Origin of the sequence: Tumebacillus avium (assembly GCF_002162355.1) — a bacterium.
In the GTDB taxonomy this organism is placed as follows: domain Bacteria; phylum Bacillota; class Bacilli; order Tumebacillales; family Tumebacillaceae; genus Tumebacillus_A; species Tumebacillus_A avium.
Map to the genome: position 1 here is coordinate 658,017 of NZ_CP021434.1, position 115,343 is coordinate 773,359.

At 59.9% G+C, this 115,343-nt stretch carries 63 protein-coding genes and 5 pseudogenes (2 of these 68 cut by a window edge); 20 read left to right on the forward strand and 48 right to left on the reverse strand.

Annotated features, from left to right (window positions below; translation table 11 throughout):
- Both CBW65_RS03320 and CBW65_RS03325 read right to left on the reverse strand, forming a co-directional pair.
- A protein-coding gene (locus CBW65_RS03320; protein ID WP_087455581.1) for a DUF6359 domain-containing protein crosses the window boundary here: on the reverse strand, positions 1-1,699 show its 5' portion. It extends 2,135 nt beyond the left edge of the window; only the first 1,699 of its 3,834 coding nucleotides appear in the window; its start codon is at positions 1,697-1,699; its stop codon lies beyond the left edge, outside the window.
- 167 nt (positions 1,700-1,866) lie between these two features.
- The gene (locus tag CBW65_RS03325; protein WP_087455582.1) at positions 1,867-2,448 is read right to left on the reverse strand and encodes a GNAT family N-acetyltransferase; all 582 of its coding nucleotides are present in this window, start codon (positions 2,446-2,448) and stop codon (positions 1,867-1,869) included.
- Positions 2,449-2,518: 70 nt separating this feature from the next.
- On the opposite strand from CBW65_RS03325, the gene nfsA reads away from it, so the two are divergent.
- Positions 2,519-3,256 (forward strand): oxygen-insensitive NADPH nitroreductase, encoded by a 738-nt coding sequence (nfsA, locus tag CBW65_RS03330; protein WP_087455583.1) that lies wholly within the window; start codon positions 2,519-2,521, stop codon positions 3,254-3,256.
- 41 nt (positions 3,257-3,297) lie between these two features.
- Here the strand turns inward: nfsA and CBW65_RS03335 are convergent, their stop codons facing one another.
- Positions 3,298-3,906, reverse strand: coding sequence for a DUF2238 domain-containing protein (locus CBW65_RS03335; RefSeq protein ID WP_087455584.1), 609 nt, complete (start codon positions 3,904-3,906; stop codon positions 3,298-3,300).
- 73 nt (positions 3,907-3,979) lie between these two features.
- Positions 3,980-4,513, reverse strand: coding sequence for a chromate transporter (locus CBW65_RS03340; protein ID WP_198299741.1), 534 nt, complete (start codon positions 4,511-4,513; stop codon positions 3,980-3,982).
- Positions 4,514-4,698: 185 nt separating this feature from the next.
- On the opposite strand from CBW65_RS03340, the gene CBW65_RS03345 reads away from it, so the two are divergent.
- From CBW65_RS03345 to CBW65_RS03355, 3 genes are all read left to right on the forward strand, one after another.
- Positions 4,699-6,309 (forward strand): gamma-glutamyltransferase family protein, encoded by a 1,611-nt coding sequence (locus CBW65_RS03345; protein WP_087455586.1) that lies wholly within the window; start codon positions 4,699-4,701, stop codon positions 6,307-6,309.
- Positions 6,310-6,515: 206 nt separating this feature from the next.
- Positions 6,516-7,250, forward strand: coding sequence for an ABC transporter ATP-binding protein (locus tag CBW65_RS03350; protein ID WP_087455587.1), 735 nt, complete (start codon positions 6,516-6,518; stop codon positions 7,248-7,250).
- Positions 7,247-8,425: an ABC transporter permease gene (locus CBW65_RS03355; protein WP_087455588.1), complete on the forward strand. Its 1,179-nt coding sequence runs from the start codon at positions 7,247-7,249 to the stop codon at positions 8,423-8,425. The genes CBW65_RS03350 and CBW65_RS03355 overlap by 4 nt, the downstream gene beginning before the upstream one ends.
- 131 nt (positions 8,426-8,556) lie before the next feature.
- On the opposite strand, the gene ltaE is transcribed toward CBW65_RS03355, so the two are convergent.
- The 10 genes from ltaE to CBW65_RS03405 form a co-directional block, all read right to left on the reverse strand.
- Positions 8,557-9,609, reverse strand: a complete 1,053-nt coding sequence (ltaE, locus tag CBW65_RS03360; protein ID WP_087455589.1) for a low-specificity L-threonine aldolase — start codon at positions 9,607-9,609, stop codon at positions 8,557-8,559.
- A 31-nt stretch (positions 9,610-9,640) separates the two neighbouring features.
- A complete protein-coding gene (locus tag CBW65_RS03365) occupies positions 9,641-10,885 on the reverse strand; it encodes an ATP-grasp domain-containing protein (RefSeq protein ID WP_087455590.1) in 1,245 nt (414 codons plus the stop codon).
- Positions 10,860-11,921 (reverse strand): PLP-dependent cysteine synthase family protein, encoded by a 1,062-nt coding sequence (locus CBW65_RS03370; RefSeq protein ID WP_087455591.1) that lies wholly within the window; start codon positions 11,919-11,921, stop codon positions 10,860-10,862. The genes CBW65_RS03365 and CBW65_RS03370 overlap by 26 nt, the downstream gene beginning before the upstream one ends.
- 58 nt (positions 11,922-11,979) lie before the next feature.
- Positions 11,980-13,479, reverse strand: coding sequence for an argininosuccinate lyase (locus tag CBW65_RS03375; RefSeq protein WP_087455592.1), 1,500 nt, complete (start codon positions 13,477-13,479; stop codon positions 11,980-11,982).
- A gap of 153 nt (positions 13,480-13,632) precedes the next feature.
- Positions 13,633-16,356 carry an AAA family ATPase gene (locus CBW65_RS03380; RefSeq protein ID WP_198299742.1) on the reverse strand — a complete coding sequence of 908 codons (2,724 nt, stop codon included), beginning with the start codon at positions 16,354-16,356 and terminating at the stop codon, positions 13,633-13,635.
- Between the two features lie 110 nt (positions 16,357-16,466).
- The gene (locus tag CBW65_RS03385; RefSeq protein WP_087459103.1) at positions 16,467-17,105 is read right to left on the reverse strand and encodes a TVP38/TMEM64 family protein; all 639 of its coding nucleotides are present in this window, start codon (positions 17,103-17,105) and stop codon (positions 16,467-16,469) included.
- Positions 17,106-17,128: 23 nt separating this feature from the next.
- Positions 17,129-17,854, reverse strand: a complete 726-nt coding sequence (locus CBW65_RS03390) for an ABC transporter permease (RefSeq protein WP_087455594.1) — start codon at positions 17,852-17,854, stop codon at positions 17,129-17,131.
- Between the two features lies 1 nt (position 17,855).
- Positions 17,856-18,557, reverse strand: a complete 702-nt coding sequence (locus CBW65_RS03395) for a fluoroquinolone export ABC transporter permease subunit (protein WP_087455595.1) — start codon at positions 18,555-18,557, stop codon at positions 17,856-17,858.
- Between the two features lie 171 nt (positions 18,558-18,728).
- On the reverse strand, positions 18,729-19,583 hold the full coding sequence (locus CBW65_RS03400) for an ABC transporter ATP-binding protein (protein ID WP_087455596.1): 855 nt from the start codon (positions 19,581-19,583) through the stop codon (positions 18,729-18,731).
- Positions 19,580-20,197 carry a TetR/AcrR family transcriptional regulator gene (locus CBW65_RS03405; RefSeq protein ID WP_087455597.1) on the reverse strand — a complete coding sequence of 206 codons (618 nt, stop codon included), beginning with the start codon at positions 20,195-20,197 and terminating at the stop codon, positions 19,580-19,582. The genes CBW65_RS03400 and CBW65_RS03405 overlap by 4 nt, the downstream gene beginning before the upstream one ends.
- Positions 20,198-20,374: 177 nt before the next feature.
- On the opposite strand from CBW65_RS03405, the gene CBW65_RS03410 reads away from it, so the two are divergent.
- The 7 genes from CBW65_RS03410 to CBW65_RS03435 all read left to right on the forward strand — a co-directional run bounded on the left by CBW65_RS03410 (position 20,375) and on the right by CBW65_RS03435 (position 26,364).
- A complete protein-coding gene (locus CBW65_RS03410; RefSeq protein ID WP_087455598.1) occupies positions 20,375-20,863 on the forward strand; it encodes a GAF domain-containing protein in 489 nt (162 codons plus the stop codon).
- A gap of 1 nt (position 20,864) precedes the next feature.
- Positions 20,865-21,941, forward strand: coding sequence for a sensor histidine kinase (locus tag CBW65_RS03415; protein ID WP_087455599.1), 1,077 nt, complete (start codon positions 20,865-20,867; stop codon positions 21,939-21,941).
- Complete coding sequence (locus CBW65_RS03420; RefSeq protein ID WP_087455600.1) at positions 21,913-22,569, forward strand: response regulator; 657 nt, start codon at positions 21,913-21,915, stop codon at positions 22,567-22,569. Before CBW65_RS03415 ends, CBW65_RS03420 begins: the two co-directional genes overlap by 29 nt.
- 178 nt (positions 22,570-22,747) lie before the next feature.
- Complete coding sequence (locus CBW65_RS24055) at positions 22,748-22,915, forward strand: cytochrome c oxidase subunit 2A (RefSeq protein ID WP_157721749.1); 168 nt, start codon at positions 22,748-22,750, stop codon at positions 22,913-22,915.
- Positions 22,916-22,954: 39 nt separating this feature from the next.
- Complete coding sequence (locus tag CBW65_RS03425) at positions 22,955-23,422, forward strand: cytochrome c oxidase subunit II (protein WP_087455601.1); 468 nt, start codon at positions 22,955-22,957, stop codon at positions 23,420-23,422.
- 18 nt (positions 23,423-23,440) lie between these two features.
- Positions 23,441-25,084, forward strand: coding sequence for a b(o/a)3-type cytochrome-c oxidase subunit 1 (locus tag CBW65_RS03430; RefSeq protein ID WP_087455602.1), 1,644 nt, complete (start codon positions 23,441-23,443; stop codon positions 25,082-25,084).
- Between the two features lie 107 nt (positions 25,085-25,191).
- Positions 25,192-26,364: a class I SAM-dependent methyltransferase gene (locus CBW65_RS03435; RefSeq protein ID WP_232463437.1), complete on the forward strand. Its 1,173-nt coding sequence runs from the start codon at positions 25,192-25,194 to the stop codon at positions 26,362-26,364.
- 15 nt (positions 26,365-26,379) lie between these two features.
- Here the strand turns inward: CBW65_RS03435 and CBW65_RS03440 are convergent, their stop codons facing one another.
- The gene (locus tag CBW65_RS03440) at positions 26,380-28,122 is read right to left on the reverse strand and encodes an ABC transporter ATP-binding protein (RefSeq protein ID WP_087455603.1); all 1,743 of its coding nucleotides are present in this window, start codon (positions 28,120-28,122) and stop codon (positions 26,380-26,382) included.
- Positions 28,119-29,840, reverse strand: a complete 1,722-nt coding sequence (locus CBW65_RS03445) for an ABC transporter ATP-binding protein (protein ID WP_087455604.1) — start codon at positions 29,838-29,840, stop codon at positions 28,119-28,121. The genes CBW65_RS03440 and CBW65_RS03445 overlap by 4 nt, the downstream gene beginning before the upstream one ends.
- A gap of 114 nt (positions 29,841-29,954) precedes the next feature.
- On the opposite strand from CBW65_RS03445, the gene CBW65_RS03450 reads away from it, so the two are divergent.
- Positions 29,955-31,745: an SgrR family transcriptional regulator gene (locus tag CBW65_RS03450; RefSeq protein WP_087455605.1), complete on the forward strand. Its 1,791-nt coding sequence runs from the start codon at positions 29,955-29,957 to the stop codon at positions 31,743-31,745.
- Between the two features lie 29 nt (positions 31,746-31,774).
- Positions 31,775-33,040 (forward strand): MFS transporter, encoded by a 1,266-nt coding sequence (locus CBW65_RS03455; protein ID WP_087455606.1) that lies wholly within the window; start codon positions 31,775-31,777, stop codon positions 33,038-33,040.
- Between the two features lie 60 nt (positions 33,041-33,100).
- Here the strand turns inward: CBW65_RS03455 and CBW65_RS25275 are convergent, their stop codons facing one another.
- The 7 genes and pseudogenes from CBW65_RS25275 to CBW65_RS03475 all read right to left on the reverse strand — a co-directional run bounded on the left by CBW65_RS25275 (position 33,101) and on the right by CBW65_RS03475 (position 61,108).
- On the reverse strand, positions 33,101-37,261 hold the full coding sequence (locus tag CBW65_RS25275) for an amino acid adenylation domain-containing protein (RefSeq protein WP_408646547.1): 4,161 nt from the start codon (positions 37,259-37,261) through the stop codon (positions 33,101-33,103).
- A pseudogene (locus tag CBW65_RS25280) lies at positions 37,262-40,408 on the reverse strand (non-ribosomal peptide synthetase); the annotation flags it as partial. It abuts the gene before it with no gap.
- Between the two features lie 7 nt (positions 40,409-40,415).
- Positions 40,416-43,421 carry a class I SAM-dependent methyltransferase gene (locus CBW65_RS25445; RefSeq protein ID WP_456300710.1) on the reverse strand — a complete coding sequence of 1,002 codons (3,006 nt, stop codon included), beginning with the start codon at positions 43,419-43,421 and terminating at the stop codon, positions 40,416-40,418.
- Positions 43,419-44,882 (reverse strand): annotated as a pseudogene (locus tag CBW65_RS25450) (non-ribosomal peptide synthetase); the annotation flags it as partial. The pseudogene CBW65_RS25450 and the gene CBW65_RS25445, both read right to left, overlap by 3 nt.
- Positions 44,859-49,403, reverse strand: a pseudogene (locus CBW65_RS25455) (amino acid adenylation domain-containing protein); the annotation flags it as partial. The pseudogenes CBW65_RS25450 and CBW65_RS25455, both read right to left, overlap by 24 nt.
- A gap of 82 nt (positions 49,404-49,485) precedes the next feature.
- Positions 49,486-55,863, reverse strand: a complete 6,378-nt coding sequence (locus CBW65_RS03470) for a non-ribosomal peptide synthetase (RefSeq protein WP_087455609.1) — start codon at positions 55,861-55,863, stop codon at positions 49,486-49,488.
- 28 nt (positions 55,864-55,891) lie between these two features.
- Complete coding sequence (locus tag CBW65_RS03475; protein WP_087455610.1) at positions 55,892-61,108, reverse strand: non-ribosomal peptide synthetase; 5,217 nt, start codon at positions 61,106-61,108, stop codon at positions 55,892-55,894.
- A 361-nt stretch (positions 61,109-61,469) separates the two neighbouring features.
- On the opposite strand from CBW65_RS03475, the gene CBW65_RS03480 reads away from it, so the two are divergent.
- From CBW65_RS03480 to CBW65_RS03490, 3 genes are read left to right on the forward strand one after another with little or no spacing between them, the layout of a single operon-like run.
- Positions 61,470-62,840 (forward strand): FAD-binding oxidoreductase, encoded by a 1,371-nt coding sequence (locus CBW65_RS03480; RefSeq protein WP_087455611.1) that lies wholly within the window; start codon positions 61,470-61,472, stop codon positions 62,838-62,840.
- Positions 62,841-62,870: 30 nt separating this feature from the next.
- The gene (gene hppD / locus CBW65_RS03485) at positions 62,871-63,989 is read left to right on the forward strand and encodes a 4-hydroxyphenylpyruvate dioxygenase (protein WP_087455612.1); all 1,119 of its coding nucleotides are present in this window, start codon (positions 62,871-62,873) and stop codon (positions 63,987-63,989) included.
- A gap of 32 nt (positions 63,990-64,021) precedes the next feature.
- Positions 64,022-65,236, forward strand: a complete 1,215-nt coding sequence (locus CBW65_RS03490; RefSeq protein WP_087455613.1) for an aminotransferase-like domain-containing protein — start codon at positions 64,022-64,024, stop codon at positions 65,234-65,236.
- A 28-nt stretch (positions 65,237-65,264) separates the two neighbouring features.
- On the opposite strand, the gene CBW65_RS03495 is transcribed toward CBW65_RS03490, so the two are convergent.
- The 7 genes from CBW65_RS03495 to CBW65_RS25020 form a co-directional block, all read right to left on the reverse strand.
- On the reverse strand, positions 65,265-66,491 hold the full coding sequence (locus CBW65_RS03495) for an MFS transporter (protein ID WP_087455614.1): 1,227 nt from the start codon (positions 66,489-66,491) through the stop codon (positions 65,265-65,267).
- Positions 66,492-66,686: 195 nt separating this feature from the next.
- A complete protein-coding gene (locus tag CBW65_RS03500) occupies positions 66,687-73,631 on the reverse strand; it encodes a non-ribosomal peptide synthetase (RefSeq protein ID WP_087455615.1) in 6,945 nt (2,314 codons plus the stop codon).
- Positions 73,632-73,828: 197 nt separating this feature from the next.
- Positions 73,829-75,304: a methylaspartate mutase subunit E gene (locus tag CBW65_RS03505; protein ID WP_087455616.1), complete on the reverse strand. Its 1,476-nt coding sequence runs from the start codon at positions 75,302-75,304 to the stop codon at positions 73,829-73,831.
- Positions 75,305-75,320: 16 nt separating this feature from the next.
- Positions 75,321-76,697 (reverse strand): methylaspartate mutase accessory protein GlmL, encoded by a 1,377-nt coding sequence (gene glmL, locus CBW65_RS03510; protein WP_087455617.1) that lies wholly within the window; start codon positions 76,695-76,697, stop codon positions 75,321-75,323.
- Positions 76,698-77,111, reverse strand: coding sequence for a methylaspartate mutase subunit S (gene glmS, locus CBW65_RS03515; protein ID WP_087455618.1), 414 nt, complete (start codon positions 77,109-77,111; stop codon positions 76,698-76,700).
- Between the two features lie 92 nt (positions 77,112-77,203).
- Positions 77,204-77,437, reverse strand: a complete 234-nt coding sequence (locus CBW65_RS03520) for a hypothetical protein (protein ID WP_087455619.1) — start codon at positions 77,435-77,437, stop codon at positions 77,204-77,206.
- Between the two features lie 129 nt (positions 77,438-77,566).
- Positions 77,567-77,701, reverse strand: a complete 135-nt coding sequence (locus CBW65_RS25020) for a hypothetical protein (protein WP_269767998.1) — start codon at positions 77,699-77,701, stop codon at positions 77,567-77,569.
- A gap of 299 nt (positions 77,702-78,000) precedes the next feature.
- Here CBW65_RS25020 and CBW65_RS03525 point away from each other — a divergent pair, with 299 nt between their 5' ends.
- The gene (locus tag CBW65_RS03525) at positions 78,001-79,341 is read left to right on the forward strand and encodes a helix-turn-helix domain-containing protein (RefSeq protein WP_087455620.1); all 1,341 of its coding nucleotides are present in this window, start codon (positions 78,001-78,003) and stop codon (positions 79,339-79,341) included.
- Between the two features lie 52 nt (positions 79,342-79,393).
- On the opposite strand, the gene CBW65_RS03530 is transcribed toward CBW65_RS03525, so the two are convergent.
- A complete protein-coding gene (locus CBW65_RS03530; RefSeq protein ID WP_087455621.1) occupies positions 79,394-80,065 on the reverse strand; it encodes a GNAT family N-acetyltransferase in 672 nt (223 codons plus the stop codon).
- 155 nt (positions 80,066-80,220) lie between these two features.
- On the opposite strand from CBW65_RS03530, the gene CBW65_RS03535 reads away from it, so the two are divergent.
- A complete protein-coding gene (locus CBW65_RS03535) occupies positions 80,221-80,544 on the forward strand; it encodes an ArsR/SmtB family transcription factor (protein ID WP_087455622.1) in 324 nt (107 codons plus the stop codon).
- Positions 80,545-80,601: 57 nt separating this feature from the next.
- Here CBW65_RS03535 and CBW65_RS03540 read toward each other — a convergent pair whose 3' ends face one another.
- From CBW65_RS03540 to CBW65_RS03560, 5 genes are all read right to left on the reverse strand, one after another.
- Complete coding sequence (locus CBW65_RS03540; RefSeq protein ID WP_087455623.1) at positions 80,602-81,186, reverse strand: TetR/AcrR family transcriptional regulator; 585 nt, start codon at positions 81,184-81,186, stop codon at positions 80,602-80,604.
- 84 nt (positions 81,187-81,270) lie between these two features.
- Entirely contained in the window at positions 81,271-82,461 is a 1,191-nt protein-coding gene (locus tag CBW65_RS03545) for an ATP-grasp domain-containing protein (protein ID WP_087455624.1), read from the reverse strand.
- A gap of 18 nt (positions 82,462-82,479) precedes the next feature.
- Positions 82,480-83,697: an ATP-grasp domain-containing protein gene (locus CBW65_RS03550; protein ID WP_087455625.1), complete on the reverse strand. Its 1,218-nt coding sequence runs from the start codon at positions 83,695-83,697 to the stop codon at positions 82,480-82,482.
- A 21-nt stretch (positions 83,698-83,718) separates the two neighbouring features.
- Entirely contained in the window at positions 83,719-84,987 is a 1,269-nt protein-coding gene (locus tag CBW65_RS03555; RefSeq protein WP_087455626.1) for an alanine--tRNA ligase-related protein, read from the reverse strand.
- 99 nt (positions 84,988-85,086) lie between these two features.
- Positions 85,087-87,021: an ABC transporter substrate-binding protein gene (locus CBW65_RS03560; RefSeq protein WP_087455627.1), complete on the reverse strand. Its 1,935-nt coding sequence runs from the start codon at positions 87,019-87,021 to the stop codon at positions 85,087-85,089.
- 188 nt (positions 87,022-87,209) lie between these two features.
- Here CBW65_RS03560 and CBW65_RS25290 point away from each other — a divergent pair.
- Positions 87,210-87,632: pseudogene (locus CBW65_RS25290) on the forward strand (M23 family metallopeptidase); the annotation flags it as partial.
- A gap of 102 nt (positions 87,633-87,734) precedes the next feature.
- Positions 87,735-87,974: pseudogene (locus tag CBW65_RS25295) on the forward strand (SH3 domain-containing protein); the annotation flags it as partial.
- 69 nt (positions 87,975-88,043) lie between these two features.
- Here CBW65_RS25295 and CBW65_RS03570 read toward each other — a convergent pair.
- The 12 genes from CBW65_RS03570 to CBW65_RS03625 all read right to left on the reverse strand — a co-directional run.
- The gene (locus tag CBW65_RS03570; protein WP_087455629.1) at positions 88,044-91,793 is read right to left on the reverse strand and encodes a non-ribosomal peptide synthetase; all 3,750 of its coding nucleotides are present in this window, start codon (positions 91,791-91,793) and stop codon (positions 88,044-88,046) included.
- Positions 91,794-91,838: 45 nt separating this feature from the next.
- Positions 91,839-95,156, reverse strand: a complete 3,318-nt coding sequence (locus tag CBW65_RS03575; protein ID WP_087455630.1) for a non-ribosomal peptide synthetase — start codon at positions 95,154-95,156, stop codon at positions 91,839-91,841.
- A gap of 25 nt (positions 95,157-95,181) precedes the next feature.
- Positions 95,182-97,683, reverse strand: coding sequence for an ABC transporter permease (locus CBW65_RS03580; protein ID WP_087455631.1), 2,502 nt, complete (start codon positions 97,681-97,683; stop codon positions 95,182-95,184).
- A gap of 13 nt (positions 97,684-97,696) precedes the next feature.
- Positions 97,697-98,410 carry an ABC transporter ATP-binding protein gene (locus CBW65_RS03585; RefSeq protein WP_087455632.1) on the reverse strand — a complete coding sequence of 238 codons (714 nt, stop codon included), beginning with the start codon at positions 98,408-98,410 and terminating at the stop codon, positions 97,697-97,699.
- Positions 98,411-98,493: 83 nt separating this feature from the next.
- Entirely contained in the window at positions 98,494-99,777 is a 1,284-nt protein-coding gene (gene fabD / locus CBW65_RS03590; protein WP_087455633.1) for an ACP S-malonyltransferase, read from the reverse strand.
- A 20-nt stretch (positions 99,778-99,797) separates the two neighbouring features.
- Complete coding sequence (locus CBW65_RS03595) at positions 99,798-100,850, reverse strand: HAD-IIIC family phosphatase (RefSeq protein WP_087455634.1); 1,053 nt, start codon at positions 100,848-100,850, stop codon at positions 99,798-99,800.
- Positions 100,851-100,872: 22 nt separating this feature from the next.
- Positions 100,873-102,006 carry an acyl-CoA dehydrogenase family protein gene (locus CBW65_RS03600; protein WP_087455635.1) on the reverse strand — a complete coding sequence of 378 codons (1,134 nt, stop codon included), beginning with the start codon at positions 102,004-102,006 and terminating at the stop codon, positions 100,873-100,875.
- Positions 102,007-102,027: 21 nt separating this feature from the next.
- The gene (locus tag CBW65_RS03605; RefSeq protein WP_087455636.1) at positions 102,028-102,276 is read right to left on the reverse strand and encodes an acyl carrier protein; all 249 of its coding nucleotides are present in this window, start codon (positions 102,274-102,276) and stop codon (positions 102,028-102,030) included.
- A 47-nt stretch (positions 102,277-102,323) separates the two neighbouring features.
- Positions 102,324-103,178, reverse strand: coding sequence for a 3-hydroxyacyl-CoA dehydrogenase family protein (locus tag CBW65_RS03610; RefSeq protein ID WP_087455637.1), 855 nt, complete (start codon positions 103,176-103,178; stop codon positions 102,324-102,326).
- A 46-nt stretch (positions 103,179-103,224) separates the two neighbouring features.
- On the reverse strand, positions 103,225-108,396 hold the full coding sequence (locus CBW65_RS03615; RefSeq protein ID WP_087455638.1) for an SDR family NAD(P)-dependent oxidoreductase: 5,172 nt from the start codon (positions 108,394-108,396) through the stop codon (positions 103,225-103,227).
- Positions 108,397-108,420: 24 nt separating this feature from the next.
- Positions 108,421-112,314 carry a type I polyketide synthase gene (locus CBW65_RS03620; protein WP_087455639.1) on the reverse strand — a complete coding sequence of 1,298 codons (3,894 nt, stop codon included), beginning with the start codon at positions 112,312-112,314 and terminating at the stop codon, positions 108,421-108,423.
- 17 nt (positions 112,315-112,331) lie between these two features.
- Positions 112,332-115,343 carry the end of an SDR family NAD(P)-dependent oxidoreductase gene (locus CBW65_RS03625; protein ID WP_087455640.1) on the reverse strand. 4,641 nt of this gene lie beyond the right edge of the window, so 3,012 of the gene's 7,653 nt are visible here — the last part of the coding sequence; its start codon lies off the right edge, out of view; it ends in the stop codon at positions 112,332-112,334.

Consider the following 115,343-nt stretch of genomic DNA (forward strand, 5'->3'; position numbering starts at 1 on the left):
TCGGCTGCATCGTTTCTGCGTAGGTGTAGCCAGCAGAAAGCGCTTCTTCTGTGGAGTAGAAGAAGACGCGGTTCTCGACCGGCACTTCTTCCCACTTGTCAGGCGAAACAAATTTCTTGGTGTAGAAGTCGCCGACATACTTGTCCGGGCCGCCGCGATCGGTGAAGCGGAACTCGTACGGGAGCTGCTCCAGCGGATTTTGCGGGTCCCAGATGCCGCGCTCGTTTTGCATCGCTTCACGAGTTGCCGCCGCGTATTCTTCAAAATGCTCAACGTTCGGCCAGATGAAGTACGGAACGGCCATGCCGAGGCGGACCATTTCCTTGTTGATGTCCATCTCGCCCACATGGATGTGTGCGAGCAGACGGCCGTAGCTGTCAAACGGTTGGTCAGCCGGTTCGATTTCGACCGGAGTGCCGACCGGCAGCAGTTCTTTCAGCTTCAGCTTGGCCTGTTCGCCGTGGAAGCCTTGGGACATGCCTTCATAGTTGGTTTCCGGCGTGTCGATCGACAGCATGCGCACGGTCGTCGCACCGAGCACCGGAGTGTTCAGGTGCGCGGTGTCGCCGTCCACCGTCGATTTGATCGAAGAAGCATAACGGTCGGCCGGACGCGGTGCACCCGGTTGTTCCGCTGCGAGCTTGATATCAGATGCTTTGCGCGGCATCAATTGATAGGAGTCATATTGACCGACGATCGCGGTAAATTCGTACCACTTGCCGGCTTGAATCTGCGAGATGGCACCCGTGGTTTCCATCACGCGCAGGGTGGTGCTGTTGAAAGCGCCGTCATAGATCGCCACGTTATAGCCGCCGCCCGATGCGGAGGACGGTACGCTTGCTGCGTACGCGGTCACTTTGACCAGCGTGCCTTCGTACACTTCGCCTGCTGCGGTGGTCAGCGCTTCCAAAGAGGAGAGCGTCGTTACCGCCGGGAGCGTGTTGCCGGAGGAGACGACTTGCACATCGGCCGCTTGCGACGGCTCGATTTCCAGCAAGCCTTTATATTCTGTAATTTTACCTGTTACGCGGACCTTGTCCCCTTCTTTCAGTTCCGGGAAGCCGGTTGCGCTCGAAGCATAAAGGTTGATGCCTGCAGTACCATCTTGGATGTAGGTGGAGATTTTGTAGCCGCCAAGCGCTGCGTTGTCAGCAGTGACAACACCTTCCACGATCACCGTTTGACCGGTTTTCGCGCGTGCATCGGCGATGCTCATTTCTTGCGGGCCCGGAGGCGGATCGATCACTACGCCGCCGTCTACGATCGTGTAGGCGGTCGGAGTCTTCAGACCCGGCGTGGTGAAATACGCGCTCAAGGTGCCGGTGATGCGAACTTTTGCGCCAAGGTTTTCCGGATGGTCAACCAGGTTCAAAGCGTTACGAACGGCCGTGCCGGAGACAAGCTGCACCGGCATGATATTTGCTTTTGCCGTTTCGTTCGGGCTGTCTGCGATCGCCAGGTTCGACGGGACCGTAAACGGACCGGAGAGTTGGTAGTTCGGGCCGACGCTGGTCGTTCCGACGATGAAACCTTCGACAGTCGCCACGCCCGTGTTGTTCGCAATCGCTTGCGCAACGGTGATGACCGTTTCTTCAGCCTGTACTGTAAGCTGTGCATTCCCGAAGCTGAGGAAATTCGTCAGCACGAGAGCAAAGGCGAGCAGCACGCTGAGGACTTTGTTCCACACATGTTTCCGCATTTGGCTTTTTTACCCCTTTTCCCACAAATTAAAGATGACTGAAATCTGTGCAAAACACGTTTCTATCATACTATAAAACTATGACAATTTTGTAGCGTTTTTTTAGAGGAAAAAACAAAGAGAGCCTCGGAAACTCCGAGACTCACATGAAAAGTTTTGATTAATTCTTAGTTAAGAAAGGCTTCCAATTTTGCTTTTACTTCCGGCCATTCGCGGTCGATGACCGAGAAGAACACCGTATCCCGCACATAGCCGCTCTTCAGGACCATATGATTGCGCAGCACACCTTCGCGAACGGCGCCGAGGCGGGCGATGGCGTTTTGCGAGCGGACGTTGCGGTTGTCCGTTTTGATCTGCACGCGGAGGAAGTTCAAGGTTTCAAACGCATGGCGGAGCAGCAGGTATTTGCACTCCGTGTTGACCCGACTGCGCCACACGCTGGGATGGTACCAGGTCCAGCCGATCTCCAGTCCCATGTTCGGCAGGGAGATATCGAGATAGCGCGTGCTGCCGATGATCTGCTCCGTCTCTTTGTCGATCACGACAAAAGCCAGATCGACGCCCTGCTCCACCCGCTTCAGCGTTTCCTCGACAAAATGCTCGGCCATGGCCGGCGAATCGATCGCATACGGCATGTAGGCCCAGATTTCTTCCGCTTTTGCCGCTTCATAAATGCCTGCCGCATGTTCCCGCGCCAAAGGAACGAGCCTGACGCGCACCCCATCCAGCACTGCCGGTTCCAATTTCATGCTCCACGACCTCTTTCTTGTTTTAGGCTATAATAAAGCAAAACCTACCAAGAGCCAAGGGGGAATTTCGATGAATCCTACCATTGATTTGCTGCAAGGGCACCGCTCGATTCGCAAATTCAAACCAACGCCGCTGAGCGATGAGCAGAAGCAGGCGATCATCCAGTCGGCACAGATGGCGTCTTCGTCTTCAAACATTCAAGCCTACAGCGTGATTGGCGTCACCGATCCGGAGCTGAAGAAAGAGCTTGCCCGTCTGGCCGGCAACCAGAGCTATGTGGAAGAGTGCGGCTTGTTCCTCGTCTGGTGCGCCGACCTCTACCGCCTGCAGCAGGCCTGCGCCAAACATGGCGTCGACATGCAGCATCAATATGTAGAAAGCTTCCTCGTCTCCACCGTCGACGTGTCCTTAGCGGCGCAAAATGCGGCTGTGGCAGCCGAAGCGCTGGGGCTCGGCATCGTCTACATCGGCGGCATCCGCCAGAACCCGGCAGCCGTCACCGAACTGCTCAAGCTGCCCAAGCTGGTCTACCCGGTCTTCGGCATGTGCGTTGGCGTCCCCGACCAGGAGCCGTTTCACCGTCCGCGCCTGTCCACCCCGTCGGTCTACCATGAAAATACATACCAGCCCAGCCAGATCGCGCAAGGCATCGAGGACTACGACCAGACGATGCGCGACTACTACCACGAGCGCAGCGGCGGCAAAATGGACACCACCTGGTCGAAGCAGATCTCCGAAAAATACGCCCATCCTTCCCGCGCCCATATGCGGGCATTTCTGGACGATCAGGGCTTTGGATTTGAATAAGCAAAAAGGGAAACAGCTCATCGCGCTGTTTCCCTTCTTATTTAGTACGGCAGCGTTCCCATCTGCCGGTCCTGCCATTTGCGAAACACGGGCAGCGCGAGGATCGCCCCCAAAAACGTCATCAGCATGTCCCACTGGGCATCCCAGATGTCGCCTTGCATGCCGAGGAACTCCGTGCTTTCGCCGTGCAGCACCATCACCGAGAGGAACTCGACGATCTCATACAGCGCCGCCAAGCCCAAGCAGAAGCTGAGTACGAAAAAATTCAGCCAGAAGCGGCTGTCGACCGGCGTTTTGCGCAAAATCACTTCCCTGGCCAGCAGGGCGGCCGTGATGCCTTTGATAAAATGGCCGAAGCGGTCATAGTGGTTGCGCTGCAGGTCGAACGTGTCGCGCAGCCAGGAAAACAGGGGCATGTGCTCATAGGAATAATGGCCGCCGATGATCACGATGATCGACGAGATCCACAGCCACGTGTAGGTCAGGTCGGTCAGCCGAAACCGCCGGTACAGCCAGATCGCCACGCCCCAGATGATCAGGATCGGCGATGCTTCCAGCGCCCAGGTCAGCCAGTCTCGTGGCTTGATCACCGACCAGATCAGCACCAGCGCAAAACTCGCCAGATAAAACCAATGCAGCTTTTTTGCCATCGTCACCTACTCTTCCGTTGTGCGTCTTGCTATTCACTCTCTCCAACTTTTCCCCGCTCTACACCAAAAGGAGCTAGACAGCCGGTCGGAAAAAGATCACGCCAAGCACCATCGCAGCGATGATCACGTAGACCGCATCGATTTTCAGCCAGAAGATCGCCAAGGCAGCCGCGACGCCAATGGCGATCGGCTTCCAGTCAAGGAACGTGCCGCCTTGGGAGGATTGCCAGGCGGTCTGCAGGAGCAGCACGACGACGACCGGGCGGACGGCGTTGATCAGGCCTTTGAGATACGGGCTGTCTTTGAAGGTCAGCAGCAGTTTGAGCAGCAAAATCACCGCAATCGCCGTCGGCGCGACCATGCCGAACAAAGCGGACAAAGCGCCAAACACGCCTGCGACTTTAAAGCCGACAAACGCGGACAGCTTGGTTGCGATCGGCCCCGGCAAGGTGTTGGCGATGGCGATCGCATCGGTGAACTCCTGGTCGGTCAGCCAATTGTAGCGCTCGACCACTTCGGCGCGGATCAGCGGTATCGTGCTGGGCCCTCCGCCGTACCCGAGCAGGCCGGCGCGGGTCATCGCGATAAACAAGTCCCAGACGGACAAAGCACTCATCTCCCTCTTAATTTGCAATCCCGGACAGCTTACAGTTGCATATGTTTCAGTTTCGTGAAGATCGCCGGGAATCCTCTAAAGAAGGTTTATCTCTTAAAGAAGGTGATCTCTCCTGCATGGAGAAAATGCTGGATAAATACCCGCATCAACTGTTGCATGCGAGAGGAGAATGATCGATGAAGTTTGATGCTTTGCATCACCCGTACGCGTCGAAGCGGATGACCGCCTATGCACGCAATGGCATGGTGGCGACGTCGCAGCCATTGGCGGCGCAGGCCGGGCTGGAGATTTTACAGAAGGGCGGCAATGCGATCGACGCGGCGATTGCGACGGCGGCCGCTTTGACGGTGGTCGAGCCGACGTCGAACGGGATTGGCGGCGACGCGTTTGCTTTGGTCTGGGTGAAAGGTGAACTGCACGGGCTGAATGCCAGCGGCCCGGCTCCGATGGGACTTTCGATTGAAGCGTTGGAAAAAGCGGGCGTGGCAGAGATCCCGAAGTTTGGATTCATCCCGGTGACGGTGCCGGGGGCTCCAAGTGCATGGGCGGCGCTGTCGGAAAAATTTGGCCGGCTGCCGCTGACCGACGTGCTGGCTCCGGCGATCCGCTATGCGGAGGAAGGGTATCCGCTCTCCCCTGTTTTGGCGTATCACTGGGAACGGGCGTTTGTGATGTACAAGAAGCTGTTGAAAGGCGAGGAGTATCAGCATTGGTTTGAAACGTTTGCACCGGAAGGTCGTGCGCCGCAAGTCGGCGAGATGTGGCGGTCGCCGGATCATGCGCGGACGCTGCGGTTGATCGCGGAGACAAAGGCGGAGGCGTTTTATCGCGGGGAACTGGCGGAGCAGATCGATGCGTATTCGCGGAAGTATGGCGGGTATATTCGCAAGGAAGATTTGGCGTCGTACCAGCCGGAGTGGGTGAAGCCGATCGGGGTGAATTATCGCGGGTATGATGTGTGGGAGATTCCGCCAAACGGGCATGGGCTGGTGGCGCTGCAGGCGTTAAATATTTTGAAAGGCTATGAGTTCCTGCAGCAGGATGCGGTCGATACGTACCACAAGCAGATCGAGGCGATCAAGCTGGCGTTTGCTGACGGGCAGAAGTATATCACCGACCACGGGAAGATGCGGGTGCGGGTCGAGGACTTGCTGTCTGATGCGTATGCGGATGAGCGCAGGAAGCTGATCGGCGACAAGGCGCTGACTCCTGTTGCGGGTGAACCTCCGCGCGGCGGGACGGTGTATTTGGCGACGGCCGATGGCGAGGGCAATATGGTGTCGTTTATTCAGAGCAACTACATGGGATTTGGCTCCGGGCTGGTCGTGCCGGGCACGGGCATCGGGCTGCAGAACCGGGGGCATAACTTTACGCTGGATCGGGAGCATGACAATTGCCTGGAGCCGGGGAAAAAGTCGTATCACACGATCATCCCGGGCTTCATGACCCAAGGCGACCAGGCGGTGGGTCCGTTTGGCGTGATGGGCGGTTTCATGCAGCCGCAGGGTCATGTGCAGGTCGTGATGAACACGGTCGATTTTGGGCTGAACCCGCAGGCGGCGCTCGATGCCCCGCGCTGGCAGTGGATGAAGGATAAGCTGGTCGAGATCGAGCATTCCACGCCGGACCATATCGTCCAGGCATTGGCTGCGCGCGGCCACAGCGTGCGCTGGGCGGTCGGCTCCGGAGGCTTCGGACGCGGTCAGATCATCTGGCGCAACCCGGACACGGGCGTGCTGAAAGGCGGCACCGAGCCAAGGACGGACGGGTGTGTGGCGTCTTATTGAGGCTAACGCCGGTTGACTAGAGCTGGCGCTCAGGTTTTATAAGGGATTTTGGTTTTTCAGATGAGCTGCAGGTGTTACAGATGAACTCATTGTAAATGCATCATTTCTCTGAACAAAAGGGTATGCCTTTGATAGGCACGCCCTTTTTGTTTGGCAGTTTGGTACAATGTGGGTACTAGGTCGAAACGCGTATAGGAGGTACATAGATGTTAGAAGTGACAGGGTTGACCGGCGGGTACAAAGCCGATGTGCCGGTGATACGGGACGTATCGTTTACCGTGGGGGCTGGCGAGTTGGTGGGGATGGTTGGGATGAACGGGGCCGGGAAGTCGACGGTGATCAAGCATGTGCTGGGGCTGATCGAGCCGCATCAGGGCAGCGTGGCGCTGAATGGGGAGACGTTGGCGAGCAATCGGGCACTGTTTCGCTCGCAGATCGCCTATGTACCGGAGACGCCTCGGCTGTATCCGGAGCTGACTTTGCGGGAACACATGAAGCTGACCGCGATGGCGTATGGCATGGATGACGCTTTATATGAAGAAAGGTCGGAACGCCTGCTCGGGATCTTTCGGATGAAGGAAAGCCTGGACGCCTTTCCGGGGACGTTTTCCAAAGGGATGCAGCAGAAGGTGATGATCCTCTGCGCGTTTTTGCTCCAGCCCGCTCTGCTGATCGTCGATGAGCCGTTTGTCGGGCTCGATCCGCTGGCGATTCACGCGCTGCTCGAACTGCTGGAGGAGATGAAGGCGCAAGGCACGGGGATTCTGCTCTCCACACACATTTTGGGCATGGCTGAGAAGTACTGCGACCGCTTTGTGATGATGAGCCGGGGCGTGGTGGCGCTGTACGGCACCTTGGAGGACATGCGCGGACAAGCTGCAATGCCGGACGCGACGCTGGATGATCTGTTTGTGCGGGTGGTGAAGGAGTCGTCGCGATGAAGAACCTGCAGGACTTGTATGCTCACCGCCTGAAAACTGCGTGGCAAAACGGTCTGGTCTACGCCCTGAAAGCCGGCCGCAATGTCGCTTTGCCAATGTCGGTGCCGTTTGTGGCGGTGGGGATCGCGTTTGTCTATCGGTACATGCTCGAAATTGTGCCCGAAACATTTCCGTCCGAGCTGTTTTTGGCGGTCGTGTTGGCGTACTTTTTGACGAAAAGCAAAGTGCGGACTTTTATCAAAGAGCCTGATCTAGTGTTTCTGCTCCCGGCCGAGGCGCGGATGAAAGAGTATTTCCAGCGCGCCGTGAACTACAGCTCGTGGATGGGAGCGCTGACGTTTTCTTTTGTGATGAGCTTGGCTCTCCCCTTTTATCTGTTTGAGATCGGGAGTCTGGCTGGATTTTTCCTGATCTGGGCGCTGCTGCTCCTCGTCAAGCTGTGGAACGTGCAGGAGCAGTGGCGGAGCATCGCATGGAAAACGCCCGCTTGGGTGACCGCCGTGCGCTTTGTGGTGAATGCAGGCTTGGCTTGGGCGATCATACACGGGTATTGGTATGCTGCCCTCTTCCCCGTCGTGCTGCTCCTGCTGCGCCGCCGCTGGCCGGACGGGTATCCGTGGTCGGAGCTGATGGAGCTGGAGAAAAAAGCGGTGGCCGGGTACCTCGCCTTTGCCAACTTTTTCGTCGATGTGCCGGAGATCATGAACCGCGTGCGCGAATGGAAGTTCCCGCAACTGCCTTGGGAGCATGGGAATCCGTTTCTGTTCCTCTACACGCGGACGTTCCTGCGCCAAAGCGAGTACTTCGGTATCGCCGTGCGGATCACGCTGACGGCGTTTGTTGGGCTGTTTTTTGTCACCAACGTCTGGATCGGGCTCGGCGTCTACCTGCTCGCCTTGTACGTGACCGGCAAGCAGATGCCGAACATGGCGACGGAGCGAAAATACCCCGATGTAATGGAACTGTACCCGCTGGAGGAAGAAGCAAAACTGAAAGGCTACTCCCAACTGGCATTCGGCGTGATGGTCGTGCAAAGCGTCCTGCTGTTCCTCCCCGCGCTGATCGCAGGACTGCCGTGGTGGTATTTGCCTGCCGGGCTGGCGCTGGCGTATCTGCTGGCGTTTTATGATCTGCCCACGCGCTTTCGGGAACGGATGGAAGAGAAAAAGGAGTGAGAAGATGATATTTCCACCTTTGCCCGTGCTGATCACTTGGCTGCTGTCAAGCGTTGCATTTGCTGCACTGATTGTCTATTTGATTCAAAGATTTGCGAAGCGCTAAACTCTCAAAGAAAAAAAGTCCTGAGCTATACGCTCAGGACTTTTTCTGTCGACAGCACTTGGCGGATGATCTCCAGCGCCTGGTCGATGTCTTGTTCGGTGATGCCAGAATGGGTCACAGCGCGGATGCGGCCGTGGCCGAGCTCGGCGATGTTCAGGCCGGCTGCGTAGCACTCTTCCACAAAACGCTGCCAGGTGAAGCCTGCTGCCGTCACGCGGAAGAAGACGATGTTGGTCGGGACGTCCATGTCCACTTCGATGCCCGGGGTCTCAGCGAGACCGGCTGCCAGACGGCGGGCGTTGGCATGGTCGTCGGCGAGGCGGTTGACCATCTTCTCCAGCGAAATGATCCCCGCCGCTGCAAGCAGGCCGGATTGGCGCATGCCGCCGCCAAGCATTTTGCGCAGGCGGTAGACTTTCTCGATAAACTCAGCCGTGCCGACAACCATCGAGCCGACCGGTGCGGACAGGCCTTTGGAGAGGCAGAACTGGATCGAGTCGGCATACTGGGCAACTTCCGCCACCGGTACGTCCAGCGCGATCGACGCGTTGAAAATGCGCGCGCCGTCCATGTGCACCGGCAGGCCTTTGCTTTTCGCGAATGCCTGCACTTCCGCCAAGTAGGACAGCGGCAGCACTTTGCCGCCCATGCGGTTGTGCGGGTTCTCGATGGTGATCAGGGACGGGAGTGCGAACTGCGGGTCGGTCGTGTCGTCCGGGAACGCTTTTTCCAGATCTTCAATCAAGAGGCGTCCGTCCGGCTGAGTCGGGATCGGCTCGTACATGATACCGCCGCAGACCGCTGCGCCGCCCGCTTCATAGATGTAGATGTCCGTCTCGTTGCCGACCAGCACTTTCGAGCCGCGCGGGCAATGCGCCATCAGGGACGCGAGGTTGGCCATCGTGCCGCTCGGCATGAAGATTGCTGCCTCTTTGCCAAGCATTTTCGCGGCGAGGGCTTCCAGTTGCTTCACCGTCGGGTCTTCGCCGTAGATGTCATCGCCGAGCGCGGCCTTGGGGATCGCTTCGAGCATTTCTTGCGTCGGCAGCGTGAATGTATCACTGCGCAATTCAATCATGGGGTAAGCCTCCTTGTGCATGAGCTGCGATTTAGTTCTTGATGACCGATTCTTCCAGCACAACTTCGATTTTTTCGATCGCCGTTTCCAGCGTTGTTACAGTCTCTTCATAGGTACCCTCTTTGACGATCACCGAACCGAGGCGGTGATAAGCGTTTTGCGGCGGCTGGACAGCTGCGCCCGGCTTGCCGGTGACGATCACTTGCTGCACGCCGGCAACGTTTTGCGCCGCTTCTGCGCCACGGATTTCACTGAGCACGCCCACTTCCGGCGCCATGATGAACTTGATGCCCGCGTGGCCGGAGTACTCGACGACGAGGTCTTTCGGACCGTCGACCGAGCAGCGGATCTGCTGTTCCAGCATGTCCACACCTGTCGCGAGGCGAATCAGTTCCGGGATCATCCCGCCTGCCAGACGAGCGTTGATCTCGATGATCTTCGCGCCTTCCGGGGTCAGTTTCAGCTCGGTGTGGGTCGCGCCGTTTTTCACCCCGACTGCGGCCAGCGCTTTGATGACGGTGGAGCGAATCTCTTCTTCCACATCAGACGCCAACTTGGCCGGGAAGATATGGCGGGACTCGACGAAGTACGGGAACCCGGTCAGGCTCTTCTCGGTGATGCCGATGCAGGTGGTCTTGCCTTCCCACGTGAACATCTCCACAGAAAATTCCGGCGCGTCCACATACTCTTCGATCAGCACGGTGCCTGCGGTGGCTTGGCCGCGCATGTTGGTGGTGACCGACAAAATCTTCAGCGTGTGCGCTTCAACTTCTGCCAGCGTGTTGCAGAGCATTACATCATTGGAGCCGGAATCGTCGGCCGGCTTGACCACACACGGCACCGGCACGGTCGCCAACGCCTGTTCGAGGTCAGCTTGTCCCCGAACGATCGCAAAACGCGGCTGACCTACGCCTGCTGCCGCCAACGCCTGGCGGGTCAGGGACTTGTTGCGTGCGGTGCGCATCGCTTCCGGCGGGTTGCCCGGCAGGCCGTAGTGGGTCGCGAGCGTCGCCACCGCTTCGAGGTAGAACTCGGAGGTGGTGGCAAATCCGCAGATCTCGTCGACCCTAACGTTTGCTTCGATTGTCTTTTTCAGCTCATCGATGCTGTTGGTGTCACAGACGATCACTTCGCTGCCGGTCTCTTCCAGACCGAGATAACGCTCTGGCTTGTTGCACAGGAAAATCGGCGTCAGGCCCCAGCTCACCGCTTTTTTCAGGGCGAGCATGCCGGTGCCGGTGGTGTTAGATTCAACGAACAGCAGTTTCTTCTTCATGTTGGGCGGCTCCTTTAGCTTCGATCTTGGAATAGGACCAGGAGGTGACGACAGTGTCATAGGACACGTGCGCCGGGTCGTCCGGCAGGCGCAGCGTGTTGACGCCTTTCTCGATGCGGTACGCTTCGTTGTAGATCGAATCTACATAGCGGTCGCCGCGATCCGGGAAAATGGCGAGAATCTTCGTGTTTTCATCAACTTGCGACGCGATCCAGCGTGCCACAGCAAAGACGGAACCGGAGGAGTTCCCGGCGAAGATCTTCTCTTCACCCGCCAACTGCAACGTCGCCGCAAATGCTTCCTCGTCGTTCAGCCAGTGAATTTCGTCCATCACGGCAAAATCGACGTTGGGAGCGACCAGCGAGTTGCCGAGGCCGCCTTGCAGACGCTTCGGGTTGTCCGGCTGGCCGAAGATGACCGAGCCGGCCGCATCGACAGCGACCACTTTCAAATTCGGATTGAACGCTTTCAAAGCGCGGGCCGAGCCGGACAAGGAACCGCCGGAACCAACCGCTGCGACGAGGATGTCGACATGGCCGATGTCTTCCATCACTTCGGCTGCCAGCTCTTTGTACGCGCCAGGGTTGTCCGGGTTCTCATACTGGCGCGGCCAGAACGCGCCGGGATTGTCCTCGAGCAGCTGGTGCAGCAGTTCGAGGCGGGACCCTTGCCAGCCGCGATCCGGGGACATTTTTTCCACGATGTGCACTTTGCAGCCCAGCGAAGTCAGCTTGGCTTCGGTGATCGGGTCGATGCGCGGGTCGGTGACGATGTGCACCGGGTGCCCGAGGTAGGTGCCGACGATCGCCACGCCTGCTGCCATCGTGCCGGAGGAGCTTTCGATGATCGGCGCGCCGTCTTTCAGGATGCCTTTCTTCTTCGCTTCGAGGATCGAGTTTTTCGCCACGCGGTCTTTCATCCCAAACGGGTTGAGCAGTTCCAGCTTGGCATAAACCTGACCAATGGCCCGGTCGTTCAGGCGCAGTTTGACGAGCGGGGTTTTGCCGATTGCATCGATGATATCTTGACGGAGCATGAAGTCCAGTCCTTTCTTCGATAGGGGTTCTGTCAGCAAGAAACTCTTTCAGCAAGAATTATTTCAGCAGCTCTTCCACTTGAGAAAACGCGTGTTGCACAGCTTGTTTGCGCTCATTGATCCCTTGCAGCAACTGCCCGGTCTCCGCTTCCTGCACGGCGAGCAGGTCGCGCATGCGCTGCGGATTGGTCGCGCCGACCGACTTTTTCACGTGCAGGTTGTAGTCGGTGTCGAACGCCTGGCGCAACTGTTCTTCGCTCAGAGTTGCTTTCAAGCCCAGCGCATCGGCAGCCGCATGCAGCAGCGAGATGTCCACTTGCGTCGGCTTGAGCCCTTTTTCGATTGCTGCGGTGATGTAGCGGCCGGCGAGGACTTGCGCTTTGCGGTACGGCACACCGCCGTGCAAAGCCAGCATGTTCGCCAGCGTAAAGCCGCCAAAATACTCGCGTTCGCAGATCGCACGCATGCGCTCTTCTTTGAAGCTGAGGTTCTCGATGACGGAGGTGAACAGCTTGAGCGCCGAGCGCATCGTCTTGAACATCGTCAGGACGTTCGAGCCTGCTTCTTTCGACGTTTCGACGAGGTTGGTGTACCCGGTGCTGCGCTGCGCAAACGCGAAGTCCATATAGTACGCGGAGATATGTGCGATGCGGCCGCGAATGCGCTCGAGGATCGGGAAGTTTTTCTTCTGCGGCATGGCAGACGAAATGCCTGCGAGCTGGTCCGGCAGGTCGATCAAACCATATTCAGTGCTGCCCCACGCGATCAGGTCGGTCACGACGCGGGAGAGATTGATCGAGAACGTGGACAGCTCAGCGGCGACGCGCAAGCTCCACTCGCGGTTGGCAACCCCGGTCAGCGCGTGGCGCACCGGTTCGTGGAAGCCAAGCAGGTCGGACATGCGCTGCTGGTTCCAGCCCAGTTCCAGTCCGGCCATCGCGCCCGAGCCGAGCGGGCAGCGGTTGATGTCATCATAAACGGCAGTCAGGCGGGCGATCGTCTTCAGCACCTGCTCATTGACGGCAGCGAGGTAAAATCCGGGCGAGATCACTTGCGCGGACTGGTAATGCGTGTAGCCCGGCATCGGCAGGTCGACCGTGTTTTCCGCCAGTTGGTGCAAAGCGGCGGAAAAACGGAACAGTTCGTCGATCACCTGCAAGAGCTGATCGCGGCCAAACATGATCTGCGCACAAGCTTGAAAATCGTTGCGGCTGCGGTCCATATGCCACGCCGGCGCTTCCTGCGTCATCCGCGTTTCAACGAAACGCTCGATGGCAAAGGCGATGTCCGACATGTTGGCTTTCGGATCGGCGGTGATCGTCTCCGAGTTGATCTCGGAAAGCAACGCGCCGATCTCTTGGCGCGCTTCGGCCGATACGAGACCTAAGCGCTCATATTCGAGCGTCATCACTTTTTCCACCAAAATGTACCACGGCAAAAAGTTGTGCAGCTCATAAACAAACTGCGGCTCCAAGATCTCTTCATGCAAGAGTTGGCTTGGGCCGGAGGAAATGCGTCCGGTAAGCGCCGCTTGTTCAGGTGCGGATGGCTTGGTCATATCATTCATTCACTCCTCAGCTCGATGCGTTAGGAATTCATTTATTTGCACAATGGATATAAGTTTAGCTGTATTTGTTTAGCTCGTTTCTCCATTTCACAACATTCTACACAAGGCTTAAAAAACCTGCCAGAAACATAAAAATCAGGACCCCTATTTTAAGGGCCCCGATTCAAATTGAAAATCATCTTCGGTCAGCGTCATCAACATCGTTTTGTCGATCTCACCTTCCATTTGCGCGAGGCGGGTGGAAAGGTTGATCTTGGCGCGCTCCAGCACATTTTCCGCCAGACGGCCGTTGCCGAAGTCCGGCCCGGCGAGCGAACATTCGCGGATGAAGCAGCGCCAGAGCTTCTCTTCCGCTTCCGGGGTGATCTCGTAGCGGGAGCGTTCCGCTTTGCGCTTGACGATCTCGACGAGGTCGCTGGCGTTGTAATCGGGAAAATGCAGGTGGAAGCGGATGCGGCTTTTCAGGCCGGGGTTGAGCTTGAGCAGGTCTTCCATCTCTTGCGTGTACCCGGCGAAAATGACGGCGAGCAGGTCTTTTTTGTCTTCCATCTCTTTGATCAAGGTGGCAAGCGCTTCTGCGCCAAACTCTTCGCGCTTGCTGCGGGCGAGGGCGTACGCTTCGTCGATAAACAGGATGCCGCCAGTGGCTTCGCGGATCTTGTCGCCCGTCTTCAGCGCAGTCTGGCCCATGTAGCCGGCGACGAGATCTTTGCGCGACGCTTCAACAAAATGGCCTTTGGGCAGCAGGCCCAGCACGCGCAGGATGCGTCCCAGTAGGCGGGCGACCGTCGTTTTGCCGGTGCCGGGGTTGCCGGTGAACGCCATGTGCAGAGTGAGCGGGCTGTCTTCGAGCCCGTAGGCGGAGCGCTTCTGCTCCATCGCCAGCACCGCGCTCATCTGTTTGACGACGCGTTTGACTTCTTCGAGCCCAACCAGGCTGTCGAGGTCGCGCAGCACGTCGTCGAGCGTTTCCGCATCGGGCAGCGAGCTGTCGTGAAAATCTTCGGCGGTCAGCGTGCTGTAGGCGTCGGGCGCAGGCTCGGCGCTCTGCGTTTTGGCGTGGACGGCGTGGTTGATCTTCGCTTTCTCCAAGAGATTGCGGATCGTGCGGGCGTTGCCAAACGTTTCATCGAGCTTCTCGCGGAGGGCGCGGCGCAGCAAAGTGTCTTTTGCTTCCGGCGTGAGTTGGTAGTGGTCCTGCTCGGCGAGGTGGTCGGCGATGGCGAGCAGTTCGGCGTCGGAGTAGTCCGGGAAGTCGACGTGGAACGGGATGCGTTCGCGCAGTCCTTGGTTAAAGGTGAAAAATTCGTCCATCTGCTTCTTATAGCCGGCGACGATGACGACGAGGTCTTCGCGGTGGTCTTCGAGCAGTTTGACCAGCCCGTTGATCGCGGTCAGGCCAAAGTCTTTGGCGGAGTCCTTTTTGTACAAGGTGTACGCTTCGTCGATGAAGAGCACGCCGCCTTGGGCGCGTTTGGTGTATTTGGTCAGGTTTTGCTCGGTGTGGCCCATGTAAGCGCCGACGAGGGCGCTGCGGTCGACTTCGACGACGTGGCCCCGGCTGAGCAGCCCAAGCTCTTTGTAGATCCGCCCGATCATGCGAGCGACAACCGTTTTGCCGGTGCCGGGGTTGCCGAGGAAGGCCATGTGCAGGGTCGGCGGTTTGCGGGTGATCCCGAGGGCGGTGCGGCGCTCTTTTTCAAAAGCGGCGAACTGGGCGATGTCGCAGATCTGCTTTTTCACATGCGCGAGGCCGGGCAGGGCGTGCAATTCTTCCAAGGCGGATGGCTTCGGCGGTTGTGTCGTGTCGGCGGCAAGGTGTTCGGCGACGTCGGGCAGCAGGTAGGCGGGAGGGTTGGCCGGGAGGTTGGCAGGTGCTTTTTGCAGCTCATCTGGCAGGTCGGCCGGGCGATCCGGGTGGCGCTGCGTGTTGCCCATGCTGTCCAGAGACGCCGCTTTCTCCTGTTTCGCCCGCGAGTTCAGGTGCAGTTCGGCAAAATCATCCTCGCTGCTGTCGCTGAGCAAGGTGGAGCGCTTGCTGCGTTTTTTGTCGGGTGAGTTCTTGAGCTGGGTGCTTTTCCAGGGGGCGGTGTCGTCCGGCTTGGAGGCAGCTTTGTTGGCGGCGATGTAGAGGTTGGTCAGCGGATACGGCTTGATGGTGAACTCGCGCTGGACGCCCGCTTTGGCGGAAGGCGCTACGGTGGCAAAGCTGACCGCATTTTGCCCGGACAAGGTCACGTGCAGCTTGCAGCGGGCGGGCAGTTGGGACAGGCGGTTAAACAGCGCCGTGCGCGGCCAGAGGTAGAGGCCGGATGTGCGGGAGTCGACCGGATAGGCCTGGTCGTGCACCGTGATCGTGCCGCCCGCTCCCCCGCCGACGCGGATGCGCAGGGCGGTGTCGGTGCACAGCTCCAAGGATCGGCAGAGCGGCTGATGATCGGGGATGACAAAGCGCACCGCCGTTTCCGAATCGGAAGGCTGTTTGAGGATGGGCAGCGCTTTTTTGACGAGCTGGTTGGGGAGCAGGAGATGCTGCTCCCCTCGTTTGATGGACAGTGTATTTTTCCGCACGGTGAGGGTGACGTCCCGCTCGCTCTGCTGCGCAAACAAGTCGCCAAGCGGCGCGAGTTTGCGGGCAGTGAGTTTGCAGGTCAAGGTGCGGGTGAAAAAGTCCGTCTCCACTTCGACAGGCAGCGTGATCTTATAAAAGCTGTCGGTGTCTTCCTCCAACAGCGTAAGCGTCCGTTTGGCAGCATCGATGCGCAACAGGACGGTATGCTCCCGGTCTTTCGCGCCGGAGCGCACTGTGATGTCTTCCACCGCCGACAGCCAGTGCGCCGCGTCGACCGTTGCTTTTACTGCTTCCATAAGGTGTTGGCTCCTCCCTTTGGCATTCTCGTTGCTATAGCCTATGCCAACCCCCATGGACGGTGCAACCACGTAAAAAGGCAGGCTCCACCATCGGAACCTGCCTTTGCTTATTCTTCGATCTGCTTTTGCTGCTGCGCTTCCATGCGGCGCTTCATGAAGATGTAGGTGAAGATGAAGATGACGACCATGTAGGCCGCGTAGGTGAGGATCGAGGTCATCTTGTTGTCTTCGAAGGAGTTGCCGACAAATGCGAAGATCAGCAGGCGCGGCAGTGAACCGAGCGCTGTTGCGGCGAAGAACAGGATCCACGGCACTTTCGAGACGCCCGTCAAAATGTTCACCACCTGCGTCGGCACCACCGGGACGATCCGCACGGCGATGATGCTCAGGAACGCATTTTGCTCAAAATAGCCTTCGTACTCTTTCGCCTTGGGATACTTGTCCAAAATCCCCTGTGCCCACGAACGGAAACCGTAGCGCGCCATTAGGAACATGATCGTCGTGCCGACCAGCGCTCCGCAGAGCGTAATGCCTGTGCCAAGCACAGTGCCAAACACCGCTCCGATCACACCGACCAAAAGAAGCGCCGGCACCACCGGGAAAAACACAATGATGCTGTACAGCAGAATCGACACCAGAACTGCCAACCAGCCGCCCGCTTCGATGATGTCCATAAACGGATCTTTGTACTGATAACCTAATACGATGATTGCAACGAACAAGACGGCAATCAGAACCTTTTTCACCAAAAGAGTCGTTCCCCTTCCTCTTAGCTCGCCCTGGCATTCAGCCTCCTCAAGAGAAGCGCTATCACAGCAGCATGAAACAGGATGCCAACACTGATATACAACCAGTATACACCCTCACCCGCACCGCTTGCCAGAAATGCTTTCACCGCCCAAAAGGTCGGCAGCACCCCGGCCGCCCAGCCCAACGGCCCTTCCAGAAAATACGCCGCAATCGGCGCCACAAACAAGATCCCGCACGCCTTTGACACCGCCAAGCCTTCGACCTTGTTCCCGGCAAACGCCCCCATCAACAGCGCCACCATCGGCGCCTCCAGCGCAAACACCAGCACCGTCGGCAAGATCCTGCCAAGCTCCGGCGCCTCTACCCCGGCCATCGCGAACCCGGCCAGCGAAAACAAAGTCGACAGCACCACCGGACTCAGCAGCCGGTACCCCAGATACCCCATCTTCCCAAGCGGCGTCACCGCCAAAAAGGCCAGCACCCCTTCATCGCGATCCTCCAGCAGCAAAAATCCGACCAGCAGCCCCAGCATCAGCGGCGTGCCGGACAGCAAAAAGCTCATCAAAAAGAGATCATGCCCGGTCAGCACAAGCCCCAGCTTCTCCCGCGACAACGTGTCGGCAAACGGCACGCCAAACCGAATTCCCAGCGCCATCAGCACCGGAGCGAGCATCGACATCAACAGCACCGGGTCGCGCGTCACCTGGCGCAGATCGCCCAGCGTCAAAGCGGCCATCTCCTTCATCCTACTTCCCCCCGATCTTCAAGATGATGTGCCGGTAAAAGGCCCGGTGCGCCCACGCGTACGCGATCCCGATCCACACGAGCAGCACCGCTGTGGCAACCGCCAGCTCCCAAGCCGGCTTTTGCGCAAATGCCGCCCCGATCAGCGTCATCGCCGCTTCGGTCGGGAACACTTTCATCCACGGCGTCACCCACAGCCCAAACACGTTCGCCATCGGCACAAACAGCACGGTCAAGAACAGCGACGAGGTCAGCAGAAAACCATTCACCGTCTTCACCCGCACCGCCAGCGTCACCCCAAGCAAGGTGAAAAACGCCGACGACAGCACCACCCCCGTCAAAAGCGGCACCGCCGCAAAACCCGCGCCAAATGAAAACAAGGTCACCGCCAGGCTCGATGCCACCGCGAGCAAACCAAGCGACAGCACTTTGGCCAGCAGATACTCCCGGATCTGCACAGGCGTCACGAACAGATTTTCCAAAATGCCCTGCCCGCGCTCCAGCAGCAAGATCCCGCCAATAAAGAAAAAGCCCAGCACCCCCGGATCGGCCGAGATCAACACCACCGCCGACACGCTGCCCATCCACTCCGGCACATTGTGCAAAAACAGCACATAGACCGTACAGACCAGCAGATACGCATAATAAAACCCATGCCGCAGCTGAAACCGCACATCCTGCCGCACCGCAGCCCACGTTCGCATCCCGCAACCTCCTCCAGTAAACATACCGCACTCATCAAATCGATTCACAGCCCTGCCTACCTCACTGCCTTGCTAAATTCACTGCTTCGCTCACCATACTGCCCGGCTATCTCTGACGCATCATCCACGCCACAGCGTCCGGCACCCATCGTTTGCCTGCCCCCGAACCTCCTATGCCAGCCTTTTCCCCGTCACTTCGAGGAAGATATCCTCCAGCGACGCCTCCTGCGTGTGCAGGGTCAGCACGTCCTTTTCCTGCAGCAAGCGAAGAAACTCCCGGTTCACGCCTACATCGGCCAACGCAAACTCGCTGGCATGGATCGTCCCCTCCTCGCGGTACTCCAGACGCACCACCTTCCGCGACCGGCCGATCATCAACTCGCGGGGCGAATCGATCAGCTTGATCCCCCCGTCGACCAGAAACGCCACCCGGTCGCACAGCTCGGCCGCCGCATTCATGTTGTGCGTGTTCAGCACGATCGTCTTGCCCGCCGCTTTCTGCTCCATCATAAAATCCTTGATGATCTTGCTGTTCACCGGGTCCAGCCCCGAAGTCGGCTCATCCAGAAAGATCAGCTGCGGCCGGTGCAGAAACGCCCGCACAAAATTCAGCCGCATCTTCATCCCCTTCGAAAAATCGGCCACGCGCACCTGCGCGCTTTCCAAGAGCCCGACACGCTCAAGCAGCACCAGCGGGTCTTCCGTCTCGCCCTTGTACAGCGAAGCAAAAAACTGCAGATTCTCCAACACCGTAAACTTTCCATAGAAATTCGGAAACTCAAACGCCACCCCGATCTTTTCAAAAAAGTCCCCGCGCACCGTCCGCAACTCCTGCCCCAGCGCCCGCACATCCCCTTGATACCCTTTCAAAATCCCGATCAAAATCTTCTGCGTCGTGCTTTTCCCTGCTCCCGACGGCCCGAGAAAGCCAAAGATCTCCCCCCGCCCGATCGCAAACGACAGCCCTTTGAGCGTCTCTTCCTCCTGCCCCGGATAGGAAAACCGCAACCCTTTGACCTCGATCACAACACTTCCCCTCCCTTTCGCATCAGCCCGACCGCCAGACACTCCGCCAACAGCTCTTGCGTCTCCGCAAAAATCTCCTCCCCGATCTCCTTCTTGTGCAAGGAGGTCAGGAAAAACGCCCGCACCGCCCCCGTCGCCGCTTCCGCACTTACGCCCTGCATGTACCCGGCCGCCTGCCAGGCCCGAATCAGCGGCGCAAACGCATCTTCATCCGCCGCGATGTGCTGCTCGATCAGCTCTGGCGGCAATTTGCGCACCATCAGCTCATACTCGTCTTCCAGAAACACGCGCCGCAAAATCGCATTCTCCTCCACCAACTGCATGCCGTGCAGCAGAAACCGCTTAAACTGCTCCTTCCCCGGCTCGCCGTGCGCAAAGACATCCGCCTGCAGGCGCGCTTTCAGCGTTTGTTCCTCCTCCTGCAAGATTTCGAAATACAGCTCCTCCTTGGAGCCAAAAAATAAATAAAACGACCCTTGGGCAATCCCCACCGCCGCGGTTAGCTCGCGGATGTTCGTTTTCTTCAATCCATATTGATGAAACAGCTCCCGGCCCTTTTCCAACAGCCGTTCGCGCAACAGCTCTTTTTCGCGGTCCTGAAATGCTTTGACCATCTGCCATCCTCCTACCCATGAACCTATGAACGGAATTATTTTTCGTTCATAGACACAATATATGCTTCCTGTCAGACATTGTCAATCCCAAAAGATCAGGGAGTTCCCTGAGAGCTTTCCCGCCCCCTGCCCGCTATACTTTGAATAAGAGGAAAAACAGAACAGGAGGTGCGGTCAATGCTGAACGTGCAACAGAACATCCAAAAAGAGCTGGATGCGTTTCGGATCGACATGAGCGCCGACTTTGTCGCCATCGCGCTGACAGACCCGTCGGCACACGCCATCCGCTTTCAATACGTCTCCGGCAACCGCAATGAACGGTACAAGCGCATCGTGCTGCGTCCGGGCAAAGGCGTGGCCGGCAAAGTCATCCGCATGGGCCGCCCGCTTTTGATGCAGTTCACCGAACCCCAAAGCCTGGACGACCCGCGCGAATATCCGATCCTGCTCGCCGAAGGGCTGAAATCGCTGGTCGGCGTGCCGATGGAAGCGGAAGACGGCCGCGTGCCGGGCATGATGCTGGTCGGCTGCCGCTGCTACCGCGAATTTCATCAACATGACGTCGCAGCCATCTCGAAAAAAGCGAACGAACTGAAAAAGTGGATACTCAGCGGAGACACAACTGTGTATAGTAAGGAAAAAGGGCACGAGGGAGTGAACCCGTAGCATGATTCCTTTGCAGATCTCATCTTCGTTTTTAGAATCGCTGTTCCAAAACGTCAGCGACGCCATCCTCGCCATCAACCGGGACGGCATGATCATCGCAGCCAACCGCTCTTTTGAAGCGATGTCCGGCTACACGGTGCAAGAGCTGGTCGGCAACATCAACCTGTGCGATGTCTGCATCGGCATGGCGACCTGCTCCGAAGAGATGACCTGTGTGGAATGCTTCGCCAAACGCCAGAAGTTGCCGTCGTTTCAAATGTTCGTCCGCACCAAGAGCGGTGAAGAACTGCCTGTCGCCGCCTCTTCGACGCGCCTGCCGACCGAAGGCGATGAGGCGCTGGTGCTGATTTTGCGCGACATCACCGAACAGCAGCGCGTGGAGCGGGAACGCCACCAGCGCCAGTTGACCAACTATGTGATCCAGGCACAAGAAGAAGAGCGCAAACGCATCTCCCGCGACTTGCACGACGGGATTGGACAAGCGCTCTATTCGATCATGGTTGGCCTGCGCGTCGTCAACCAGTTGCAGCTAGAGAGCCAAGTCAAGGCGCACCTCGACGAAGTGCAGCAGCTCACCTCGCGCACGCTGGAAGAGGTGAAAAACCTGTCGGTCGAACTGCGCCCGTCTGCGCTCGATGACCTCGGGCTGGTGCCGGCGATCCGCTCGTATCTGAAACGATTTGACGAGACGTTTGGCATCCAGTCGGAGCTGACCGTAAACGGCAAGCGCCGCCGCTACCCGTCGGTGGTGGAGACGGCGTTGTACCGCATTTTGCAGGAAGCGATGACCAATGCGGCGAAATACGCCGATACTGACCAATTGTTTATCACGCTGACCGACGCGGACGACAACATCGAACTGCGTATCGTCGACAAAGGCGTTGGCTTTGACCCCGAGCATCTGCGGATCAAAGGCACCGGGCTGGGGCTGTTTGGCATGCGCGAGCGCGCCTCGCTGCTTGGCGGCTCGGTGCGCATCGATTCGGTCGAAGGCGTTGGCACGCGGATCGAAGTGAGCATTCCGCTCGATGAAAAAGGAGGGCCTAAGTATGTCCATTCGTTTGTTGATCGCCGATGACCACGCGATCGTCCGCTCCGGGCTGTCGATGCTGATCGGCTCGCAGTCCGACATGGAAGTGATCGCCACGGCGGCCGACGGCAAAGAAGCGGTCGACAAGGCGCTCGACCTGCGCCCGGACATCGTGCTGATGGACCTCAGCATGCCGCCCGGCGAAAACGGCCTGTCCGCCACATCCAGGCTGAAAGATGCAGCGCCGGAGATCGACATTCTCGTGCTGACGATGCATGACGACGAGGAGTATCTGTTCCGCGTCCTGCAGGCCGGCGCGTCCGGGTATATTTTGAAAAGCGCCCCCGATCTTGACCTGATCAACGCCATCCGCACCGTGCATTCCGGGGCGGCCTACCTGCATCCGACGGCGACCAAGTCGCTGATCGCCGAGTTCCTGCAGCGCGTGCAAAAAGGCCAGGACGTGGAGAACTTCCATGTGCTGACCGACCGCGAACAGGAGATTTTGCAATACATCGCCAAAGGCTACTCCAACAAAGAGATCGCCGAGCAGCTGATCGTCTCCGTGAAGACGGTCGAGACGCACAAGTCGAAGATCATGGAGAAGCTGCAGATGAAAACGCGCCCCGAGCTGGTGCGCTATGCGCTGAAAAAAGGCCTGCTCGATTTTGAATAGGACGATCTTGACCAGAACGCCGTCTCCTCCGGGAGACGGCGTTCTTTTTTCCCTGCGATGAGATTCAGGGAGTTCCCGCACCTGCTATCGGGGAGTTCCCCGATACCTGCCCGCCCGATCAGAATCTATACTCAAAGTATGAAATCCGTTACGAATTCACCGGAGGGAGGAAGCCAAGATGGCACAGATTCAGAAGCAGACGGACACCAAGCAGAGCTTGCCGGTCAAGCCGCAACAAGAGGAAGAAGTTTCCCTGCGCGGCACGTTTGCATCGGTCATGATTTTAGGAATCTTGATCATCCTCAGTTGGCTGAGCGCATTTTTCCTCTTCCTGGAGCGGCAATAAGCGACCGCCGGGGAAGAGATTGAAGGGGAGGAACACTTCATGCACTTGCATAAATTTGAAAAAATCTGGCTGGTCTTTGGCGGCGTCACCTTGGTGGCCTTTCTGATCGTGTTGGGCTTCAACGCCTTTTCGCACGGTCACCATCCGCCAAGCGACCTGACCCGCGTCGAACCGGCGATGGTCGACCAGACCGCGCCGTTTGACAAGCCGGGCCTGGTCAAGACGGGCGACAACCAATACGACTTGAACATGCCGGCGTTCGTGTTCGGCTATGCACCAAACGAAATCGAAATTCCGCTCGGTGCGGAGATCACCTTCCACACCACGTCCAAAGACGTCATTCACGGATTCGCAATTCCGGGCACCAACGTCAACATGATGGTTGTGCCGGGCCACGTCAACTCGGCGACCACCACGTTCAAAAAACCGGGTGACTACATGATTCTCTGCAACGAGTACTGCGGAGCAGGACACCACATGATGATGGCAAAAATCGTCGTCAAATAGCAAAGGATGTGAACCACCATGCAAACCACCGCAATTCCGAAACGCGACGCCAAGATGAGCCTCGCCTACCTCGTGATCGCCTTCCTTGCCTTTGGCATCGGCGCGATCGCAGGTCTCTTGCAAGGCTTGGTGCGCGGCGGCGTGATCGAGCTGCCCGATTGGTTAAACTACTATCAAATTCTTACCGCCCATGGCGTCTTGATGGCACTGATCTTTACCACTTTCTTTATCATCGGCTTTATGTATTCCGGCATCTCCAAAACCACCGGGGGCCTGAGCAACTTCTCATTCAAAGCAGGCTGGATCGGCTGGGCGATGATGTTCTTTGGCACCTCGATGGCGACCGCCGCCATCCTGCTCAATGAAGCATCGGTTCTTTACACCTTCTATGCACCGCTGAAAGCAACACCTTGGTTCTACGTCGGCGCAGCACTGCTCGTCGTCGGCAGCTGGGTCGCCGCGCTCGGCATGCTCGTCAACTATGCCAAATGGCGCAAACACAACCCGGGCCAAGTATCGCCGCTCTTCGCTTTTATGACGGTGGCGACGCTGGTGCTCTGGCTGATCGCAACTTCCGGCCTCGCCGTGATGGTCTTGTTCCAGCTCATCCCGTGGTCGTTCGGCTGGGTCGCAGAAGTCAACATCCTGCTCTCCCGCATGCTGTTCTGGTTCTTCGGCCACCCGCTGGTCTACTTCTGGCTGATGCCGGCCTACATCGCCTGGTATGTCTGCATTCCGAAGATCATCGGCGGCAAAGTGTTCTCCGATTCGCTGGCACGTCTGGCCTTTCTCCTGCTCGTCCTGTTCTCGATTCCGGTCGGGTTCCACCATCAGCTGATGGAGCCGGGCATCTCGGAAAAATGGAAGTTTATCCACGTTATCTTAACGCTCGCTGTTGTCGTTCCGTCCCTGCTCACCGCGTTCTCGATGTTCGCAGTCTTTGAGACTGCCGGCCGCCGCAAAGGCGCAAAGAGCATGTTTGGCTGGTTCACCAAGCTGCCGTGGAAAGATGTCCGCTTCTTTGCACCGATGGTCGGGATGCTGATGTTCATTCCGGCGGGCCTTGGCGGCATCATCAACGCTTCCAACCAGATGAACGCAGTTGTCCACAACACCATGTGGGTGGTCGGCCATTTCCATCTGACCGTGGCAACTTCGGTTGTGCTGACTTTCTTCGGCATCTCCTACTGGCTGGTGCCGGCGCTTTCCGGCCGCAAGCTCACCAAGTGGGCAAACCGCCTCGGCATTTTGCAAACTTTGATCTGGACGGTCGGCATGAGCTTCATGTCCGGCGCGATGCACACCATGGGTCTGCAAGGCGCGCCGCGCCGCACCGACTTCACCACCTATCTGGACAGCGTGCTGGGCCTCTCCTGGATGCCGTACTACAAAGTGATGGCATTTGGCGGCGCGATGCTCTTCGTCGGCGGCATGCTGATGATCGGGCTGTTCCTCTACCTGCTCTGCTTCGCTCCGAAAGGCCAGGAAGAATTCCCGATCGCCGAACTGGGCGACAACCACGAACCAACTCCGCGCATCCTGGAGCGCTGGAGAGTCTGGATCGCCGTCTCGGCGGTGCTGATTCTGCTCGCGTACGGCTACCCGATCTACGACATCATTCAAAATCCCGCGCCTGGCGCTCCGCCGCTGCGCACCTGGTAATCGTTCTTTAAATAACCTCCGTCCGCGCGACGGAGGTTTTTTGCTTGACTGAAATGGTATGATATAGGAAGCCGATTCGGCACATGATAAGTTTGAGGTGGAATGAAATGACGATGTTGTCTGTTGTAAAAGATGCAGCGCAAAAGCTGACCGACGCCGCGATCACCTATCTGTGCATCGGGTCGACCGCCTTGCTCGTGCAGGGCGTGAAACTGCCGGAGCCGGATGCGGCAGAGATCTCGGTGCAGTGGGATAATTTTGACGCGGCGATCGCGCTTTGGGGCGACGGGAACCGTGAGGAGTTTAAAGGCGGCTCGAAGTTCGTCTATACGCAAGACGGCGTGACGATGGAGATCGTCTGCTTTTATAACACGGTGATCATCACCGACCCCGACCGGGTGGCTGTCGATCTCGACGGGCAGACGGTATGGGCGAAATCGGTCGCTTACTACCGCGATGCGCTGCCGGCGGATGATCCCCGTCAGCCTGCGATTGCGGACTACATAAAAGAAGGACAGCGCGCGCTGTCCGAAGCGAATGAAAAGGCATGGAACCAAGACTCATACCAAGCGTGGGTCAAGCGCTTCGGCCCGCCGGAAGAAGCAGGGCCGCGCATCGCGCACGACCCTGTGGGACGGCTGAAAACGCTGGTGCCGCATCTGGGTGAGCTGCCAGGCAAGAAAGTGCTGAACGCCCTCGGCTCGCACGGCTCGAAAGCGGTCGCCATGGCGCTGCTCGGCGCGGAAGCCACCGTCGTCGACATCTCGGAGCAGAATGCCCGCTATGCGCAGGAACTTGCCGCGGCGGCCGGCACTTCGATCCGCTACGTCATCTCCGACATCATGGAGCTGCCAGCCGAAGAGCTGACCGGCGATTATGACCTCGTGCTGATGGAGCTTGGCATTCTGCACTATTTTATCGACCTCAACCCGCTGATGGAGATTCTCGCAGCCACCCTGCAGCCGGGCGGACGCCTGCTCATCCAGGACTTCCACCCGATCTCGACCAAGCTGATCACCTCCAAAGGCAAAAAGCACAAAGTCACCGGCAACTACTTCTCCACCGCGCTGGAGGAGACGGACGTTGCCTACTCCAAGCTGCTCGACGACGGCAGTTCGCTGCAGCAAAAAGTCCGCCTGCGCAAATGGACGCTGGGCGAGATCGTCACAGCCGTTGCGCATGCCGGGCTGTTTGTGCGATTGCTGGAGGAAGAGCCCAACACGAAGATCGACGACATGGGCATTCCGAAGACGTTTACGTTGATCGCGGAGAAATTATAAAAAAGTCTGGGGTGCTTACCCCAGACTTTTTTCTGCCCATAACTTCTGCATTTCTTCGGATTTCTCTAGCAAGTCTTCCAGTTTGCCTTCCGCTTCGACCCGGCCGTCTTTGAGCAGCACGATGTGATCGGCGCGCTTCAAGGCGGCGGGGCGGTGTGAGACGACCAGACAGGTGGTGTCCGGCCGCTCGAAGACGCGCTCCCAGAGCAGCTGCTCCGTTGCTGCGTCGAGCGCGGAGGAGACGTCATCAAAAACGTACAGTTCGGCATCGCGCACCAGCATTCTGGCGGTCGCCGCCCGTTGCAACTGGCCGCCGGAAAGCTTCACGCCGCGTGCGCCGACCGGCGTTTGCAGACCGTGCTCCATCATATCGACGTCCCGTTCCAGCACGGCGGTGCGCAAGGTTTGGGCGAGGTCGGCGTGCTCTGCGGGGATGCCGAGCAGCAGGTTTTCTTCGAGCGTCTCTTGAAACAGCTGCGGCACCTGCGCGGTATAAGCGGCGCGGGGCGGGGGGAGTTCGGAGACTTTTTTTCCGTTCCAGCACACGTCGCCCGTTGGCACCACCAGACCCAGCACGGCGCGGAGCAAGGTCGTTTTCCCGGCGCCGACCCGGCCGGTGATCACGGTGAAGCTCCCTTTGGGCAAGTGCAACGAGACATCTTCCACGCCACGCCCGGATGTGGGGTAGTGAAAGGTCAGACCTTTTGTTTCGAGCAGTTCCAATTGGTCGTCAGGGTTTTTGGCGGAAAAAGGCACCTCAGGCAGCCGGCCATCCATGTAGATGTCGGCGTGCTCGGCCAGTTTTTCCGCAGCGGCGCCTTGCAGGTCGACGGCGCGTCGGGCCGACACTTCCGCCTGTTTGACGCGGGCGATCAGGCGGCCCAAAAAGTGGGTCATCTGCCCCAGCCAGTCGAGGTAGAAGATGAACAGGGCAAGGTCGCCGACCGAAAAGCTGCCGTCTTGCATCGCTCCTGCCGCGACGAGCAGGATCAGACCGGTGCCAAACCCGACCGCATTTTCAAAAATCGACCCGAGCAAGTCGGCGAACAGGCGGTCTTTGACAGCAGCTTGGCGGCGCTGTTCGTTCAGTTCTTGAAAATGCGCCGCAACCCGCTCCTCTGCCCCGGCAGACTTGATCGCACCGACCGCGTCAAACGACTCGGCGGCAAATCCGGCCACGCGCCCCGAGGTTTCGCGGCTCTCTACGCGGTATTTTTCCAAGCGCTGGGTGGCCATCGCAGCGGCTGCCATCAGCCCTAGCAGAGGCAGGCAGACGACAAGCGTCAGCGTCGGGTGGATGAAGAAGAGGATGATCAGTGCGGCGAGGGACAGCAGGGGCTTGTAGACGAGGTCGGCCGTCCAGGAGGTGAAGCCGGCGATCTCGTTCACATCATCGCGCAGCCGGAGCAGCGCGTCGCCTGCCGACTGGGGCAGGGCTTGTGCGCCCGGCTTTTGCAGCAGGTTGTGCATGACGTTGCGCCTGACCAGCGCCCCGACCGAAAACATCATCGTAAAATCCACATAGAAGCCGCCGAGCAAAACGCCGATGCGCAGGAGCAAGGTCACCACCAGCACCGCGACCAGCCCCCACGGGCCGACGCCAACTTGTGCTTCGCCGCTGACGGCGTCAAACAGCACTTTCACCACATACCCGGTCAGCAGCGGCAGTCCAAAGATCCCCGTCCACAGCACCACGTCCGCAACATACCACCCCGGACGAAAGCGCACTAACTGCCAGACTAACTTCCAAATGTTCATCCCAGCACCTCTTCCATTCCGGCGTGTTCCAAGTGCCAGAGTCTTGATCCTTCGGTGTGGCTGAGGACTTCGCGCTCGCCGAACTCGGCGACGCGGCCGTCTTCTATGACCAGCACGTCATCGACCATCCGCACGGTCGACAGGCGGTGGGCGATCACGATTGCCGTGCGGCCTGCCAAGAGCTTGCGCACCGCCTGCTCGATCAGGCGCTCGGTGGCCGGGTCGAGGCGGGAGGACGCTTCGTCGAGGATGACCAGCGCCGGGTCGCGCAGAAAGACGCGGGCGAACGACAACAGCTGCGCCTCCCCCGCCGACAGCCCGCCGCTGCCTTCGAGCAGCGTGTCCAGCCCCTGCGGCAAGGAGCGCAGCCACGCGCCAAGCCCCAGCTCTTCCAACACGTCGACGATCTGCTCCACAGGCACTTCCGGATCGAACAGCGTCACGTTGTCCCGTACCGTCCCCCGGAACAGGCGCACATCTTGCGTCACCATGCCGATCTTTCCGCGCAGCTCTTGCAAAGGCACCGCTCGCACATCCACGCCCCCGACTTTCACCGCTCCGGCGTTCGGCTCATACAGCCGCAAGAGCAGGCGGGTCAACGTCGTCTTGCCGCTTCCCGTCCGGCCCAGCACGCCAAGCGTTCGTCCCGGCTGCACGGCAAACGACACGCCTTGCAGCACCGCTTCCGAGCCGTAGCCGAACTCCACAGCTTCAAACGCCACGCCCAGCTGCCCTTTTGGCAATGTCAGTTCGCCTTCATCCCGCTCCCGGCTCTCCACCGCCATCAGTTCCCCGACGCGCTTTACGCTCGCCGCCGCTTTTTGGAAATCCTGCATCTCCTCGGTGATCTGATCGAGCGGCCCGCGCAACAGCTCCACATAAGCAAACAGCAGATAAAACGTGCCCAGCGTAATCCGCCCGCCCTCATACAGCCAGCTCCCCAAAGCAAACACCATCACATAGCCGAGGGCAAACAGTCCAACCGTCGCCGGCCACAACGCCCGACCGCGCACATACGCTGTCCGCTCCTTGCCGAGCAGCACGCTCATCCGCTCGAAGAACCTCTTCATCACATACGCGCCCGCCCCGTTCGCCTTGATCTCTTCCAGCCCGGCCAGCCGTTCGCCGAGGAACCCGTAAAACTCCGCGTTCACCTTCCTTGCCGCCACCCAATGCGGCACGGCGATCTCGCGAATCCGGTTCAACAGCCACAAAGCCCCGCAGACAAACAGCAGAAACGCCGCGCCCACGCGCAGATCGACCGTAAACAGCACCGCGACCATGCCGAGCAACAGCAGCACGTTCGCCGCCACCTTCAGCACAAAGCGCGAGAAAAAGTTCGCCATCGCCGTCACATCCCCGTCGACGCGCTCCATCATCTCGCCGGCCGTCTTCTCCTTGTGCCAGCCCAGATCGAGCCGCAGCGCATGCAAAAACAGCTCCGTCCGCAGCCGGTTCGTCGCCGTCCAGCCGACCTGTTCCGAAAGATAAGTCCCTGCCACCTGCCCGATCTGCCGGACCGCCGTCAGCGCCAAAAACAGCAACGCCGCCCAGACCAGCACGTCCAGCGCTCCGCCCAATTTGGCGGCATCAATATACTTGCGCAGCACCAGCGGACTGCCCAGTTGCAGCAGAGCACCGCCGAGCAGCAGGATGCCTAACGAAGCGACCCGTGCTTTTTGCGCCCCAAGCCCTTTTTTTAAAAAAGCTCCGTACATCCGATCTCCTCCTTTTCCTTGCTCCTCATCGTAAACTGGCAAGCCATTCGGAAAAAGGGTAAGATTTGTGCAACTGAAGTTTCACCTTTTGCGAATTGAGAGGAATGGAGCCCCATGCAACCTGTCCATCACTATATACGCCTGACCGAACACCTGCCGCACGCGGCCGTCGGACAGCCTGTCCCGATCACGCAGGACGAGATCGCCGCGATTCTCTGCTGCACCCCGCGCAACGCCAAGCTGATCGTCAAAAAGCTGGCCGAGCAGAACTGGATTCACTGGCAGCCGGGACGCGGGCGCGGCAACACGTCGCTGCTCACGTTGCAGATCGCGCCTGCCGACCTGCTGTTTTCGCTGGCACAGGAACTGGTGCGCACCGGCGACATCCGCACGGCCAGCGGGCTGATCGAGCCGTATGCTGCCGAACTGCCTGCCCTGCGCACCCGCTATGAGAGCTGGCTGAGTTCCCACTTCGGCTACCACGCGGGAGGCGCGTCCGGCACGCCAGACATCCTGCGCATCACACACTCCAACCCGCTGAATCACCTCGACCCGGCTCTGTGCATCCTGCGTTCGGAGACGCATCTGGTCAAACACATCTTCGACACCCTCGTCACACGCGACCCGGAAACAGGCGCGATCCGCCCGCATCTCGCCCATCACTGGGAGATCGGTGCAGACGGCACCCGGTACACGTTTTACCTGCGCAAAAGCGTCCTGTTCCACAACGGCACAACTTTTACCGCCCGCGACGCCGCTTTTACGATTGAGCGGATGAAGCAAGAATCGTTTTACCCGTGGATGGTCGCAGGCGTGAAAGAAGTGACCGTCCGCAACGACTTGACGCTTGAAGTGCAGCTCGACGCGCCCAATCAGCTGTTTCTGCATTTCCTGAGCAGCGAGCGTGCAGCGATTGTCCCCCAAGTCTACTGCACGCGGATCGGCGAAGACTTCGCACGCCTGCCCGTCGGCAGCGGGCCGTTCAAAGTGATCCGCAATGACGACACGATGCTGATCTTAGAAGCGTTCACTCCGTACTTCCGCGAGCGTGCGTTTCTCGACCGCATCGAGATCTGGTTTATGACCGAGCCAAGCGTTGAGGCAACCATGCAGTACAATCAGGAAAATTCCGGCTGGGCCACGTCCGGCCAGCTGGAGCGGTCGTTCCAGATGCTCACTTTTAATCTGAACAAGGAAGGGCCGCAACAGCACCCTGCCTTTCGGAAAGCGTTCGCCCTGCTGCTCGACAGACAGCAGCTGATCGCAGACCTCGGCGGTCTCCGCTCCGCACCGGCCACGCGCTTTGACGTGCGCTTGGAGCCGGAACTGACTGCATCGGACGATACGCCTCGCCACGACCCGACTCACATCCGCGAACTGCTGGCGGAAAGCGGCTATGACGGCGAACCATTGCTGCTCTCCACCTACTTTGATGACGACCACATTGAAGACGCCGAATGGTTGCAAAGCCGCTGCAGCGCGTTTGGCATTCCGCTCATCATCCGCCCCCTGCCGTACCGCGAGATGATCACCATGGAAAACATCGCCGCTTCCGACCTGATCCTCGACGGCGCGACGATGGAAGACGACACGGAGATGTCCTATCTCGACCTGCTGCTCACCCGCAGCTCCTTCCTCACCGATCACCTGAGCCCGGAACAGCGCAGCCGGAACGACCAGACGATCCGCACCCTGTTGCAAAAAGCGACCCGGTCAGAACGGCTCGCCCTGCTGCAGGAAATGGAGTCTCAACTGCTGGAACAATATGCCGTCCTGCCGCTCTACCGCTTGTTTATCACCGTCTCCACCCGCCCGGAACTGCACGGCGTCACCTTGAATTCGCAAGGCTGGGTCGATTATCGCAACTTATGGTTGAAAGAGGGTCACAGCGCAAGTAATATTTAAGAGTAAATAAGCTACAGGAGGAACCATCCATGCGCTTACGTTTTACCGGTCTGTGGCGTCATCGCGACTTTCTGAAGCTGTGGTCGGCCGAAACGATCTCGATGTTCGGCTCACAGATCACCTACCTCGCCCTGCCGCTGATCGCCGCTCTGGTACTGGGGGCAACTCCAACTCAGATGGGCATCCTGGCGGCCGCCGGGACGGTGCCGTACCTGCTGTTTGGCCTGTTTGTCGGCGCTTGGGTCGACCGTCTGCCGCGCAAGCCGATCATGCAGATCGCCAACCTGTTCCGCGCCGGGCTCCTGCTGACGATTCCGGCCGCCGCCTATGCGGATGTGCTGACGATCGGGCAGTTGTTCCTCGTCGTCTTTCTGACCGGCACAGCGACCGTGTTTTTTGATGTCGCTTCGACTTCTTATCTGCCTTCGGTGATCGCTCGCGTTGATCTGGTCGAAGGAAACAGCAAGTTTGAATTTACCAATTCGCTCTCCCGCATCACAGGACCGGGTCTGGGCGGTGCCTTGGTGCAGTTGGTCACCGCGCCGTTTGCGATCCTCGTCGATGTGGTGGGATTCCTGGTCTCATCTTTATTGCTCACCTTTATCCGCACGAAAGAGACGGTCGAACAGCCGCAGGGCGGCAAACAGAACATCTGGGGTGACATCGGGGAAGGGCTGCGCGTGGTGTTTGGCTCGCGCATCCTGCGCCCGATCATTCTGTCCACCGCCGTGTTTAATTTCTGCATGTCGCTGATCCAGCCGATCTTTCTGCTGTTTATCACCCGCGACCTCGGTCTCGCGCCGACGATGATCGGGCTGATCTTCGGCATGTCGGGCGTCGGCGCGATGATCGGCGCCCTGCTCGCCGGAAAGCTGAAACAGCGCTTTGGCGTCGGTCCTGCCATCGCCTGGGCGATCCTGTTCACCGGGATCTCGATGCTGATGAAGCTCTTCGCCGTCACCCTGCCAACCGCAGGCGCGGTGCCGCTGCTGATGGGCGCGCAGATCGTCGACATGATCATGATCGTCATCTACAACATCAACCAAGTTTCCCTGCGCATGGCGATCACGCCAAACCGCCTGCACGGGCGGATGAACGCATCGATCCGCTTTGTTGTCGTTGGCATCATGCCGCTTGGGGCGCTGGCCGGGGGCTTGCTCGGCGGTGTGGCCGGGGTGTTCAACACGATGATCATCGGCGGGGTCGGCATCATGCTCGCCGCCTGCCTCATCTTGTTCTCGCCGGTGCGCAAGATGCGCGAAGTGCCTGTTGCGCCGGAGGAAGCGGCCGCATAAGGATGGCATCGAAAAAGACTCTGCAGAATGTCTGCAGAGTCTTTTTTGTGTTTGTGTGCGTTAGACCAGTTGTTTGCACAGGCGCTGCACAATCGTTTGCACGTGCGGCGCACGGATGATCGAGTAGTGGTCAGCGTCGAGACGGGTCACCGTGACGTCGGCCAGCTCCTGCCAGCCAAGGTCGTGCTCCGATGCTTGGAACAGCTCCACGCGCACGTCGCACTGCAAAGGACGGTATGCCTGCAAAGCGGTGCGGTTGGCGCTAAACACTTCGTACAGGCGGCGGAACTGCTGCGGTGTAAGGTCAGGAAGCATACCTGCTGCAGTCACGGCAGCATACAAGGCGTCTACCGTTTGCGGGTTGAAGTCTTGCGCTTGTACTGTGTTTGGGTTCAGATCGTGCTGACCTGCGGAATCGGCGACCAGTGCCGAGTGGAAGCTTTCAGCCTGCTCTTCGGTCGGACGCAGGCCATGCTGTCCGGCGAGGTCGGCGGCAAAGGCGAGCAGGAGGTTCGGCTCCGCTTCCCCGATGCCGTCGCGCGGTTCGTAGGTGTCGAGCATCAGGAGAAATTCCACGTCCTGACCGGCGTGTTTCAGCTGGGCGGCCAACTCATATGCCACCGCGCCGCCGAAGGACCAGCCGCCTAAGCGGTACGGCCCTTGTGGCTGCACGCGGCGGATTTCGGCGGCATAACGTGCAGCCAGTTCAGGGATCGAGCGGAGCGGCGTTTCGCCCGTTTCCAGTCCCGGCGCTTGCAGGGCGTAGACGGGCATCTCGCCTTTCAGCTGGTCGGCCAGCTCGACGTAGCTCATCGCGCCGCCGCCGACCGCATGGACGAGGAAGAGCGGTGCAGAGCTTCCCTCCGTTTGCAGCGGCACCAGCACAGAAGTTGCGGACTGCATAGCTTCTTGATCGCCTAGCAGCAGAGCCAATTTTTCCACGGTGCGGTGCTCGAACAAGACGGACAAAGGCAACGTGCGGGCAAATTCCTTCTCGATCAGCGCCATCAGACGCAGGGCGAGCAGCGAATGTCCGCCGAGATGGAAGAAGTCGTCGTGCACGCCCGCCTGCTCCACGCCAAGCAGCGTCGAGAAGAAGCCGGCCAGCGTCTGCTCGGCGGCGGTGCGCGGCGCGAGGTACGGCGTCTCGCGGTCGCTCTGCGCTCCTTCCGGCGCAGGAAGCGCTATGCGGTCAACTTTGCCGTTTGGCGACAAGGGCAGTTGGTCGAGCACGACAAAGGCGGACGGCACCATATAGTCGGCGAGCGTGGTCTGCAGGTGAGCGCGCAGATCGCTTGCCGACAGCTTGATTGCTCCGGCAGGCACGACGTAACCGACGAGGCGCTTGTCGCCGTTTTGCTCCAGCGCGGTGACCACCGTTTCACGCACCTCGGAGTGTGCGAGCAGCGCCGACTCGATCTCGCCAAGCTCGATGCGGAAGCCGCGGATCTTGACTTGGAAGTCGAGACGGCCGAGGTATTCCAGCGCACCGTTTGGCAGCCAGCGGGCGAGGTCGCCCGTCTTGTACAGGCGTCCGTACGGCGTCTGGATGAAGCGCTCCGCCGTCAGCTCCGGACGGTTGTGGTAGCCGAGCGCCAACTGCTCGCCGCCGATGAACAGCTCGCCCGCCACCCCGACCGGGACAGGCAGGAGGTGTTCGTCAAGCACGTGCATCGCCGTGTTGGCGACAGGGCGGCCGATCGGCACCAGCTTCAAGACGTTGTCCGGCTCGCACTCCCAGTAGGTGACGTCGACCGATGCTTCGGTCGGGCCGTAGAGGTTGTGCAGGCGGCAGGACAGCTTTTGGAAAAACTTTTCCTGCAGATCGTACGGCAACGCTTCGCCGGAGCACATCACCTGGCGCAGCGTGGAGATCGTGGACAGCTCCTGCTCTTCCAGGAACAGTTGGAGCATCGACGGCACGAAATGCATCGTCGTGATCCCTTGCCCGTTGATCAGATCGAGCAGGTAGCGGCTGTCTCCGTGTCGGCCCGGCTCCGCAACGACCAGCGCCGCGCCGGTCATCAGCGGCCAGAAGAACTCCCAGACCGAAACGTCAAACGAGAACGGCGTCTTCTGCATCACGCGGTCGGACGGGGTCAGACCGTACTGCTCCTGCATCCAGAGCAGACGGTTCGCGATGCCGCGGTGCGGGACGAGAACGCCTTTCGGGTGGCCGGTGGAGCCGGAGGTGTAAATCATGTAGGCCGGATCGTCCAGTCCGGCCGCGTCGGCGAGGTCTTCACCCGCGCCTTGGGTCAGGTCGAGCAGGTCGACACACAAGGTCTTACCTTTCGCCGCAGAGAAGCGGTCTTCAAGGTGCGACTGAGTGAGCAGCACTTCCGGCGTCGCGTCCTGCTGCATGAAGGCGAGGCGTTCGGCCGGATAGTCCGGGTCGAACGGCACATAAGCGCCGCCAGCTTTGAGGATCGCAAGCAGGGAAGTGACCATCTCGATGGAACGCTCCATCGCCACACCGACCAGACAGCCGCGTGTGACGCCTTGCGCCTGTAACAGACGGGCGAGGCGGTTGGCGCGTTGGTTCAGCTCGGCATAGGTCAGCGCGGTGTCGCGGAAGATGACCGCTTGCCCTTGCGGAGTGCGTGCGGCCTGCGTTTCGATCAGGCGGTGCAGCGGCTGGAGATCATAGTCGCGTGCCGTATCGTTAAAGCCATGCAGCAGCATGTGTTCGTCGTAGCTGAGCAGGTTGGCTTTTGCATAGTGCGCCTGCGGGTCTTGCGCCATGTCGCGCAGGGCAAATTCATAGTAGCGTGCCACGCGCTGCATCTGCTCCCCGGCAAATTCGGAGGCATCCCAGCGAACTTGCATTTTCAGCTGCGCGGTGGTCAGGTCTTGCGAGCATTCCACGCCAAACGCGAAGTTGGTGTCGGCGGTGGCGTGGAAGTCGACCACTTCGACTTCTTGCACTTCCTGCAGGGCTTCGTAGACGTGGAAGTGAGTGTAGTTGAAGGCGGCTTCGAACAAGGGTTGCCCGCCGAGCTCCTGCTGCACCTGCGCCATCGGGTAGCGGCGGTGCGGGAGCATCTCCTGTTCGGCGGAGAAAGCGCCGCGCACGAGATCGAGCCACGTGCCGCCGTCGAGAGTCAGGCGCAACGGCAAGGTGTTCAGGAACAGACCCAAGGTGCGTTCGCCGTCCTCCGCCTCGGTGCGTCCGCCGGCGACGAGACCGGTCACCACGTCCGGCTGCCCGGTGAGCAGGCTCATCACCCGCAGATGGGCGGCGAGCAGGATGCTCTTCACCGGCACGCCCGCAACGCGAGCGAAGTCTTTGAGCTGCTCAGACACGTCTTCAGGAATCGCGACTTCCGCGTAGCTGATCCGGGCCGTGCTCGCTTCCGCCTGCTCGGTCTGGCGATTGTCAGCAGGCGTACGTGTTTCGTCTGCCTGAGCCGTTTCCGGCTTTTCGTCCCGACGGCTTCGGTGATCCGTACTGCTTTCCACAGCATGGAATCCTTCTGTCATCGGCCAACGCGGCAAAGTTCCGAAATTCGCATCCGCGAGCTTGTCCTGCCAGAACTGCGCAGACTGCGGTGATTGCAGCGCCTGCTGCTCAAGTGCGACATAGTCGCGGAACTGCGCCTGCAGCGGCTGGTCAGCCACCTCTTCCCCGCGCAGGAGTGCCGCATAGGTGCGGAACACTTCGGTCAGCAAGGACGCGACGCTCCAGCCGTCGAGGATGGCGTGGTGCTCGGTCAGGCCGAACTGCACGGTGTCGTCAGCCAGCAGATGCAAAGTGACGCGCAGGAGCGGAGCCTGCGACCAGTCGAAACGGTTCTGCAGTTCGTCCGCATGCCAGCGTTCCAACACAACGGCCTGCTCCTCCGCCGACCGCCCGCGCAGATCGACGATCTCCAGCGGCAGGTCGACGCGCTCATGTACCAATTGCAACGGCTCGCTGTACCCGGTCAAGTCAAACGAGGTGCGCAAAACAGCATGGTTCTGCACGAGCCGGGCCAAGGCTTCCTCAAATTTTTCCACCGCCAGCTCCCCGCGCAGCTTGTAGGAGGTCACGTTGTGGTAAGCGATGGTGTCTTCCGTAAACGCGCTGTGGAACAGCATCCCCGCCTGCAGTTTGGTCAGCGGATAAGCATCTGCCAGCCCGCCCGGAAGCAGTTGGCGATCCGCTTCCTTGACCAGAGCAAACGGCTCCAGACGCGGCGCAGTTGCCACAACATGCCCTGCGCCCCCTTCCGCCTTCACCGCCAATTCGCGAATCGTCGGGTAGCGGAACAGGTCTTGCAAGGTGACGTTCAGCCCCGCTGCAGTCGCTTGCGACAAGATCTGGATCGACAGAATCGAGTCGCCGCCCAGTTCAAAATAGTTGTCGTCAATCCCGACCGCATTCACGCCCAGCACTCCCGCCCAGATCGCGGCGAGCTGTTCCTGCACGAGATTCTCCGGCGCAGCAAACGCGGTGCGGCGGTCGGCCGACAGATTCGGCGCAGGCAACGCTTTGGTGTCGGTCTTGCCGTTCGCTGTCAGCGGCAACGCAGACAGGAACACGAACGCCGTTGGCACCATGTAGTCGGGCAAGGTTTCCTTCAGGAACGCCCGTAGTTCGCTCACTGAAACTTCCTGCCCCTCCTGCATCACGAGATACGCAGCGAGACGCTTGTCGCCCGGCGTGTCTTCGCGGACGATGACCACCGCTGCTTTGACATCCTTGTGCTTGGCGAGCGCTGCTTCGATCTCGCCGAGCTCGATGCGGAAGCCGCGCACTTTGACCTGATGGTCGATGCGGCCTTGGTATTCCAGCTCCCCGCCCGGCAGATAACGGGCCAAGTCGCCCGTCTTATACAGCCGCGCCGCAGCGTCCTCCGCGAACGGATGCGGGATAAACCGCTCCGCCGTCAGCTCCGGGCGGTTCAGATAACCGCGTGCCAAACCTGCTCCGCCGACATACAGTTCGCCGCGCACGCCGACCGGAACGGGCTGCAGATTGGCGTCGAGCACATACAGCTCCAAGTCGGGAATCGGTTCGCCGATCACCGAGCCGATGCCGCTCTCCAGATCGCCCAGCCCAATCGGGCGGTAGGTGACATGGACGGTCGTCTCCGTGATGCCATACATGTTGACCAGCTGCGGCTGTTGATCGCCATGGCGGTCAAACCACGGCTTCAAGCTTTGCAACTCCAGAGCCTCCCCGCCAAAAATCACATAGCGCAGAGCAAGCTCTCCAGCAAGATCCAATTTTTCTTCAGCGGCGATCAACTGGCGGAAAGCGGACGGCGTCTGGTTCAGCACCGTCACCCCTTCGCGGGCGAGCAGTTCGCAGAACGCTTCCGGCGAGCGCGAGACGAGGTACGGCACGACGACCAATTTGCCGCCATACAGCAACGCCCCCCACAGCTCCCAGACCGAAAAGTCGAACGCATAAGAATGGAACAACGTCCAGACATCATGTTCGTCAAAACCGTACCAGTGCTCCGTCGCCGCCATCAAGCGGCCGACGTTGCGGTGCGGGATCAACACGCCTTTCGGGTTGCCCGTCGAGCCGGACGTGTAGATGATGTACGCCAGATTGTCCGGCGTCATCTCCACCCCAAGGTTCGCTCCGCTCTTCTCTGCAATCCACTCAGCATCACGGTCCAGGCAGACCGTGTCCGCTTCGGTCGCAGGCAATGTCGCCAGCAAATGCGACTGGGTGACGAGCAGCCCGATCTCCGCATCTTCCAGCAGGAACGCCAGACGCTCCGGCGGATAGGACGGGTCGAGCGGCACATACGCCGCGCCCGCCTTCAAGATGCCGAGGATGCCGACCACCATGTCGATCGACCGCTCCACCGCCAAACCGACCAACCGCTCCGGCCCCGCGCCTTTCGTTTGCAAAAAGCGGGCCAGGCGGTTGGCGCGTTCGTTAAGCTGGGCATAAGTCAGCTCTTCCCCGTCATACACCGCCGCGATCCGCTCCGGCGTGCGTGCCGCCTGCGCTTCAAACAGCTCATGCAGGCAGGCTTCCTGCGGAAAACGCTTCGTCTCGCGCTGCCAGCTTTGCAACAAGGCCTGCTGCTCCTCCCGTGAAATCAGTGGCAAAGAGGCCGCCTTCGCTTCCGGGCGCTCGATCATCGCCAGCAGGATCGCCTGCAGATGGCAGAGCATCCCTTCGATGATGCTGTGCGCGAATCGGCCCCCGTCATAGTGAATCTCAAACGTCACATCATCGGCCGGCGACACCTGCAGGTTGATCCCGTAGTTGGTGAATTCAACCTGCTCGCCGACGCGGTACATCTCCAGATCGTTCTGCTGCTCCTGCAAGGAGGCGTCGAGCGGATAGTTCTCGACGACGACCAGCGTGTCGAACAGCTGGGTGCCTTTGGGCAGCGGACTCCATTTTTGCACCTGCACGAGCGGAGAGTATTCATACTGCCCCATGTCCACCTGCTGATCGCGCAGCTTGCGGACGAGCGCAACCACCGTGTCGTCCTGCTCCAAACGCATCCGCATCGGCAGGGAGTTGATAAACATCCCGACCATCGATTCCACCCCTTGCAGCGTCGCCGGGCGGCCGGAGACGGTCACGCCAAACACGATGTCGTCTTCGCCGCTGTACCGCGCCAAGAGCACGCCCCACGCCGCTTGAACAAACGAGCCAAGCGTGACGCGGTGCCTGCGGGCGAGCGATTGCAGCCGCTCCGTGTCCTGAACGGAGAGCACCAGCGCCGCTTTTTCAAAAGAGGCTCCTTGCTGTTCGGCAACCGTCTTCTGCAAAGGCAAAGGAGTCGGCGCGGAAAACCCTTGCAGCAAGCCGCGCCAGTACGACTCGGCTCCCTGCAGATCCTGCTGGCGCAGCCAGCGGATGTAGTCGCCGTAGGAGCGCGCTTCGGTCAGCTGAATGTCGTGCCCCTTCGTCTTCGCCTGATACAAGGCCAGCACTTCCTGGATCACGACCGGCATCGACCAACCGTCCATCAGCAGATGGTGCGAGCTCCAGACCAGCCGGTGCACCTCATCGGCAAAACGGATCAGGCACAGGCGCATCAACGGCGCCGCGGTCAGCTCAAAGCCCTTGCGGCGGTCTTCCCGCAAAAACTCGGCAAAACGCGCCTCGCGCTCCTCCGCCGTCATCCCGCGCCAGTCCAGTGTGGCAAACGGCAGGTCAACGTGCTTGTAGACGACCTGCACCGGCTTCTCCAGCCCCTGCCAGTGAATCTCGGTGCGCAGGGCGGCGTGGCGCTGTGTCACTTCCTGCCATGCCTCCTGCAGCGCCTGCGCGTCGAGGTTGCCCTCGATGCCCAGACGAAACTGCACGAAATACACGCCCGACTCCGGCTCCATCAGCGTGTGAAAGAGCATCCCCTGCTGCAGCGGTGTCAAAAGAAAAATATCTTCGAGGTTGTGGATTCTCATGAGCTCCCTACTTTCCTTTCGCACTGATTCGCGCGATCAATTGATCGAGGTCGGACGCGGACAGCTCCGCATCCGGGAAGTCGGACGGCGTGTATCCGCCCGCCTCCGGGTCCTGGCAGTGTCTGATGATCGCGGTCAGCGCCGCGAGATAGCGCACGGCCAGCTCTTGCACGGTGGCGGCGGTGTGCAGGTTCTCGCTGTAGGAGAACGTCACCGACAGCTGCCCCGAGGAGATCGAGCAGCCGACGCCCAGCGGATACGGACGGATGCTGTTCGGACTGCGGTCGTACCCTTTCGACTCCTCAGCAGGGCCAAACAGGGACTGCGTTTCGCTGCGGTCGCTGTCAAACTGGCCGAGGTAGTTGAAGGAGATATCGGCAGCAGGCACAGGCTCCATCCCGCGCAGATAGTGCAAGAGGCCGTAACCAACGCCGCGATTCGGGATCTGGCGCAAGTGTTCTTTGACGCTTTTGATCACCGCGCCCGTGTCGTTCGCGCCGCCTTTCTCCAACAAAATCGGGTACAGCGACGTGAACCAGCCGACGGTGCGCGAGATGTCCACGCCTGCGAACAGCTCTTCGCGCCCGTGCCCTTCGAGGTCGACGCGCACGGCATCCTGCCCGCTCCACGCTGTCAAAACTTCGGCCAGCGCCGCCAGCAGCAAGTCGTTGATGCCGGTGTTGTAGGCGCCGGATACGTCATGGAGCAAAGCGGAAGTCTCGGCTTGAGCAAGCTGTAGCGTGATGCTCTTCGCCGTGTCTTCACGGTTTTCACCCTGCTCATGATCGAGCGGAAGACCTTGCGGTGCATGTCCCATGCGGTTCCAGAAGGAGATCTCAGCATCCAGACCGCCGTCCTGCACAAATTCGTGCAGAGCTTCCGACCAGTGCTTAAACGAAGTTGTCTTCGCCGGAAGAGGCTGTCCGGCATACGCGGTCTGCAAGTCTTCCATCAAAATCCGCCACGACACGCCGTCCACCGCCATGTGGTGGATGACGACGAGCAGGCGGCCAGGCTTATCCGCGCCGAGGTCGAACAGAGCGGCACGCAGCAGCTGCCCTTCGGTGAGGCTCAAGCTCGCCTGCACGCGGTTGGCGTGTTGCTCCAGTGCGGCCGGCTGCTCCGCGTCTGCGAGCTGCGACAGGTCGACTTTTTCCAACAGTGCTGCCGCTTCGCTCTCTGCAAAATACAGGCTGCCATCTTCGCGCAGGCGCAAGCGGAGCGCATCGTGGTGGAGGAGCAACTGCGACAACGCTTCGGCCAGACGATCTCCGTCCAGCTCATCGCGGACTTCCAAGAGCACCGATTGGTTCCAGTGGTGCTGTTCCGGCTGCTGCTGGTCGAGGAACCAGTGCAGGATCGGTGTCGGGAGCAGGTCGCCGGTGATCAGGCCCTGCTCGGCGTCGGCCAGCGCTTCGGTGCCGACCACTGCGGCCAGACCTGCGATCGTCTGGTGCTCGACGAGCTGTTTCGGCGTAAAGTGCAGACCGGCCTGTTTGGCGCGGGAGACGACTTGGATGCTCAAGATCGAGTCGCCGCCCAGTTCAAAGAAGTTGTCATGCACGCCGACCTGGGTCAGTCCCAGCACCCCGGCCCAGATTTTCGATAAGGTCTGCTCCACTTCGCTTTGCGGCGCGACATAGGTTTCTTCCGCCGCGATGCGAGCCTGCTGCGGGGCGGGCAGGGCTTTCGTGTCGACTTTGCCGTTCGGGGTGAGCGGCAGGGATTCCAGCACGACAAACGCCGTCGGAATCATATAGTCGGGCAACGCCGCTTCCAGATGCGCGCGCAGTTCGGGCACCAGCGAGCGTGCGAACTTGGCGTGCAACGGGTTGTTGGCGTAGCGGTGCCAAGCCAGTCGGCGCTCTTTGCGTAATACAGGCTGAGTCTGCGTTTGCACCGCACTGCCCGCTCGGGTGAACAGCACGTCAAACGTGCCGTCGGTGCGGGAGTCAGGGCGGGTCACTTCGACCTGCCAGCCCAAGTTTTCCAGCCTATAGAGGTCTTCGATCTCCACGGCCGTCTCGCCGCGCTCCGCTTGGAGCAGTTGGCGCAGTTCGCCTGCCGTCTGCGGCTTGTCGTCGCGGCTGAGCCATTCGGCGGCGCGGACCGCTTCGGCGATGCGAGCATCCGGGATGTGCGAGAAGGCCAGTTGCTCCTGCAGTCCGGCTGCCGCTGCCAACTGTTCTTGCAAACGGCTGAAGGTCATGCCTTCGCGCTGCCAGTCCGTCCAGATCACATCTGCCGGAACTGCATCGTCCCCGATGTGCAGGATCACGTCATAGCGGAATGCCGTCAACTCGTTGCGGTGCACGCCGCGCTTCGGGCGGATCTGCACGCGGCCGATCTTCGGCAGGTGGCCTTGCAAGGCGTGGAAGAACGATGGGTCGACGACCAGCTCGCCGTCGCGCTCCACCGCCGTTTGCACGCGCTGGCGGAGGGTGTCGCAGTCCGTATGCTCATCCGCCTTGAACAGCTCGATCGAGCTGTGGAACGCGTCGAGCAGCGGCAGGCTGCGCACGTCGCCGAGGAACACGCGACCGCCCGGCGCGACTTTGTCCACTGCGCCTTCAATCACGCGCAGCAGGTAGTCGATGCTCGGGAAGTACTGCAGGACGGAGTTGATGATCATCGTGTCCAGCGAGTCGCTTTCCACCCCGGTCAGATCGTCCGCCACGCGCTCTTCCACGCGGACATGGGCGTATTTTTCCGGCGCGGTCTGCATGTAGCGGTCGAGGCTCTGGATCGCGCTTTTCGAAAAATCGGCTCCGACAAACAACTCCGCATGCGGCGCTACCCGGTACAGGATCAAACCTGCGCCGCAGCCGATCTCCATCGTCCGGCCCGGACTTTGCTCCAGAATGCGGGCGATGGTGTGGTCGAGCCATTCGCGCATCTCCACTTCGGGCAGAGTTTCGCCGCTGTAGGAGGAGTTCCAGCCGAGGATGTTAAACGTCTCCGCGCCAGAGTCTTCCGCCTGCGCCGTGTACGAGGTGTAGTAGGAGTCGAACATCTCCTCCCACTCTGACACCTGCTCGCTTTGCAGTTCGGTGCCGCCGGTGGTCTCTTCCATTTTCGGCACGACATAGGCAACGATCCGCTTGTGGCCGCCGTCGTCTTCGCGGACGATCACCGCCGAGTCGAGCACGCTGTCCTGCAGGTTGATCTGTTCTTGAATCTCGCCCAGCTCGATGCGGTAGCCGCGAATCTTCACCTGATGGTCGGCGCGTCCGGCAAACTCCAGATTGCCGTCCGGCAGCCAGCGCACGATGTCGCCAGTGCGGTACAGGCGTGCCGCACTGTCTTCCGAAAACGGATGCGGCACAAAACGCTCCGCTGTCAGCTCGGGACGATTCAGATACCCGCGCGCCACCGCGACGCCGCCGATATACAGCTCACCCGGCACACCGATCGGCACGAGCTGCATCGCGTGGTCGAGCACGTACATCTCGGTGTTCGCCAGCGGCCGCCCGATGTTGATGTCACGGTCCCACGCCACCACATGCACCGAGGAGCCGACGGTGGTCTCGGTCGGGCCATAGGCGTTCAGCACGTGCCGCCCTTCCTGCATCCAACGGGCGGCGATCTCCTTGGTAAACACTTCGCCGCCCGGCGCGACCGCCTTCAGGTCGGGCAGGTCGTGGGCAGGCGTCGCCGCCAGCACGGACGGCGTGGTCATCAAAGTCGTGATGCGGCGCTCGCGGAGCAGCTCCGCCAAGTCGGGGCCGGGCAGCAGGCGGTTCTTGTCTTCCAGAATCAACGCCGCGCCGTTGCCGAGCGCCACGGAGACCTCCCCGAGTGAAACGTCAAACGACGAAGCGACAAACTGCAGCACGCGGCTGCCCGCATCGACGCCAAGCGCCTGAGCAAAATGCGCGGAGAAGTTGCACAGCCCGCGATGTTCGACCATGACGCCTTTGGGCAGTCCGGTCGAGCCGGAGGTGAAGATCGCGTAGGCCAAGCTGCGTTCGGTCGCAACGCTCGCCACCGGCTCGCTGCTCACCGCCGCCACTTCGGCACGGCGCTGGTCGAGCGCCACAACGCGCTTCACCGCACCGGCAAACTGCTCCGCATACACTTCCTGGGTCAGCAGCAGTTCCGCTTTTGTCTCGCCCAAAATGTAGGTCAGGCGATCGAGCGGATAAGACGGATCGAGCGGCACATACACCCCGCCCGCCTTCATGATGCCAAGCAGGGAGAGGATCAGCTCAAACGAGCGGTCCATCGACACGCCGACATACGTCCCGTGCCCAACCCCGTTTTGCTGCAGCCAGCGTGCGAGCGAGTTGGAACCGGCGTCGAGGTCGCGGTAGCTCATCTCCTCCCCTTTGCATTCCAGCGCCGTCGCGTCGGGCGTCTCTGCAGCCTGTCTGCTCACCAGCGCCGGGAAGGTCAGACCCTCCGGGAACGGCGCGTGTTCCACCGCCCATTCCTGCAGAAGCAGGTGCCGCTCGTTTTCCAGCAGAATGGGCACTTCGTCCAACGTCAGCTCCGGGTGGGCGACGACCGCCCCGAGCACATTTTGCAAGTGCCCGGCCAGACGTTCCACCGTCTCCCGCTCGTACAGGTCGGCGTCGTATTCCAGCACCGCGTCAAACACGCCGTCTTTTTCCGCCATAAACAAGGTGATGTCAAATTTGCTGGTGCCCGCTTCCGTCTCCATCTGCGTCAGGGTCAGCCCCGGCAGCTCAAAGGAGGCTTGCGGGGTGTTCTGATAGACAAAGACAACGCGGAACAGGGGCGACTGGGTCAGATCGCGGTCCGGCTGCAGCTCTTCGACCAATTTTTCAAACGGCAGATCCTGATGGGCAAAAGCGCCCAAAGCCACTTCCCGGACGCGCCCAAGCAGTTCGCGGAACGTCGGGTTGCCGGACAGGTCGGTGCGCAGGCCCAGCGAGTTGACGAAAAAGCCAACCAAGCCTTCGATGTCCGGACGGTTGCGGTTGGCAACGCCCGAGCCGATCAGCAGGTCATCCTGCCCCGTGTAACGGTAGAGCACCGTCTGGAAGGCGGCGAGCAGGGTCATAAAGTCGGTCGCCCCTTCGCGGCGCGACAGCTTCTGCACCTGTGCGGACAACTCTGCGGACAGTTGGAACGCATGATGGCTGCCCCGGTATTTCGGTACGGCTGCACGCGGATGGTCGGTCGGCAGGTTCAGCACCGGCACGTCGCCGCCCAATTTGCTCCGCCAGTAGGCGAGCTGGGCGTCGAGCACCTCGCCTTGCATCCACCCGCGCTGCCAGACCGCGAAGTCGGCGTAACCGATCGGGAGCGGCACCAAAGGTGACGGTTCGCCTTGCACAAATGCGCTGTACAAAGCCAACAGCTCCTGGGTAAACACCGCCCGCGACCAGCCGTCATTGACGGTGTGGTGCGTGCCAAACACAAAGATATGGTCATCTTCCGCCAGCTTCAACAGGCGCGTGCGCAGGAGCGGGCCTTGCGCGAGATCGAACGGCGTGGCCGTCTCCTCAGCGATCAGGCGCTCCGCTTCGCTTTCCCGCGCTTCCAGAGGCAGCCCGGTCAGGTCGGTCACTGTGACCGGCACATGCAGCTCCGGGCGGATGATCTGCACGCCAACGCCTTCCACCTCGTCAAACACGGTGCGGAACGCTTCATGGCGTGCGACCAGTTCATCGACGGCGAGCTGCAGCGCAGACACGTCCAGCTGACCTTGCATGCGGGCCGGGTAGACCATGTTGTAGATCGTGCTCGTCGGCTCCAACTGCTGCAGATACCACAAGCGCTGCTGGGCAAACGACAGCGGCAAGGGGCGGTCGCGCGGGACTTTCGGGATCGGGGTGTGAATCAGCACCGCGTCCGACTTCAGCCCGTCTTCCACCACGCGGGCCAGCCCGGTCACAGTCGGCTGTTCAAACAAGAGGCGCAAGGGCAGGTCGAGCCCAAACACGTCGCGCATCCGCGTGATCACCTGTGTCGCCAACAGCGAATGCCCGCCGCTGGCAAAAAAGTTGTCGTGAACGCCAACCAATTCCCGCTGCAAAATCTCGCCCCAGATCCCGGCGATCAGGCCTTCCGCTTCCGAGCGCGGAGCCAGATATTCGCCGCCGTTGCCTCCTTTGGAAAAATCGGGCTTGGGCAGCGCACGGCGATCCACTTTGCCGTTCGGGGTCAATGGCAATTGCGCCAAACGGATCAGTGCAGACGGCACCATGTAGTCGGGCAGCTTGCCTTGCAAGTCTTGCAGCAGGACGGATGCGTCGGGCAGGTCGCTTTCTGCTGCGGCGACGTACGCCGCCAGACGAATCTCGCCGGAAGAGTCGCTCACCGCCAGCACGACGGCCGACTCTACAGCCGGATGCTGTGCGAGCATCGCTTCGATCTCGCCCGGCTCGATGCGGAAGCCGCGCACTTTGACTTGGTCGTCGGCGCGGCCGAGGAACTCGATCTTCCCGTCGGTCAGCCAGCGCGCCAAGTCGCCGGTGCGGTACAGTCTGCCTGCGCCAAACGGGTTGCTGACAAAACGCTCCTGTGTCAGCTCCGCGCGGTTCAGATACTCCCGCGCCACCTGTGCGCCGCCGATGTACAGTTCGCCCGGCACGCCGATCGGCACCGGCTGTAGGGAGCGGTCGAGCAGGTGGACTTCCACGTTGGCGAGCGGTCGTCCCAGCGGCACGGTCGCGCCATGCTGCCCAGACTCAATTTTGTTGGTCAGCACGCCAACGGTGGTTTCCGTCGGGCCGTAGTGGTTGAAGATCTGGAGGTCAGGGGCAGTTTGGCGCACTTTTTCCACCAGCTCATAACACAGAGCCTCACCGCCAAACACCAGACGTTGCAACGGCAATACGTTTTGCCCCGAAGTCAGCAAGGCGCTGAGATGGGCAGGGACGATTTTCAAGCAGTCCACCGGATGCGCTTCCAGATACTCCGCCAACAGTTGCGGGTCGGCGATGCGCTCCTGGGCGATCACATGCAAGGTGCCGCCGAAGCACAGCGCCGGGAAGACCATCGTGTTCCCGAGGTCGGCCGCCAGCGTGGAGACGGTCGCACAGCTCATCCCGCGCTCCAGCTCCAGCGCTTCCGTGACCGCATCGAGGTAGTTGAGCAGGTTGCCGTGCTCGATCCCGACGCCTTTCGGTGCCCCGGTGGAGCCGGAGGTGTAGATGACATAAGCGAGCGATTGTTTTGTGGCGAGGGTCGGCAGGTTGTCGCTGCTGTGGGATGCGATCTTCTGAGCATCGCGATCCAGACAGACGGCGGCGGCCGTCGCGGGCAGTTTGCCCAGCAGATGCTCCTGCGTCAAGAGCAGAGCCAGCCCGGCATCTTCAAGCAGAAAGTCGATCCGCTCCTGCGGCAGTCCCGTGTCGAGCGGAACGTACGCGCCGCCCGCTTTCAGCACGCCCAAGAGCGCGACGATCATCTCCGGCGAGCGTTCGAGGAACAGCCCGACGCGCACCTCCGGCCCGACGCCTTGCGCTTGCAAAAAGTGAGCGAGGGAGTTGGCGCGATCATTCAGTTCCGCATAGGTCAGTGCGGTATCCTCATACACCAGCGCCGTCGCATCCGGCGTTGCGGCAACTTGCTCGGCAAAGCGTTCCTGCACCAGCCCTGCGGAGGCGAATGCTTTGCTGACGCCATGCCACTCCGGCTGCAGCTCGGTCAAGAGCGGCACCTGCCCGATCGGCAGGTCCGGCTGGCCGACCAGCCCTTGCAGCAGCGCTTGGAACTGGTGCAAGAAGCGTTCGGCGCTCTCCGGACGGAACAGGTCGGTGTTGAATTCCAGATAGCCTTGCAGGTCGTCCGCATACTCGACCATCGAGAGGTTGAGGTCGTATTTCGCCGTGTCGCCGGCGATGTCGAGCAGTTCCAGCGACAACCCGGCCAACTCCAGCTGCTCCAGCGGCGCGTTTTGCAAGGTGAACATGACTTGGAACAGAGGCGGCACGCTCAGGTTGCGCTCGGGCTGGAGCTCTTCGACCAGCTTTTCGAACGGCACGTCGGCATGGGCAAACGCGTCGATCGAAGTCTGGGAAACGCGGCGCAACAGTTCGCGGAACGAGATGCTTCCGTCCAGCTCCGTGCGCAAGACCAGCGTGTTGATGAAAAAGCCGATCAGCCCTTCGATCTCGCTGCGGGTGCGGCCCGCGTTGGGCGAGCCGACGGCGATGTCTTCCTGCCCGGTGTAGCGGTGGAGCAACGTTTTGTAGGCGGCGAGCAGGGTCATGTACAGCGTGACGCCTTCCTTTGCGCCAAGCGCCTTCAACTGCTCGGTCAACTGCTTGGGCAGCTTGAAGTCGATCTTCGAACCGTGATGCGTCATCACCGCCGGGCGCGGGAAGTCGGTCGGCAGCTGCAGGACGGACGGAGCTGTCCCGAGCTGCTGTTTCCAATAAGCGAGCTGTTTGTCCAATGCGTCGCCGCCCAAGGTGTCTTTTTGCCACTGGGCGTAGTCGGCGTATTGGATGCCGAGCGGCTGTAACGGCGAAGACTGCCCTTTGGAAAACGCTTCGTACAGCGCGGCAAACTCGCGCGTAAACACGCCGGTCGACCACCCGTCCGACACGATGTGGTGGAGGGTGATCACCAGCACGTGCTCCTGCCCGTCGAGTTTGAGCAGAGCCACGCGCAGGAGCGGGCCGTTTTGCAGATCGAAATGATGGGACGCTTCGGCCTGCACAAGACGCTGGCACGCTTCCTCCCGCTCTGCAGCGGGAAGGTGTGTCAGGTCTTGGAAATGGATCGTTAACTGCGTGCCGCTTTGGATCACTTGCACCGGCTGCCCGTTTTCCTGTGCAAAGACGGTGCGCAGGGATTCGTGGCGCTCGGCGATCTCCTGCACGGCAAGCGTGAGTGCTTCGCGGTGCAGGTCGCCTGTCAGACGCAGGGCGTACGGGATGTTATAAAGCGAGTTGCCCGGAGTCAGCTGATCCAGGAACCACAAGCGCTGCTGGGCAAACGACAGTGGCGCAGGCCCGCTGCTTTGGCGCTTCGGAATGCCTTGTTTGGTTTCGGCAGGCTTCTTGGCGCGCATCATTTTTTCTAACAGCGCCTGTTTGCTGTCGGAGAGTTCGGAACGTCTTCTGGTGCGGTCGGTCACGGCTCTTCACCTCTTTTGTTTAATCTTGTTGGGAAAGCCGTGCATCGGCTTCTTCGTCTGTCATTCCTTCCAGCTTTTCGATCAGCAGGTCTTCGATGCGGATCGCCAACTTTTCGATCGTCGGCTCTTCGAACAAGGCGCGCAGGGGCAGGTCGATCTCAAACGTGTCGCGCACGCGCGAGATCAGCTGCACGGCGAGCAGCGAATGGCCGCCGAGGTCAAAGAAAGAGTCGAACGCGCCGACCCGCTCCAGACCGAGCAGTTCCATCACAATCTCCGCCAAGGTCTCTTCGACCGGCCCTTCCGGCACGACATACTCTTCGGCCAGGTCGGGGCGCGAAGAGTCGGGCAATGGGAGCTCTTTGCGGTCGATCTTGCCGTTGGCGTTTTGCGGCAGGGCGTCGAGGATCAGCACCCAGGACGGCACCATATACTCGGGCAGCTTTTGCTTGAGGTACTGGCGCAAGTCGCTGGCAGTCGGGAGCTCTTCGTCCGATTGGAATAGCGAGACATATCCGGCGAGGCGCTTGTTGCCCGCGTCATCGGTGATCGCCGTCACCGCCGTCTCTTTGACGGCAGGGTGCTGGCCAAGCACATTTTCGATCTCGCCGAGCTCAACGCGCTGGCCGCGAATCTTCACTTGATCGTCCAGTCGGCCGAGGAAGCGGATCGCGCCGTCTGCACGGTAGCAGCCACGGTCGCCCGTCTTGTACATCTTTTCGCCCGGGCGGAACGGATTGTTGACAAAAGCTGCCTCGGTGCGTGCTTCATCGCCCAGGTAGCCTTTTGCCAGCCCGACGCCGCCCAGATAGAGGTCCCCCGCCACGCCGATCGGCACCGGCTGCAGGTGAGCGTCGAGGATGTAGACGGTGTTGTTGTCGATCGGGCGTCCGACCGCAACGATCTCGCCTGCCTCAACGTCTTCCGCCGAGCAGATGTGGATCGTGGAGTCGATCGACACTTCGGTCGCGCCCCACGTGTTGGTCAAGATACCCGGCATCGTATCGAGGAACGTGCGCACCAGCTCGGAGCGCAGCGCTTCGCCGGAGGAGACGGTGATCCGCAGGCGGTGCAGCCCGGCGCGGTCGTCGGCGTTCAGCTCGTCGAGCACGAGGTTCAGCATGCTTGGGACAAATTGGAGCAGAGAGACTTCGTATTGCACCGCCGCGTCGATGATCGAGCGCGGGTCGCGGTGCAGGGCCGGTTCGAGCACGGCGATCCGTGCGCCGGTCATCAGCGGCCAGAACACTTCGACCGCCGAGTCGTCGAACGTCATCGTCGTTTTCTGGAGCGCCGTTTCGTTCGCTTGCAGCTCATGCTGATTTTGCATCCAGCACATGCGGTTGACCCAGCCCCGGTGGTGTGACGCGACGCCCTTCGGCTTGCCGGTCGAGCCGGAGGTGTAATAGATCGAGACGAGGTCGTCCGGCGTGACACCAGACTCCGGCTTGATGCTGTCCTGGGCGGCGATCTCCGCCCAGCCGCTGTCGAGGAACACCCAGGAAGTCGCTTCCTGCGGGAGCTTCTCGCGCAAGTGTTCTTGGGCGAGGCAGACCGGTGCCGCCGCGTCGGTGATGACTTGGGCGAGGCGTGCGGCCGGCACTTCGCTGTCCAGCGGGACGAACGCGCCGCCCGCTTTCAGCACGCCGACGAGGGCGATGATCAGCTCCAGAGAGCGCTCCACGCAGACGCCGACCGGGACGTTCGGGCCGACGCCAGCCGCTTGCAGATGACGGGCGAGCTGGTTGGCGCGCGCGTCGAGCTCGGCGTAGGTCAGCGTGTCTGTGCCGAAGATCACGGCGATGTTGTCGGGCGTTTGTTGCGCCTGTGCTTCGAACAGTTCATGCAGACAGACCGTGTCCGGGAACGGGACGGCCGTGTCGTTCCAGCCGTACAACAGTTCCTCTTTTTCCGCCGCGCTGAGCAGCGGAAGTTGGGACAGCGGTGCGGTGCTGTCCACTGCGAGCGCGTTTAACAGATTCCCAAAATGCGCCGCCATGCGCTCGATGGTCGTGCGGTCAAACAGGTCGGTGTTGTATTCGAACACGGCAGACAGTGCGCCGTCTTCTTCGCTTATCAGCAAGGTCAGGTCAAATTTGGCCGTGTTGTGCGCGATCTCGAACAGCTCCATCTCCACGCCGGAGAGCTCCAAGGCGGCAAACGGCGTGTTTTGCAGGACAAACATCGTCTGAAACAGCGGAGTGTAGCCGAGATTGCGCTCGTAGTCGAGGAATTCGACCAGCTTTTCAAACGGCATGTCACCGTGCGCGTACGCTTCCACAGCGGTCTGCTTCACCCGGCCCAGCAGGTCGCGGAAGCTCGGGTCGCCGGAGAGGTCGGTGCGCATGACCAGGGTGTTCACAAAGCAGCCGATCAACGGCTCGGTCTCGCGGCGGGTGCGTCCGGCGATCGGCGAGCCGACGAGGATGTCGTCCTGGCCGGTGTAGCGGTGCAGAAGCGTTTGATAGGCGGCCAGCAAGGTCATGTACAGCGTCGCCCCTGTCGACTGGGCGAGCGCATTCAGCCCGGCGGTCGCTTCCGGCGGCACGGTCAAGCTGAGCGTTGCGCCGTTAAACGTCTGCACCGGCGGGCGCGGACGGTCGGTCTGCAGCTGCAGGACGGGCAGATCGCCGGACAGTTTGTCCTGCCAGTAGGACAGCTGTTCGGACAGCACGTCCCCTTGTAGCCAGTTCCGCTGCCACGCCGCGTAGTCGGCATATTGAATCGGAAGCGGAGCCAACTCTGACTCGCTGCCTGTCGAGAACGCTTCATAGCAGGCGGCCATCTCGCGGATCAGCACCGCGACCGACCAGCCGTCGGAGATCATGTGGTGCATCGTGAAGAGCAGGATGTGCTCGTTTTCGCCGAGCAACAGCAGTGTGGCGCGGAGCAGCGGGCCCTGTTCGATGTCGAACGGGCGGAACGCTTCTCCTTCGGCGATGCGCTGCACTTCCTCCATCTGCCCATCCTGTGCGATGTGCTGCAGGTCGCGGAAATCGATCACCAGCGGCTGCGGCTCCCGGATCTGCAACTGTGCGCGTCCACCCGCCTCGGTGAAGGTCGTGCGCAGAGCTTCGTGGCGCTCGATCAGGGCGGCGAAGCTGTGCTCCAGCGCATCCCGATTCAACACGCCGGTCATCCGCACGCCCGAGGAGATGTTGTACGCCGCCGTGTCCGGCTCCAGCTGGGTCAGGAACCAGAGGCGTTCCTGCGCGAAGGACAAGGACAGTTCGCCGTCGCGGGAGACCACTTCGATCATCGGCTGCATATCCTGCGACGCACTCTCCCCTTTCACACGTTCGATCTGCGCGGCCAGCCCGGCCAGCGTCGGGTGCTCAAACAGCGTGCGCAAGGGCAGCTCCACGCCAAACGCCGCCTGCAGGCGCGACACAGCTTGCGTCGCCAGCAGCGAATGCCCGCCGAGGTCAAAGAAGTTCGCATCTGCGCCAATTCCCCCGCGCCCAAGCACTTCTTCCCACACCGCCGCCACGCCATGCTCCGTCTCGGTGCGCAGCGGCACTTGTCCGCTATCGGTCAACGTATGCGGCGCAGGCAGTGCACGGCGGTCGACTTTGCCGCTCGGGAGCATCGGGATCTCGTCCAGATGCAGCAGCACGTGCGGCACCATGTACTCCGGCAGTTCTGCTTGCAAAAAGAGTTTCAGGTCGTCTGTCGCAACCCCTGTGTAGTAAGCGGCGAGCTTGTCTTCCATGACCGCCGCCACGGCGCTTGCCACATGCGGGTGGCGGAGCAGCGCAGCTTCCACTTCGCCCAGCTCGATCCGATAGCCGCGCACTTTGACCTGTTCGTCGGTGCGGCCGAGGTAGTCGAGGCTGCCGTCCTGCCGCCAGCGCACCACATCTCCTGTGCGGTAGGCGCGATCTGCAACGCCCTGCAGGGTCACAAAACGCTCTGCCGTCAGCTCCGGCTGGCGCAAATAGCCGCGCGCCACGCCCGCTCCGGCGATGTACAGTTCGCCCGGCGAGCCGATCGGCACGGGCTGCAGGTGCTCATCAAGCACATAGAGCCGGTGATTCGCCAGCGGTCGGCCGATCGGGACAAGTGCATTTGCTTCGATCCGCTCAGCCTGCCAGACGGTCGCTGTCACCGTCGTTTCGGTTGGGCCGTAGGAGTTGAGCAGAACGACGCGCTCACTGCCCGAGACGGCATTCCATACCTGCAGATCGCCCCGCGACGCTTTTTCCCCGCCGATGACCAGCAGGCGCAGCGCGTCGGGCAAACTCAGCCCTTGCAGTTCGCGCGACCAGTGTTTCCAATACGCGGTCGGCGTGTTAAACACGGTGATTCTTTCCCGCTCCATAAAGCGCAGGAAGTCGGCCGAAGCCAACAGCTCCTCTTCGCGCATGACCAGCGTCGCCCCGCACAGCCAGGTCGGGAACAGCTCTTCGACCGCGATATCAAACGAGATCGAGGAAAACTGCAAAGCGCGGTCGTCCGCAGTCAGCCCAAACAGTTGCACCGCCGCCTGCATGTGGTTGACCAGCGAGCGGTGCTCGATCATCACGCCTTTCGGACGGCCGGTCGAGCCGGAGGTGTAGATCACATAGGCGAGGTGATGCTCTTGTACACCGCTTGCAACGTTCTCTGCACATTCCTGTGCGGTCGCTTCACGTTCCATATCGACCGCGAACAGCTTCACGCCTTCGACGGACGGCAACTGCGGGAGAAGTGCCGACTCGGTGAGCAGGATGTTCAGCCCGGAGTCTTCGATCATCAGGCGCAAACGCTCTTGCGGGTACTGCGGGTCGAGCGGCAGGTAAGCGCTGCCCGCTTTCAAGATCGCCAACAGCCCGACCGCCATGTCCAGCGAGCGGCGCAAGGAAAGTCCGATCACCACATCCGGCCCCGCTCCCAGCTGCTGCAGACGGCGGGCCAGTTGGTTGGCGCGGGCGTTCAGCTCGGCGTAGGTCAGCGTCTCTGCCCCCGCTTGCACGGCGATCTGCTCCGGCAGACGAGCTGCTGTCGCTTCGATCAGTTCATGTGCCGTCACGCCAGTTTGGAACGCCTGCGGGGCAACACCTAACGCTGCCAGCTGCGCCAGTTCCGCGTCCGGCAGCAGGGTCAATTTTTCCAAAGGAAGCTCTGGCGCTGCCACGATGCTGGTCAAAAGCGTCGTCAGCAAGCTCCCGAGGCGCACGATCGTCGTTTCGTCGAACAACTCGGCGTTGTACTCGAACTCCGCCGTCAGCCCCTGTCCCCTTTCGGCCATCGTCAGCGTCAGGTCGTATTTGGCGATGCCAAGCTCCACCGGCTCGACCGTCACCTGCAGGCCGCCCATCTCCAGCCCTTCGAAATGCTCGCTTTGCAGATCGAACATCGTCTGGAACAACGGCGACACGCCCGGTACGCGCTCCGGCTGCAGGGCTTCGACCACTTTTTCAAACGGCGCTTCGCCATGCGCCAGCCCGTCGAGCACCGTCCGCTTCACTTGCGCGAGGAGGTCTTGGAAGCTCATGCCTGCTGTGCGATCACCGCGATAGACCACATTGTTGACGAAAAAGCCGATCAGGAGCTCGATGCCCTCTTCGTCGCGCCCTGCCGCCGGGGAGCCGACAAGCACGCTTTTCTGCCCCGTCCAGCGGAACAGCAGAGTCTGGTACGCCGCCAGCAGTGTCATGAACAGCGTCGCGCCGCCTTGTTTGGCCAGACCGCGAACGCCTTGGGACAAGTCTTCGGACAGCTCGACGCGCACCACGCCGCCCCGCGCGGATTCCTGTTCCGTGCGCGGGCGGTCGGTTGGCAATGCCAGCACGGTTTCCGCGCCGTGCAGCTTGTCCTGCCAGTATTGCAACTGCTCCTGCAAGACTTCGCCTTGCATCCAGTCCTTTTGCGACACCGCATAATCGGCATACTGCACAGGCAGTTCCTCCAGCGGCGACTCTGCGTCAGGATCGCTTGCAAACGCTGCATACAGCGCCGACAGCTCGCGGATCAGCACGCCGACCGACCAGGCATCAGACACGATATGGTGCATCGCGATCAGCAGCAGGTGCTCTTGCTCCGACCAGCTGTACAGCTCGGTGCGCAGGAGCGGGCCGTTTTGCAGGTGGAACGGGCGCTTGGCCGCTTCGCTCGCCAGCTTCCTTGCCTCATCGAACGACTCCGCTTGAACGCCCGCCAGCACGCTTTGCGGCTCGGCGGCGATCACCTGCACCAGCTCTTCGTCTTCCACCGCAAACACCGTGCGCAACACTTCATGGCGTAAGATGATCTCGTCCACGCTGCGGGCCAGCGCGGCCCGGTCGAGCCGGCCGTTCATTCGCACGGTCGCAGCCATCGTGTAGACCGCGTTCTCCTCCAGCAGCTGATCGACAAACCACAAGCGCTGCTGGGCAAACGAGGCGGGCAGCACAAACACTTCGGTCTCAGTTTTCATTCCTGTGTCTCCTCCTGTTGTCCCTGATCTAGGTGCGCGGCTGCCGGCGGGCTTCGCGGGCGACGCGCGTGGTTTTCGGCTTTTGTTTGACCGGAGCTGACTCTTTCGCCTGTTCGATCAGCACGGCCAGCTCTGCGGGCGTTGGCGCTTCAAACAGGCGGGCCAGCGGCAACTTGACGCCAAACAGAGTCTGCACGCGGGTCAAAGCCTGCGTGGCGAGCAGCGAATGGCCGCCCCGTTCAAAAAAGTGATCGTGCACGCCGACCTGCTCCACGCCCAAAAGCACTGCAAACAGCTGGCACAACTGTGCTTCCTGCTCATTGCGCGGCGCGGTGTACTCGCGTTGTTCAGCCGGGTCGTCCTGCGGCGCAGGCAGTTTCCGGCGGTCGAGCTTGCCGCTGACCGTCTGGGGCAGGGTGTCGAGCGTGACAAACGCGGACGGCACCATGTAGTCGGGCAGCTTTTGCTTCAATTCGCGGCGTATTGCGCCGATATCTCGGGCAGCGTCATCCGTGTCTTCTTCCCAGACGACATAGCCGATGATCCGCTTGCCGCCCGGCGCGTCGTCGCGCACGGTGACCGCAGCCGCGCGAACCGAGGCACAGGCGGCCAGCACCGCTTCGATCTCGCCGAGCTCGATGCGGAAACCGCGCACTTTGACCTGGTCGTCGAGGCGACCGCAGTATTCCAGCATCCCGTCGCTGCGCAGGCGGGCCAGGTCGCCCGTCTTGTACAGGCGCACTTCGGTCAGAGGCAGCTGGACAAATTTTTCTGCGGTCAGCTCCGGCCGTCCGATGTAGCCGTGGGCCAGTCCCGCGCCGCCGATATGCAGTTCGCCGATCACTCCCGGCGGCACAGGGAGACCGTTTTGGTCGAGCAGCCAGATTTCCGTGTTTGGCAGCGGCGTTCCGATCGGCACGATCCGCTCCGGTTTGTCCGACACGGTGTACAAGGTGGCGCAGACGCTCGCTTCGGTCGGGCCGTAGCCGTTGACGATGACAAGGCCCGGCAGATGGCGTTGGATCTCCTGCAGCAGCTCTCCGCGAATCGGTTCCACGCCGACCAGCAGGCGGGTCAGCTGCAGGCGACCCGGATCGTTTTTGACGAAGATTGCGAGATCGGGCAGCAAAAATGGCGGCAGATACGCGCTGGCCACCTTTTGCTCGGCGAGCATGTCCAGACAAGCCGCGCCGTCGGCACGCACCTCTTCCGGCAGCACCGTCAGCTGGCGTCCGTAGCACAGCGCACTGAACACTTCATAGACCGACACATCGAAGCCAAAAGAGGTCCAGACACTGCCCGCCGCATTGGGTGCCAGCGGTGCCCGCCGCTCCATCTCCGCCAGCAGGTTGACCGCGCCGCGATGCGGGCAGGCCACCCCTTTGGGCGTGCCGGTGGTGCCCGATGTGTAGATCAGGTAGGCGGTCTGCTCAGGCGTTACGTGCAGATCGGGATTGTGCGTCTCGGCATTTGCCGCTTCGGTCAGTTCGCGCAGCCCGGCTTCATCGAGCACAATCTGCGCACCGGCGTCTTGCGCCATAAACTGCAGACGCTCCTCCGGATGCACCGGGTCGAGCGGCAGATACGCGCCGCCCGCTTTGAGCACGCCGAGCATCCCGACGATCCACGCAGAAGAACGGGGCAGGGACAGCCCGACAGCATCGCCCCGCTCCACACCGCGTGCGATCAACCCGTGGGCGACGGCGTTGGCTCGCGCATTCAGCTCGCGGTAGGTCAGCGTCTGACCGTACAGTTCAAGCGCCTCCGCATCGGGGCGCTCCTCCGCCTGCTGTTCAAACAGCTGATGCAGACATTGCGTCGGGTACGGGGCATCCGCGTCGTCCGCTGTGATCTTGGCGTTTTCGCCGCTCATCGAGAGCAGAGGCAATCCGCCGACCGCACAGTCCGGCCGCGATGCGATGCCTGCCAGCAAGCTTTCCATACAGCTGGCCAGCCGCTGTGCCGTCTGTGGATCAAACAGGTCGGTGTTAAACTCCAGCGTCCCGGACAGCCCGTCCTCTCCTTCGACCATCGACAAGGTCAGATCGAACTGCGCCGCACGCTGCTCCATGCTGACCGACTCCAGCACGACATCGCCAAACACCAGCTCCGCGCCGTCCTGATTCAGAGCAAATCCGCTCAGGTCCCCGCCGCCTTGCAGCTCCGATTTCTGCAAGGAGAACATCACTTGGAACAGGGGGGCAGCGCTCAAGTCGCGCTTCGGGGCCAGCTTTTCCACCAGCAGCGGGAACGGATAATCGGCATGGGACAGAGCGCCGAGCACACCGGTCCGCACTTGGCGCAGCAACTGCCTGAACGATTCCTCTCCGTCTACCGCAGCACGCATCACGACCGGGTTGACGAAGTAGCCAAACACATCTTTAAATTTCGCCGCGCTGCGACCTGTCGTCGGCGTGCCGACCCAGATCTCCTCTTGCCCGGTGGAGCGGTGCAACAGCGCCTGAAAAGCAGCGAGCAGCGTCATGTACAATGTCGCGCCTTCCTGCTTGGCCAGCTCCTTCAGCCCCTTGGCGACCATAGCGGGCACCGCAAGCGAAAGCGTTGCCCCCCGATAAGTCTGCACCGGCGGGCGCGGACGGTCGGCCGGCAGATTCAGCACCGGCGGTGTGCCTTGCAGTTGCTCCTGCCAATACGTCTGGAGCATCTCGCCGCGCTTGCTTTGCAGCAACTCGTTTTGCCAGCGCACATAGTCGGCAAAAACGGCTGCGCTCTCCAGCTCTGCCTGGCCGCCGCTGTACAGTTCGCGCAGTTCGCCGATCAGCATGCCGAGCGACCACAGGTCGGCGATGATGTGGTGCATGCTGAACAGCAGCAGATGCTCCTGCTTCGACTGCCGGAACAAGCGCGCCCGGAACAGCGGCCCTTGGGCAAGATCGAACGGCTGCTGCGCCGCATCGGTGATGTCAGATGCCCGGTCCACTTTTGCAAAATCGACCCTGGCCGCCTCGACGAGCTGTGCGGTCGGCTGGCCGTCCACTTCCGGGTACACCGTCCGCAGCAGTTCGTGGCGGTCCTGTAGCTGCTGCAGGCTGTCTGCCAGACGATCCGCATCGAGCGGGCCACGCACCCGCACCAGTTTGGAGATGTGGTACGCGGTGCTCGCCGGGTCCAGCTGCTGCAGGAACCACAAGGAACGCTGACCGTACGTCATGCCGTTCCCGATCTCCCCGGCTGCCGACACGTCGCCCGCTTCGCTCATCCCCTGCACGATCTCCTCAGCCAGCTCTTCCGCCGTCGCGCCTTCCAGCAAGCGGGCCAACGTGACCGGCACACCCCAGGTTTCTTCGAGACGGTTTTTCAGCTCCACCGCCATCAGCGAGTCGAGCCCGGCCGCCGCCAGCGGCTGATCTGCCCGAAGGCTTGTTCCCGAAATGTTCGCGACTTGTGCCAATTCTGACAACATCCAGCCTGCCAATGCCCCGGACCGCTGATCGGCAGGCGCTGCCAGCACTTCTTCCCGCGTCAGCTGCGGCTGCTCCGCAAATGCCATGGCCGACACCGCCGACACCGTCCGGCTCTCGGTCAAGACGTCCAGCGTCCCGTCTATGTACCGCGCTTTGCAGGCATGGCGCTGAATCTTGCCCGACGAGGTCTTGGGGATGCTCGCCGGCTTGAGCAGCACGACCGCTTCCAATGGCAGCCCATGCTGCAGCGACACCGCCTGGCGGATCGCCGCGACGATCTCCTCATGGCCCCCTCTGCGGTAGGTGCGCTCCACTTCCTGCACGACGACCAGACGCTCCTGCCCGTCTTTTTCCACAGCAAATGCCGCCCCGTTCGAGTTGCCGACGCCGGGGTGGCAGTTTTGCACCGTAAACTCGATGTCCTGCGGGTAGTGATTGCGGCCGCTGACGATGATCAGATCTTTCATCCGCCCGGTCACAAACAGCTCCCCGCCGAGGATAAATCCAAGGTCGCCCGTCCGCAGATAGTATCCGTCCGCGTCGCCTGCCACCTGCGCCCGAAACGTCTCTTGCGTCTGCTCTTCGCGGTTCCAGTAGCCGAGCGCCACACTGCCGCCCTGCACCCAGATCTCGCCGATTTTGCCGTCCGCAAGCGGTGCCAGCGACAGCGGATCGACGATCCGCACTTTCTGCTCCGTGCGCGTCACGCGTCCGGAAGACACCAGCACCCCTGCGCCGTCTGCCGTTTCCACAGCCTGATGCTGCGCCAACAGCCCGGCATCGAAGCGCTTTTCCACCGGCGCTGCTTCTTTCCAGCCCCCGGTGACCAACAGCGTGCCTTCCGCCAACCCGTAACACGGGTAAAACGCCTCTTTGCGAAACCCGCACGAAGCAAAAACATCTGCAAATCTGCGCATCGTCTCCGCTCTGACCGGTTCAGCGCCGGTAAACGCCTGCTCCCAGCGCGACAGATCCAGCCCTTCAGCCTCCTCCGGCGCGATTTTCTGCAAGCACAGCTCATACGCAAAATTCGGCCCGCCGCTCACCGTCGCGCCCGTCTCTGTGATCGCTTGCAGCCAGCGCAGCGGCTTCGTAATAAAATCAACCGGCGCCATCAGCGTCATCGGGTAGCCGGTAAACACCGGCTGCAAGATCCCGCCGATCAAGCCCATGTCGTGATAAGGAGGCAGCCAGACCACGCCACGGCTGTCCGGGGTCGTGCCAAACGACGTTTCGATCATCTGCAGGTTGTGCAGCAGATTCCCGTGGGTCAGCATCACGCCTTTCGGTGCGGACGTCGATCCCGACGTGTATTGCAAAAAGGCGAGCGTGTCGCGGCTGCCCGTCTGCTCCCGCCAGTCACTGCCGTTCTCCGCATCAAGCCCCTCCGTGGTGATCCACTGCAGCCCGTGAAGCGCCGGAGCATCTTCCATCCGCTTGCTCATCCCGCGCCAGATCGTCTCCGTGGTCAGCGCCGCCGTCGCCTGTGCATCGGCCGCCACTTGGAGCAGGCGCGTCAAGTTGCCATTTTGCCGCGGCGGATACGCGGGAACCGGCACAGCTCCGGCATACAGCGCGCCAAAAAAGGAGATCAGGTAGTCGAGCCCTGGAGGGAACAGCAAAAGCACGCGCGCCCCCCGCTCCGTCTGCCGCTGCAGGCGGACGGCCAGCTGCCGCGCCTTGCGGTCCAGCCCAGCATAGGTCAGCTGCTGTTCCGACCCGTCTTCACCAAAAAAAGAAAAGGCGTGTCGACTTCCTTGAGTTTCCTCGCGAAAGCGCAACAGCGCCACCAGTGTTGGCCAATCATATGCAGTACTCATTCACAGACCACTCTCCCGTCTTAGAATCCGATGTCCTCTCCTATATTAGATGATTCCAAATAATACAGTCAAATTGAAAATACAGGGTGCTTATTTCTGATAATGATCATGAATAATCATGCGCCCGAAGTTTCGAGTAATTCTAACCTATATATAAGGAAAGCGGCATTCTAGTCGATATTTACTAACATTGAAATAGAAGCCCGTCTGTAATCCTGCTTAATTGCTTTACTATAACAATTGACAGAGTTCAGACACAATTTTATAATGTGAGGAAACATCATTCTTAATATTGAATCCGGCTCTTATACTTGGCAACGATTATCTTTGATCAATATTTTCACTGCGGGAGTTGTTGGATTTGACATTAGCAGAAGCGCTGCGGACGTTACTGACAGTTCCGGAGCAGGTGTCCATCAATGAGACGGTGCTCGAGCACCACAGTAAGGACGTCACTTCCTATCATCCCGGCGTGACGCCCGACGTCGTCGTTTTCCCGTCCAGCACGGAAGACGTGTGCCGCGTGATGCAATATGCGGACACGCACGCGATCCCGGTCGTGCCGTTTGGCATCGGGTCATCGGTCGAAGGGCAAGTGGTGCCGGTCAGAGGCGGCATCTCCATGGACTTCACCCAAATGAACAAAGTGCTGGAAGTGCGCCCCGAAGACTTCCTCGTGCGCGTGCAGCCGGGCGTGACCCGGCTTCAGCTCAACCAGCATTTAAAGGAATACGGTCTGTTCTTCCCGGTCGATCCGGGAGCGGACGCAACGCTTGGCGGGATGGCGGCGACCAACGCGTCGGGCACCACCGCTGTGCGGTACGGCACGATGCGCGACAACGTGCTTGGACTCACCGTCGTCACGGCGGACGGCTCGGTGATCACCACGGGCGGCCAGGCGGCCAAATCATCGGCCGGCTATAACCTGACCGGCCTGTTTGTCGGTTCTGAAGGCACGCTTGGCACCTTTACCGAGCTGACCCTGCGCGTCTATGGCATCCCCGAATACACCCTCGCCGCCCGCGCCGTGTTCCCCGATGTGGGCAGCGCCTCACAGGCAGCGATGGGCATGATGATGTGCGGCATTGCGCTCGACCGTGTTGAATTGGTCGATGAGCGCACTGTCAATGTCGTAAATAATTTCAAAGACACATCATTCACCGAAGCGCCAACGCTGTTCCTGGAATTCAGCGGGAACAAAGCGGCGGTCGACAACATCTTCCTGCTGGCCCAGGAGATTTTGACCGAAGAGGGCTGTATCGAATTGGAATTTGATGCGGATCAGGCCGCCCGGACCCGGATGTGGACGGCAAGGCATGATGCGGCGTTTGCATTTTCCGCTTCCCAGCCCGGCAAAAAGCTGATGACCACCGATGTCTGCGTGCCCTTGTCGGCACTGCCGGACGCGATCATCGAAGCGCGCCGCGCCATCGACGACAACGGGCTGGACGGTGCGATTCTCGGCCACGTCGGCGACGGCAACTACCACGCCGTCATGGTCGTCGACCCGGAAAACGCCGAAGACATGCGCCGGGCGAGCCACGTCAACGCGGAGATCGTCCGCTTTGCTTTGGAGCGCGGCGGCACCTGCACCGGCGAGCATGGCATCGGGCTTGGCAAAGCCAAATACCTGCCGGAAGAACACGGCGCAGGCGCCGTCAAGATGATGCAGCAGATCAAGCGTGTCTTCGATCCCAAAGACATTCTGAACCCTGGGAAAATTTTTCTGTGAGACCCAACCTTATTTGAGGAGGACGTACACATGAGCATCCAACAGGAGCAGGCAACCGAAACGCTGCAGGACATTCTGCCGGTCGAGGATATCGACTATGTAGAGGTCTACTCAGGCAACGCGAAACAATCCGTCTTTTATTATTGCAAGCTGTTTGGCATGAAAGTCACCGCCTACAAGGGCCTGGAGACGGGCAGCCGCAACCTCGTGTCCTACGTGGTGGAAAAAGGCGACATCCGCTTTGTGATCTCCGGCTCCTTTGCGCCGGACCACCCGATCGCCGAATTTACCAAAAAGCACGGTGATGCCGTCAAAGACATCGCCCTGCGTGTGGAAAACGTGGAAGAGACGTATCGTCTCGCCGTGGAGCGCGGCGGCATCGGGATGATCGAGCCGTATGTCGAAGAAGACGAGCATGGCTTTGTGAAAAAAGCGATGATCGGCACGTTTGGCGACACTGTGCACACCTTGATCGAACGCAGCGCTTACAACGGCGTCTTTGCGCCGGGCTTCCAGCCGGTCGAATCGGAAGAGCCGGAGATCGATACGGCGATCACCCGCTTAGACCACCTCGCGATCAACGTCGAGCAGATGGATACTTGGACCGACTACTATGAAAAAGTGTTTGGGTTCAAGCTGATCAAAGAGTTCCGCCAAGAGGACGTCTCCTCCGACTCCTCCTCCCTGATGACGAAAGCGCTGCGCAACGGCAACCACCGCATCAAGTTCCCGATCGTGGAGCCGGCGCCGGGCAAGAAGAAATCGCAGGTGCAGGAATTTATCGACTACAACCTCGGCGCCGGCGTGCAGCACGTGGCGCTTGAGACCGACAATATTTTGATGGCGGTGGAAAACCTGCAGAAAAACGGGATCCGCTTCCTGTACACGCCGGATGCGTACTACGAACTGCTTCCGAAGCGCGTCGGCGACATCGACGAGCCGATCGACGAACTGAACCGCCTGAACATCCTCGTCGACCGCGACGATGAAGGCTACCTGCTGCAGATCTTCTCGCAGCCGATGCAAGACCGCCCGACGATGTTTTTCGAGATCATCCAGCGCAAAGGCTCGAACGGCTTTGGCAACGGCAACATCCGCGCGCTGTTTGAAGCTGTCGAGCGCGAGCAGGAAAAGCGCGGCAACCTGTAAGCCGGCAAGTAACCAAGAGGAGATGAACCCGCATGACTACGACTGATACCGGAAAAACGCTCCGCCTCGCCTCCTGGGCGCAAAACACCGCCCCGTCCCCGATGCAAGACATGCTGGCGCTCACCGCTCGTCCGGGCCTGATCTCGTTTGGCCTCGGTCTGCCGAACCAAGAGCTGTTTCCGCGTGAAGCGTTTGCCGAGGCGTCTGCCGATGTGCTGCGCAACAAGCCGCACACGCTGCAGTACGGCCCGGCCGGCGTTGCCCACACGCTGAAAACGTCGATCGTCGAGCTGATGAAAGGCCGTGGCGTGACCTGCACGGAAGACGAGATCTTCCTGACCACCGGCGCGCAGCAGGCGATCAACATGCTGGCCCGCCTGCTGCTCGAACCGGGCGGCCAGGTGCTGACCGAAGAGATCACCTACCCCGGCTTCCTGCAAGTGCTGGAGCCGTTTGCTCCGGAGCTGCTCACCGTCCCGAGCTGCCCGCAGACCGGCATGGATGTCGACGCAGTCGAAGCGCTCTTGCAAGCGGGCAAGCGCCCGGCGTTCATCTACTCGATCACCGACGGGCACAACCCGCTCGGCTCCTCGATGAGCCGGGAGAAACGGGAAAAGCTGGCCCGCCTCGCCCGCGAATACGGCGTGCCGATCGTGGAAGACGACCCGTACGGCTTCCTGTCCTATGACGAAGTGTCCGTGCCGCCTTTGAAAGCGCTGGAAAGCGAGTGGGTGTTCTATGCAGGCTCCTTCTCGAAGATCCTCGCGCCGGGCGTGCGCATCGGCTGGCTGATCGTGCCGGAAGCGCTGATCCAGAAGCTGTCGGTCGTCAAAGAGTCGTATGACATCAACACGGCAAACTGGAGCCAGCATTCGGTGGCCGCCTACATGGAATCGGGCAAGCTGGCCGAGCACCTCCAGCTGCTGCGCCGCGAGTACAGCGCCCGCCGCGACACGATGCTGCGTGCGATCGAAGCGTACTTCCCGGCAGAAACCCGCGCCGAAAAGCCGTCCAACGGCATGTTCCTCTGGGTCGAGCTGCCGGACTTTGTCGACGTCCCGACGCTCCTGCGCGACGCGGTCGAACACAAGAAAGTCGCCTTCTTCCCCGGCCAGGCCTTCGATACGCCGGGCAACACGAAAGGCAAACACGGCATGCGCCTGAACTTCTCCAACGCCACCCACGAACAGATCGAACAAGGCATCAAAGGGATCGGCGAACTGATCGAAGCGCAGCGCAGCAAATAATGCGCACAAACAAAAAACCGCTGCTCTCTTAGAGAGGCAGCGGTTTTTCTTGTGCTTCCGTCTTCACGCGGCTGTACATCATCTGCAGGAGCATGCCGCCGAGCAGCATCGCCGAGCCTGCCGTCAGGATGATCGCCTGCAGGGGCAGCAGTTCGTGCAGCCAGCCGGCGCTGAGCATCATCAGCGCCATCGTGCCGGTGCCGACCGTCTGCAAGGTGGTCGTGACGCGCCCTTGGTAGGACATGTCCACCGTCGTCTGCAACAGCGTCGCCATCGAGATGTTAAACGCCACCATGCCAAACGCAAACAGCACCACAAACGAGTAGGTGACCAGATAGTGCGGATAGGACATCATCCCCATCGAGCACAGCCCCATGACGATCATGCCGCCGGTGAGCAGCGCGGGGCGGGACAGCTTGACCTTCGGAATCACAAACGACGCCACGAGCATCCCGACGCCTTGTGTGGCGACGAACAGCGAATATGTCTCTTTGGGCTGGTCGAGAAACTCGGTGAGGATGAAGATGCTCAGCACGTTCGACAACCCGGCGCTGAGGCCGAACAGCGCGTTGCTGAACAGGAGCGGGCGCACCATGCGGTTCATCCAGGCTTGGCGGAACCCGTCGTTCATCTCGGCCATCACGCCGCCGAACCCTTTGGCGGACGACGCCTTTTTCTCCATCTTGTCCAGCGTGACCGACGCGATAAATGCGAAGTTGATCGTGAACAAGACCAGGATCAGGAACAGCGTCCATGCCGTGCCGATGCCCATATACAGCAAGGTGCCAAGCGGCGGACCGATCAGGAACATCGTGCTGTACGACATCTGGCGCAGGTTGACCGCCATGCGCAGGTCCTCTTTCTTGACGATGCGCATCGTAAAGGCGGAGGAAGGCGCCCGGAACAGCACCGTGCCGATCGCCGAGAGGAACGCGACCGCATAGACCACCGTGAGCGACTGCAGCGCCACAGCGGCGATCAGGAGGCCAATCAGCAAGATCCTGATGAACACGGCGCTTAACATCGTCTTTTTATGCTCCCAGCGGTCTGCCAAAACGCCGATGAACAGACCAAAGATCACGAGCGGCGCAAACTCGCAGAACATGTTGATCGACACGGCGATCGCCGAGCCGCCCGACAAGTCCATGACAAGATAGATCAGCGCCATGTTCCGCACCCAGTCTCCAAACTCGGAGAACCACATGCCGACCCAAAATTTTACGAACCTCGGGTTGCCCCGAATAAACGCCCACATCTCCTGTTACCCCCAATGATGTACGAATCTCTTCTATAAACTTCCGATAGCCGTTTCCAAGAATTAGCTCCTCATTTATTTTAGTACTCCATGTGAAATTTGACAACACTGAATATTACTTTCGTTTCCGAATATTCTCGATTTTAAATAGAAAGAGAAAGCCGGCTCCCCAACAAGTGAGAACCGGCCGATTATTTAAACAGTGACGTCAACTTTATACGTTTCGTACTTGGCGAGCAATTCTTTCACCAAGCCGGCGAGCGATGTTTCTTTGGCCAGCAGCGGATGCAGGTTGAGCACGACCGCGAAGTCGGCGTCATCCTTTTGGATCAGGTAGAAGCGCACCGTCTCCGTTTGCGGATCGAGTGGCGTCTGACGCTCCTGCTGCAGGATCTCCTGCACCTTTGTTTCCGCTTCTGCCGCTTCCAGGCCGCGCAGGTAGATCACGTGCAGCGGCGACCATTTCGGCTCATGTACGAGCCGCTCCGGGGCGCTGTCCGTCCCGACAAGCGTCGTGCGCAGGATGTCGTGCGCGGCGAACAGCTCCTGCTGCGCGCGCTCCATCGCTTCGAGGCGCACCGCTTCCGGCAACGGCTCGACATGCGGCGTGTTGAGATGCTTCGGCTCTTCCGCTTGCGGTGCGGCCGCCGGGCGCGATGCCCCGCGGCGGCGCGGCACGGCGGTGATCTCCTGCGCTTCCGGACGGCGGGCGACCCGCTTGATCTCCCCGGCATCCGCGCTCTGTGCCGGCGCGTTGTCGCGCTCACTGAGCAGCCCGGCGGTGAACTGCGCCACCGTCGGCAGTTCGAACAAGAGGCGCAGCGGAACGGTGACGCCGTACTCCTCGGAGATGCGGGAGACGATCTGCGTCGCCATCAGCGAGTGGCCGCCAAGGGCAAAGAAGTTGTCGTGAATGCCAACTTGCTCCACGCGCAGGACTTCGGCGAAGATCCCGGCGACCTTTTCCTCTTCCGGCGTGCGCGGCGCGACATAGCTGCCGCCGCCGACCATCCCCTCCGGAGCGGGCAGTTTCTTGCGGTCAACTTTGCCGTTTGGCGACAGCGGAAGTTCGTCGAGCAGAATCAGGAAGGACGGCATCATGTAGTCGGGGAGCTGTTTGCGCAGAGAGCTCCGCAGCTCTTCTTCCTGCAGCTCTGTGCCCGGCTCCGGCACGACATAGCCGGCCAGACGCTTGTCGCCGTCCGCATCGTGCGCGATGACCACGCATTGGCGCACGCCAGGCTGGCTGCCAAGCACCGTTTCGATCTCGCCGATCTCGATGCGGAAGCCGCGGATCTTCACCTGCTGGTCGATCCGGCCCATGAACTCCAAGCTGCCGTCTGCCAGCCAGCGCACGAGGTCGCCCGTACGGTACAGGCGGCCAAATTCCGTTTCGATGAACTTCTCCTGCGTCAGGTCCGGGCGGTTCAGATAGCCGTTGGCCAACCCGTCACCGCCGGTCATCAGCTCGCCTGGCACGCCGACCGGAACCGGCTGCAGCTCGCTGTTCATCACATAGACGGTCGTGTTGGCGATCGGACGGCCGATCGAGACGGTGCTGCCGACATCCCCTTCACTCGTCATCGTGTGGCAGGACGTGAAGGTGGTGTTTTCCGTCGGGCCGTAGCCGTTGATCATCGTCACGCCCGGCAGCTCGCGCAGCACTTTTTTCACATGCGTGACAGAGAGCACATCACCGCCGGCCAGCAGGTAACGCACCCCTTTCAGGTCTTCGAGGCGGAACTCGACCATCTGGTGGTACAGGCCGGCTGTCAGCCACAGCACCGTGATGCCGTTCTCTTTAACCGTGCGCCCGATGTCTTCCAAGGACGGCTGTCCGGCCGGCATCAGCACCAGCTTCGCGCCGTTCAGCAGCGGGCCCCAGATGTCGAACGTCGCTACGTCAAAGGAGAACGTCGCCGCCTGCAGGAACACATGCTCCGCAGTAAACGGCATGTAGTTGGTGTTTTTGACGAGGCGCACCACCCCGCGCTGCGGCACGACAACGCCTTTCGGGCGTCCCGTGGAGCCGGAGGTGTAGATCACATAGGCCAGGCTGTCCTGCGTCGTCACAGACGTCGGATTCTCCGTGCTTTGCCCGGCAAAGGACAACCAGTCGCGGTCGAGGCAGATCACGTTCGCTCCGTGCTGCGGCAAGATGCCTTCCAGCGCAGACACGGTGATCAGCACCGGCACTTGAGTATCTTCCAGCATGTACGCGATGCGCTCCTGCGGGTAGTTCGGGTCGATCGGCACATACGCGCCGCCCGCCTTGATGATCCCAAGCAGCGAGATGACCATCTCCAGCGAACGGTCGATGCAGAGGCCGACCAGCACATCGGGGCCGACGCCAAGCTCCTTCAGATAGTGCGCGATCTGGTTGGCGCGCTCGTTGAGCTGGCGATAGGTCAGCTTGGCGCTGCCATAGACGGCCGCCACCGCATCGGGGGTCAGCGCCGCCTGCTCTTCGAACAGCTGCTGCATCGACGCGGACGGGTATGGAGTTGCCGTCTGATTCCACGCCGACACGACCAGCACGCGTTCCGATTCGGTCAGCAGCGACAGGCTGCCCACGCGCTGGGACGGATCGTCGGCCAGCAGGGTTGCCAACTGCACGAAGTGGCCGTGCAGCCGCTCGATCGTGCTGGCGTCAAACAGGTCGGTGTTGTATTCGAACGTGCCGCCCACGCCGAATTCATCGTCCTCCGACATCAAGAGCGACAGGTCAAATTTAGCGGTGCTGCCTGTGTCCTCCACCGGCTCGAAGGTCAGGCCGGCCAGTTCGATTTTGCTCTGCTGGAAGTTCTGCAGGCCAAACAGGACTTGGAACAGTGGCGAACGGCTCAGATCGCGGTCCGTCTCCACCTCTTCGACGATCTTCTCAAACGGCACGTCCTGATTCGCAAAAGCGCCCAGCGCCGATTCTTTCGCGCGGCCGATCAGCTCGAGGAACGTCGGGTTGCCCGACAGGTCGGCGCGCAAGGCCAGCGTGTTGACGAAGAAGCCGATGATCGATTCGGTGTCCTGGCGATTGCGGTTCGCAATCGGCGTCCCGACCGCAAAGTCTTGCTGGCCGGAGTAATGCATCATCAAGGTCTGGAACGCCGCGAGCAGGGTCATGAACAGCGTCGCCCCTTGCTTTTGGCTGAGGTGGATCAGCTTGTCCCCGACTTCTCTAGGCAGACGGAACGTGAGCTGTGCGCCGTTGAAGGTCTGCATCGGCGGACGCGGACGCGGACGGTCGGTCGGCAGCTGCAGGGCGGGCAGATCGCCGCCGAGCAGGTTTTTCCAGTAGTCGAGCTGCGGGCCGAGCTCCTCCTGCAGGAACTTGCGCTGCCATGCCGCAAAGTCGGCGTATTGGAGCGGCAGGTGCGGAAGCGCCGGTGCTTTGCCGCTGACCAGCGCAGCGTACAACTGGGTCAGCTCCTGGGTCAGGATGCCGCGCGACCAGCCGTCGGAGATGATGTGGTGCAAGGTCAGGAGCAGCACGTGCTCTTGCTCGCCGAGCTTGAGCAGCTGGTAGCGGATCAGCGGACCGTTGCGCAAGTCGAACGCCGTGGTGTTCTCCGCCTGCACGAGGCGGGTGACTTCTTCCGCTTGCGCCGCGCCGCTCAGATGGGTCAAGTCGACCACCGCAAGCGGTGTTGGGACCGCCTCGCCGATCACTTGCTCCGGCTCGCCATTCGCATCGGAGAACGTGGTGCGGAACGACTCGTGGCGCTTGATCATCTCATGGAGCGCCGTTTCAAACTGCGCGTGGTGCAGCACGCCGGTCAGACGCACCGCATACGGAATGTTGTACGCCGTCAGCCCCGGGATCAGCTGCTCCAACACCCACAGGCGCTGCTGCGAGAAGGACAACGGCAGTTTGCCGTCGCGGGAGACCGGTGTGATCGGCGCTTCCGATTTCGCCGGGGAGGTCTCTACCGCGCAGAGCGCTTCCACGCGCTCCGCGAGCTCGATGACGGTCGGCGCTTCGAACAGCGTGCGCAGCGGGATCTTGATCCCGAACTCCTTGTTCACGCGGGAGACGACCTGCGTCACCATCAGCGAGTGGCCGCCGAGGTCAAAGAAGTTGTCGGCGACGCTGACCTGCTCGGTGTGCAGAACTTCCGCCCAGATTCCCGCGATCTTCGCTTCCACGTCGTTCGACGGCGTGATGTACTCATTTTGCTCCATCAGCTCCGCGTCCGGGTCGGGCAGGATGCGGCGGTCGATCTTGCCGTTTGCCGTCAGCGGAATCGCATCGAGGTAGACAAACACTGCCGGGATCATGTAGTCGGGCAGGATTTCTTTAAGGTAGCTGCGCACTTCGTTTGTGCCGCCGGCGACGCCTTCGTTTTTGACGATATAAGCGACCAGACGGCGGTCGCCCGGCACGTCTTCGCGGGCGACGACGACGTTTTCTTTGACCAGCTCATGCTGGCCGATCACCGTTTCCACTTCGCCAAGCTCGACGCGGTAGCCGCGGATCTTGACTTGGGTGTCGGCGCGGGTCAGGAATTCGAGGCGGCCGTCCGGGTGGCGTTTCGCCAAGTCGCCGGTGCGGTAGAAACGCGCCTCGGGGTCGTTTTTGAACGGGTCTTTCAAGTAGCGCTCCGCCGTCAGGTCGGGGCGCTTGATGTAGCCGCGCGTGATGCCTGCGCCGCCAAAATAGACTTCGCCAGCCACACCGTACGGCACCGGCTGCAGATGCTGGTCCAGCACATAGACCTGCACATTGCCAAGCGGACGGCCCAGCGGCACGGTGACCGTTTTGCGCATCGCCGGGTCTTTTTCCACTTTGTAGACCACACCTGCGATCGTCACTTCGGTCGGGCCATAGTGGTTGATCAGCCAGACGTCATCGCGGTACTCTTCCACGCGCTCGATCAAGTCCCAGCGCAACGTTTCGCCGCCGACGACCGCGCCTTGCAGCGGCAGGACTTTCAGCGGCTGCGACGCCATCAGCGCCGCGAGATGGGTCGGGACGATCTTCAGGCAGTCGACCGGATGCTGCTCGAAATACTCGGCCATCAGATCCGGATCGGTCAGGCGCTCCTGAGCGATGATGTGCAGCGTGCCGCCGCGGCAGAGCGCCGGGAAGATCGCCGTGTGGCCGACGTCTGCAGACAGTGTCGAGACGTTGCCGTAGCTCGCCCCGTCGCCAAGCTGTGCGACCTCTTCGATCGCATAGAGGTAGTTGAGCAGGTTGCGATGTTCGACCTGCACCCCTTTCGAGCGGCCGGTGGAGCCGGAGGTGAAGATCAGGTAGACGAGGTTTTCCAGTGTCGCTTCGTTCGGCAGGTTCTCCGTGCTGTTCCCTGCCACTTCGCTCCACTGCAGATCGAGGCAGAACGTCTTCGCATCATGCGCCGGCAAGAGTCCGGCCAGCGACTCCTGGGTCAGGATGACCGGAACTTCCGAGTCCTCCATCATAAAGCCGATGCGGTCCTGCGGGAATGCCGGGTCAAACGCCACAAATGCGCCGCCCGCTTTCAAAATCGACAACAGCGCGACGATCATGTTCGGGGAGCGCTCCAAATAGATGCCGACCACTCTTTCCGGGCCGACGCCTTCCGCTTTCAGCAGGCGGGCCAACTGGTTCGCGCGCTCGTTCAGCTCACGGTAGGTCACCTGCTCCTCTTCATATTGAATGGCGATGCCGTCCGGGTTCGCTGCGGCGCGCGCTTCGAACAGCTCGTGCACCAGCTTGTCGGTCGGGAAATCGCGCTGGGTTTGGTTGCAGCCGTAGATCAGCTCCTGCACTTCCGCGTCGGTGAGCAGCGGGATCTTCGAGATCGGCTGGTCAGGGTCTGCCACCACCGCTTGCAACAGGTTGAGATAGTGGTTCAGCATCCGCTCCACCGTTTCGTAATCGAACAGGTCGGTGCTGTACTCGGCGAACAGGATCGGCTTGCCGTCCTTATGATCGACGGTGAACATCAGGTCAAATTTCGCCGTGTTGCGCTGCACTTCCACCGCCGAGATTTTCAAGTCACGCAGCGTCAGATCGGGCGTGGAGACGTTTTGTACCACAAACATCGTCTGGAAAAAGGGATTCGAGACGCTGCGGTCCGGCTTCAGCTCCTCGACCAGTTTTTCAAACGGCATCTCCTGATAGGTATAGGCGTCCAAAGTGGTCTGGCGCACGCGGTCGATCAGCTCGCGGAACGTCGGATCGTCCGACAGGTCGGTGCGCAGCACCAGCGTATTGACGAAGAAGCCGATCATATGCTCAATGCCCGGCTGCTTGCGCCCGGCGATCGGTGTGCCGACAGCGAGGTCTTCCTGCCCCGTGTAGCGGTACAGGAACGCTTTGTAGGCGGCGAGCATCGTCATGAACAAGGTCGAGCCTTTGAATTGCTTGGTCAGCCCGTTCAACTTGTCCATCAGCTCATCGGGCAGTTCGAGCAGCACATGGCCGCCTTCCGGGGAAGCGACAGCCGGGCGCGCCCGGTCGGTCGGCAGTTGCAGCGGAGCGATCTCTCCGTCGAGCTGCTCCCGCCAGTAATTGAGATGCTTTTCGTAAACATCGCCGGTGAACCAGTCGCGCTGCCAGGAAGCGTAGTCCGCGTATTGGATCTCCAACGGCGGCAGCGGGGACGGCTTGCCGTCGAGGTATGCTTCATACAGCACGACCAGCTCATGGATCATCACGGCCATCGACATGCCGTCGGAGATGATATGATGCTTGGCGAACAACAGCACATGCTCCTCGGCGCCAAGCTTGAGCAGGGTCGAGCGCAGGAGCGGGCCTTGGGACAGATCAAACGGCGTGTCCGCTTCCAGCGAGGACAACGCAGCCACTTTCGCTTCCTGCTCCGCTTTGGACAAATGCTGCAGGTCGAGCAGCGGGATGCTGATCTGCGCTTCGGATGCGATCACTTGCAAGAGTTCGCCGTCTTCCATCGCAAACGACGTGCGCAGCGTCTCGTGGCGGTCGACGATCTCCTGCAGGCTTTGCTCCAGCGCTTCGATATGCAGCGGGCCTTGGAAGCGCACCGCCATCGGCATGTTGTACATGCCGCTGCTTTCGTTCATCTGATTGATCAGCCACATCCGGTTTTGCGCGAATGAGGCGGGGAACTCATAATATTCGATCTCGTCGTCGGTGCCTGTTTCCAGCAACAACTCGTCTTGGTTCTTAGTATCTGCCATTGCGTACAGCCTCCATTGTGATGTGTTTATGTTGAAGTTTACGCCTTAATCAATAAAGCTGTAGTTTCTATATAAACAGCTTTCTATGAACGATAAATAATTCCTCCCCACCGCACTAAATTTTCATCTGTTTAGCCCAACTTCAATAAACAAATAAAGCTGGCACCTGTCGACGAACAGATACCAGCTTTTCAAGGTTATGCCTTCCTGTAACTGATCACTTTTTCCGGTCGCCCGACCAGCGTCCCTTTGCTCACCGCGTAGATGTCGTCGATGACCATCTGGAACGAGACGGTGCGCCCTTCGAAACGCGCCCGATCTTCGAGCAAGGCACGATTGTGGTCTTGGATCTCCTGCGTGAACGGGAGGTTGCCGAACTCCAGGTAGCGGATCGCGCCTGCGTTGTCGCGCGCCGGGAGCATTTTGCCCGCGTTGTGGCGGCTCGGGGCAAACGGCACATCGAGCACACCTGCCTGAAAGGCCCGCACCGCACCGATCGCCCAGTCCCCTTCGCCAAGCGCTTCCACTTTGTCCAAGAGACATTTCGTCTCCGCCTTGATCAAGTCGATCTCCGCCTGCAGCGCCGGGGACATCGCCAGGCGCTGGCCCTGCAGCATGCGCAGCGTCTGCTGTGTCGCCAAAATGCCTTGCGCGTTCGCTTCCTTGGTCGGCACGCCTGCCGCTTCATGCGGCGTTTTGACGATCACTTTGGTCGCACCGGCCAAGGCGGCCGCCTGTGCACCGAGGCAGACCACGCCAAACGCCTGCGCCTCATCTTGCGGGAAGCCGCCCATCCACTGGTGGAACACGGTGGTGATCTCGATGTCCGCATAGCCAAACGCGTGGAAATACGCTTCTGCCTGCTCTTCCAGCGCCCGGACTGCCGCCACGTCCTGCAACAGCTGACCGCCTTGCCCGTAGCCGAGCGTCAGGCTTTTCACGCCTTGCTCCGCCGCGAGCAGCCCTTCGAGGATCATCACCGCATTCGACATGCTTGGCGGCACCAAGGTGCCGGTCAGCGGGCCAAACGGCTCGCGGTTGATCCGAATGCCCATCTCTTCATAGAGTCCGACCAGACGGTCACAATATTGCCAGTCCAGAATCGAACGCTCCAGACTCACATTTTTCGCATAAGGGATGTTGTAAGAAATCCCGCCGCCTTCGTTCGACGTCCAGCCGGCCGCCAGCACGATCTCCGACAAGAGCCGCGCATCGGGCGTCCCATGCCGGGCCTGCAGCGGCAGCCCCACCTGTTCAAACAGCTCGCGGCAGCCTGCCACTCCGTGGTTCACCGCCGGAAAACCGTTCAACAGCGAGCGGCCCGTCTTTTTGCTCTCCTCCAGCCCGACGATGCATTCGCGGTACCGGTTCTGCCGCGTGTAGCTGTCGATCGTCACCGGCAGCAGGTCCGCTCCGCCCACATCCTGCAGATGCAAGAGCAGTTCGATCTGCCCTTCCACCGTCGCCACCCCGGCGCGGGGCTGGGCCAGCGTGATCCCTGCCGCTTTGGCGCGCATCAGGGCCGGAGCGAACCGCTTGTCCAGCGGGATTTGGCGCTGGTAGGCAGCCGCCCGTTCCAGATCGGCATCGCGGCCCGTCTCCCACTGCCCGAGCACCCCTTCGCGCACTTCCCAAAAGGAGTCCATACTCCATTTCACATTCCGAAGCTCCATGCTGCACCTCCGCGTCTCAGATCAGGTATTTTTTCATCAAACAGAGCGCCTTTTCCGGGTCGCGCTGCGCCACCAGCCCCATCGCCGACAAAAGGTACGTCCGGTCGATCAGCACGTTTGGGCGCAAGGGTTTCAGACAAGTTGGGTTCTCTTCCGTAAAGAATCCGGCCGCAACGATCTGATCGGCCCGCGCACTGTGCACCAGCACCCCGCCGGTGCCGATCACCGTGCCAAATTCCAGCAGGTCTTTGCCGGTCTGCGATAAAAACAGCCCCATCGGGGTATAGACGCTTTCCACCACACCGGCGTGCCGCTCCATGGCGATCTCCACCGCCGCCTTGCCCAGCGCTTCATCAAACGCTGCATCTTCCGCCGTTTGCGGGACCAGACTCACCTCGCCTTGCAGCATCCGGCAGCGCGCTTCCACCGAGCCCGCATACTCCGGCAGATGCTTCAAGATCCGCCGCGAGCCTGCCGTCTCCCACAGCGATACAGCGCTGACCCGCATGCCGAGGTCGCCTTCCACCGTGCGCTTGGCGTGCGGTTCCTGCAGCCCTTTCCAGACCACGCCCGGCTTGGTCGGCTCACCGCTGCCAACCGAATGGATATCGGTCGTCGCGCCCCCGACATCGATCACGACCAGCGGCCCGATGCCGTCCTGCAGGTCGGTGCCGTCGGCCAGCACCACCGCCGCTTCCAGCACGGCGGCCGGCGTCGGCATCAAAATCCCGCCGACCAGCTCTTCCGCCTGATCCAGCCCTTTAGCCACGACGATCCGCTCCATAAACACATCGCGGATCGCCTCGCGCGCCGGCTCCACCTGCAGCTCATTGAGGCGCGGCATCACGTTTGGCACCAATTTATAGTAAAGGCCCCTTTCGTCAAAAAGCGCCTCGATCTCATCCCGCGCATTTTTGTTCCCGGCCACAACGACCGGCACAGCTTGCACATGCTCGGCGATCATCCGCGCGTTGTGCAAAATGCAGGTTTTGTTCCCGCCGTCCGTTCCCCCGGCGAGCAGGAGCAGGTCGGGCTCCAGCCCTTTGATCTCTTCCAGGTCGCTGCGGGTCAGCTCAAACGAATATACGCCAAGCACCCGTGCCCCTGCACCCAGCGCCGCCCGCTTCGCCGCTTCGGCGGTCAGTTCCGGCACCAGCCCGATCGCGACCATCTTCAAGCCCCCGGCCGCGCTGGAACAGGCCAGCTTTTCGGTAAACTCCACCGGCCCGGTCTGTTCGAGCAGCTTGGCGTACGCTTTTTCAAATCCGACAAGAATCCCCTCATCGACCGTGGTCAGATCTTTTGCCGTCCCGAGGATGCGTTCGCCGTGCAGGTCGATCGCCGTCAGTTTGGTGTAGGTGCTGCCAAAATCGATACAAAGCACCGCTTCCATCTATACCACCAGCCCTAAATCCTCATGCAGATTGCGCACCGCGATCTCCAGCGGCGTCTCCGGCGAAAACACGCGGTTGAAGCCCATGTCCAGAAACTGCGCTTCCACTTCGGCAAAATCGTGTTTGCCAACGACGAGGTTGCCACCGACATACAGCACCATGTCGCCAAGCCCCGCCTCTTCGCATTTTTCACGCAGCCCGCGGCAGTCGATCTCGCCGTGCCCGTAGAGCGAAGAGACCAGAATCGCCTTCGCGCCGGTCTCGATCGCCGCCGAAATAAAATCTTCCTGCGACGACAGCACCCCGATGTTCACGACCTGAAACCCGGCTTCCGAAAACACATGATCCAAAATCCGATTTCCTACCGCATGGCAATCCGCTCCGATAACGCCGATGACGATCGTTGCCTTCATTTATATCCCTCCGCCTTAATTCCCAGTGGCTAAATTTATAAATGATACTTCTATCATTACGTTTAGATTCCTTCCCCCCCAACAAAAAAGGCTCAGCGTGATCCGCCGAGCCTGCTCTCGTACTGCCGTCTAGTTTTTTCCACGCGTTTCTTCGCTTTCAGCCAATTTGTTTCCGCCTGTGCATACAGCAGCCTGAACTCTTCGCGCCGGGGCTGGTCCCGTTCCAGCTCCTGCTGCAACTGCTCCAGCAAGGTTCTGCACAGCGCTTCCTCTTTGACTGCCGCCTGGTACACCATCTGCTGACCGCCGTCTGCCGCTTCCAACATCGAGCCTCCCTCCTGCCGTCAAACAAGAGAAACGCGAAAGCTCAAGCCTTCGCGTCCTTCAGCATCTCTTTTCTATTGTGTACCAGTTACTTCCATTTCAAGCCTACTGATCCAGATCCTGCTGACAGCTTACAGCGACGGCGCGTTGCCGATCGGCCATACCAGCTCTGCCTGACGCATGGTATCCGGACCAATCACCGTTGCAAAAGCCACCACTACCGCCATTGTAAATGCACAGAACGCCAACACTTTAACCAGTTTCATCTTCGTATATCCCCCTAAACTATAGTGAACATTTTCTTTTGTTTCATAGAATGTTTAGCTTCGTTACGAATATGGTAGTCTGATTTCCTAATTTCGTCAATAACATTTTTGAACATTTTGATTAGAAAATCGAAATGATCAGTTTTAATTTGGTGTTTTTCTACACTCAATTTTGACCATACTTAAACAGATGACACTAAAATAAGGACAATTGGCTCTTGTTCGGGTATGATATACTAACTTAATAGAGCAAAAAAAATGACGATGAATTGAATTGACATATAGGAGTGTTATCGGGGATGGCAGGAGTTGGACAAAGAATCAAAGAACTGCGTAAAGCCTCCAAGCTGACACAGCAAGAGTTGGCCGAAGGGGTAGTCACGCGCAGTTATATCAGTCAAATCGAAAAAGGCTTGATCCAGCCTTCGTATGATACGTTGGAAAAGCTTTCGAATAAACTCGGCGTGTCGGTTGAGGATTTTTTCAAAGAGCCGGAAAACAAGGCGATGCTGATCACCGACTGGAAGAAGTACGTCCGGTTTGCGGAAGGGCATGCTGAATCCGGCCAGTATGAGCAGGCGAAGAAGATTCTCGACAACTTGGAGTCGGCGTCTCAAGAGGAGCTGAACGACTTTGACCTCGGCATCTTGAACTGGGTGCATGGCAAGCTCCGCGAGCAGGCCAACCAGTTTCAAGATGCGATGCCGTTTTACCGGAAGAGCCTTGAGCACCTGGCGGAGTATGTCGACTCCAAAGAGCTGGTGCGCTCGCTCGATTCGCTGGCGTACTGCAACCTGCAGCTAAACGACAACCAGGAAGCGTTGCGCATTTTGAATGAAGCAAACGAAGTGATCATCCGCTATCATCTCGGCGGTCTGGTCAAGACATCGGTGCTGATCAACACCGGCGTGGCGCATGCCAAACTGGGCGAATACCACTCGGCGATTCGCCTGCTCAACGAAGCGAACTATCTCAACCACGCGATGAACGTGCATTACAAGGCCGGGCACATCTACTTCATCCTCGGCACCTGCCACATGCAGATTGGCGAGGCGGAGTCGGCGGTCGAGTTCTTCCGCCGCGCCATCGACTTCTATGACTATGCCGGCCATATCGAAAACAAGGCCGGGGTGATCACCAACCTCGGCATCCTCTACTCCAACACCGGCCAGGGGAGCAAAGCGGCGGCGTCGCTGTCCGATGCGATCCTGATCTACGAGCAGCTCCGCGATGCCCAGGTCAAAACCGACCCGGCCGAAGCGGACCGCCTCGAAGCCCGCGCCGCCAACGCCCGCATCGAGCTGGCCCGCGCCTTCCTGCTGCTCGGCGAAACGGCACAGGTGCAGGCGATCTGCGAGCGGATCTTGAACGGTGACCACCAGCCCAAGTTCAAAGCGTTTGCCCATCTCTACCTCGGCAACGTCAACTTCCAAGCAGCCCGCTATTCGGAAGCGCTGGAGAACTACCAGGATTCCTACCGCCTGTTCTTGCAGTCCGGCGACAAGAAGCAGATCGCCGAATTGGAAGAGCACTTGGGCAACACCTACTTCGAGCTCCAGGAGTTTGCCCTCTCCGCCCAGTTTTACAAGCAGCGCCTCGAAACCACCCGCACCAATCCGGCGCCTTTGGTCACGATGTAATAACTAAAAAGGCTCAGCTTGTGCAATCCAAGCTGAGCCTTTTTCTATTGAGTTAAATCGCCAGCAGCTTGACCGTCTCTTTGCCGCGCAGCCCTTCGACCATCTGCTCCCATGACTCCGGTTTGTTCGGGAGGATGGCGTAGTAGGTGGTAAGGAACTGGACGATCAGTTCGGCGGGCAGAGACTCAACGCCCGGCTCGTAGCTCAGATAGCAGAGGTCGAGGCCGGAGACCGCTTCGCCGTCGCCTTCCCAGGACGGGTGCACATACGGGAAGTCGAGCTTGCGGTAGCCGAGGTGAGACAAGACTTCGCGGCGCACGTACGGGTTCATCGACTTCACGCCGCCAAAGCCATACGCCTCCACGAGGTACGGGTTGTAGATCTCGGCAAACATGCCTTTCAGCTCACGTCCGGCATCTGCCACGACCTTCAGCAGGTCTTCGCGGCGCTGGTTGGCCAGGAACGGCCCGATGCCTTTGCCGTCAACGCCGATGATCGTGAAATCGGTCATCGCCACCTGCATGTCCGCATAATAGCGGTATTCGGTCGCCCCGACCACCTTGCCGTCTTCCACAGCGACAAACACGCGAATTCCCGGATCTTGCAGCGGGTCGGCCCACAAGGAGAACTCCAGCACTTCTTCCTTCGGGAACACCTTGCCCATCAGCTCATGCATCTGCTTGAACAGCGGGTCGTCAATGCTCGTAATGCGTCTGTATTCCATCAAAATACCTCCTTCAGCTTGGGTACATGTTACCTAACAGAATACACCAAACTAGGAAAAAGGCAACTTGCCTTGACATCGCAGCAGACCAATCTCTATAATGAAAAACGTAACCGTTCAGTTACGCGTCCTTCACCTTCAAGGAGGTGCTTCGCATGATCGAAGAAGGACAACCTTATGACGTCTTTGCGGCGCTGGCCGATCCGACCCGCCGCAAGCTGTTAGAAATCCTCTCCGGCGGCGAACAGTCGGTCACCCGGCTGGCCGAGCATTTCCCCGTCTCCCGCCCCGCGATCTCCAAGCATCTCAACGTCCTGCGCCAGGCCGGGCTGGTCACCGAGACCAAATCAGGCCGCGAGCGCCTCTACCAACTACGTGCGGAACCCCTGCGGGAAGTCCGCGACTGGCTCGATTACTACGAGCGATTTTGGAACGAGAAGATCAACAACCTCAAGCGCCTCTTCGAAGATCCGCACTAAAAAGCCCGTTTCGATGCACCCCTCGGTCATCGAAACGGACTTTCTTTCCTGCTTCCTTTAGCGGGCCAATCCCCGGATTGCCATGTCGACCAAGGCCTCAGCGCCCGCCTGGTCTTTCGCTTCGATCATCCCGGTCATCACCGCTTGCATGTAGCTGTGGATCGCGCCGGAGATGACCAGGGCGGCATCGGTCGTGTCTTCCATCTCGCGGAACTCTCCGCGCTCAATCCCATACTTGATCACATCGGTCAGCAGGTGCATCACGTCGTGCAACTGCTTGATCCGCTGCTGCTCAAACGATTTGTTGTCTTTGAATTTGATCATGTGTTCGAAGTTCAGCTTATGAAACTTCACCATCTGCGGAAAGCGTTCCACTTGGAACCGCGCATAGGCGCGCAATTTTTCAGCAGCCGACTCATACGGTTTCACCGCTTCGACCACGACGCGGTAGTATTCCCGCATCTGATAGTGCACCACTTCGGCCAGCAATGTCTCTTTATCCTTAAAGTGCAGGTACACCGTCCCTTTGGCGATCCCTGCATCCTGTGCAATCTCCCCAACTTTTGTTTCATGGAACCCGCTCGTGCTAAACCGCTTGGCAGCAGCTTCTAATATCGCCTGTCGCTTGTCGACAATCTCCATCTCGGTACCTCCGATAAGATTACACTCCTTTCATTATACCAGACTCCGGGCGTTTTCCACGAATCTCAATTGCCGGGGGCAGGATCAGGATTCCCAGACGGTGTTTTCCTCCACGTACGCCACCGCTTGCCCGAGCCGGACTTCGACCTCGGCTGCCGTTTGGCCGGTGACGGTCACCGTCAGATAGCTTTCCGTGCTGCGGGTTGGACCTCCATAGACTTTGCCGATTTCTCCTTCTTGGCTGACCTCGCACCAGTCGAACGGCACCGTCTCCGGCATGCTGACCAGCTTCCCATGTTTGGGCGGAATGAAGTAGCCGCCATACAGAGCGCCGGCCTTGCTGCGGTCGGGCAGCGGGTCGATCAGGCCGCATTGGGCGCGGGTGATGCAGCGGTCGAGGTGCAGGCCGTACGCGCGCTCGATCAACACGTTGATCCGGCCGCCGGTGGTGCGTGACGCCACTTCGCAGAGCACGATCCGGTCGTCCGGCGTGTGGAACACTTCCGCATGGAAGGTCGAAGCATCTAACTTCGGCATCACGGCGAGCAGTTCTTTGGCAAAGGAGATCAAACGCTCGCCCAGCGGATGCCCCGGCTCCAGCATGACATTGCCGACGCCTTGCTGGTCAGTATAGGCGAGGCAAGTGTTGACATAGGCGGTCGCACAGGCAAACTTCACATCCCCGTCCAGCACCACGCCGTCGATCTGGTACATCTTGCCTTCCACAAACGCCTCCGCCAGCATCCCGGCCGTACTGTTCGTCTTCAAGTACTCGCCGAGCGCTGCTTCCGAGCGCAGCACCTTCGTGTAGGCCGAAGACATGCCGCGCAGCGGTTTGACGACGATCGGATAGCCGTGCTCCACAGCAAAATCATCGAGATCGAGCGGGCTTTCCAGCTTGCGATGGGCGGCGACAGGGATTCCGCCGCGCGATGCCGTCTCTTTCATCACCGCTTTGTCGCGAAAGGCGAGGGCGCTTTCATACCCTTGACCGGCGATGCCCAAACGGTCGCGCAGGCGACCTGCGCGGATGATCTCGCTTTCCTCAAGCGCGATGATCCGCCGGAACGGACGCTCCGCATGCAGTTTGACCGCTTCGACCTCCACGCGCCCGTCGCGCATCAGCACATCAAACGGCCGGCGCACCGGAAACTCCGGGAAGTCATCGACCACGCTCCGCTCCGCAAACATATACACGTCTTCCTCCAGCCCGGTCAGCCACTCCGTATAATCGATCTGCTCCCGGGAGAAGCGATTGAAGAGCAAGATTGCCATGCTGCACACCTCCCTCGTTTATTGGCCGCTCTCGACTCTTTCTTCTTCGGCCGCCCAGATCACGTGCTGCTCGATATAGGCGAGCAGTTCGGCATACCTTGCCTCCAGCTCCGCCCGATCCTTGGCGACAAACACCACCGAACCCACCGTGTCGGCAGCTGCCAACTGGCCTTTCGACACCATGCCGGGCTGCATGCGCGGCTGGTATTCCTTGACCCAGTCAAAGGGGAACGAATCGATCATCCCGACCAGACGCCCGACCTGCTTCGGAATCAGGTACACCGCAGACAGCACGCGCGGTTCGTTTGTCTCGGGAAGCGGGACATTCAGCCCGCAGGACAGCTTCGACCACGCTTCATCCAGTTCGACGCCGTACGCCTGCCGCACACATTCGGAGATCCGCCCCCCGGCCGTGCGCGAGGCGATCTCGCAGAAGACCAGCTCATCATCAGGCGTATGGAAGATCTCACAGTGGAAGGAGGTGTGCTCCGGTGTCGGCAAGATCGCCAGCACTTGCTCGGTCATGGCGCGCATCCGCTGGTACATCTCTTCGTTCGGATGCAAAAGTTCGATGTAGAGACCTTCGTTCTCCTGATAGTTCAGGCAGGCGTCGTTGTAAATGCCGACCGAGACCAGTTCGACGCGGCCGTGCGCGACCAGCCCGTCGATCTCGTACATGTCGCCCGGCACATACACTTCGACCATCATGCCGGTCAGCCGCCCTTTGCGGTACAAGAGCTGCAGGTCGGCTTCCGTGCGCACCACCGTCGTATTCATCGCGCCCATGCCGTCGACCGGCTTGACGACGAGGGGCAGACCGTGTTCCTGAACAAACTCATACAGATCGACGCCCGTCTCCAGCCGCCGATACGGCGGGCATTGCACCCGGTCGGCGAGCAGTCCTTTCATCACCACTTTGTCGCGATAAGCCTCTGCGCTCGCCACATCTTGTCCCGGCAGGCCCAAGCGCTCGCGAATCCGTGCGGCGCGGAGGATGTCGCTTTCATCGAGCGCCAGCACCCGGCGGATCGGGCGTTCCTGATGCAGGTGCAGAGCTTCGATCTCGACCAGACTGCTGTACACATAATTCTCAAACCCTCTGACCACGTCATACTCCGGGAAGTCCTGCTCATAATAGCTCGGTGTAAACAAGATCAGCTCTTCCCCCAGCTCTTGCAGCCATTCTTTGAAGAACACCAGCTTTGCCGGAAACCGGTTCAAAATCAAGATCGCCATCCCGCTCCACTCCCTCCTCGTTTACTTTTTGCGATAGCCGCTGCGCACTTCCATATCGAGCAGCCAGGCTTTCACATCGGGCGTCTGCTCGTCAAAATCATAGGCGTCGGAGAAGGTGAGGAACCGCTCCGGCACCTTCGGCTCATAGCCCTGCACAGTTTGCCCCCGCGCTTGCAAAATGTCGACCGCCAGTTCGGCGGTGATGCCGCGCGAGTCTTTCCACACCGCCAGATCGTCCAACGTGAACAGCCCGCGGCGCCCGTTTGCCGCCAAATTCACTTGCTTTTCCAAAAATTGAATCGATTCGCGATGCACTTTGCGGTAGGTGTTCTCTTCGGCCGCCAACAGCTCTTCCAACCGATCCTGTTGATCTTTCCAGTCATACCCGATCGCGTACAGACCTTCCAGCGCCGGTTGCACAAACTGCTGCAGCCCGGCCTCATAGCCGAAGCGATAGCGGTCATGCAGCAATTCACGCAGGATCTTCTTGACGACATGTCCCGGCCCTTTGCCGGTCAGCTGCGCCCCGTCCGCCAAGGCGGCCACCAGCGAGCGTACGGTCGCCGCTGTGCGCTTGCCAAACTTATCACGCCCGGTCAGCCCGTCCAGCTCTTCCATCTTCCGCACGAGCGGCAGGAACATCTCCGTCTCATACCAGCTCTCTTTGCCTTGCAAAATGAACGACATCCGCTCCAGTAACAGACAGCTGTCCACTTTCAACTGCCCGTCCGGCCCGATGATGTTCACCACGTCAAACATCGGCAGAAACGAGTGGCGGTGGCGCAGGAAGAACTTGCAGTAGAACCCGTTCAGCAACCCGTCGACCCGAAACTTGACCTCTCGCTCCCACAACACCAGATTCTCAGCCGGCAACCCGGCCCCGATCATCACCCGCTGCAGATCGGTGCGATCCTCCGGCAGCAGCACGTACAGATCGTCCCGGCGCAGTCCCAAGCCTTCGGTCAACAGCTCCCAGCCCACCGTCAGCGCCTCGCGGAGGTCCGGCTGGCCGAACTGATAATAGCTCATCATCACCTGAAAGATCGTCCACAACGGCGAAGGCGCATCCGCATACGAGTACGATGTCCAGAACACCCGCTGCTGCGTAAACAAAAACGGGCGTTCCGGCTCTTTCTCCCCCGTGAAATACCCGATGTTGGGTGTCAGCGCCGATCCGTTAAAGTACGGCCCGTCCCCTTCCGTATTCACCACCCGCCGCTCCGGCAGTTGCGCATACCCTTTGTTCAGGAAAAACTCCGCATACCGCTCCCGCAGTTCCAATGCTTTCACGCACAGTTCACCCGCTTTCCAATATTCATATCATTATAATATATTTTCAATTTTACTTAAAGAGCAAAAAAGCACCCCTCACGGAGTGCTTCATCAATGCTATTTGCCTTCGAGATAAGTCAGCTTCAGATCATAGTTCACCGCCAGGCCCGGCACAGCCTGCCAGTTCTTCACATACGGCTGGGTCAGATAGGACTGGTTGGTGAAATACAGCGGCGCCACCGGCAGATCGCCAAGCAGGATCGTCTCGGCCTGCTTGTACGCCGCCATGCGTTTCGAGCGGTCCGTTTCCTGCAGCGCCTTGTTCAGCGCAGCATCAAAAAGGGTCGACTCATAGTTGGCGTCGTTGTACATGCCGCTGCTCAGGAACAAGTTGAGGAAGTTGTCCGGGTCGTTGTAATCGGCGCCCCATGAGCCAAGCAGCATGTCATAATCGCCGCGCGAGGAACGCTGCAGACGCTGGCCAAACGGCACATATTCGACTTGCACGCTGATGCCGAGAAGCTGCTTCCACTGCTCTTGCAAGGCTTCCCCGGTCTTGCGGCCGAGCGCTCCGTCATCCATGAGCAGTTTCACGTTCGGAAACGCGGTCAGACCCAGCTCCTTCAAGCCGTCTGCCAGCAGAGCTTTTGCTTTCGCCAGCTGAACTTGACGCTGCAGCAAGTCGCCGCTCTGTGCGCGGTACGATCCGCCGCTTCCGTTGGTGATGCCGACGGGCACCATGCCGGTCGCCGCCTCATAGCGTCCGCGTGCACCAACCGCGTTGATCAGAGCCGGCGCGTCAATGCCGTACCCGAGCGCCTGGCGAATCTTCAGGTTGCCCAGCACCGGGTCTTCGAGGTTGAACTGCAGATACGACGTGACCAGATTGCTGACCTGACTGAACTGCGGGTTGTTCACATAGGCAGGCACATCGGCCGCCCCAAGCGGAATGCGGTCCAGTTTGCCCTTCTGGTAACGTCCGGTCAGGTCGGATGCGCCGATGTAATAGTTCACTTTTTGCAAGCGCACTTGCCCCTGATCCCAATACGTCGGATTCTTCTGCAACAGCGCGTAGTGCTCATGCGCCCACGCTGTCACCGTAAACGGTCCGTTGAACAGCGAATGTTTGACATCGGTGCCAAACGCTTCGCCTTTGCTCTGCACGAACTGCATCTTCTGCGGGAAGAAGATCGGCAGCGCGAGCTGTTCCGGGAACGAAGGCGTCGGTTGCAACAGCGTCACTTCCAGCGTCAGATCGTCCAGCGCTTTGCTTTCCAGCCCGTCGAGCATAAATGCGTAAGCTCCTTGCAGCTCCGGGTTCGCCCCGCGCGACCAGCCATAAACGAAGTCCGGCGCGGTCACCTTCGTGCCGTCCGACCACTTGGCATTGTCGCGCAACAGAAAACGGTACGTCTTGCCGTCCGGCGACACGCTCCAGCTCTTCGCCACTCCCGGCACCGCTTGGCCCGTTTGGTCAAGACGGGTCAAGCCTTCGCCAACTTGGGCCAGCATGGTTAAGGAAGCCGGATCGCTCGCCAGCGACGGGTCGAGCACAAATTCATAGCTCAGCGGCAGATGCAGCGCCTGGCCCCCTTTGGGCAGTGGTTTGACGCCGGAGGTGATCACAACCGAATTGCTTTTCTGCTCCCACAAGACACCGGCGCCCAGCGTTTCCGACACGAAGCGGATCGGCACCATCGTGCGCCCGTTCGTCACTTCGGCCGGCTGGTCGAGCTGCACCGTCTGTCCGTTTACGGTCGCCTGCTTCGAGCCGATCGGCAGCACGATGTTCAGATCGCCTTTGACCGCATAGACGGTCGACGTCTCCTCTTTCCAGAACACCTCCGCGCCAAGCTTCTCAAAAATCCCGCGCAACGGCACGAGCGTTCGGTCATTTTTCATATATGGCGCGGTGTCATAGACTTGCGCCTGTCCATCGATTTTAATGTTGATCTTGGCAGAAGCAGCCTCTGCGGCTGCCGGTGCGGCTGCCGGTGCGGACAGCAGCGACAACGCTGTCAAGCCAAGCCATGCCCCTTTCCAACCCTTCACCCTTACGTCCCCCTCTGTTTCACTTAGATCTTGCAGTATTGGCAATATTCGACATAAATCCACAAGAACCTTCAATTAATAATTACAAAATACTTTATTGTCATCTCCGTGATTTTTATATATAATCAGAATTGTGGTATAGACCACTACGAAAAAGATAGAGGAGGCCCTCACACATGAAGAAATTTATGAAAACTCTGTTCTTCCCGGTGTTTCTGATCTTCGGTCTGCTGATCAGCTTTGCACCCCAGACGGCGTCCGCAGCTCCGGCGTTCCAACTGCCGTTTGCTTGCGGCCAGGTTTGGAGCGGCCAGACCCGCACCGACCACAGCCCGGCCAACGCGATCGACTTCAACCGCACCGACGACCTCGGCGACCCCGTCGTCTCTTCGGCAGCCGGCAAAGTCATCACCGTTCGCGACTTGGGCAGCACGTCGTACGGCAAATATGTCGTCGTTGACCATGGCGGCGGCTGGACCACCTACTATGCGCATCTGAACTCGTTTGCCGTCTCGGTTGGCCAAGCGGTCACCCAAGGCCAGAAGCTCGGCACCGTCGGCTCCACCGGCGGCTCGACCGGCCCGCACCTGCACTTCGAACAGCGTCTGAACGGCAGCGCGCAAAAAGTCGTCTTCAACGGCGCGCAAGCTCTGTACTGGGGCACGAAAAGCTACACCTCGAACAACTCCTGCGGCGGCACCTACGCGAACGGCACCGTCAACACCGCCGGCGCTGACTTGAACGTCCGCTCCGGCCCGGGCACCGGCTATGCGATCGTCGGCTCGGTCTCTGACGGCCAGCAAGTCCGCATCTACTGCCAGACTTACGGCACCACCGTCACCGGCACCTACGGCACTTCCAACGTCTGGAACCGCATCGGCACCGGCCAATACATCTCCGACACCTACGTGTACACGGGATCTGACGGTCTGGTCGCACCGCTTTGCAATTAACTGATTGCTGCATAAACAAAGACCTTTGCGACGTCACGTCACAAAGGTCTTTTTTCATTGCGATGAAACTTATAAAAACTGCACCGCGCGGCAATAGGCCAGCATCTTTTTCACATGCCCCGGCTCCAGCCCCGACCAGGAAAAACCGGTCCGCGCCAACAGCCCGGCCGTCTTGTCGGCGAGCACATGGAAGTGCGTCAACCGCGGCGGCACCGAGAAGATGCCAATGTAGCGCAGGATGTGTTCGACAAAACGGCTGTCCGGGTGATCTCCGTACCGCTCCGCCAGATAATCGAGGAAGTCATCAAGCGGCAAGGCGTTCAGCTCAACGCCTTCGCTCGCCAGCATATTCGCCAGATGCCCGATGTCCACGATGTTTGGGTTGACGACATGCCAGATTTCATTTTGCAGATCGGCGCGGTCAAAGAGCTGCAAAATCGCCCGGCTCGCTTCATCAACAAAAGTAAAGTCCATCAAAAACGTGGCCGCTTCCGGCACGATCTGCAGTTTGACCGTCGCGCCGATCAGCGCATAAAACGCATTGTCTTCGATGTTCTCCTGAAACTTCCCGCTGTGCGATTGGAACACCAGATTGCCTGTGCGGTAGATCGACACGTTCAGGCCGCGTTCCTCCCGCGCGCGGAGCAGCAGCCGTTCCGCTTCCATCTTCGTGCGGTGGTAGAAGTTGTCGGTGGTTTGCCCGAGGTCCGTATCGTACTCCGTATAATAAGCAAACGGCTGCCCCTCCACCGTACCGGAGGCGATGCCGACCGTGCAAATATGATGAATGTCCTTATGAGTGCCGCTTGCAGCAAACTCGATCAACTCTTCCACCCCGTGAATGTTCGGGCCAAAGAACTCCTCATACCGCCCGTAATGCTTCACGTTCGCAGCCGGATTCAAAATACAATCGATGCGCCCGGCCAGTTCTGCATACTCCGCTTCGGACAATCCAAAGCGATCCAAACTGAGATCCCCAGGTATGATCTCGACCCGTTCCTGATACGTCGCGAACCAGTCTGCGCCATGATAAAAGGCGAGCTTCTGCTCCAACCGGCTCTGCGCATCTTCCCCGCGCACCAAAGTATACACGCGGCTGTCGGTGCTCTCCAGCAGTTGCTTCAGCAGATGAGCGCCGAGGTAACCGGTGCTCCCCGTCAGCATGATGTGCCGATACGTTTTGCGTGCAGCACTGTCGATCCCGGCATACGCAGCGTTGCGGGCCTGATACTCCGGCAGCCGGTACGCCTGACTTTCCACCGTCTCCGGTCGTCCGATCATCCTTTCAAACTCTTTCAGCTGCTCGATGCGGCGTTTGAGGTTGCCCGCCTGCAGGAACACGCTTTGGGCGAGGTTGGCGATCGTCTGTTTCTCAAACAGATCATTGATCTCCAAACTAAAATCAACGTTCAGCTTGGCGATCACCCGCAGCGCTTTCATCGAGTCGCCGCCCAGTGAAAAGAAGTTGTCGTGAATCCCGATCCGCTCCACCTGCAGCACCTCTTGCCAGACGACAGCCAGCCGCTCTTCGACTTCATTGCGCGGCGCTTCATACGCTTCCCCGCGCCTGACACTGCCGTCCGGATGCGGCAACGCACTCAGGTCGATCTTCCCGTTCGCCGACAAAGGCAGCATCGCCATCTGCACAAAATAAACCGGGATCATATACGCCGGCAACCGCGCCTGCAGCCCGGTCCGCAGCTCTTCGACCCCATACGGCACCGTCGAGACGTAATACGCGCACAACGCTTTGTCTGCCTCCCGTTCGCCGCGCGCCGTGATCACCGCTTCGACAATCCCGTCCAAGCCGGTCAGCGCCGCTTGAATCTCCTGTGTCTCCACGCGGAACCCGTGAATTTTGACCTGAAAATCCCGCCGCCCGTGCAGTTTGATATACCCGTGCCGGGTGAACACACCATAGTCCCCCGTCTTGTACAACCGCCCATACTCCGGGTGCTCGACAAACGCCGCTGCGGTGCGCACCGGATCGTTGTAGTACCCGACCGCCACCCCGGCGCCGCCGATGCATATTTCCCCTTCCACGCCATATGGACAAGGCTGCAAGTCATCACTGAGCACATAGATCCTCTGGTTGGCGAGCGGGCTGCCATACGGCACCGAGGTGCCCGGTTCCGCTTGCACCATCGGGTAGTAGATCGACCAGATCGCCCCTTCGGTCGCCCCGCCCAGCGAAATCATCTGCGCTGCCGGCAGGATGCTTTTCACTTTCCCAAACAGCCCGACCGGAATCCAATCCCCGCTGAGCAAAAAGAGCCTCAGCTGCGAGCCAACTCCCATCTCCTCCAGATATGGCACCGCCAGATCGAGAATCGCCGGCACCGAGTTCCACACCGTTACGCCATGCTGAGCGGCAAGCGTGACGATCCCTTTGAGATCGCGCTGATCGGGCACAAGCACCAGCGTTGCCCCGGCGGCTACCGTGCCGAAAATGTCATACACCGACAGATCGAAACACAAAGAAGAAATCCCAATCACCGTATCGGCAGCGCCAACGGTAAACTTTTGATTGATATCGAAAATCGTATTCAGCGCCGCCCGATGTGTCGTCGCCACCCCTTTTGGCACCCCGGTGCTGCCCGACGTGTAGATCACATAGGCCAGCGCATCCGGCGCGACAGTCAGGTCGAGGTCTTCCGTGCTCAAGCCAAACACAGTGTCCCAATCGCAACTCGCCGCCGACACCACCCGCTGGCAGCCGCTGCCGGCCAGCACCTGCTCCATCCGCTCACGAGGCGCATCAGGCTCCAGCGGCACATACGTCGCGCCCGCTTTTAAGATCCCGAACAGCTGCACCAGCGTCAAAAGCGACCGTTCCGCCAATATCGCCACCCGTTCACCCGGCTCAACACCTTGCGCGGTCAGCCAATGCGCGAACTGGTTTGATTTTTCATGCAATTCCCGATAGGTCAGATCTCCAGTTTCTGTGCGCGCCGCGATCTGGTCGGGCGTCGCTGCCGCTTGCACAGCCAGCAGTTGATGCAATGTCTGATCCAGTGGGAACAGAGCTCCCGTGTCGTTAAACCGCACCAGCATCCGCTCGCGCTCATCGGCCAGCAGCAGATCGTGCAGAGACAGCTGTTCCTCCAAGCCCCCTGCAACCAGCGTCATCACCCGCTGAAAATGGCGCAGCAACCCTTCCATCGTCGCCGCTTCATAGAGCAGCTCATTGTAGCAGAGCTTGATCTCCACACGGTCGGCCTGCAGCTCAAAAGCAAACACCGTATCGGCCTGCAGCTCTTCCACTTGGCGCAGATCGTGCAGGTTGGACATCAGCACCAGCGTCTGAAACTGCGGAAGCAGACTGTCGGCAGCAAGCCCTGCCACGCCCATTTCCTGCAGGCGCAGCATCTCATAGGTGATGTGGTGATACTTCCGCGCTTCGGTGACCGTCTCTTTGATCCGCAGGAGCAAGTCGCGCCCGGTGTCCCCATGTAACAAATCGGTGCGCAAGGCGTAAAAACGATTCCTGCCACCCTCCGCATGCTGCGTAAATCCAGGCATGCCAACGGTCAGGTCGCGCTTTCCCGTGTAGCGGTGCAGCAGATACGTCACGCCAAGCAGCAAGCTCATATACCAGGCAAGCGATGCGCCGTTGCTCACCCGGTTCCACGTCTGGAACGTCTCGCCGTGCAAACTGCTGGTCAAAAGCGCCGGACGGTACGCAGCGCTGTCCTGTCGCAGGCGGTCAGCTGGAAATCCGCACATCTCATGCCCGTCCAGCTTGTCTTGCCAATACTTTTTCTCTTCGGCATATTTGCCGCTTGTCAGCATCATGTTTTGTGAATAGCGGTCTAACATCCAGTGCCCCCCCTTACTTGCCAAGACAAAAGAAGCAGAGACAAGTCAAACTGTCTCTGCCCGTTCTGCCGATTGCTCATGCGTTTTGCGAAGCTCGCGGCTGAGATGATCGGCGAGCAGGAAGACGTGTGGTGCCTGGACGATGGTGAAGTGGTCCGCTTCCATTTTGACTACCTCGATCTCCTCCGCCAATTCCCGGAATCCGTGCGTTGGATCAAGGTCGCCGCTCGCAGGTGCATGCTGTGTGGCGCGATACAGCACAATCCGCTTGGCACGCCCCGTCGGCTCATAGCGGCGGTACGCTTCCACGTTCGTTTTGAAGACAGCAAAATAGCGTTTGAGATCCTCCAGTTCAAAACTCGCCGGCAACACATCTTGCGCGTGCGCCTGTTCCAACACATAGCGCAGCATCGCATCTTGTTCCACACCTTGGAAGGCCTGCGCCCGGTCGCCGATCTCCACGCCAAACCGCCCGGCGAGGTCGGCCGCAAATTCGCGCACCATCTGCTCATCATCTGGCAGCTCCGACAAGGCCGGCACATAGCTGTCGATCATCGCGATCAACTCCACCGTCTCGCCCAACGCGCGGAACTGCTCGGCCATTTCAAAAGCGACCACGCCGCCCATCGACCATCCGCCGAGCAGATACGGTCCCTGCGGCTGGACGGTGCGAACCGCTTCAACATAGCAGGCGGCGATCTCCTCCAGCGTTGTGATCGGCTCCTGCCCCGCCTGCAGGCTTGGCGCCTGCAGCCCGTAAAACGGCTGCCCGGACAGTCCGCGCGCCAGATCTGTATAGCAATAAGCGATCCCCGACACCGGATGCACCATAAACAATGGCGTCTGCTCCCCGCCTTGGATGCGCAAGAGCGCGTTGTGTTTCGGCTGCACCTGTTCCGCGCCTTGGATCAGTTCGGCCAGATTCGCCGCCGTCTGGCGTTCGAAAATGTCCCCCATCTCCACGGGGTACTCGGCCGACAGCCTGGTCACCGCCTGCAGCGCCTTGATCGACGTGCCGCCGAGGGCAAAAAAGTTATCATGCACGCCGATTTTCTCCACGCCCAGCACGTCTTGGAACACGCTGACCAGCTTGGTTTCGACCTCATTGCGCGGCGCTTCATACTCAGCACCTGTCGCAAGCTGGCTCAGATCGGGCTCCGGCAGTTGGTTGAGATCAACTTTGCTGTTCGCCGACAACGGCATCGCATCGAGCGGAACAAAGTAAGACGGCACCATATAGTCGGGCAGACGCGCCGCCAGGAAGTTGCGCACGAACGGGATCGACACGCCCGGCTCTGCGACGAGGTAGGCGACCAGATGCTTGTTCTCCGCCCCTTCACCCCTCGCCACGACAGCGGCGGCCGTCACGCCATCGATCTTCAGCAAGGTCGATTGAATCTCTTTCGTGTCGATGCGAAACCCGCGGATCTTGATCTGGAAATCTTTGCGCCCGCTCAGCTTGATATGACCGGCACGCTGCAGGGCGCCAAAGTCGCCGCTTTTGTACAAGCGTCCAAACTGCGGATGCTCGATAAAAAAGGCTGCGGTGCGCTCCGGATCATTCAGATAGCCCGCTCCAACCCCGTCGCCGCCGATGTACAGTTCGCCTTCAACACCGTACGGACAGACTTGCAGATCGGAATTGAGGATATAAATCTGCTGGTTGGGCATCGGCATGCCGTACGGGATGCTGACCCAGTCGCTTTTGATCTCCGTCACCGGGTAATGGATCGACCAGATCGACGTCTCGGTTGGCCCGCCGAGGCTGATGAAACGCGCGTTGACAAACCGCCCGGTCGCTTTGCCGAACAGCTCCAAAGGAATCCAGTCCCCGCTGAGCATGATTAGGCGCAATTTTTCAGAGGTCTGACCTTCTTCGATCAGTCCACACGCCAAGTTCAAGATCGCAGGCACCGAGTTCCATACGGTCACTTCGTATTTCTCTGCCAGCTCCACGATCTTCGGAATGTCGCGCTGATTGGGCACCAGAACCAATGCCGCCCCTGCGCTCATCGTCCCAAAGATGTCAAACACAGACAGGTCAAAACAGAACGAGGAGATCCCGATCAGACGGTCACCCGCTCCCACCGCAAACTTGCGGCTGCAGGCGAGCACCGTGTTTAACGCATTGCGGTGCGTGATCGCCACCCCTTTGGGCACGCCGGTGCTGCCCGAGGTGTACAGCACATAAGCCAGTTGCGAGGAAGGCGTCTGCACCTGCGGGCCATCTGTTTGTAAAGCGGATAGCCCTTCCCGCTCATACAGGTCCGGTTCCAGCAGCAGGCGGCAGTTGCTCGTCTCCAAGATCAGCTTGCGGCGTTCCTCCGGGTGATCCGGGTCGACCGGCACATACACCCCGCCCGCCTTCAAGATGCCGAAAATGTTGACCAGCGTCTGCGGCGTGCGCTTGGCGATCACGCCGACCAATTCGCCGCTGGCCACGCCTTGCTCCACAAGCCAGTGCGCGATCTGACTGGACCGCTCATCGAGCTCCCGATAGGTCAAGTTGCCCGCTTCGGAGAGAATCGCCGGGGCATCCGGCGTCTGTGCCGCCTGCCGCGACATCATGTCATGCAGCGTGCTGTCTGCCGGATAGTCCTCCTGCGTATCATTGAAGCCCAGAATGATCGCGTCCCGCTCTGCTGCCGACAGCATGTCGATCTCGGCGAGCGGACGGTTGATCTCGCCGGTGATGGCGGCCAGCAGCCGATCGAGATGCGCCGCGAGCGCCTCGATCGTCACACGGTCATACAAATGCTCGTTATAGTCGAGGTTAAGCACGATCTGCCCATCTTGCTCAGCAAACGTAAACACCGTATCGGCCTGCAACGCTTCCGCACCATCCGTCTGATGCAAGCCTTCCAGCTGTACCACCGTGCAGAACAGCGGAAGCAGGTTGCGGTTGGAGATGTCCAGCTGCTCTTGCAGCAGCTGGAACGGGATGTTGCCGTACTTGCGCGCTGCGCTGACCGCTTCTTTCACGCGCAGCAACAGGTCTTTCCCGGTATCGGCAGGCTCGAGCTTCGTGCGCAGCGCGAAATGCCCGCTCCCTTTCAGACCCGGCATGCCGACCAGCAAGTCAACGCTTGCCGTGTAGCGGTACAGCAGGTAGTTGACGCCCACCAGCAGCCCCATGAACAGCCCAAGCGGCGATCCATTGCTTAGACGGTTCAGATGCGCAGAGGCGGCGTCAGACAGCGCGATTTGGACGGCAGCTTTACGATATGGTGCGGAAGACGCGCGCAGCCGGTCGGGCGGAAAGGCGCTCAGCACCAGTTCGCCCGCCAGTTGCGACGACCAGTACTCCCGCTCCGGCGCGAACTTGCTGCTCGTCAGCATCATGTTTTGTGTATAGCGATCCATCAGCCAATCCTACCCCTCTCTGCGATCAATCCACCTTGATCGACTCGATGATGTTCAGCTGCGAAGACTTCGAAGCCGGAACGAGCGAGGCGATGACGGTGACGAGCACACCTGCTACAAACGTGTAGAGGAACACTTCTGCCGAATAGTGGATCACGACCCGCTGGTCGAGCGCCTTCAGAATGTACGGCACGACCGAGATCAGCACGACACCGCCGGCAATCCCCGTCAAAGAGCCCAGCATGCCGCCGACTCCCGCTTCGACCATCACCATTTTGACGATCTGGCGCTTGCTCATCCCGACAGAGCGGAACATCGCCAGCGACCGTTTGCGCTGAATGAAGTTGATCACGAGGTTGTTCACCACGCTCAGCACCGAGATCATCAGAGCCAGCACGGAGAAGCCTTTCAAGATCGTGAACTGCTGCTCACTGTTCTTGGCATCGAGCTCGGCGATTTTGTTCAAGCTCTGCGCCAGCGGCTGATGGTCGGCAAAATCGGTCTGGAACGTCTTCACCACCGCTTCCGGATCAACGCCGGGCTCCGTTTTGATAAAGAGCTGGCCAAAATAGTCGCTGCCCATATCGGCCTTCAAGTTGGCTTCCGAGATGATCGCGTAGTTGCCGGAGTTGCGCGGCGTGTCGATGAAGCCTGCGACGGTGTAGTTGATGCTGCCGTTTTTCAGCTCCAGCATCAGCTCATCGCCGATCTCGGCGCTGAACTTGTCGCGGAGCATGTTGCTGAGCAGAATCTGCCGACCGTCTTGCACCTTGTCGATCAGCACGGCGCTGTCGTCTGTCATCTCGTAGGTCCAGTAGTCGAGGAAGCGGTCAGGGTCTGCCCCTTCGAGCAGTCCAATCCCGCCGCCGGAGTCGGTGACGACGATCGAGTTCGCCTGGTAGACAGGCAGCACGTCTTTGACGCCGTCCAAAGCTTCCACCTTGTCGACAAAGGCGCTGTCCATCTTCGCCGCCCGCGCCATCACGTCATACTGCGGCGTCGTCGAGTAGAAGTTGGTCATCTCGACGACCACGCCGTTGCCGATGATGTTGATCATGAGCAGCGTCGCGATGGCGATCGACAGCAAGGTGATGTTGTTTAAGGTGTTTTTGTTGTCTTTCAAGTTCTTGACCGCCAGCACCGCTTCATTGCCGGCCACGCCGCCGATGAACGTTTCCAGCAAGCGGCTGAACCCTTTTAAGAGCAGCGGCGTCACGAGCATGACACCGGCAAACGCGCCGACAGCAAGCGTGATGCCAAGCGGCAGCGCCAAGTCGCGCGTCAGGTACGGCGGCACGATCAGCGCAGCCGCCAGCAGCAAGAGGCCGAGCACACCGCGCAGCATGTTGTTTTTCGGGCCTGGGCTGTCGCTTGTGCCCGTCTTCAACATGATGTCCTTGAGCGGAGTGCGCGCCGCTTTCAGCACCGGGAACAAGGAAGCGAGCACCGGCAGGATCACCGCCATCGCAAAGGCGAGCAGCAGGCGGTACGGCTTGATCTCGATCAGCATCCCGCTTGTGCCGTCCGGGCTCAAAACGGAGGCCATGATGTAGAGAATGCCGATCCCGAGCAGACAGCCGAGCACGCCGCCGAAAATGCCGTAGACGGCGCTTTCCGCCAGCAGCAGCAAGGACGTGGTGCGCTTCGTTGCGCCAACGCTTCGGAACGTGCCGAGGATCGGCAGGCGTTCAAAGACGATCACTTTGACCGACGAGTTGATGATAAACATACTGAGCAGGGAAACGATCACCGTCATCAGCAGGAAAGAGTCGGCGATCGCGCCCACTTGGTCTTCGATCTCTTCGGCGGATACCGCCTCGCTGACCAGATAGCCGTCATAAGTATCGGCCAAGCTCTCAAGCGTGTCGTCGAGAGCGCCGCTGGCATTCAATTTGATAAAGGCCACATTCACATCGCCTTTTGCTTCGACGATGCTGTCCAGCGCTGATTTCGGCATCCAGGCGAACATCGTGCCGCCGTCTTCGCGGAACATCGCGTCCGGCTTGGCGATGCCGTAGACTTCGAAGGAGTACGCTTTGTCATGGATCGTCAGGCTCACCGCGTCACCTTTGGCAAAGCCAAACGTGTCGGCCGTCCGCTGACTGACAACGATCTTTTGCCCCATAAATCCAGGCATGCCGGCAGCAGGCTCGGTCAGCGTCACCGGGTTCATCCGCTCCATGTCTGCCGCGTCGAGACCGAGCAGGCTGAAGCTGTGCGACTGCCGATTCTCCAAGTACTGCGCCCGGTCTTCCAGGCCGCCGATCACATACTCGGTATCTTCATACGCCTCTGCTTGGGCCGGATCAAAATAAGGGGCGGGCGACTGGTCGTTCGGGCGGATGACGAGATCGGACGTCCCGACATACTGGCGCAAACGCTCGGTGCTGATCTTGACCATCGTGTCGGAGATCTCATTGGAAGCAAAAAACAACGCTCCGGAGATCATGATCGACACCAGCACGATCAGCGTCCTGAATTTCTTTTCCAAAATGTTCTTGAACATATACTTGAGCAGAACTTTCAAGACGATCTCCCCTCTACTGCGCTTGCAGCACTTCAGTCTTTACCTGTTCTTGCGGGCGGTAAATCTCGCCGTCGCGCACATTGACCAGACGCGTGCCGTATTCGGCCGACTCGCTGGAGTGCGTGACTTGGACGATCGTCTTGCCTTTGATCTGGTTGATTTCCCGCAAGAGCTCCATGATCTCCGTTCCCGTCTTGGAATCGAGGTTCCCGATCGGTTCGTCAGCCAAGATGATCTCCGGCTCGTTGATCAAGGCGCGGGCAATCGCGACGCGCTGCTGCTGGCCGCCGGACAGTTCGCTTGGCGTGTGCGTGCGGCGGTGCGTGAGGCCTACAATCTCCAAAAGTTCGGTCAGCTGCTTGTCGTGGTGCTTCATCTTTTTGCCGTCGAGCAGGAGCGGCACCATGATGTTCTCTTCGACGGTAAGATTGGGGATCAAGTTGTAAAACTGGAACACAAACCCGATGTCGCGGCGGCGCATGATGCTCTCCTGCTTGTCGTTCATCTTGGCCAAATCGGTGCCATGGATGAGGATCTCGCCCGAAGTCGGTTTGTCGAGCCCGCCGATCAGATAGAGCAAGGTGCTTTTCCCGGAACCGGACGGCCCCATGATCGAAACGAAATCGCCTTGGTCGATCGTCAGGTCGATCCCTTTCAAGATCTCCGTTTCCACATTCCCGGTCACATACGACTTGCGCACATTCCGTACCTCGATTACAGGTTTCATGCTGTCACTTCCTTTTTTAGTCATAGAACGCCCGACAGGCGGCTCAGGTTTCCGGCGGAAATCGAAGCCGCCTGTGCAGGCGATTAATTGGTGACGAGACTGCTTTCGCGCACTTCCTGCAGGAAGTCTTGGAACAGGTAGATCGTGTTCGTTTCATCGAGGATCTGGTAGAACCAGTCTTGCTGCTCGCGAACCGGCACATTTTTCGTTTCGAACACGCTCTTCAGCATGGTCAGCGCCTCGCGCATCTGCGCTTCGGTCGGCTGCTCTCCGGACTGGTCGAGCTCGTCTTGGAGCGCCTGGATCTTGCGGTACGGCTCGATCACGCCTTGGCGGTACTGCTCTTGATCCCAGTTGGTGTTTGGCGTTGCCACCGCGATGCCGAGGCAGCGCGTGACGACCGTCGGGATGTGCTTCTTCAGCACATGGTCGGCGGAGAAGATCTCTTGCAGCTGTTTGCGGTCTTCACGCTGTGCAAAGCAGAGCGCTTCCACCTGCGGCGTGTTCGCGGTGGTCAGGTTGCTCAGCACGTTTTTCGGCCCCATCTCGATCGCATGGGTCACGCCGTAGCGGTGCAAGAACTGCAAAGTCTCCTGCCAGCGCACCGGGCGCAGCGACTGCTGGGTCAGCTTGGTGATGATGTTGCCCGTGTCGCCGTACGGGCGGGCATCGATGTTGGCGATGACCGGGTAGCGGAAGTGGTTGAACGTGACGCCCTCCAGCACTTCTTGCAAGCGGTCGGCCACCGGCTGCATCAGCGGCGTGTGGAACGGCGCGCTCATCAACAGCGGCGTGACTTGCCCGTCGAGGTCGAGCAGGCGGGATTCCAGCTCTTCGACCGCTTCCTGGTGGCCTGCGATCGCCACTTGGGTCGGCGAGTTGTAGCAGTTGATCATCACGAACTGGTCTTGCAGGTTCAGCTTGTCGATCTCCTCCTGCACCACTTGCGGCGAGAGGTTGTCGATGATCGTCATGCCGCCGACGCCGGTCGCGGCGACTTCTTTGGTCGCCAGGCCGCGCTCGCGGATGATCTTCAGCGCATCGGCAAACGTGATCGCGCCCGAGCAGGCCAGCGCTGCGTATTCGCCCAGCGAATGTCCGGCCAGAAACTGCGGTGCGATGCCGATCTCTTGCATGTAGACGCGGAACGCCACCACGCTCGACGCCAAAATCGCCGGCTGGGTGTTTTCCGTGCGGGTCAGTTCGCCCAGCGTGCCTTCAAAGCACAGCTTGGCGATGTCAAATCCAAGAACATCGTTTGCTTCTTCAAATGTTTGCTTGGCGATCGCATAGTCATCGTAAAACGACTTGGACATCCCGACATACTGCGAGCCTTGACCGGTAAACAAAAACGCTAGTTTTTCCAACGTGGATCCCTCCGTTGCCTCTAGGCGTGCAGAATGTTGACCTTCACATAGTCCGGGAAAGGCTGAACCATGGACAGATCGTTTTCAAAGATGACCTTGCCGCCTTCTTCTTCGATGACTTCTTTGAAGCCGGCGAATTTGTAGGTGACATACATCATGCGGTTGCGGTCCGTCTTGACGAACTCGGCGCGCAGTTTGACGTTGTTTTCTTTCGCCATCATCAGCAGGTGGTTGATGATGATCGAGCCGACGCCGCGCGACATGACGCGGCAGGACATCAGGAGCAGTTTGACCGTCCATTCGGTCTCGCCCAGTTCCACCAGCACGAGGCCGATCTTGCCGTAGGTGCCGTATTTGTCGGTCAGCTCCACGATCATCAGCTTGTGGTCTTCCGAGTGGCGCAGCGCGTCGAGCTCTTCGTAGGAATAGGTGTAGCCGGTCGTGTTCAGCTGGTTGGTGCGCACCGTCAGTTCCTCTGCACGCTGCAGATCTTCCGTGCTGACGTTCGAGATCGTCACTTCCATCTCCAGCGCCGCGAAAAATTCGTCCTGCGGGCCTTCGAAGTTCTCTTCGATCTGTTTGCGCTCGAAATCGCTCATGTACATCTTGCGGCGGTTTTTCGAGTCTTCGGTGATGAACTGCGGAGTCATCGCGTCCATCTCGAGCAGTTGGTCGGTGTCGAGCGCGTCGATCGTCAGCACTTCCGGCAGCGCAAAAGCAACTTCTTCGCGCTCAAACGGCTGGTCGTCGATAAAGGCGATCGTGTCCATCCCGATGTTCAGCTGGGTGACGATGTTCTTGATGTTCGAAGACTTCGCGTTCCAGTTGATGTGCGGAATCAGGAAATATTCTTCGATGCCAAACTCTTTCAGTTTCGCCATCGTCATTTCGTGTTCGTTCTTGGAAGAGATCGACTGCAGGATGCCGCGGTTGTCGAGCTCTTGGATGATATCCAGGATGCCGTCGCGGAGCTGTACGTTGCCGTCCTCGATCAGCACGCCGTTCCAAAGCGTGTTGTCGAGGTCCCAGATCACGCATTTGATTTTCTTTTGCTTGGCTTTTGTCGTTTGCACAGCCTTATGCCCCCTTGCTGATTTAGAAAGTGCGCAGCACGTTTTTGGCAATCAGGAATTCATGGATCTGTGTCGAGCCTTCGATGATCTCGTTGATCTTCGCGTCGCGGTAGTAGCGCTCCACCGGATAGTCCGGGTGCACGCCGTTTCCGCCGTGAATCTGCACCGCGTCGGCTGCGATCTTGCTGACCATCACCGACGACAGGTACTTGGCGTTCCACGTCTCCATGATCGAGTCGGGGTCGCCGATATCTTTCAGGTAACCGGCATGGTAGCAGAGCAGGCGCGCTGCCGTGATCTGCGTGACCATTTCGGTGATCATTTTCTGAATCAGCTGGTTCTCGCCGATCGGCGCACCAAACTGGTGGCGGTTCTTCGCATAACTCGCGCTCGCTTCAAAGCAAGCCTGCGCGAGACCGATGCAGCCCCAAGCCACGGTATAGCGGCCATAGTCGAGGCAGGACAGCGCGACACCGGTCAGACCCATGCCTTCGCGCCCGACGAGGTTCGCTTTCGGAATGCGGACGTCTTCAAAGGTCAGCTCCGCAATCTCCGAGCCGCGCGAGCCCATCAGACCCTTCATATGCGTGCGGGAAAAACCGGCGCGGTCGCCTTCGACGAGGAACGCGGTCGGCTTGCCGTCGAGGCCTGCGATCACGAGGAACAGGTCGGCGCGCATCCCCATGGAGATCCACTTTTTGCGGCCGTTGAGCACATATTCGTCACCGTCGAGCACGGCGGTCGTCTTCACGCTTTTCGCGTCGGAACCGGTTTCCGGCTCGGAGAGGGCGAAGGCACCGATCACTTCACCTTTGGCAATTTTCGGCAGCAAGGTTTCCTTTTGCTCGCGGGAACCCCAGCGCAGGAGCGCCAGCGCCACCATGCCATGCACGGTGAGCAGCACGCGCGCCGAGACGCAGACGCGGCCGAGCTCTTCGTTGAGCGCGCCAATCGTCACGTTGTCATAGCCTAAGCCGCCGTGTTCCGCAGGCAGCATCGAACCGAGATAGCCGCGCTCGATCATGTTCGGGATGATCGTTTCATGCAGACGTTCTTCGCGGTCATTATAGGCAGCATACGGAGCCACAAACTCATCCGCAAAGGCGCGGAATTCGTTTTTCAAGGATTGTTGGAGATCGGTTAATTGGGTTTTCATGCGGTCACCTTCTATCTAAGATTAGGCCGAAGCTGCGGCCAGTTTGCTCTCTACGAATTGCACCATCGAATTGATCGTGCGGAAGTTGTCGAGGTCCAAGTCTGCCGTATCGACGGTCAGCTCGAAGTCTTTCTCCATAAACATCACCAGCTGCATCGCAAACAGCGAGTTGACGAAACCGAGTGCGAAAATGTCTTCGTCAGCACCTAACTCATGCTTCTTAAAGAAACGGGACAGGAACTTTCTGATTTTAACTTCTACATTTTCCATTTTTTATTGAACCTCCTCGTGTTTTAATACTACAAATATCTGTAACTTTAATCAAGGGACTCGTAGGCAAAAAATCCACGGCCCGCCTTGCGTCCATAGAGCCCTGCGTCGACCATCTTTTGCAGAAGCGGGCAGACGCGGAATTTCGGGTCTTGGTAGCTTTCATACAAGATGTTCAACGAGTCGACGACCGTGTCCAGCCCGATCAGGTCGGCAGTCGCCAGCGGCCCCATCGTGTGCCCAAAGCATTTGACAAAAATGTCGTCCACCTGCTGCGGATCGGCCACCTGGTCTTGCACAACGAATGCCGCTTCGTTCATCAACAGATGGGACAGGCGGTTGGAGACAAAGCCCGGCAGGTCTTCCACGACGATCGCTTCTTTGCCCATCGAAGCGAGGAAGTCGACGGTCGCCTGCTCCGTCTCTTTGGAAGTGTGGTAGCCGCGAATCGCTTCGACCGTCTTTTTCATCGGCACCGGGTTCATGAAGTGCACGCCAAACACGCGGTCCGGGCGCTTGGTCAGGCCGGCGATTTTCGTGATCGAGATGCAGGACGTGTTGACGAGGAAGATGCAATGCTCCGGGGTGACATCGTCGAGGCTCAGGTACACCTCTTTTTTGATCTCCCAGATCTCCGGCACGTTCTCGACGACAAAATCTGCTTCGCGCAGCTCGGCAAAGTCGGTGGTGAAGCGGATGCGTTCCATGACGGCAATAGCCGGCTCCAGGTTCTTGTCTTTCGAGAAGAACGCTTGGAAACGCACATTGTTGTGGATGGTATCTTGCGATTTGTCGAGCACGTCTTGGGCGACGTCGACCAGGACAACCTGATGGCCGGCTTGTGCGGCCGACTGCGCGACGCCGGAACCCATGACGCCTGCTCCGATGACCCCGATGATCATGACTGTTTCACTCCTTAAAAATGAGTCCTTATTAGATGAAGCTTTATTAGAAGTTGAACTCCACTTCTTCCAGCTCTTCTTCCTCGTCGGTTGCGCCGAGGAAGCCGCGGGCGCTGTACAGCTCGATGTCGCTGATCGCAACATCGGCGTCACGGCAGACGGAGTTCAGCATTTCTACATAGTCGCGCAGGATGCGGAAAGCCGTTTCCTGCTTGTAGAGTTTGGTGCAGTAGTTCAGGTTGATGATCAAAGCGTCATCTTTCTCGATCACTTCCAGCATCAAGTCAAATTTCGCCGTGGTGTTTTCATACGCATACGGCGAGATCGCCACATCGCTTAACTGCACTTCGCTGGTCCCGACGTTTTGCAGCACGAACCAGACATCGAACAGCGGGTTGCGGCTCAAGTCGCGCGTCAGGCGCAGCTTGGAGACGAACTCCTCCAACTGGTAGTCCTGATTCTCGTACGCTTTGAGCGTGTTGTCGCGAACTTCGTGCAGGAAGGACTTGAACGTCTTGTCTGCAGACGGGAAGTTGCGCAGCACCAGCGTGTTGACGAAGATCCCGACGATCTGTTCGAGATCGGTGTGCGGGCGGCCGAGAATCGGCGTGCCGATCACGATGTCTTCCTGCGCCGAGTATTTGGAGAGCAGCACATTGTAAGCCGAGACCAGCAACATGTACAACGTCGTGCCGGTCGCTTTGGTCAAGCCCGAGATCAACTCCAGCTGCTCCGCTTCCAAGGTCATCGAGATCGTGTCGCCTTCGTCGCTCTTTTGCGCCGGGCGCGGGAAGTCGGTCGGCAGGTTGAGCACCGGAACTTCGCCTTGGAAGACATCCAGCCAGTACGCTTCCTGGTCTTGGAGCAAGCCTTCATGCAGCACGTGCTGCTGCCAGGTCGCATAGTCTTTGTATTGCAGCTTGAGCGGCGGGAGTTGCTGCCCTTCGTACAGCGCCACAAAGTCTTGGATCAGCACATCCATCGACACGCCGTCGGTGATGATGTGATGCATGTCGAAGCTCATCATAAAGGTCTCTGCAGCCAGCTTGATCACGCCGACGCGGAACAAGGGCGGGTTGCTGAGATCGAACGGACGGATGAAGCGGGACAACACGTCGTCCACGTCCGCTTCGGCCGCTTCGTACAGCTCGATGGAGAAAGGCAGTTGCTCCATCACGTATTGCACAGGTTCGCCGTTTTCCAAACGGAAGGACGTGCGCAGCGTTTCGTGGCGCTTCACCAGCTTTTCAAACACGAGCTGCAGACGGTCGATGTCGAGCGGGCCTTTGATGTTGATCGTTTTCGACAGGTTGTACTTCACGCTGAACGGCTCCAGTTCGTGGATGACGAACAGGCGCTTCTGCGCGGACGATGCCGGGTAGTGCGGCGTAGCATCGACCGGCACCAGCAGGTTGTACAAGCTGTTGCCGCCGGCAAGCGCAGCCAGACCGGTGTCGTTCAAGTAGCCGACAAAGTCTGCCACCGTCAGGAAGGACAGCAGATCGGCGACGCCGATTTCGATGCCGAGGTCGTCGTTGACGAGGTTAGCGATGCGCAAGCCCGTGATCGAGTCGCCGCCCAGCTCGTAGAAGTTGTCGTAGATGTTCAGCTCCTCAAAGCCAAGCACCCGCGCCCAGATCGTGCCGACGCGCACTTCGAGGTCGGAGTAGCTCCCTTCCTCACGGCCGGCGATGCGGACGTGCGTGATCTCTTCGCTCGATTTGCGCTGGACTTTTTTGCGTCCGCCGGTGCGCTTCTCCAGCTCTTTTCTGACCTTGTAGGACAGATGGAAGTTGAAGCGGTCGAGCAGGAAGATCATCTTCGAGTCGAAGGCGATCTCGCCGATCAGCGCGCGCGGGACGTTTTTGTTCAGCGCCCGTTCCAGCCCTTTGATCGCGTCGCGGGTCATGATCGCTTTGAACAGCGTGTCGACCGTGAAATCGTGATGCACCGACATCCCGGTCTCGCGCCACGTCGACCAGTTGATGACGATGGTGCGCAAACCAAGCCTGTTGCGGTACGAGCCGTAGGAGTCCTGATAGCCGTTGGCTGCGATGTATTCCGCCTGCTGCGGCGCCGGGAACATCGAAGCGATCGACGAGAAGAGCACCATAAAATCAAGGTTATCAACGCGTGTCAAACGGTCGAGGTTCCACGTTCCTTGCACTTTCGGCGAGAACACGTTGTAGAAATCTTCGAGCCTGCGGTCGACGAGCATCGTGCCGCCGCCAACGCCTGCTCCGTGCACCACGCCATGGATCGCGCCAAACTTCGCGCGCACATCGGCCAGCACCGTTTGCATCTCGTCATAGCTCGCCACGCTTGCGCTGTAGCAAGTGACGGTGGCGCCAAGCGCCTCAATCTCGCGCAGATCGCGAATTTTCTTGAGATTGCGGCTGTCGGTGCCCGCTTCGAGGATCGCGTCCCACTCCTGTTGCGGCGGCATCGGGGTGCGGTTGATCAGCACGAGGTTGATCTTGGCCTGCCCCGCCAGCCAGCGCGCCACTTCCAGCCCGATCCCGCCGGTGCCGCCGGTGATGACGTAGACGCCGTCTTCCCGGATTTCCAGCGGCCGGTCATCGGTGCGGTTCAAGTCGATCTCGGTGAACTCTTCGACAAACCGCACATTGGCGCGGTACGCCACCTGATACAGGTCGATGTGCGCCTGCAGTTCTGCGAAAATCGTGTCGACCGACGTCAGCCCGTCGAGGTCGAGGCAGCGCACGCGGTAGTTGCCATGCTCTTTGCGGACAACTTTGCCGATCCCAAACACGGTGGCATTTTCCGGCTGCAGTCTACCCTCCGTTTTGGAGACTTCCGCTGCGTTTTCGGCGAGCACCGCGATGTCGAGGTCGCGCTCCACGCCGCCGCGGAACATGGCGCGGGTCAGGTGGAACAAGGAGTAGACGCTGTGCTCCTGATTTTGCTCCAGTTCGGCCAAGGTGTTGAACTCCGCCCCTTCGCGGATCGCGAACAGGTGGATCACTTTGTCAAACGGCAGCTCTTGCAGATCGCGGATCAGTTTGGCATAATCGCCCGCTCCGCCCGTGATCGTAAAATGGTTGTCCGACACGCGGCTGTACGCGCTGCCAAGCGCTACGGTGATCACCTTGCGCCCAATCGCGCGATACTTGTCTGCCAGCTCTGCCCCGATACCTTTTTCGTCCAGGAAGATCAAGACCGGGCCGGATGTACCGCAGCGCACTTCCGCCTGCAGAGGTTCCGGTTTCCACCCCATCGTGAAAAATTGGTCCGGGCCTTGCTGCACCGGCAGATCTTTTTTCCCGTCCGGCACGTTCAGCCAGCAGCGGATCTTTTCGAACGGGTAGACCGGCAGGCTGACTTTGCGCACCGGCAGTTCGGCGTACAGCGTTTCCCATGGCACGTCAGCGCCTTGGATGTATAAAGAGCGGACGAGGCTGAAGTCTTTTTCTTCCAGAGCTGTCTTGGACTTGCGGGACAGTTCGAGCTTCTCGCGGTCGGTGATCTCCCGTTCGCCGCGCTGCTCTTTGGTCGGCGGCACGATCTTGTGCTCGCCGTAGGAGCAGCGCGGGTCGGCGAACTGCTCCAGCCCGGCCGCCTGCAGCCCTTTGAGCAAGGTGAGCAGCTCCGGCACGTCATGAGCGGTCAGCGCCAAGCGATAGCCGTAGTGGCCGCGCCCTGTGCTTGCCGTGTAGCAGATGTCGGCGAGGTGCAGCGTGTCGCCTTTTTGCTCCAGGAAGTGGAGGTAATTCTCCACCGCCGTAGACAAAGCGGCAATGCTGCGCGCCGACAGCGTAAACACCTGCGGGCCTTCAACAATCGCGTCCCGCTTGCTGACCGGCGCTTCTTCGAGCACCATGTGCACGTTGGTGCCAGAGAAGCCAAACGAGCTGAGCCCGCAGCGCATCGGGTCTGCTCCGTCGTAGCTGCGCAGCATGTTGCTGACATAGACGGGCGACTCTTGGAAGCTGAACTTTTTGTTCGGGCGGTGGAAATAGTTGTTTGGCGGAATCTGGCGGTTTTGCAGCATCATCGTGCATTTGAGCATGCCGGCCAGCCCCGCGCTTTCGAAGAGATGCCCGAGGTTGGTTTTGACAGAACCCAGAGCAGTCACGCCCGTCTTGTCGGAGTAGCGGCGATAGGCGCGCTCCAGACCGTCCAGCTCCAGCGGATCGCCAAGCGTCGTGCCGGTGCCGTGCGACTCGATGTAGGCGAGCGTCTCCGGGTTGATCCCCGCTTCTTTCCACGCTTTCAAAATGACTTCCATCTGCGAGTCGGGATTGGGCGCGGTGATGCCGATCGACGTGCCGTCCTGGTTGCTCGCCGTGCCTTTGATCACCGCGTAGATGTTGTCGCGGTCTTTGACCGCTTTCGACAGCGGTTTGAGCATCACGGCGAGGATGCCTTCGCCCATGCCGGCCCCGTCGGAGAGGTCGTCAAAGGTGCGGGTGCGTCCGTCGCTCGATTCGAAGCCAAAATTCAAATAGTCCTTTTCAAACGGCAGCAGGTTCATCCGCACCGATCCGGCGATCGCCATCTCGCAGTCGCCGTTTTGGATGGCGTTGACCGCTGTGTGCACGGCGACCAGCGCCGACGAGCAAGCGGTGTCGAGCACCAGCGACGGGCCTTTCAAATCGAGCAGGTAGGAGATCCGGCTGGGCAGCATGGCGTTGACGTTGCCCACGCCTGCTGCTGCCATCAGCTCCGGCGACACGTCGAGCACCATCTTTTGATAGCAGTCTTTCGCGTTGCTCGCATAGCCGACATAGACGCCGGTCGATGTTTTCGCCGCTTTCTTGCCGCCGTAGCCGGCGTCTTCGATCACCGAGAACGCCGTTTGCAAGAACAGGCGCTGGTACGGGTCCATCAGGCTCGCTTCCAGCGGCGAGAGGCGGAACAGACCGTAGTCGAACTTGTCGATCTCGTCCAGAAACGCGCCTTCCAGGTAGCGGATGCTGTCCAGGTCTTCCAGCCCCGTGTAGTCGAGGAAGCGGTCGATATCCCTCTTCCTCGATTCGGGCAAGGGACCTGTGAAGTCGACGTTGTGTTTGATGTTTTCCCAGAACTCATCGAGATCGCGGACGTGCGGAAGCTGGGCGGACACGCCGATGATGGCGATGTCCTCGTTCACCTTCCAGTCTTCGTTTTTGATGAGATGCAGGAGCTTGGCGGCAGTCTGTTTGTCGATCTGCCCTTGGGTCGTGCTTTCGATGACCAGTCGGAGGAGCTTCTCCATCCTGTTCCCATCCCCCTCACAACATTAGGTGAAATTCTTGATCATATCGTCGATGCTCAAGTTGCCTTTTTCCAGCTCCTCGAACATGTCGTTGTACGATTCGATTTGCTCTTCTTCGGTCAGCGCCTGCGGTTCGCCATCGAGCTTGCTTTGGATAAATTCGGACAGAGCTGCGACCGTCGTGTAGTTGAACAGGTCGATCAGCTTCACCGCGCCCGGCAGCTCTTTCTCCAAAATCGCATGCATGTGGTTGAGCATCACCGAGTCGCCGCCGAGTTCAAAGAAGGAGTCGTGAATGTTGATCTCGGAGAAGCCAAGCACCGCGTTGTAGATCTGCGCGACTTTCATTTCGATGTCGGAGAACGCTTCGCCGTCCTTGCCTTTCAAAGACACCGGGCCGCCGGCAGCGCCGCGCGCTTCCTGGCGCGGGGCGGTGGAGAGGCCGCGTTCTTTCATCAGGCGCAGGCACTTGTTGCGGATCTTGTCGGACAGCTTGAACGGCAGGCGGTCGATCAGGTAGAGGAACTGCGTGATGTAGGAGAACTCCCCGATCAGCACGTTTTGGCTGAGGCGTTTGTTCATCACGACTTGCAGTCCGGCCAGCGCCTCTTCGGTGGTCAGCGCTTTAAAGATCGAGTCGTAGTTGAAGCCCCAGTCTACCGCCATCCCCGTCTCTTTCCAGGTCGACCAGTTGATCGACAACGTCTTCTTGCCCGCTTTGCTGCGGTTCGCCGCAAAGATGTCGAGGTAGGCGTTGGCTGCCGTGTAGTCGCCGTGGCCCGGTTCGCTCAAGATCGACAGGCCGGACGAGAAGCAGATCAGGAAGTCGAGCTGGTCCTGCGCAGTCAGGCGGTCGAGAATCCACGTGCCGAAGATTTTCGGCGCAAGCACTTGGTCGAACGCTTCCTGCGTCTTTTTAAAGAGGAAGCCGTCGCCGGGGATACCAGCTCCGTGGACGATCCCGTCAATTTGGCCAAAACGGGTGCGCACATCGGCGAGCGCCGTTTCCATCGCGTCATAATCGGCGGTGTCTGCCGCGTAGAAGACCACTTGCGAGCCTTGGGACTCGATCCCGCGAATCGCTTCGATGCGCTTGATGGCTTTGGCATCGCTGCCGGCCGCCAAAATGCTGTCCCACGCTTCCCGGTCGGGCATCGGCGTTCGGTTGATCATGACCAGCGTGACCGGGTGGTGCGCAGCGAAACTTTTCGCCACTTCCAGCCCGATGCCGCCAAGTCCGCCGGTGATCAGGTAGACGCCGCCCTCCTTGATCGCCACCGGCTCGTCCGCGACTGCTTCCATGTCGATTTCGGTGAACTCTTCCATGTAGCGCTTGCCGTCGCGGTACGCCGCCTGGTACGCTTCGCTGCCGGGGAGGAAGCTCAGATCGCCCCACAGGAGGCCGACGTTCGCCACATCATCTGTGTCGATACAGCGGATGCGCAGGCCCGGATGCTCCTGATTGGCCGCTTTGCCGATCCCGAGCAGCGGTGCGCTTTCCGCACGAAGGGTTACTTCCTGACCGGTGACGTTGTGCACGTTCTCGGCGATCACCGTGACGTTCACATCCTGATCAAATCCTTTGTGCACCAAAGCGCGAATCAGGTAGAACATCGCGTACACGCCGCGAGTTTGGCTGTCCTGCAGCTCGGTGAAGCTCTCCGGGCTGTGCTCAGCGATGCCGGCCAGATGCAGCACGCGTGTCAACTGCCCCGCGCCCACCGCATCGAGCACCTGCCCGTAGTCGGCTTCCGCTCCGGTGATCACAAAAGCGTCTTCGCCCAGCTGCTGATACGCCGTGCCGAATTCGACGGTGATCACGCGCTCGCTGCACGCTTGCAGACGCTCGGCGTACTGCTGCCAGACGCCGCGCTGGTCTTTGAAGAGCAGGACCGTTTTTTCTGCCAGCTCCTCCCCCTGTGCTTCCAGCGCACGGGGTTGCCAAGCGACGGTGAAAAATTGGTCTTCGTCCTCTTCGACAAACGTTTCCAGCACGTCCGGCAAGTCCAGCCAGCAGCGGGTCGGCTCGAACGGATAGGATGGCAGATGCAGGCGGGTGTGTTCCTTTTTGTCATAGAGCTTGTCCCAGGCCATGTCTGCGCCTTGAATGTACATCCGCGCGATCTCGCGCAGAGCACCTTCGTCGCTTTTGCCGCCAGCAATCCACGCATCGAGCGCCGTGCCTGCCTTGGCTTGCAGCGCCATGCGCTCCTGCTCGGTGATGCCTTCGCCTTGCTTGGCGTTTGTGATGATGCGGAACGTGCCTTGCTCTACACCTTCGAGCGTGGTCAGTTTTTCCACCAGTTCCGCCTGATCGCGGAAGATGACGGCGAGGCGGTGCGGATGCTGTCCGCGTCCCGTGTTCGCCGTGTAGCAGACGCTCGCGAGGTCGGGCTGTGCTCCCTGCAAGTAGTCGAGATACTGCCCGGTCATCGCCTGCAGCGCCTCTGCGCTTTTGGCCGAGAGGGTCAGCAGATGGAGCCCAGAGTCTGCTTGCGGACGTCTTGCCGCCACCGCCGGAGCTTCCTCCAGCACCACATGGCAGTTCGTGCCGGAGATGCCAAACGAGGAGACCCCGCAGCGGCGCGGCTGCCCTTCCGGCGTGTCCCACGGGCGCAGCACGTTGTTGACGTACACGGGCGACTCGGTGAAGCGGATCGTTTTGTTCGGCTTGTCAAAATACAGGGACGGCGGCAGTTGTTTGTTGTTCATCGCCAGCACCGTCTTGACCAGCGACAGGAGTCCTGCCGCTTCCGAAGAGTGCCCGATGTTCGTTTTCAAGGAACCGATGGCGCAAAACTGCGTTTTGGCGGTGTATTTGCGGAAGGCGTCTTGAATGCCTTTGATCTCAATCGGGTCGCCGAGCTTGGTGCCGGTGCCGTGCGTTTCGATATAGGAGATCGTCTCCGGGGCAATTTTCGCGTCTTCCCACGCTTTGACGATGACGTCCGTCTGCGAGGCCGGGTTGGGCGCGGTGAGCCCGACGGAGTTGCCGTCCTGGTTCATCGCCACCCCTTTGATCACCGCATAGACCGAGTCGCCGTCCTGCAAGGCTTTTTTCAGCGGCTTGAGCAGGATCGCCACCACGCCTTCGCCGATGCCTGCGCCGTTCGAGTCGTCGTTAAACGCGCGGGTGCGCCCGTCGGTCGACTCGATGCCGATCTTCATGTTCTCGTCATCGAGCGGCATGATGTTCAGCTTCACACCGCCGGCCACCGCCATCTCGCATTTGCCGTTGCGCAATGCTTCGACAGCGAGATTGACGGCGACGAGCGAGGACGAGCAGGCCGTGTCGATGACCATGCTTGGCCCGCGCAAATCGAGCAGATACGAGATGCGGCTGGGCAGTACAGCGGAGAGGTTGCCGACCATCGACAGGGGGAGCGCACTGGGCTCCACGTCGTAGATCTGCTTGAGGTACATGTCGCGCAACGAGCTGGCAAATCCGGCGTAGACCCCGGTATTGCTGCCTGTCATCTTGTCGCCGCCGTAGCCTGCATCTTCAATCGCGCTCCACACCGTTTCCAAAAAGAGGCGCTGGTGCGGGTCCATCAAGCTCGCTTCTTTTTTCGAAAGCTTGAAGAATTTGAAATCGAACTTGTCGATGTGTTCCATATAGCCGTTTTCGTTGTAGCGGATCGCTCCGCCGCCCGCACCGGTCAGTTGCAGATACGCGGTGATGTCCTTGCTGCGGGAGTCGGGAAAATCGGTGATGCAGTCGGTGCCGGATGAAATGTTTTGCCAATACTCATCCAAATCGTTCGCCAGCGGGGCTCGGCCTGACATGCCGATGATCGCGATGTCGTCCGCCACTTGAAAATCGGTTTCTTTCAACTCTTTGACGAGTTGAATGGCGGTGTCCTTTTCGATCTTGCCTTTGGCCGTTTGGTCGAGGATGAATTTGAAAAGCTGATCCACGCGCTTGCTTCCCCCCGTCAAATGTCCTTTAAGCTGTTCAACGCCTCTTCGAGGCTCACGTCGTCATTTTCCAAGTTGTCAAAGATGTTGCGCAGCGCATCTTCAATGTCCGGCTTCTCTTCCGGCACCACAGCCGCCTGATCGCCGTCTTTTTCCTTGATGTACTGGGCGAGCTTGTAGATCGAGGTGTATTCGAAAATGTCGGTCACGGCGATCACGCCCGGCCACTCTTTGTCGAGCAAGGTGTGCATGCGGGTCAGCAGGATCGAGTCGGCGCCAAGCTCAAAGAAGTTGTCGTAGATGTTGATCTCCGAGAACCCAAGCGTCTCCTGGCAGATCTCGGCGATGCGCTTCTCCGTCTCCGCGTATTCACCGCTGTCATTGCCGACGAGCACAACTTCGCCTGCCGGACTCCCTTTTGCTTTCTTCAGGCGAGCCTTCGTGCTCGACGTGCGCTTGCCGAGTTCCCCGCCGATTTTGTTCGACAGGCGGAACGCCGACTTTTCGAGCAGGAAGATGATCTTGGAGTCGTAGTTGACTTCCCCGATCAAGGCGCGCGGAACTCCTTTGTTCAGGATTTTGTCCAGCCCTTCGATCGCCTCGCGGGTCATGATCGCTTTGAACAAGGTGTCGATGTTGAAGTTGTGCTGCACCGACATCCCCGTTTCACGCCAGGTCGACCAGTTGACGGTGATCGTGCGCAGCCCCAACTTGTTGCGGTAGCTGGCGTACGAGTCGAGGTAGGAGTTCGCCGCGATGTAGTCGCCTTGGCCCGGCATCGAGAACATCGACGCAATCGAGGAGAACAGCACCAGGAAGTCGAGATTGTCTTCGCGGGTCAGCTCATCGAGGTTCCATGTCCCTTGGACTTTCGGCGTGAACACCGCGTCGAAATCGGCCTGGCTGCGGGTGACGATCGGTTCTGCACCGCCAACCCCGGCGCCATGGATCACCCCGTCGATTTTGCCCCATTTGCTGCGGACCTCGCTGAGAACGGCTGCCAGCGCCTCGCGGTCGGCGACGCTCACGCTGTAGCAGGTGACCGTGCCGCCTAACGCTTCGATCGACTGCAAGTTGCGGATCTTCTCGATGGTGCGTTCGTCTTGGCCCGCTTCGAGAATTGCGCCCCATTCCTCAGCTGCCGGCATCTTCGAACGGTTGAGCAGGACGAGGTGGATGAGGTTCTGACTGGCCAGATAACGTGCCACTTCCAGACCGATCCCGCCTGCGCCGCCGGTGATCACGTAGACGCCGTCTTCTTTCACCTGGAGCGGCCGGTCTTCGGCGCGGTCAGCATCAACTTCGGTAAACTCTTCGATAAAGCGTGCGCCGGAGCGGTAGGCGACTTGGTACAGGTCGTGTTCCGCTTCCAGTTCTGCGTACAACGCTTCGAGCGGTGTTTGCTCGTCGATGTCGATGCAGCGGGTGATCAAGTTCGGATGCTCTTTGCGGACGACTTTGCCCATCCCAAACATCGTGGCATTTTCCGGACGGATGCGCGGTTCGGCTCCCGTCACTTCTGCTGTGTATTCGGCGATGGTCACGATGTCGAGTTCGCGCTCGATGCCCGCTGCGGCGAGGCCGCGCACGAGGCGGAACAAAGAGTACAACCCGATCTCCTGATTGGCTTCCAAGCTTTCCAGCGAGTTCACTTCCTCCGCTTGGACGGCGAAGAGATGCACGATCTTGTCCAGTTCGATCGCTTTGACCGCATCAGCCAGCGCGAAGTAATCGGCTTCCGACCCGGTGATCACGTACTGCTGATCGCTCAGCTTGCGATACGCTTGGCCCAGTTCCACGGTGATGACGAGGCGGTTTTCGGCGCGGTATCTTGCTGCCAACTGCTCGCCGATGCCTTTGCCATCTTGGAACAGGAGCACGCCGCCGGTGACGGTGCGTGTTGCAGCCGAAGCCAGCGTTTCCGGCTTCCACGCAATGGTGAAAAATTGATCCGGCTTGTCGCTGAGCCGCTGCTTGCGTCCTTCCGGCACTTCCAGCCAGCAGGGGTTCGGCTCGTACGGATAGAGCGGCAGCGAGATGCGCTGAGCGGGAAGATCCTGGTACAGCTCGATCCAGTCCACGTCGGCGCCGCGCACATACAAGGCGCAGAGCTCTTCCAGCAGTTGCACGTCTTGACGGCCCGAGTCGAGGTAGGCGAACAGTTTCTCACGCGCTTCCCCGCTCAATTGTGCCCGGTCGCGCTCGGTGATCGCCGCTGCGCTGTCCTGCGGTTCGCTGACCACGCGGTGGAAGCCATGGAAAATGTCGGTCTGGCTGCCCCCGTCAAGCTGCAAGCTCGCCAACTTGTCGGCCAGATGCTCGCCTTCGCGCAGCAGGATCGCCAGACGATGGTTGCTATGGTCGCGCCCGGTGCTTGCGGTGAAGCAGATGTCGAGCATGTCCGCATCCGGGTTGTCGCGCAGGAACGTGCGATAGTCGGCGATCAACGTTTCAAACGAATACTCGCCCTTGGCCGACAAGGTGAACACTTGCAGACCCTGCTCACGGCCGATCTTTTCCCGCACCGGCGCTGCTTCGAGCACGATATGCGCGTTGGTGCCGGAGAAGCCCCACGAGCTGACCCCGGCGCGCATCGGCACGTCCGCATTTTCATACGGGCGAGTCCGCGTGTTGACATAGACCGGAGAGTCGGTGAAAGAGATTTTCGGATTCGGACGTTCGAAATGGATCGACGGCGGAATCTGCTTGTTTTTGATCGCCAGCACCGATTTGACAAACGCGGTGATCCCGGCCGCTTCGTAGAGGTGGCCGATGTTCGATTTGACCGCGCCGATCGCGCAGAACTGCGTTTTGTCGGTGAACTTTTGGAACGCTTTTTGCAGCGCGTCGATTTCAATCGGGTCGCCCAGCGGTGTGGCGGTGCCGTGCGCCTCGATGAAGGACAAGGTTTCCGGATGGACGCCGGCCCGCTGCCAGGCTTTGACGAGCACACTTTCCTGTGCCGCCGGGTTGGGCGCGGTGATGCCCATCGAAGTGCCGTCCTGGTTGTAGGCGCTGCCTTTGATCAC

Excerpts from the sequence above, each read along its gene's own strand:
- CBW65_RS03325 (WP_087455582.1), bottom strand. The coding sequence starts at position 2,448 with ATGAAATTGGAACCGGCAGTGCTGGATGGGGTGCGCGTCAGGCTCGTT.
- CBW65_RS03420 (WP_087455600.1), top strand. The coding sequence starts at position 21,913 with ATGTCCATTCGTTTGTTGATCGCCGATGACCACGCGATCGTCCGCTCC.
- CBW65_RS03490 (WP_087455613.1), top strand. The coding sequence starts at position 64,022 with ATGACTACGACTGATACCGGAAAAACGCTCCGCCTCGCCTCCTGGGCG.
- CBW65_RS03355 (WP_087455588.1), top strand. The coding sequence starts at position 7,247 with ATGAAGAACCTGCAGGACTTGTATGCTCACCGCCTGAAAACTGCGTGG.
- CBW65_RS03425 (WP_087455601.1), top strand. The coding sequence starts at position 22,955 with ATGCACTTGCATAAATTTGAAAAAATCTGGCTGGTCTTTGGCGGCGTC.
- CBW65_RS03605 (WP_087455636.1), bottom strand. The coding sequence starts at position 102,276 with ATGGAAAATGTAGAAGTTAAAATCAGAAAGTTCCTGTCCCGTTTCTTT.
- CBW65_RS03505 (WP_087455616.1), bottom strand. The coding sequence starts at position 75,304 with ATGGAGCTTCGGAATGTGAAATGGAGTATGGACTCCTTTTGGGAAGTG.
- CBW65_RS03520 (WP_087455619.1), bottom strand. The coding sequence starts at position 77,437 with ATGTTGGAAGCGGCAGACGGCGGTCAGCAGATGGTGTACCAGGCGGCA.
- CBW65_RS03535 (WP_087455622.1), top strand. The coding sequence starts at position 80,221 with ATGATCGAAGAAGGACAACCTTATGACGTCTTTGCGGCGCTGGCCGAT.
- CBW65_RS03405 (WP_087455597.1), bottom strand. The coding sequence starts at position 20,197 with ATGGTCAAAGCATTTCAGGACCGCGAAAAAGAGCTGTTGCGCGAACGG.
- glmS (WP_087455618.1), bottom strand. The coding sequence starts at position 77,111 with ATGAAGGCAACGATCGTCATCGGCGTTATCGGAGCGGATTGCCATGCG.
- CBW65_RS03380 (WP_198299742.1), bottom strand. The coding sequence starts at position 16,356 with ATGGAAGCAGTAAAAGCAACGGTCGACGCGGCGCACTGGCTGTCGGCG.
- CBW65_RS03470 (WP_087455609.1), bottom strand. The coding sequence starts at position 55,863 with ATGAAAACTGAGACCGAAGTGTTTGTGCTGCCCGCCTCGTTTGCCCAG.
- CBW65_RS03455 (WP_087455606.1), top strand. The coding sequence starts at position 31,775 with ATGCGCTTACGTTTTACCGGTCTGTGGCGTCATCGCGACTTTCTGAAG.
- CBW65_RS03475 (WP_087455610.1), bottom strand. The coding sequence starts at position 61,108 with ATGAGTACTGCATATGATTGGCCAACACTGGTGGCGCTGTTGCGCTTT.
- CBW65_RS03550 (WP_087455625.1), bottom strand. The coding sequence starts at position 83,697 with ATGGCGATCTTGATTTTGAACCGGTTTCCGGCAAAGCTGGTGTTCTTC.
- CBW65_RS03410 (WP_087455598.1), top strand. The coding sequence starts at position 20,375 with ATGCTGAACGTGCAACAGAACATCCAAAAAGAGCTGGATGCGTTTCGG.
- CBW65_RS25020 (WP_269767998.1), bottom strand. The coding sequence starts at position 77,701 with ATGAAACTGGTTAAAGTGTTGGCGTTCTGTGCATTTACAATGGCGGTA.
- CBW65_RS03570 (WP_087455629.1), bottom strand. The coding sequence starts at position 91,793 with ATGTTAGACCGCTATTCACAAAACATGATGCTGACAAGCGGCAAATAT.
- CBW65_RS03530 (WP_087455621.1), bottom strand. The coding sequence starts at position 80,065 with ATGGAATACAGACGCATTACGAGCATTGACGACCCGCTGTTCAAGCAG.
- CBW65_RS25445 (WP_456300710.1), bottom strand. The coding sequence starts at position 43,421 with ATGTTCGACTCCTACTACACCTCGTACACGGCGCAGGCGGAAGACTCT.
- CBW65_RS24055 (WP_157721749.1), top strand. The coding sequence starts at position 22,748 with ATGGCACAGATTCAGAAGCAGACGGACACCAAGCAGAGCTTGCCGGTC.
- CBW65_RS03370 (WP_087455591.1), bottom strand. The coding sequence starts at position 11,921 with ATGCTCCGTCAAGATATCATCGATGCAATCGGCAAAACCCCGCTCGTC.
- CBW65_RS03445 (WP_087455604.1), bottom strand. The coding sequence starts at position 29,840 with ATGTACGGAGCTTTTTTAAAAAAAGGGCTTGGGGCGCAAAAAGCACGG.
- CBW65_RS03545 (WP_087455624.1), bottom strand. The coding sequence starts at position 82,461 with ATGGCAATCTTGCTCTTCAATCGCTTCTCCCGGGAGCAGATCGATTAT.
- CBW65_RS03585 (WP_087455632.1), bottom strand. The coding sequence starts at position 98,410 with ATGAAACCTGTAATCGAGGTACGGAATGTGCGCAAGTCGTATGTGACC.
- CBW65_RS03450 (WP_087455605.1), top strand. The coding sequence starts at position 29,955 with ATGCAACCTGTCCATCACTATATACGCCTGACCGAACACCTGCCGCAC.
- CBW65_RS03350 (WP_087455587.1), top strand. The coding sequence starts at position 6,516 with ATGTTAGAAGTGACAGGGTTGACCGGCGGGTACAAAGCCGATGTGCCG.
- CBW65_RS03540 (WP_087455623.1), bottom strand. The coding sequence starts at position 81,186 with ATGGAGATTGTCGACAAGCGACAGGCGATATTAGAAGCTGCTGCCAAG.
- glmL (WP_087455617.1), bottom strand. The coding sequence starts at position 76,697 with ATGGAAGCGGTGCTTTGTATCGATTTTGGCAGCACCTACACCAAACTG.
- CBW65_RS03390 (WP_087455594.1), bottom strand. The coding sequence starts at position 17,854 with ATGAAGGAGATGGCCGCTTTGACGCTGGGCGATCTGCGCCAGGTGACG.
- CBW65_RS03335 (WP_087455584.1), bottom strand. The coding sequence starts at position 3,906 with ATGGCAAAAAAGCTGCATTGGTTTTATCTGGCGAGTTTTGCGCTGGTG.
- CBW65_RS03615 (WP_087455638.1), bottom strand. The coding sequence starts at position 108,396 with ATGGAGAAGCTCCTCCGACTGGTCATCGAAAGCACGACCCAAGGGCAG.
- CBW65_RS03395 (WP_087455595.1), bottom strand. The coding sequence starts at position 18,557 with ATGCGAACGTGGGCTGCGGTGCGGCAGGATGTGCGGTTTCAGCTGCGG.
- CBW65_RS03575 (WP_087455630.1), bottom strand. The coding sequence starts at position 95,156 with ATGGATCGCTATACACAAAACATGATGCTGACGAGCAGCAAGTTCGCG.
- CBW65_RS03440 (WP_087455603.1), bottom strand. The coding sequence starts at position 28,122 with ATGAACATTTGGAAGTTAGTCTGGCAGTTAGTGCGCTTTCGTCCGGGG.
- CBW65_RS03415 (WP_087455599.1), top strand. The coding sequence starts at position 20,865 with ATGATTCCTTTGCAGATCTCATCTTCGTTTTTAGAATCGCTGTTCCAA.
- hppD (WP_087455612.1), top strand. The coding sequence starts at position 62,871 with ATGAGCATCCAACAGGAGCAGGCAACCGAAACGCTGCAGGACATTCTG.
- CBW65_RS03600 (WP_087455635.1), bottom strand. The coding sequence starts at position 102,006 with ATGAAAACCCAATTAACCGATCTCCAACAATCCTTGAAAAACGAATTC.
- CBW65_RS03430 (WP_087455602.1), top strand. The coding sequence starts at position 23,441 with ATGCAAACCACCGCAATTCCGAAACGCGACGCCAAGATGAGCCTCGCC.
- CBW65_RS03525 (WP_087455620.1), top strand. The coding sequence starts at position 78,001 with ATGGCAGGAGTTGGACAAAGAATCAAAGAACTGCGTAAAGCCTCCAAG.
- CBW65_RS03610 (WP_087455637.1), bottom strand. The coding sequence starts at position 103,178 with ATGATCATCGGGGTCATCGGAGCAGGCGTCATGGGTTCCGGCGTCGCG.
- CBW65_RS03375 (WP_087455592.1), bottom strand. The coding sequence starts at position 13,479 with ATGACCAAGCCATCCGCACCTGAACAAGCGGCGCTTACCGGACGCATT.
- CBW65_RS03495 (WP_087455614.1), bottom strand. The coding sequence starts at position 66,491 with ATGTGGGCGTTTATTCGGGGCAACCCGAGGTTCGTAAAATTTTGGGTC.
- CBW65_RS03500 (WP_087455615.1), bottom strand. The coding sequence starts at position 73,631 with ATGGCAGATACTAAGAACCAAGACGAGTTGTTGCTGGAAACAGGCACC.
- ltaE (WP_087455589.1), bottom strand. The coding sequence starts at position 9,609 with ATGATTGAATTGCGCAGTGATACATTCACGCTGCCGACGCAAGAAATG.
- CBW65_RS03435 (WP_232463437.1), top strand. The coding sequence starts at position 25,192 with ATGACGATGTTGTCTGTTGTAAAAGATGCAGCGCAAAAGCTGACCGAC.
- CBW65_RS03345 (WP_087455586.1), top strand. The coding sequence starts at position 4,699 with ATGAAGTTTGATGCTTTGCATCACCCGTACGCGTCGAAGCGGATGACC.
- CBW65_RS03365 (WP_087455590.1), bottom strand. The coding sequence starts at position 10,885 with ATGAAGAAGAAACTGCTGTTCGTTGAATCTAACACCACCGGCACCGGC.
- nfsA (WP_087455583.1), top strand. The coding sequence starts at position 2,519 with ATGAATCCTACCATTGATTTGCTGCAAGGGCACCGCTCGATTCGCAAA.